We start from the raw sequence: 110,363 nt of genomic DNA, 5'->3' as shown, positions 1-110,363 counted from the left end.
GTCTCGGGGGCGGGCCTTTCGGGTTCGCGCATCCATGCTCCTGCGGGGGCGGCCGGTCGTGACCGGGGTGACCGAGGGGTCAGAAGGGTCACTACCCGGTGGCGGGGCCGTTGGAGCGGGCCGGAGGTGGCCGGATCAGGCCGCTTCGATCGGGAACCCGACGATCGAGCGAGGAGGGGCGCCGCCGGCGGTCAGATGTACCAGGGGGCGAGCCTGCGCAGGAGGGGGCCCTGGAGTGCGCGGTGGGTGTGGAAGTCCCCGAGGGCCTGGAGCGGGGCCCAAGGGGTGGATGGTCCCAGCGGGATCGGTCCGTGACCGTTGCCGGTGAGGGTCGCGTTCCGTTTCAGGTCCGTCGGTGGTCGCTCCGAGCGTGGATCGGGAGGGCGGGGCGCCGGAGCGATGCCGGCACCGCGTGGGGACGCTCCTTCGGGAGGCGTCGGCTCCGGGGCACGGGGATCGGGCTCTTCCCGTCCTGGTTCGGGGCACGGTGTCCCACCGGCCGGCGGGGTGTCCCCGTGGTCGCCCTCGGGGTGGTCCACGATCCCCAGGGCACGGTCGATCTCGTCGAGACTCAGGCTCTGATCGGTGTCGGCGACCGCTGTCAGGACCTCGGCGTACAGTTCGATCTCGTCGAGGGCGACATGATCGTGAAGGCGCTCACACAGATAGACGCCGTGGTTCATCGGTGCTCACCTCCGAGGGACGACGGTGTCGCCGGGCAGGACGGAAACGCCCACACCCTTGGCGTTCGGGCGGACGCGACGCGGTCCGCTCCGACAGGGGACGAGCACTCTCCAGACTAGGTCCGAGGGTGCTCCCCGCGCATGACTCGGGTGGGCCACCCACCCGCCCACCCGAGCTAGTCACACGGTGTCCGTTCCCTCCGGGGGAGGCGCGGCGAAGTCCCTGCGCCTCCCACCCCCCTGAGGCATGGGAGAGGTCGTCGACCCCGCCTTTCAGTACCAGGTGACGTCCTGGTGCTGCACGGCGTAGGCCGCGTACGCGGTCGGCGTGTGCTCCAGCACCAGGCGGTCGTCGTCGTTGAGCTCACGGACCACCTTGCCGGGAACGCCCGCCCACAGCGTGTTCGGTGGGACGACCTTGCCGGGGGCCACCAGGGAACCGGCGGCCACCAGAGCGCCCTCGCCGACCCGCGCGCCGCCGAGCACGATCGCGCCGATGCCGATGAGCGCACCCTCTTCGACGATCGCGCCGTGCACCATCGCCTTGTGGCCCAGGCTCACGTTGTCGTGGAGGATCGCGGGCTGTCCGGGGTCGGCGTGCAGCCCGCACTGGTCCTGGATGTTGACCTTCTCACCCACCACGATGTCCTCGGTGTCGGCGCGGAGGACGGATCCGTACCAGACACTGCTTTCGGCACCCAGGCGGACGCGGCCGACCACGACCGCTCCCGGGGCGATCCAGGCGGTGGGATCGATCTCCGGTTCGCCGAAGGGGGCGCCCCCGATGAGCGGGCCTCCGCCCCGGCCCACGCCACCGTCGTCCGTCGCGCTGCCCATATGCCACGTCCTTCTTTCCGAGGTCGGTTCCCCTGAGGCCGAATGTGGAGGAAATTGACCGCCCGGCCCCCGTGTGGGGATGATCGCGCATACCTTAGTAAGTAGGTGACCAGGGTCCGCACGGTGAAGTACCCGTCAGGGATCTTGACGCGGCGGCGCGGCCCGTGTCTACCTTGGTCGTTTGGACGGTGTCCACGGCGTTACGCTCCGCTCTCGGCCGATGCCCCTCATCGAGCCGAGCCGGTGCATGAAACAGACACTTGAGGGCAGAACTCGCACAGGGGGACGCCTTGGGTGTTCTTTATACAGATGGCGCAGTTTTACCATCAGCGACGTGCAGTCAACGGTGTTAAGGACATGAAAGGCACATGAGCGATATGTTGCCGGGCGGCGGACTGCAGCAAGACAGGTTCCCGACAGTGCGCAAGGGCGGCTACGACAAGGCGCACGTCGACGACTACTACGTCCGAATGGACAATCAGTTCAAGGACCTCCGCGAACGTCTTCAGCGGATGGACGACGAACTGGAGCAGTACAAGCGTGACCTCGCGATCGCTCGCGAGAAGGCCCAGGTCAAGCCTGAGCACGAGCAGATCAGCGAGCGTATGGCGGAGATCCTGCGGATCGCCGAGGAAGAGGCCAAGGAGCGTCGTTCCCGGGTCGAGTCCGAGGTGAAGGAGGCCCAGAAGAAGGCCGAGGAGGAGGTCTCCAAGCACCGCAAGGACGCCGAGGAGCACGCCGAGCGCATCGTCTCCTCCGCTCGCACCGAGGCCACCGAGATGGTCTCCGGCGCCAAGAAGGAGGCCGACCAGCTCCGTGAGCAGGCCAAGCAGGAGGGCGAGCGGCGGCTGAACGAGGCCGAGGCCCGGGCCCAGAAGATCCACGACACGGCCGACCGTCGACTGGCCACGCTCACGGCCACGCACGCCGAGGCGCTGCGTCGTCTGAAGGACATGCACTCGACGCTCGCCGAGCTGGTCACCGCCGAGGACAAGGCCGGTGCGCTCGAAATCGGTCTTTCACGCGAGGCCGCCGTCGAGGCGGAGAAGCCCAAGGTCGAGGCTCCCAAGACCGGGCCCAAGGGACCGCAGGGACGCCCGCCGCAGAACAAGGCGCCCGAGAACAAGGCACCCGAGAACAAGGCCCCGCAGGCCAAGGGCCCGGAGGGCGAGGCTCCCAAGGCCAAGACCCCGGAGGCCGAGCCGAAGCAGGACGAGGCCGCCGCCCAGGCGCCGCCGCAGGCTCCGGACGAGGCGACGGTGCGCATCCAGCCGCTGCCCGAGAACGAGCAGGGTCGGCCGGACGAGGGCAAGGGTGGAGAGCCCAAGCCTGCGGCGCCCCAGCCGCCGCAGGGGGCCCGCTTCAACGCGCCCGCTCCGGATGGTCCGCCGAACGCGCCGCAGCAGCAGGCACCCGGTGGCCCGCAGCAGCCGCAGAGCGGTCCTCAGCAGCCCCAGAGCGGTCCCCAGCGTCCGCAGGGTGGGCCACAGCAGGCCCCCGGAGGTCCGCAGCAGGCGCCCAGCGGCCCGCAGCAGCCGCAGAGTGGCCAGGAGCAGTCCCCGACCGACACCGGGGACCCGGGTCTCACCGGTGTCTACCGTCGTCCGGAGAGCCGGCAGCAGCCTCCGACCAACGACGAGGGCGTGCGGGTCATCCGCAAACCCTGAGGGTTCGTCGGGAAGCACTCCGCCAGGTGGCGGGACGAGGGCGGGACGGTCGTCCCGCCCTCGGCGTTTTGTGACTGGTTGTAGGGTGTCGTCCGCCTTGTAGCAGGCTGTCGGCTACGATGCCGAAAGCCATGATGATTCGTGCGGCCATTCGGTCCGACCTCGGTGCGATCCTGCGCCTCTTGCGTGAACTCGGGGACACCACCCATACGCGGAGTGCGCACGTTCGTATGTCCTCCGCCGCGGTCCGGGCCTGGACCCGGATGGAGACCGACCCCGATCGCACCGTGCTGGTGGCCGAACGCCGCGGCCAGATCATCGGGACCCTCGACCTGATGGTCGTGGCCAACCTGACCCACGACGCCCAGCCGTGGGCGGTGGTCGACAACCTCGTCGTCGACCCCGAGACCCGCTTCCAGGGCATCGGCAGGGCCCTCATGGAGGACGCCCTGGACCGGGCCACCCGCGCGGGTTGCTACAAGGTCGAACTGCTCTCCCACGAGAGCCGGCAGGGCGCGCACCACTTCTACCGGAACCTGGGCTTCGACGACTCGGCCGAGGGTTTCCGCCGTTACCTCTGAACCCGGGGTGTGTGGACGACCCGGTCATGGGATGACCCGGGTCAGCCTTGGCGCCGCTCGGGACCTCCGCCGCGCAACGGCACCCCCTTCATGAAGGACACCGAGACCAGCCCGATCACGGCGATGGGGATCCCGGCGACGAACACACCCTGCATCGCGTGGTCGAAGGCGCCCACGATCACCTCACGGACGGGTTCGGGCAGCGAGTGCACCAACTCGGGCGACCCTTGGGCGGACTCGGCGGCCTGTTCCAGGCCGATCGACAGCTCCTCCGCGCCCGAGTCGACGTCCTCGACCCGGTCGGCGACCATCGCCTCCCTGGCCGCGGTGGCCGCGGCGGCCAGCTCACCGTTGAGTCGACCGACCATCACCGCCCCGAAGGCGGCCACGCCCATGGCGCCGCCCAGGTTCCGGAAGAAGGTCACCGAGGCGGTCCCGGAGGCCATGTCACGGAGCGGCAGGGCGCTCTGCGTGGCCAACAACAGGATCTGCATGTTGAGTCCGAAGCCCAGGCCCACGCACATCTGCCCGACGACGATCGTGGTCAGCCCGGGGACGATCTGCGCCAGGCTCAGCACGGTGAAACCGATGACGCACAGCACCATGCCCACCACCGGGTAGACCTTCCAGCGGCCGGTACCGCTGATGGCGTACCCGGAGCCGATCGAAGTGGTGAGGAAGGAACCCACGAGTGGCAGCGTCATCAGTCCGGAGACCGTGGGGCTCATGCCGTGCACCATCTGCAGGTACTGCGGCATGTAGATGATGAGCCCGAACATCATCATGCCGACGGTCACCGAGCCCGCGGAGGCCAGTACGAACGTGCGGTCCCGGAACAGGCGGGTCGGGATGATGGGTTCGGCGGCGCGACGTTCGACCAGGACCGCGGTGAGGGTCAGCAGTACCGCGCCCGCTCCCATGACGTAGGCGGTCGGCGAGTTCCACGGGAACTGGGTCCCACCCAGGCTGAGCAGGACGATCACCGTGCTGGCGGCACAGAAGATCAGTGCGGCCCCGAGCCGGTCCACCGGCGCGTCACGGCGCGGGGCGAACGGCATCCGGAACATGAACTGGACGACGGTGAAGGCCACCACGGCGAGTGGAACGGTGATGAGGAAGCACCAACGCCACCCCAGGGGGCTGTCCACGAGGAAGCCGCCGACCAGCGGGCCCAGCACGGTGGACACACCGAAGACCATGCCGATCAGACCGCTGTAGCGGCCACGCTCACGCGGGGAGACGACATCGCCCAGGATGATGTTGGGCAGGGTGGCGAGCCCCCCGACCCCCAGTCCTTGGAGGGCGCGCGCGGCGATGAGCCAGTTGATGTCCTGGGCGAACCCGGCGGCGAGTGAGGCCACGATGAAGACGCCGAGGGCGATCTGGAAGAGGAGTTTGCGTCCCCACAGGTCGGAGAGCTTGCCCCAGACCGGCGTGGAGGCGGTCATGGTGAGCAGCGCCGCCGTGGCCACCCAGGCCAGCCGATCCTGTCCGCCGAGTTCGCCCATGATGGTGGGCAACGCGGTCCCGATGATCGAGTTGGTGAGCATCGAGGTGAGCATCGCCAACACGAGACCGACCATGATCCGGCGCACGACGGGCCGTGGCGGGTAGTCGGGGGTCTCGGGAACGGGGCCGGACGTCGGTGCCGCCGCGGGATCCTCGGGGGTTTTCGCCTTCGGGACGGGTTCTCGGGTCTTCGACATTGCGCGCGGCGACTGTTCCATGGGTTCCCCGTTCCGGACGCACGAAAGCCCCACGGCACGACAACCGGGGGGCGGCATCCGGATTCAGGTATAGGTAAACGCTGTTGACCTGTCAAGTCGGCGTCACTCGAACGCCGCCGGTATGCGCTGGGTCCACGGAGGTGGGACCCTGGAATCCTGAAAGTCGGATCGAGGCCCCAAGGGGTGCAGATGGAGCGTCCGGACGCGACCGGAAGCGGTGCCACCGTGCCCACGCGCCGCCGTGAGGTGACCAGGGAACGCATCCTCACCAGCGCCAAGGAGCTCTTCGCACAGGAAGGGTTCGGTTCGGTCTCCTCCCGGATGATCGCCTCGCACGCCGGGGTGAACGTCGCGCTGATCAACCGGTACTTCGGTTCCAAGGCCGGGCTGCTCACCGAGATCCTGCGCGAGGACGGCGTCTTTCCCCGGCTCATCACCGACGGCCCGGTCGAGGAACTACCTCGTCGACTCGCCGAGCACGCGGTGGGGCGGTTGCACGGGGAGGGGAGCACACTACAGCGGGCCTTGGACCACTCGGCCGGGGATCCGGACTTGCAGGCCGTCTACCAGGGGCGACTCAAGAGCGCGTTCATCGAACCACTCGTCGAGTACCTGGGGCGGGAGAACGCCGAGGTGCACGCCTCCCTGCTCGCCGCCGTGTGGCTGGGCCTGGGACGGGTCCGACGCATCGAAGGTGGTGAGGCACTGCGCGGGCACGACCGCACGCGGCTCACCGCGCGGATCCAGGCCATGTTGGAGTTGTGCCTGGAGGACCTCGGAACCCCGGACCCGGACGATCCCTAGAGCTCCCGTGCTCGTGCCGGCCGGGGCGAACGCCCGTTGCCGTACCGGCAAGGGAAGTGGCCACGCGGATCGCCGACGACGAGAGTGTGGTCGGAGGTGGTCGATCAATGACCCAGGAGCACGGAGCCGCGCCCCAAGAGATGGGCGAGGACTTCTGGAACGAGCGTTACCGGTCCAAGGACCGGATCTGGAGTGGTGAGCCCAACCGTCATCTGGTGGCGGAGGTCGCCGGACTCGAACCCGGACGCGCCTTGGACGTGGGCAGTGGGGAGGGGGCCGACGCCCTGTGGCTGGCCGAGCGGGGGTGGCGGGTCACCGCGGTCGACATCTCGTCCGTGGCACTGGACCGCGCCGAGGCCCACGCGCGGGAGCGGGGCGCGGAGATCTCCGAACGAGTCACGTGGCTGAAGGCCGACGTGACCCGCTGGTCTCCGCCGGGACCGCCCTTCGACCTGGTCACGGCCCAGTTCATGCACATGCTCCCCAACCCCCGGGCGCGCCTGTTCGCCGACCTGGCCGCGGTGGTGGCGCCCGGTGGCGAGCTGTTGGTCGTCGCGCATCACCCGAGCGATCTGAAGACCGGGGTGCCTCGGCCGCCCATGCCGGAACTGTTCTACGAGGGCGAGGCTGTGACCACGGCGCTCACCGAGGGGGAGTGGCGGGTGCTCGTCGACGAGTCCCGCCCGGGGCGACAGACGATCGACGACGTCACCTACACCGTTCACGACCTCGTGGTCAGGGCCCGCCGTTCGGGGTAGGTACCGCGAAGGGCGGGTCGGCCGCCCCGGGGCCTTCCGGGGCGGCCCGACCTCAGTCCTTGAGCTTGGCGACGACGTCGATCTCGACGAGGATGTTCGCGAGGTCGGAGCCCACGGTCGTCCGCACGGGGTAGGGGGCGGTGAAGTGTTCCGCGTAGACGGCGTTGAACTCGGGGAAGTCCGCCCTGAGGTTCTCCAGGTGGACGGTGGCCTTGACGACGTCGTCCAAGGTCAGCCCGTGTTCGGCCAGGACGGCGGCGATGTTGGCCAGGACCTGGGCGGTCTGTTCGCCCACGGTCGGCGCGACGCGCCCCGTCCGGGGGTCCTGGGGGCCGAACCCGGCGGTGAACAGGAATCCGCCCGCGACGACGCCCTGGCTGTAGGCACCGGCGGGGACGGGGGCCCGGTCGGTCTGGACCGCCTGCTTGGACATGGGGTCTCCTTCGGTCGGAGGGTCGCGTGCACATGCGCGCGCCGCTGCTCGTGCGGACTCAGGGCGGCCACGGGCACTTTTATTGGCAACAAAGTTACCAATTATTTGCCCGTAAGCGTATCTTGGGCCACACCGACACCCGCGCTTCGGCGCGCCGGGCGACGGTGACCCGAACGGAGGAACAGTGCAGCCCGAGACCGTACTCAGTGGGGGACGGGTCGTCGACGGCTCGGGCGGCCCCTCCCGCCTGGCCGACCTCGTCCTACGCGACGGCCGCATCAGCCACATAGTCTCGCCCGGATCCGCTCGATCCGCCGGTGAGACCCTCGACGTGAGCGGCCTCGTCGTCGCACCGGGCTTCGTCGACATGCACGCCCACTCCGACCTCGCCCTGCTCGCGGACCCGGCCCACGAGGCCAAGGTCCGCCAGGGCGTCACCCTCGAAGTGCTCGGCCAGGACGGACTCGGCTACGCCCCCGTCACCGACGACACCGTCGAACCGATTCGCGAGCAGATCTCCGCCTGGAACGGCACCCCCGACCTGGACCACACGTGGCGGAGCGTGGGCGAGTACCTGGACCGCGTCGACCGTGGGGCCCCCACCAACGCCGCCTACCTCGTCCCCCACGGCAACGTCCGAATGGCGGTCCTGGGCAACGAGGACCGTCCGCCCACCGACGCCGAACTCGACCGGATGCGCGCCATGGTGGCCCAGGGCATGGCCGACGGAGCGCACGGACTCTCCACCGGACTGACCTACACCCCGGGCATGTACGCGACCGACGACGAGATCGTCGCCCTCCTCGGGCCGGTCCGGGAGGCCGGCGGCTACTACTGCCCCCACCACCGCAACTACGGTTCCCGGGTCGTGGAGTCCTACCAGGAATGCCTGGACGTGGCCCGCCGCGCGCACGTCCCGCTCCACCTGGCCCACTGCCACGTCAACTTCCCCCGCAACCGAGGGCGGGCCCGCGAGGTCCTGGACGCCATCGACGAGGCCACCGTCCGCTTCGGACTCGACGTCACCCTCGACAGCTACCCCTACCGGGCCAGCGCCACCTACCTGGCCGCTCCGTTGCCGAGCTGGGCGCAGGAGGGTGGTACCACCGCCACCCTCGACCGGTTGAGCGATCCGGACACCCGTGGCCGGATCCTGCGGGAGGTGGAGACCAAGGGCACCGACGGCAACCACGGCGTCCCCATGGACTGGGGGACCCTCGTCGTCACCGGCACCGCCGACCCGGGCCTGTCCTGGGCGGTCGGGCACTCCATCGCCGACCTGGCGGCACGTAGGGGCGAGGAACCGGGGCGTCTGTACGTCGACCTGTTGGTCGCCGACGAACTCCGCAGCGGCTGTCTGCTCCAGGTCGGCAACGAGGAGAACATCCGCACCATCATGCGGCACAGCGCGCACACCGCCGGCAGTGACGGCATCCTCGTCGGTGACCGGCCGCACCCGCGTGGTTGGGGCACCTTCCCCCACTACCTGGGCCACTACGTTCGCGAACTGGGCCTGCTCAGCCTGGAGGAATGCGTGCGGCACCTGACCTCCCGGCCGGCGCAACGCCTGGGCCTGGCCGACCGCGGCACCATTCAGTTGGGGGCCCACGCCGACCTCGTCGTATTCGATCCCGACACCGTCGCCGCCCGCGCCACCTACGACGACCCCCGCCGTACCCCGGTGGGTATCGAACACGTGCTGCTCTCCGGCGAGTTCACCGTCCGGGACGGTCGACGCACCGATCGCCTCCCCGGACGCTCGGTGCGAAGGAACCGCCGATGACCGCCATCGTCGATCTCGACGAGGCCGGGGCCGTGTCCACCTCGCCGAGAACGTCGCAGGACTTCTTCTGTTCGAGGGACAGGGGTAACGTACGAAACGTACGCTACGTACATGATCAAGGGGATTGATGTCATGGCGAACATGGGTGCGGGCGACGTCAGAGAGAACTTCTCCGACACTCTCAACCGGGTCTCCTATGGGCATGAACGAGTCACCATCACCCGGCGTGGACGCGTGGTGGCGGCGCTCATCTCATCTGAGGACCTGGAGCTGCTCGAAGCGCTTGAAGACGCTCGCGACGCCGCTGAACTCGAGGACGCCATCGCGCAGGACGACGGAGAGCGGATCCCGCTCGACCAGGTCGAGCGGGAGTCTCCCCGGTGACACGGTATGAGGTCTACTTCTCGTCGGCCGCGGCTCGACAACTGCGCAAGTTGGAAGAGCGGCAGCGCAAGCGGGTCCTGCACGCGGTGAGAGGCCTGTCCGAGGACCCCCGCCCTCCAGGGGTCAAGGCATTGCGAGGAAGGGTCGGCTACCGGATCCGGATCGGTGACCACCGGGTCCTCTACACGGTCGATGACGGTGTCATCGAGGTGTGGGTGGTGAAGGTCGGTCACCGTCGCGATGTCTACGAGTGACCGGGGTCGGGGTCAGCCGATGACGATGGCGCCGGCCAGGACCGGGGTGCCGAAGCGGACACTGCCGTGACCGGAGGCCAGGGTTCGGCTGCCCTGACAGCTGGTTCCGGCGAACAACGCGAAGCGTGAGTCCCCCTCGATCTCCACGACACCGCCCTGGCCGGTCTCCAACACTCGGCAACCGCCGTTCTCCACGTTCTGTTCGTGTCCCGACTCGAAGGTGACCCGGACCGGGGTGGTCCGATCCTTGTCGGACATGCCCGAGATGGCTCCAGCGATGGTCGCGGACATGGTGGCAAGGTTCGCAGGGCGGATCGGCACGGGGTTCCCCTCTTCGGAAGGCTCGCGCGAGCCCGGAAAGACACGGCGGAGATGGTTACTCTGTGTCATTTAGCTACAGGTTCGCGTGATCGGAGTGGAACGTCGGCGGAGTGTCGGCGGAATTTCTCCCTTGGCCGAGCGGCGACTTTGTCCGTATGATGGTGGCCGGATGTGATCGCGGTCGGTGGCTGCGGTGACCGAGATCGAAGGGGGTCGGGTGCACTACCTGCTTCCCCTGTTCGACTTCCTCCTCCTCGGCGTCCTTCCCACCGAGCTCCTCGGTCTCGGGACCCAGGGACCGGCCCTCGTGCTGGTGGCGGTGGCCGTCGGCACGGCCCTGACCTGGATGGTCCTGCACGGAACGGCCCCGTGGCCGGTCGGCGACAGCGCCACCGGCGCCGGTCGCGCGATGCGGCGGCGTTCCGCCCGACTGCCCGTCCTCACCCTCCGCGATCCCGACGCCGCGGGTCGACCACGCCCCCGAGCGCCAGGACAGGCCCTTCCGGCCGCTCTCTAGACTCGTGCGCCTCGCGGTGACCATGTCCCGCCCCGCGCTCTGACACGCGTCCCCTCCCGTGTCCGGCGCGGCCTCGTGCGCACCCCGATCCACGATGAGCGGCCCACGTCCGAACTCTCCACCTGGACGAAGGGCCTTCCACCTTGTACACCTTCGGGCCGATCGCGGCTCTCATCGACGTGCTCTCGGCGACCCTCGCCGTACTGACCGACCTGCTCGCCCCGTTCTCCGGGGCCTTCGCCGCCGGTCTGGCGGTGATCGCGCTGACCGTGGCCGTGCGCGTGCTACTCCTGCCCCTGGGGGTGGCGCAGGTGCGCGCGGAGAAGCAGCGCGCCCGCCTCGCCCCGCGTCTGGCGGCGATCACCGAACGCCATGGCAAGAACCCCGAAAGGCTGATCGCCGAACAACGCAAGGTCTACTCCGAGGCGGGGACCGGGCCGATGGCCGGCTGTCTCCCGGGGCTCGCTCAGGTTCCGATCATGTTCGCCCTGTACGGGCTGTTCATCGGGGTCGCACCCGGTACGGAAGAGCTGTTGCGGCGCACCTTCGCGGGGGTCGAACTGGGTGCCACCCTGGCCGGCGGTTCCTTCGCCCCGGTATTCGTCGTGATGCTGGTCGTGCTGGCCGCCGTGGCCTGGGCCAGCCGTCGGTACGTCATGTTGCCGACCATGCAGGCGGGCCCCGCTCAGCCGCCGATGCTCGGGGCCCTGTCCTACCTGCAGTTCTTCACCGTGCTCGTCGCGGTGTTCGTACCGTTGGCCGCGGGACTGTACCTGTGCGCCTCCACCGCGTGGGCGCTGGGCGAGAAGCTCGTCCTGCGTCGGCTCATCCCCGACTAGGGGCTCAGAACTCCACGGTCACGCAGGCCAGGCGGTCGCCCGCCGTGCCTGCGTGACCCTCGTGGGTCGCGGTGTGCTCGTCGTGCAGGACCAGGGAGTTGGCCTCTCCCTCGCGGAACTCCCAGTCGACCGTGGTGGTGACGTAGGCGTTGCCACTGGAGTCGGTGGTCATGTCCAGCCACACCTCGTTCTCCGGGTTGGCGTAGGCCGGGTCGGCGGAGGGCTCGTCCTCCGTCGCGGCCGGGTCGACCTCGTCCTGGTAGTGCGGCCCGGCGTCGGCGGGGTCCTCGCCACAGGGCTTGGTGTGCACGTGGGCGCCGAAGTCCCGGTCGGCCTCCAGCCCGGTTCCGGTGAACTGTACGTACGTGGCCCCGTCCTGGACACGTACCTGGACGTCGGCGGTGGCGCCTTCGGGCACGGCGGTCTCGTCGTAGGTGACCGCGCCGGTGCTCTCACTCGGGGGAAGGAAGATCGACGCCGTCACGCTGGGCTCGGCGGTGGGCTGGGCCGAGGGGCCCGCGCCGGAAGCGGAACCGTCGTTGGTCGTGGGCGCTCCCTGGGCGCACCCGGCGACGAGGAAGGCGGTCAGTGCCAGGCCCACGGCGGGTGAGGTGGTGCGCATGTCGGGACTCCCGGGTGATAGTCGCTTGATGTCCGCAACGTTACCCAATGTGTGTACTTGATAACAGCGAGTGCGGAAATTCTGATGTGCCCGGAGGAACGAAGCGCTCGCGGAGAATGAACGCGTCGAGTCGGGTCCGTCGCCCTGTGGGGGTTCCAAGCTCGTCCCGGCATACTCCGGCGAAGGGACCGTACCAGTCCGAGGGGCGCGGTCAGGTCCGGGTCGAACGCCGCGAGCGCGGCCATGCGCACGGTGGGGCACCGTTGACACCGCCCTTCCAACGACGAAGATCTCTGAGCGTCGGGATCGTCCCGAAAGCCGGCAGACTGTGCGTCGAACCCACGACCTCTGCTGAACAGGCGACATGCGAACGATCAGACGCGGCGGCGAACACGAGATCGAGATCAAGAAGTCCCGGTTCATCTGCGCCATGGCCAGGGTGGACGGCGAGGAGGCCGCGCGCGCGTTCATCGCCGAACGTCGCAAGGAGCACTGGAACGCCAACCACAACTGCACCGCCTACGTGCTCGGTGAGGACGGTGGGGTCCAGCGTTCCAGCGACGACGGCGAACCCGCCGGGACCGCCGGGGTGCCCATGCTCGAAGTGCTGCGCCACCGGCGAATCACCGACACCGTCGCGGTCGTCACCCGCTACTTCGGTGGCACCAAGCTCGGTGCCGGCGGCCTGATCAGGGCCTACGGCAACTCCGTGTCGGCGGCGGTGGAGGAGTTCGGTCTGCTGGAGCGCCGGTCGCTGCTGGTGGTGGACGTCCACGCCGACTACGTCCTGGGTGGGCGGTTGGAGAGTGACCTGCGCGACTCTTCGCTCAACGTTCGCGACGTCGCCTACGAGGAGCGGGTCCGTATCGAGGTGGCCCTTCCAGAGGACGAGCTTCCCGCGTTCGAGCTGCGTCTGGCCGAACTGACCGGGGGCCGCGCCGAGTTCGAGGTCCAGGGGACCACCGTGATCGAGGTGGAACCCGACTCGGACGCCTGAACGTTCGGTGCTCACGTCCAGGTAACGAGTGGTGGGCTCCGTGTATCCACTTGACCGCTTCGCGGCTTAGGATTTGCCGTAATCATCATCGTTTCATCGGGAGAGACCGTCAATGCGCAGCTCACGCGTGCCCCAGGCCCTGACCTGTGGTCTCGTGGTGCTGATGGTCGCGGGATGTACCGGTGATCCGGAACCCCCGGCGTCACCGGCCGAGCAGGAGACCGCCCCCATCCCCACCGAGTTCGAGGGGGAACCCCCGCCCGGAATCGAGGGTGAGGTCCTGCGCCACCTGCACGGCGAGGACGCGGGTGTCCACGAGATCCTCGACGACCCGATGGGAGTGCGCATCAGCCCCGTGGGCGGAGCCTTCCTCATCAGCTCCGGCGGCGAGGACCGCCACCTGCTGCACGACGCCGCCACCGGTGACCTCCTCTGGGAGGGCGAGGCGCGTTTCCGGGGTTTCGACGTCGACACCGAGGGCGACCCGGTCCTGGCCCTGAGCGACACCGACGATCGACCGTTCGTGCTGGACGCCCGCGGACAGACCCTGTGGGAGCCCGCTGAGGAGGAGGACCGCTACCTGGACGGGCTGGCGGTGCGCCGACCGAGTGAGTGGAGCGCCGAGGAACCCGACGGCGACTACACGGTGCTGGACGTCGACGGCGAAGAGCTGTGGACCTACACCCTCGAACCCGAGCCCGACGAAGAGGACGAGGGGTCCGACGAGGAGTCCGAGGAGCCTGGTGAGTCCGAGGACGAGGAGACCGAAGCGGAACCGGTCGACCCGCTGGGCGTTCCGGTCTCCGCCTGGGATGACACGATCCTGCTAGAGGACGCCGAATCGGGCCTGCACGCCTACTCGGTCGCCCCCGAGGAGGCCGGTGAACACGTCTGGTCGCTGGACACCGAGAACGAGGAACTCGGTCTGTCCAACGCCCCCGTGAGCGTCCCGGAGGTCCTCGGACTGTACGAGGTCCCGGACCCCGAGGCCCGGGAGACCGGGGACGAGGAGACCGACGGGGAGGACGTCGACGAGGAGGCTCCCGAGGAGGAGCCCACCAAGGACGTCATGCTGTTGCGTTGGGCCCAGCCCGAGGCGCCCTCGACGCTGTCCGCGCACGACATCGACGACGGCGATGTCCTGTGGACGCTTCGGGAGCCCGGGGCCAACCCCGTCTCCGCCCTCTTCGAGGAGGCCGGTACCCCCGGAGGGCTCTACGACTCCGACACCGCCACCCTCTTGCTGTCCCAGGCCAGCGGCGGCGCTCCCATGGTCGCCATCGACTTGGTGGCGGGCGAGATCCGCTGGGGCCTGGAAGACGAGGCGGGCGCGATCTCCCCCGCCTTCGCACACGCCGGGTTCGTCTACGGGGACACCCGCTCCAACGAGGACGGCGACAACCAGTTGGTGCTGGAGGCCGAGACCATGGACGTGGTCGCCGACGACCTGGACGCCTACGTGGAGGCCGTCACGGAGACCGGGCACGCCATCCTCGTCCAGGGCCGACAACGGTTCGTCTACGGCCCGGGCCCCGAGGCCGACTCCGACGTCGACGGTGAGACCGACGCCCCGGAAGAGGACGCGAGTTAGAGGTCCACCCCGTACTCGGCGGACGGTCACCCGGGTGGACGCGGTACGAGACGGGAGAGTGAAGCCCATGGGAGCTCGCTCCTTGGCCCTGCTCGCCGTCGTGGGCCTCTTCTCCACCGCGTTGCCGTGGGGCTCGAACGCCTGGGCCCGGACGGCGGAAGGGGAGACGACCGAGCTCTCGGAGATCGCCGAGGCCCTGCGCGAGGACCCCGTGTACGTCGACGACCACATGGCCGAGGCCGTGGGCGCCGAAACGATCGATGAGATCCGCTCGTACGTCGAGGGAGGGCCCCAGACCGTCTACGTCGTGCTCGCCGAGGTGGACGAGGAGACCGGAGAGGCGCCGGCGCTCATCGCCGCGCGGGCCGGGGTCGACGGTGTCTACCACATGGGTCATGGATTCGGTGTGGCCGGGACCGAAGATGGTGCCCAGGAGAGCATCCGTCTGGCCGATTGGAAGGCTGAGGAGGGCGGGGTGGAGCCGACGCGCCCCGAGCTGCTGTCGGAGTCGATCCGCCTGTTCCAACGGGACGACTTCGTGAAGGAGTACAACACGATGGTCGCCGAGACGTTCCAGGACCATGAGGAGAAGGAAGAGGAGGGCGACGATTCGTGGACGACCGTCGCGCTCGTGTCCGCGGGCCTCAGAATCGGCCTGATGCTTCTCGTCCTGGTGGGCGTGATCCGGCTGAAATGGGCCAATGACAAGAAGAACGACAAGAAGTAGGTGATGGATCCCGAGGTGCCGCTGTGGCGGCCGGGCCGGCCGATCGCCTCCTCTCGGGCCGGGGCGTCGATCCCGCCACGTTCGCCGGGGGACCGCACCCCGGATCACCGAAACCGAACGGTGTTCTCTACCATCTCGGAGTATGGACGTTCCAGAGAGCGGGTCCGCCGAGGCCCTCGACCTGGCCGAGGGTTTCCCGGCGGCCACACATGAGCGGTGGCGCGAACTCGTCGCCGGGGTGCTGCGCAAGAGCGGTGTCGCCGAGGACCGCCTGGAGCGGACGCCCGAATCGGTGCTCGCCACGCACACCCTCGACGGCTTCGACATCGATCCCCTCTACACCTCCACACCGCCGGCGCCCGATCCCGGTTACCCCGGGCTGGCGCCGTTCACCCGCGGGTACCGCCCCGGTGGTGGCATGCCCGGCGGATGGGACATCCGCGCGCGCCACGACGACGCGGACCCGGCCGAGCTGCGCAGGCGTATCCACAACGACCTGATGAACGGCGTCGCCTCGCTGTGGATCGGCGTGGGCGGTGACGGTCTCCCGGTCTCTCGGCTGGGCGAGGCCCTCGCCGACGTCTACCTCGACCTGGCTCCGGTGGTGCTGCGGGCACCCGGTCCCGAGGCCTTCGACGCGGCCCGGGCCCTGCTGGCGGCGCACACCGACGCCGACGTCCCCGACGGTCGGGTCATCTCCCACCTGGGCCTGGACCCGTTCACCACGGCCGCCCTGGCCGGCGAGCGTCCCGAGGTGGCCGACGCCGCACGGTTCGCCGCCGAACGGGCCGCCCACCACCCGCACCTCGGACTGTTCGTCGCCGACGGCACCCTGGTGCACAACGCGGGCGGATCCGACTCCCAGGAGATCGGCGCGGCCATCGCCGCCGGCACCGCCTACCTGCGCGCCCTCGTCGAGGCCGGCCTGGACGTGGCCGACGCCGCCGGGCGGATCGAGTTCCGACTGGCCGCCAACGCCGACCAGTTCGCGGTGATCGCCAAGCTCCGCGCGGTCCGCGCCATGTGGAACCAGGTGCTGGAGGTCTCCGGGCTGCCGGCCGACCGGCGCGCCATGCGTCTGCACGCCACCACCTCGGACGCGATGCTCACCCGCCGCGACCCGCACGTCAACATGCTGCGGACCACGATCGCCTGCTTCGCCGCCGGGGTGGGCGGCGCCGACACCGTCACCGTCGCGCCCTTCGACTCCGCCCTCGGGCTGCCCGACGACTTCGCCCGGCGCATCGCCCGCAACACCCAGTCGCTGCTCATCGAGGAATCGCACCTGGCGCGGGTCATCGACCCCGCCGGCGGCTCCTTCTACGTGGAGTCCCTCACCGGGGACCTGTACCGCGCCGGATGGGGTTTCTTCCAGGAGCTGGAGCGGTCCGGCGGTGTCGCAGAGGCCATCGCCCACGGTGGGCTGCGTGCCGCCGTCGACAAGGTGTGGGAGCGCCGCCGACAGGACCTGGCCACCCGTGCCGCACCGCTGACCGGGCTGAGCGAGTTCCCGAACCTGGACGAGACGCCGCTGGTGCGCGAGGTCGACCCCGGTCGGATCGAACCGTCCGCCGACGGCTTCCCGGTACGCCGCTACGGGCAGGACTACGAGGCACTGCGCGACCGTTGCGACGCCCAGGAGACCGAGACCGGCCACCGCCCCACCGCGTTCCTGGCCACGCTGGGTCCGGTGGCGGTGCACACCGCCCGCGCGTCCTTCGCCACCAACCTGCTCGCCGCCGGTGGGATCACCACCGACTCGCCGGGGCCGCTGGAGGACCCGCGCTCCGCGGCGGAGGCCTTCGCCGCCTCCGGCCACCGGGTCGCGGTCATCTGCTCCTCCGACAAGATGTACGCCGAGCACGCCGAAGCGCTGGCACGTGCCCTGAAGGGAGCCGGTGCCCGTCGGGTCCTGCTCGCCGGGGCACCGCGCGACGCCTACCGCGAGGCGGGGGTGGACGTGTTCGCCCACAAGGGCTGTGACGCGGTCGCCCTGCTCTCCGACCTGGTGGACGTCTTCATCACCGATCCGCCCGTCAGCATCACCGACGCCCAGGGGGCGAGCTCATGATCCCCGACTTCTCCGACATCGCACCGGAGCCACCGGCCTTCACCGGGCAGGGGTCTCAGGGCGGCGCCGACTGGCGACGGACCCTGGAGGAGGCGACCGGTAAGGCCGCCGACGCCCTGGAATGGGAGACCCCCGAGGGAATCGGGGTCAAACCGCTCTACACCCCCGCCGACCGGGCCGGCCTGGACTTCGTCGATGGGCTGCCGGGCGTCCCGCCGTACCTGCGCGGGCCCTACCCGACCATGTACGTCAACCAGCCGTGGACCATCCGCCAGTACGCCGGGTTCTCCACCGCCCAGGAGTCCAACGCCTTCTACCGGCGCAACCTCGCCGCCGGACAGAAGGGCCTGTCGGTCGCCTTCGACCTGGCCACCCACCGCGGTTACGACTCCGACCACCCTCGGGTCGCCGGCGACGTCGGCATGGCCGGGGTGGCCATCGACTCCATCTACGACATGCGCCAACTGTTCGACGGCATCCCGTTGGACAAGATGAGCGTCTCCATGACCATGAACGGTGCGGTGCTGCCCATCCTGGCGCTGTACATCGTCGCCGCCGAGGAACAGGGTGTGCCACCCGAGAAGCTGTCGGGGACCATCCAGAACGACATCCTCAAGGAGTTCATGGTCCGCAACACCTACATCTACCCGCCGACGCCGTCGATGCGGATCATCTCCGACATCTTCGCCTACAGCTCCCAACGGATGCCGCGGTTCAACTCCATCTCGATCTCCGGCTACCACATGCAGGAGGCCGGGGCCACGGCCGACCTGGAGCTGGCCTACACGCTCGCCGACGGGGTGGAGTACATTCGCGCCGGTCAGCGCTCCGGTCTGGACGTGGACGCGTTCGCACCGCGGCTGTCGTTCTTCTGGGCGATCGGCATGAACTTCTTCATGGAGGTGGCCAAGCTGCGCGCCGCCCGCCTGCTGTGGGCGCGTCTGGTCAAGGACCTCGGCGGGACCAAGGACAAGTCGTTGAGCCTGCGCACCCACTCGCAGACCTCGGGCTGGTCGCTCACCGCGCAGGACGTGTTCAACAACGTGGCCCGCACCTGTGTGGAGGCGATGGCCGCGACCCAGGGACACACCCAGTCACTGCACACCAACGCCCTGGACGAGGCGCTGGCCCTGCCCACCGACTTCTCCGCGCGCATCGCCCGCAACACCCAGCTGTTGCTGCAGCAGGAGTCCGGAACCACTCGGGTGGTCGACCCCTGGGGCGGCAGCTACTACGTGGAGAGCCTGACCCACCAGCTCGCGACCAAGGCCTGGGCGCACATCGAAGAGGTCGAGAAGGCCGGTGGAATGGCCGCCGCGATCGATGCCGGCCTGCCCAAGATGCGCATCGAGGAAGCGGCCGCGCGCACCCAGGCGCGTATCGACTCGGGCCGTCAGCCGGTGATCGGCGTCAACAAGTACCGGCCCGACACCGCCGACGAGATCGAGGTGCTCAAGGTCGACAACACCCGCGTGCGCGCCGAACAGCTGGAGAAGCTGCGCCGCTTGCGCGCGGAACGCGACGACGACGAGGTGCGCGCCGCGCTGGACGCGCTGACCGAGGCCGCCGGACGCGAGTCCAAGGCGGACGAGAACCTCACCGACAACCTCTTGGCCGCCGCGGTGAACGCCGCCCGCGCCAAGGCCACCGTGGGGGAGATCTCCGACGCGATGGAGAGGGTCTTCAACCGTCACTCCGGTCAGATCCGTACCATCCAGGGTGTGTACAAGGACGAGGCGGCCGGCAGCACCGACGCGGCCGGGCTGATGGACCGGGTGACGGCGCGCGTCGACGGGTTCGCCGAGGAGGAGGGGCGTCGTCCCCGCATCCTGGTGGCGAAGATGGGCCAGGACGGTCACGACCGCGGTCAGAAGGTCATCGCGACCGCCTTCGCCGACCTCGGCTTCGACGTCGACGTGGGCCCGCTGTTCCAGACCCCGGGTGAGGTCGCCGCCCAGGCCGTGGAGGCCGACGTGCACGTGGTCGGGGTGTCCTCCCTCGCGGCGGGGCACCTGACCCTGGTTCCGGCGCTGCGCGAGGAACTGGCGGCGCTCGACCGCTCGGACATCATGATCGTGGTCGGCGGGGTCATCCCCCCGGGTGACTTCGAGGAGCTGCGCGAGGCGGGAGCGTCGGCGATCTTCCCGCCGGGCACGGTGATCGCCGAAGCCGCCATCGACCTGCTCGACGAACTCGAACAACGTCTGGGAACGGACCTGGAAGGGGAGTGACCGTGACGGCGCGCAGGAGTCGTTCGGTGGACGTGGACGCCCTGGCCGAGGGGGTCCTGGCCGGACACCGGCCGACCCTGGCCCGGGCGATCACCCTGGTGGAATCGCGCCGTCGTGACCACGCGCGCTCCGCCCAGGAGTTGTTGGTGCGGTTGCTGCCGCACACCGGTAAGGCGCATCGGGTGGGGATCACCGGGGTGCCCGGGGTGGGCAAATCGACCTTCATCGACGCGCTCGGCGGCCGGTTGACCTCGAACGGGCATCGGGTGGCCGTGCTGGCAGTGGACCCCTCGTCCACCCGGACCGGTGGCAGCATCCTCGGTGACAAGACCCGGATGTCCGAGCTGGCGGTCGACCCGAACGCGTTCATCCGTCCCTCGCCCACGGCCGGAACCCTCGGTGGGGTGGCCCGGGCGACCCGGGAGACCATGCTGCTGATGGAGGCGGCCGGGTTCGACGTGGTCCTGGTCGAGACGGTGGGTGTCGGGCAGTCCGAGGTCACCGTCGCGGCGATGGTGGACTGCTTCCTCTTCCTCACCCTGGCGCGCACCGGTGACCAGCTCCAGGGCATCAAGAAGGGCGTCCTGGAACTGGTGGACGTCGTGGCGGTGAACAAGGCCGACGGGCCGCACGCCGACGACGCCCGCAAGGCCGCCCGGGAGCTCTCCAGGGCCCTGCGGCTGCTCCAGCCCGTCCACCCGGAGTGGCGTCCGCCCGTGTTGACCTGTAGCGGCCTGACCGGCGAGGGGCTGGACCGGGTGTGGGAGACCGTGCTCGAACACCGGTCCGTGCTGGAGAGCGACGGTGCCCTGGCCGAGCGTCGCAGCGCCCAGGGCGTCAGTTGGATGTGGGACCAGGTTCGGGATCAGTTGATGGACACCTTCCTGCGCGACCGGGAAGTGTCGGATCTCATCCCGGGCATGGAGGCGGGGGTGCGCTCGGGGGAGACCACGCCCACCCTGGCCGCCCGCACCCTGCTGGAGTCCTTCACGCAGCGTGATGGCGTCCGAGAGGCGGGTACGGAACGTGACCGGTCCGAAGAGGACGTCGAAGCCCTCCGGGGAGCAGCCGACGACACCGGTTCCGATGTCGTGAAATAACCCAGTGTCAACGGTCGAAAACCGGACACTGGAACGAGGTTCTCGCCCATGAGGCGAAAATTTCTTGCCCGATGCCATTCCCGTCGCGGCGGTTCGCTTATACCGTGTGTGTCCAACGACCGACCAGATCGCTCGGGCACGAGGGAACCCTCCGCACCGGATCGGCTCTGTGGGAGTGGAGCCGGGCCCGGTGGTCGTACCCGGTCGGGCTGCGTATGGTTAAGCGAGGGACCCCTCACCATCTGAACGTGGGGCCGGGAGGAGTGAACGTGCACAGGCTCGGACTGAGCACGCGGGTCGAAAGCCGCAGCGTGATCGTCGCGATCGAGGGAGAGCTCGACATCGCGACCGCCGCAGACCTCCAGGAACACATCGGGGCCACGATCGAGGACCACGGTCCGTGGCTCATCCTGGACCTGTCCGCGCTGGACTTCATGGACTCCAGCGGGCTGAACGTCATCATCAACGCCTACCGGACCGTTCGTGAGCAGAACGGTTCACTGTCGTTGGCCGCTCTGAACGAACGAGTCACCAAGGTCGTCCGCTTGGTCGGCCTGCATCGTCAGGTACCGGTCCACCAGACCGTCGCCACCGCGATCGCGGCGATGGAGGCCCTGGAGGCCAAACGGCAGGCCGGCTAGCCGCCACTCGAACCCGTCGAGGCCCCGTGGTCGCCACCTCGGGGCCACCACGGCCCTCCAACGGTCGGTCACGCGCGCCCTCGGGGCCATGTCCGCTCCTTTGCACGGTTCTATATAGAGCCTGATGTAATAGATGTACATCTGGTACATTGAATGCATGAGTGAATCTGTCACCGCGACTATGTCCGAAGTGCGACGTCACTTCGCTGACGCCATCGAGCGGGCACGTCATGAGCACACTCCGACCTTCGTCACACAGCGGGGCAAGGTCACGGCTGCCATCGTCGATGCGGACGAGTATCGGCGTCTCCTCCGGCTCGAACAAGCTGCGGAGGACGAGTGGCTGAACCGTCTTGCCGACGAGTCTGAGCGGGAAGGGCGTGAGCACACCATCACCCTGGAGGAGATGGCGCGCGAACTTGCTCAAGGTCCGGAGTGAACCGGTACGTCACTCGGTTCACTACCGCTGCCAAGCGCAGAATGCGCCGTATACCCAAGGACGAAGCGGTTCGGGTCCTGCGCAAGTTGTCAGAGCTACAGGACGCTCTGGAAGCCGGTGACACCAGTGCCCTGGATATCAAACCCTTGACTGGTCAGCATGGTCGCTGGCGATTGAGGATCGGGGATTACCGTGCTGTCTACACGCTGGACAAGGAGGATGATGGGCAGCCGGTCGTGTGTGTCCTGGTCATCGCCGTTGGGGATCGACGGGACATCTACGGGCAGGGCTTTTGAGCGATATCTGATCGGCAGGAGAATGAAGAAGGCATATGGGCCCGCCACCGATCGATCGGTGGCGGGCTCACACGGAGGTACGGAACGGCTCAGCGCACGCCGAGCAGGTGCTCCAGGGCCAGTTGGTCCAGGCGCTCGAAGTGATAGCCGCGCCGGCCCACCTCATCCAGGTCCAGGTCCTCCTTGAGAAGGTCGGCGACGCTCTCACCGGGGGACAGGGTGGACTCGGACAGTTCCGGCACCCGGGCCTCGGCCAGGGCGACGGCCACCGCCGGATCGGCGCGGAACGCCGCGGCCTTGTCCTTGAGGATCAGGTAGTTGCGCATGCACGCGGCGGCGGACTCCCACACCCCGGACATGTCCTCGGTCCTCGGCGGCTTGAAGTCGAAGTGCTTGGGGCCCGCGTAACCGGCCCGCTCCAACAGGTCGACCAGGAAGAACGACTCCTTCAGGTCGCCCGCGCCGAAGCGCAGGTCCTGGTCGTACTTCACGCCCCGCTGACCGTTGAGGTCGATGTGGAACAGCTTGTCCGCCCACAGTGCCTGGGCGACGCCGTGTACGAAGTTGAGTCCGGCCATCTGCTCGTGGCCGACCTCGGGGTTGACCCCCACCATCTCGGAGTGTTCGAGGCTGCTGATGAACGCCAAGGCGTGGCCGACCGTGGGCAGCAGGACGTCGCCACGCGGCTCGTTCGGCTTGGGCTCGATGGCGAAACGCAGGTCGTAGCCCTGATCGCGCACGTACGAGCACAGCAGGTCGAAGGCCTCTCGGAGACGGTCGAGGGCGGAGTGGTCGTCCTTGCCGGCCTCGGACTCGGCGCCGTCCATGCCGCCCCAGCACACGTAGGTCCGCGCACCGAGTGAGGCGGCCAGGTCGATGTTGCGGATGACCTTGCGCAGCGCGTATCGACGTACGTCGCGGCTGTTGGAGGTGAAGCCGCCATCCCGGAACACCGGGTGGGAGAACAGGTTGGTGGTCGCCATCGGCACGGTCATCCCGGTCTCCTCCAGGGCCGCGGTGAACCGGGCGACGATCGCGTCGCGTTCCGCGGTGGTGCTGCCGCGCGGAATGAGGTCGTCGTCGTGGAAGGTGATGCCGTGCGCGCCGAGTTCGGCCAGGCGGCGGACCGCCTCCACGGGGTCGAGCGGGGGGCGGACGGCGTCACCGAAGGTGTTGACGCCCTGCCATCCCACGGTCCACAGACCGAAGGTGAAGTTGTCCTCTGGGGTGGGCTGGTGATCGGACATGGCTGCGCTCCTGGGGGGTGTCGGTCCGAGGCCGGACGCGATCAGTTTGTCTAGAGTCACAACTAATTGTCAACGGGGCAGCGGAAGGTCTCCCGTCTCCAGGGAGTGGATCATCACCGCGGCGCCACCCCGGGCCGCCGCGCTCATCCCCAGATCCGAAGGCTCCACTCGACAACCGCCCGCGTCGGGGGCGAAGGACCGCGCCAACGCGGCCTCTCGACACCGTGGGAGCAACCACGGCGCCAGCGGTACGAAGTAGCCGCCCAACACCACCGCGCCCGGGTTGACCACGTTGACCAGCACGGCCACCGCACGGCCCAGCCATTCGCCCGCCCGCTCCAACGCGCCCAGAGTGGTGGGATCACCCGCCTCGGCGCGCTCCACCGTCGACGCGACCAGACCGGCGACGTCGCCCCCCGAAGAGCCGGGCAGCGCTTCGCGCAGGATCGCCCCCACACCGGCGAGAGCCTCCAGACAACCCCGCCGACCACAGGAGCACTCCGGGCCGTTCGGCTCCAGTTCCAGGTGCCCGACCTCCCCGGCCCACCCACCGGAACCGCGCACCAGCTCACCGCCGGTCAGCACACCCGCGCCGATGCCGACCTCACCGGTCAGGTACACCAGGTCCGGGATGCCCGCGCACGGACCGAACCGGAACTCGGCCATCGCGCCGAGGTCGGCGTCGTTGTCCACCAACACCGGAACCCCGTCCAGGGAACCCCGGACCAGGTCCCCCAGTGGTACGTCCCGCCACCCCAGGTTCGGCGCCCGGGTCACCACCCCCGACGGCACGTCGATCAAGCCTGGAACGGCGACGCTCACCCCCACCAGGCGGCGTCCCCGTAACGCGGGATCCCCCGCGACCTCCCGCAGCGCCTCGGAGATCCTCCGAGCGCACTTCTCTGCCCCCTCGGCCCGGGCGTCCAAGGGGACGTGGCGTTCCACCAGTCCGCGGTTCAACAGGTCCACCGCCACCACCGAGAGGTAGTCGACGTTGACCTCCAGCCCCACCGCCGCCACCGACCGGTCGTCCAAGGCGAGCAGTACCCCGGGCCGGCCCACCCTGCGCTGAGAGGTCTCCCCGGTCTCCCTGACCAGCCCACGCTCCATCAGGTCGGCGACCAGGCTGGAGACGGTGGTCTTGTTCAGACCGGTGTTCGCCGCGACGGCCGCCCGAGAACACGGAGCCGACTCCCGCACGGTCCCCAACACCGACCGCAGGTTGGTCTCCCGGACGGTCTGGAAGCTGACCCTCTCCAACAGGACCTCCTGGAAAACCCGTTGCCCGTGCCAGGGCCCGCTGCTTGGATTCCCATCATGCTGCCTCCCGACCCCTTCCGCGAACAGCCCACCCTCCACGGACGCGGAGTGCGGCTCGTCCCGCTCGGTGCCGAGAACGCCGACGACTTCGTTCCGGCGATCCTCGACCTCGATCCGCGGGTGCGTCGTCTCACCGGCACCCACCGGATCTTCACCGAGGAAGAACTGCGTGCCTTCGCCGCGAGCCGCCCGGACCACCACGACCGGGCCGACTGGCTCATCTACGCCGACGACACCTGTGTCGGGGACTGCGCCCTGATCGACTTCGACCCGGACAACGCCGGGGTGGGCTACCGGATCGCCCTGCACAGCATGGATTTCACCGGTCGGGGTCATGGCACGGCCGCCACCGACGCCGTCCTGAAGTACGCCTTCGAGACCGTGGGGCTCCACCGGGTGGCGCTGGAGGTGTTCGACTTCAACACCAACGCGCGGCGTTCCTACGAGAAGTCCGGGTTCGTCCGTGAAGGGGTGTGGCGCAAGCAGCTGCGTTGGGACGGCGAATGGCACGACGCGGTATTGATGTCGATCCTCGACGAGGAGTACGCGCTACGGTCGGAGGATGCCGGTCCCTGACTTCCTCAAGCGCCTGCGCGAACACGTCGGCCACGATCTGCTGCCCCTGGTCGGGGTGACCGCGGTGGTGCTCGACCAGGACAAGGTCCTCCTGCACCGACGTTCCGACGACGGTCGCTGGGCCACCCCGGGCGGGATCCTGGAACCGGGCGAACAGCCGGCGCCGGCCGTGGTCCGTGAGGTGTGGGAGGAGACCGGAGTGCGCATCGAGGTGGAGCGCCTGGTCACCGTGATCACCCAGGAACCGCACACCTACCCCAACGGCGACCAGGTGCAGTTCCTCGATCTGGCCTTCCGCTGCCGACCCGTCGGCGGTGAGGCCCGCGCGGACGACGACGAGAGCCTGGAGGTCGGCTGGTTCGCCCAGGAGGAACTACCGCCCATGGCCGACCGCATCCTGGAACGCATCCACAAGGCCCGCCATCCCGAGGGCACGCCCTACTACCTCCGGTGAGCCCCGGCGAGACCGCGAGGCCCGACGCGCGGGGGAGCGGTCGGACCGTCCCGGTCTCACAGGAGAACGCGTCCTCTGCGGCTGCGGTCCCGGAGCGCGGCCATCCGCCGGACGTTGCCCGGCCGCCGCGACAGCAAGTGGTACACGAACAACGAGGGGTCCCGGTCGACCGACGCCCGAGCGGCCATCTCACCCAGGTTCACCCGCGTGTACAGATTCGATCCACCCGCGAACAGCCGTACCGCCGAAGCGCCCTCGGGCACGTGCGCCAGACCGTGGTCGTCCGCTGTGTACTCCCGCGTGCGAGCCAACGACGAGCCCAGTCCCGGGACGAGTTCGGCCCCCAGGATCGCGAGGCGCTGCCAGTAGCCGGTGTGCCCGGAGGTGATGTGCCCGATCTGGTGGGCCACCAGGAACGCCATCGCGTCGGGGTCGCGCGGCCGGCCGGAACCATCGAGCAGGGCACCGGGAAGCACCAGGTACCTGCGCAGCCCGTGCCCGGAGGCGTCGGTGCGCGCTGACGCCTCCCCGCGCCGCACGTACGCCTCTGGAGCCTTGGGCGCCCCCATCTCCCGGGCGAGGGAGACCACCACGCGGTACACCTCGGGGAACTGGGTGGGGGAGACACGCACCGACTCCGCGCGTTCACGGGCGTACCTCAGACCGCTCGCCCACCAGCACACCAACGGCACCGCCCCCAAGGCCGTAACGGCCCACGGGAGCGACCAGATCGACCACAGCAGATGGAACAGGGCGCTCATGATCGCCACCGACACCACCGTGCACAGGGCGAACAGCGGCCGTTCCCAGGGGTGCCGGGGGGACAGCACCACGTGGTCCTCGGAATCCTCGGCGCACAGTTCGGGCGCATGATCGTTGAGGAAGGTCGGCCGTGGTGTGTGGTGGGTCCTGGACATGGTGGCGCGACCGGGGACCGTGTGGACCGAGCAGGCCGGGGCGGGCGCTCCGGGCGGCGTGGCGTGTTGCATGCTGCTCCCCTCAAGCCGCCGTGGACACGGGTTCACTGTTCCCGGAGCCGCCGGCGGCGTGGGATGACTACTCCCTGTACTCGAATATTACGTTCCGCTTCCCTGGACGTGGTGTGTCGCTGACGGCGTGTTCCCGCGCGGGTGTCGCAGGGCGCTCGTCAGTGGTGCTCGTACAGGCGCAGTTCGTCGGCGAGGACGTCCAGGAAACGGTCGACCTGGGCGGGGTCGTAGCCCGGCCTGGCCCGAGTGGTGGCGAACTGGGCCCGTTCCACCTCGCCCGACGTGAGAGTGGCTCGGTCCTGACGACCCTGGAGCAGCACACCCAGCGTGTACTCGGCGCGGTCCAGGAAATCGTCGACCTCCTGCTCGTTGTATCCCGTGGTCAGCCTGGTGGTGGCGAAACGCTGGTTGCGAATGTCGTCCGGGGTCATCCGGGGGCCGGTCGGCACCGGCCGACCGGTCGGGGGCTGGGGGGTCGGTGGCCCTCCGGCACGGGGGTCACCCGCTCCGGGCCTGCCGACAGCGGGACCGCCCACCCCGGGACGTCCGGGCGCCGCGGTGGGGGATCGTCTCGGATCACCCTGGGTCGGATGCGGTGGCAGCGGCGGGGGCGCCGGCTGGCCCAACCCACGCCCGGCGAGGTCGGCGATCACGGTGTCGAGAAAGTCGTCCACCTCGTCCTCGCGGTACCCGGGACTCATCCGGGTGGTGCGGAAGCGAGAGTTGCGGATCTCCTCGGCGGTGATCAGAGGCCCCTTGCGCGGCCCGCCCTCCAAGGCGACCAGGGTCGCCTCGATCCGATCGAGGAGCGCGTCGACGTCCTCCTCGTTGTAGCCCGGGCGCAGGCGCACCGTGTGGAACTTCTTGTTGCGGATGTCCGCCGGTGTCAGAGGCATGGTCCCCATTGTGCAGTTCATGCGGGTCGAAGGGGCCGAGTCAGGGGCCCGCGGGTGGTCGGTTGCCGTCCTGTCGGCCATCCGGTCGACCTTCGAGTCGGTCGGCGAGCAGGTCAAGGTAGTCCAGCACTTGGCCGCGGTCCAGCCCCCGCAACACCACGTCGAACTCGGGAGCGCGCAAGAGTTCTCGCAGTCGCTCGGCGGAGATCGTGACCGACTCGGGTGAGACGAGGGCGCGTAGACCCAGTTCGATGAGGTCGGCGACCTGGGTGCGGTCGAACCCGCGCAGGACGAGGTCGAACTCGGGTTCGGGGAGGGCCGTGGCCGGGGGATTCATGGACCGCATTATGCCGAGATGGAGTGGCCCGCGCCATGCCGTCCGGTGTTTCTGGCCGAGTGTGGACGTAAGTCCCGTTCCGTGCAGAAGGTCGGGTAACGACGTGGCCGAGCGGCCGGCGGGGTGACGCGAGACACCGGAAAGGCGGTGAACCACCGGCGCCCGCGGCGGGCCCTTCTATGGAAGACGCTCGTGTCGGCGAACGGTTCACACGATTCTCGAAGAATCACGGAATTCGTCGAACTCCGTCACGAATGGTGATTGTCGATCGTCATCGTGTCCTTTCTGAAACCCGGTTCCGTGATCGCCTGTCCGTCGCTTGTGTATTGTTCTTGTCAAGCAGGCGAGCATGAAGAAAACGGCTTTTCCGGCCCTGGCTTTCGCGGGTCGTAGTCGATCCCGTGCTTCGTTGCGCCAGGTCAAGGGCTTCTGTGTGCCCTGTCCGATCCCCCATATCCGACCCTGGTCGAAGCCTCTGCGAGGTTTCCCGCGCGTTGTTTTTCCGCGGTGGAAATCCCGACCAGGCCAGGCCCGATCCCCCTCGGGCCAGGACGATCCGAAAAGGATTGATCTTGAAGAACGCTCGTTTCAGTGCTCGACGTGTGCTTCAGGGCGGCGCGGCCTTCGCCGCTCTCGGCGCTCTCGGTATCGCTACCGCGATGCCGGCCTACGCGGACACCTACGGCTGGGGATACGCCTCCGCCGTCGGCGGTGACGGTGTCTCGGAAACGTACGTCACCCAGGACCAGACGGTCTCCAACTCCTTCTCCAGCGGTATCGGCGGCTGGCTGACCGTCGACGGCACCACCACCGCCACGGTCGACGCCGAGGGCGCCAGTGCCACCACGGTCGTCGACTCGGCCCGCATCCTCATCACCCTCGACGACCTTGAGGACATCCTCGACCCCGAGGCGGACGACGAGGAGGAAGAGGAAGAGGAGACCGACGAGGACGACTCCGAGGACGACGGCGAGGCCGACGAGACGGACGAGGACGGCGAGACCGACGGCTCCGAGGACGCCGAGCCCGTCGAGGGTGGCCAGGACGGCGACGACGGCTCTTCGCAGGACTCCGAGGACCTGCCCTCGGAGGGTGCCGAACCCGGTGGCGACACCGAGGTTCCCGCCCCGGGCGCCGACCCCGAGCCGTCGCCGAGCCCCGAGCCCTCGCCGACCCCCGAGGCCGACGCCGGTAGCGCCGCCGACACGGTGGACACGACCGCCGACGACGCGGCCGACGAGGTCATCGAGCTGAACGAGGAGAACTCCGAGCTCGTCGATGGTGGCGACACCGTCTTCATCGAGGCCACCGTCACCGGTGCCACAGTGAGCACTTCCCAGAGCTGGGACGGCGACGTCTCCCACCACGCGTTCGAGGGGAACCTGTCCGTGCCGGACGAGGTCGCCACCCTCGCCAACGGTGAGGAGGTCGTGATCGACCTCGTCCCGGTCGTCGACCAGGGGGTCGCCCAGACCGAGGACGCCGGTTTCCTCTGGAACGACGCCTACACCAACCTCTACCTGGCCTTCTCCGTCGACGGTGAGATCGTGAACGGCTACCCGCTCGCCGAGAGCGCCGCGGGTATCACCACCGGTGCGACCGACGGTGGTGGTGACACCGGTGGCGGCGATGGTGGCGACAAGGACGATGAGGGCGACGACAAGACCCCGCCGAGGGAGCGCGACAAGGACACGCTGCCGGCTTCGGACGTCAAGGACGCCGAGCCGCTGGCCACGACCGGTTCCCCGCTCCTCGGCCTGATCGCCGCGGGTGCCGCGGTCGCCGCCGGTGGTGGCGCCGCCGCCTTCCTCGCCCGCCGTAAGAAGAACAACGCCGAGGTGGACGAGGCCGCGACCGCCGAGAGCTGATCGTTCGCCGCTCGACCATCACGTCGACCGGATCGAGCGGATCGGTTCGCCTGGCGCGTCCCTCGTGGACGTGAGGAGGCTCCGGGGCACACGGTGCCACCGGGGCCTCCTCGGCGTTTCGGCGCCCGAAAGAAGAAGGACCGTCGGCCGCCAGGTCGTCCGTCCTGCCCCCTGGATCTTGCTTCCAGAGGCAAGATCATCCGGGATGAGATCCCATGAGTCACACCGGCAACGTTTCCGGTGGGTCCGCTAGCCGCGCATGAGGTAGGTGGCCAGACCCGTGGCTATGGCGTCGGCGGCGTTCTCCTGCCAGGCGGGGTCGCTCAGGAGTTCCGCGTCCTCGGGGTTGCGCATGTTCCCGGTCTCCAGGAACACCTTCGGCACGGTGGACAGGTTCAGCCCGCCCAGGTCGATGCGTTCGTCCAGCCCCTCATCGGCGAGGTAGTCCGCGTAGGGGATGTCGCTGCCCTCCAGGTACTCGCGTCGCAGGTCCTCGGCGAGCAGGGCGGAGGGCTCCACGATGTCCTCGGTCAACCCGGGCACCTCCCCGGGGGTGATGACGTGGAATCCACGACCGGACTCCGGGCCGCCGTCCGCGTGGATGGACACCACGGCGTCGGCCTCCTCCTCGTTGCCGATCTCGGCTCGCCTGTCGATGCAGGGGCCGACGCTCTCGTTGTCCTCGCGGGTGAGGATCACCTCGACCCCGTCGGCCTCCAACCGCTCCTGGACCAGAAGCGACAGTTCCCAGTTGAACTCGTGTTCGGCGTAACCGTCCGCGGTCTCCGCCCCCACCGTGTCGCAGGCCTTCTCGCCGTTGCCGACGTCGACCTGGCTGTTGATCTCGCTCGGAGCCCGGGCGTTGCCACCGTTGTGTCCGGGGTCGATCACCACCACCCGATCACCCAGCGGGCCATCGTTGTCGGCCGCGCTGTCCCGGCCCTCCGCGGACCCGTCGTCGGCGCCACCGTCGCCCTCCTCCCCGTTCGCGTCCTCGGGGCCCGGCAGAGGCGGGGCGGCCGTGGGATCGCCGTCCGGCGCACCGTCGGCGGGTGCTGAACAGGCCGCGGTCAACAGCACCGCGAATGAGAGCAGGGCCAGGGCACGTACACGGCCCGGGCGCTCTGTTGGTGCGGAGTCGAGCATGCCCACAACCTAGCGGGTCGACGAGACCTGGCCGTACCCCCTCAAAGGTGGACGAACGTTCCATGTCGAAGGTCCGAAACCGGACAAAGTTCAGGATATCGCTATACGAAAAGGTGGCGGAGTTCTGTGGCCTCTTCCCTTTTCTCGGGCGTTTCCTTCCTTGTCGAAACGCCAATGACGCGCTCGACTCGGGAAGGTTTACCGGCCGAATAAAACTTCACCCATTTCTTCGGTGATGATCACGCAGCGCAATGAAATGGTCATCGTGATATGTTCGTGATCTTCTTATGCGTGATTTGATCTTTGTCGGTGAGTAGTCTCCCGAAAGAGAACCGGGAAGTAACACGAAGGTTCACCGGCCACCTGTCCCTCCTTGGCTCCAGGTCGAACCCTTCCGGTTCTCGCAGGTAGAGAGCTTCTGAACGCCCTCGCCCTCCCCCGACCGATCCTGGCTCGCGACTCCGTGTTCCGAGACCTTCCCACCCGCTTTTCGGTGGTGAAACGCGTGGCCAGGCCGACCCGAAACCGGGTCGGACGAATCCGAATGAGGATTGTCTTGCGTAGAACCCACAGCATCACCGCGCGTCGTGTCCTGCAGGGAAGTGCCGCCTTCATCGGTTTCGGCGCCCTGAGTCTGGCCGCCGCCATGCCCGCCCAGGCCGACACCGTTCTGTACGGTTCCGGCACCGCCTCGGTCTATGGCGAGGAGACCTACCTGGAAGGCACTCAGCAGGGTCAGGAGGGTTCGGCCGCGGACAACCACTCCTTCCAGGCCGAGAGCTTCCTGACCATCGACGCCGACACCGAGGTCCGGGTGGACGCAGCGGGCACGCACACCAGCGTCGCGGTCAACAGCGCCCACGCCCGGCTGACGCTGGAGGACGTCCTGGACATCATGAGCGAGGCGGACACCGAACTGCTGGCCTCCGAAGGCGACGTGACCACCTTCTCTGAGGACGACGCCGTCGAGACCTTCGAGGACCAGGACCTCCTCATCGACGTCGAGTTCAACGACGCCACCATCTCCGTCACCAAGAACTGGGACGGCACCCACACCACCGACTTCTCCCCGGGCACCGTCCAGGAGAACGTCAATGAGCTGGGCATCGACATCACCGTCCTCAACGAGGAGGGCGAGGGCGAGTTCGACGACCGGTACGCGGAGGACGTCGTCTGGGACGGTGCCTTCAACATCCTCTACGCCGAGTTCGACGCCGGTGTCCTGGGCGGGATCGACTTCTACCTGGCGGAGGCCGTCGCGGCCACCACCGACGGAGACCTCGGTGGCGACGACGATGACGACGACAACGGCGGTGGCGACGACGGCGGCGAGGACGGCGGGGATGACGACGGCGACGGTGACGAAGGTGACGGTGACGAAGGTGATGGTGACGAGGGCGGCAGCGGCGGCGAAGGAGACGACGGGAAGGACGACGGCAAGGAGCACCCCGGGGACGGTGACAAGAGCGACGGTGAGCAGGGCAAGGACGAGGACCTGGCCCGCACCGGCGCGCCCATCGCGGCCCTGATCGGCGCCGGTGTCGCGCTCGCCACCGGTGGTGGCGCCGCCGCCTACCTGGCCCGTCGCCGGAAGAGGAACGGTGACACGGGCTAGGAGACCGATGAGGGCTGAGTGAGATCCGTCGCCCCGGCCGGTTCCACCGACTGATGGTGGGATGGTCCTGAGGGCCCTGGGAACCCCGTGGTTCCCAGGGTCCTTCCTTGCGCTCGAAGGCCCGCCGAACCCGGCCCGTGATCGCTCCGCGTCCACCGACGGTCACCCCATGGTCATGGCATCGTCGTCGGCGGAACGGTTTCCGTTTCGTGATCCAGGGACTAGGCTCGCGGTGTGGACCGCCATGCGCACAGGTGTTCCATCCGACCCGCTTCCACCCGATCGCCCACCCAGACCGGTTCGAGACCCTCCTCGGATCTTCACGAAACACCGCGCCCGGCCACCAGGTCGGCACGTGTCCCCGGTTCCGGTGCATCGTCGCCGGGGCGGCGCCGACCCTCGGGTCGGGCATCCCCCAGATACAACAGGAGTGTTGTGGTGACTCCCGCCGTACCGTCCGCCCGCCGACTGATCGCCGGCGGAACGCTGTTCGTGGCGCTGGGCGCGTTTGGTGTGGCCTCCGCGGCCCCGGCCTCCGCGAGTCCGCTGGTCTGGGCCAGTTCACAGGCCTGGGTGGCCGATGGCGATCTGGTCACCGGGTACTCCACCGCGATCAGTTTCGGCGGGGAACGCCAGGACGAGTCCACGGCGGATCCCCTCCTCGGCCCGTTGGCCGGGTACGCGCGGGTCCAGGGCGAGAGCCGGACCACGGTGGCGGACGGGACCGGCGCGAGCTCACAGGCGAGTGTGGATCGGGCCCGGGTCCGACTCGGGGTGGAGGATCTGGTCGACCTCGGCATGATCGACCTGCCCGACGGTGTGGAGGAGCCTTCCCCGAGCCCTTCGGACGGTTCCGAGGGTGGGTCCCCGGCCCCGCGGGACGACCCGGCGGAGAACGAGAACGACGGCTCGCGGACTCCACCCGATCGGGATCGGCAGCAGGCCGACGAACCCACCCCGGACACACCCTTCGAGGAGCCTTCTCCCTCGCCCGGCGAGTCCCCGACCCCTGAGGACGTGGTGATCCTCGGCGAGGATGGGTCCGAGAACGTCTCCACCGACGGCAACTCGATCGAGTTCACCCTTGAGGACGTGCGGTCCACCGCGGCCGCGGACTACGACGGCCGGACCGAGGCCACCCTGGAGTACGGGGAGTTGACCGCCTTCGGTGCGCCGATCCCCGATTTCGAGGGCGAGTACACCGCCGAGGACACTCTGGAGGTCCTCGACGCCGATGGCGAGACCGCCGAGGAAGTTCCCGTCAGTGTCCGCTTCATCGAGCATGAGAGCGGCTTCGAGGACGACCAGGAGGGGTGGCGGGGCGAAGGTGTCCGCTCCGCCCTGACCGTGTGGGTCCAGGTGGGAGACCCCGCCGCCGAGAACGGGTTCGCGGTCGACTTCGCGGACGCGTGGGCGATCGGTTCCACCCACACGACCGAGCTGGAGAGCGATGATGAGGGCGGCGAACGCGCGGAGCGCGGCGAGCGCGGGGAGAAGCCCGAGGAGGAGGCGGCGGCTCCGAGCCGTCGACTCCTCGCGACGACCGGAAGTTCGATCGCCGCGTTGATCACCGCCGCGGTGGTCGCGGTGGGTGGTGGCGCGGCCGCGACCTTCCTGGCCCGCAAGCGCACCACGGCGATGGACGATCGTATCGAGGACTGATCCGACCGGTGTTCCGGTCGAACTCGGGGACCCGTTCCGGACAGCGTGGGCGAGGGTGAGGGTCCAGGTCGTCCCTGGTCAGGTTCGTCCTGTGCGGCCCGCCGGCGGGCCTTCGAGCGCATGAGAATGAGCGGGTCACCCCGTCTAGGTGACCCGCCCAGGTACTTCTTGTCCTCAGTGGCCGGAGCCCGTCCGGCCGCTCCCCCCGGAATCGGCACAGACCGGGGAGATCACTCCGTACGCTGGCTCGGGATACCGGCCAACAGAGCGCGGACCTCGGTTTCGCGGTAGCGGCGGTGGCCGCCCAGGGTGCGGATCGAGGTCAGCTTGCCCGCCTTGGCCCAGCGTGTCACGGTCTTGGGGTCCACGCGGAACATGGTGGCAACCTCGGCGGGGGTCAACAGGGGTTCCGCCTCGGGCGTGCGAGTTGACATGTGTACGGCCTCTCCTCCTGGATCTGTGTGCCGATCCTTGAGCCTTTTTCCTGGCACTTGGCCCGGATGTCCAGTATGTCGTCTAAGTCCATACTGGCATCACCCGAGGTGATTGCGCGACCACTCCAAGCAACTTTGCACGTGGGAGGCCCTTGAAAGCCGCCCGTGATCGCGTCACGCTAAGTGATTCTAGCGACACGTTTAGTGGCATGTGGCGTATTCGGTCAAAACTTCGTTCTCAGGCCTCGTTTTTCTCGATCCGGAGTGCCCGAAGTGCTAGGGCAGACCTGACCGAAACCCGGATGCCGAGCTCGGGGGAGAGGGCGGAGCCCTTGATCGGTCGCCTTCTGGAAGGAGATGGGCGGTTTCGCGCCTCAAGTGCTCGTCCGCTTCGGCCAATGGGTCGGGTTACGCGGATTCGCGGTGTGGCAAGGGTTTCTCGATTACTCAGAGTGCACTCGGTAACCGACTCACTACAGTCTACGTCGATCCCTATCGGGCGTTATGCCCAGTTTCACTACCCTTGATGTCGTGGGCGAATGGAACCGGGTTCCACAACGCCGTCACGTGCGGAAAGAGGTTCGGTGCGGGGCGAGAAACCTGGTGTACCAGGTTGTGCTTCGGCGTGGCGTTCCACCGTTTCCGGCCTGGGATGACGACAACACCGTCATGGCCGTCCACGAAAACCTGATGGGTCCATGACCCTCAGTTGGCGTGCTCCAGGGCGCGCACAGACTTCCAACGTCGGGTGATGCGTTGGCGCAGTTCCACTACGCGGCCCCCGTCGCCCTTGGACAAGGCCTCGATCGCGTCGGAGATCTCCGCCACCGAGTGATCCTCGCTCAGGTGGTCGTCGCTGAGCAGATGCGGCAGCCCCCCGTAGTCCAGTTCCAGTAGGGAGTCGGGATGGGCGACCGCCTCCAACCAGTCCACGAGCCGTTCGGTCGACCCCGAGACCGCGTGTTCGCCGATGTTCTCCCGCAGGATCGTCACCGTGTGCTCCAACCGCCGCCGGGCCTGCGAGGTGTGCGTCAGATACAGCAACGTCCTGGTGGTGTCGGCCGACAGCACCAGGCAACGCTCCTGGTGTTCGAAGGGCACGAACCACGGCACCGGTATCGTCCACGTGCTCGACAGGATGAACGGCCTGGTCTGCGCTCCAGACTCGCGCCACTGCCGGTAGCCGGTCTCCACCCGTGACGCCTCCCGCCTGGGCACGAAGGCCTCGACGAGGGGCTTGGGCATGTCCGTGGCGAACTCGTCGAAGGAGCGCCAGCAACGCAGGCGGGTCTGCCAGGGGCACACGTACAACCGCTCGTCCACCCGACGCAGGTAGGCGTCCCCGCTCTCCTGGGCGGGAGCGACGATCGGAGGAGTGCCGATGGTCCGCCCCAGGTTCTCCGCCTGTTCGGCGGCCAGGGCGTTGATCCGCTTGGGCCTGTCCTCGGACGAGGCGTATTCCTCCCAGTACCTTCGGTCACGCGGGGGGAAGGACGCGATCGGTTGGTAGACACGTAGGTACGCGGTGTAGGGCAGCACGATCGCATCGTGGCACAGATCGTTGCCTCTGACACTCACCGTGAGAAACGCCTGACAGGACGGGCTTTCGTGCATACACCACACCCCTCACCCCCGGGTGGCGTAGGCACGGCGCGGTCCGACCAGGTACGGTTGTGTGTGTACGTAAGCTGGCGCCGGCCGTCAGTCGCGTTTGACGGCCATCAGCCTGGTACTGCGGGTTAGTAAGTGATCTGGGGTTCGTCGGAACCCAATCGTTGAGGGGGTCGAGCCAATGGGGCGCGGCCGAGCCAAGGCCAAGCAGCAGAAGGTCGCCCGGAAGCTCAAGTACAGCACCGGCGGGACCGACCTTGATCGGCTGCGGTCGGAGCTGGGTGTCGCTGAGGATGAGGGGTCTCCCTCCGGACCGTCGGGTCCGGACGATCCCTACGTTGAGCCTCACGATGACCTGGTCGACCGTTACGCGGATCTTGCCGATAAGTACTCGGACTCCGACAAGTAGTCACACGTCGCCGAGACTTTCAGGTCGCTCGGAATCAATCGCTGACCTGTAGCGGCCACGGCTTCCCATCGGAAGCCGTCGCGGACAGGTGGATATAGCCGGTGCGAACCACGCAGGTGGTTCGCACCGGCTATATTCGCGTCCGTTTTCCTCACGCTCGCCGGTACTCGCCCGTCAGGGTCGCGAGGCCGGCACCGTTCTTCGCGGCGTTCTTCACGGTGCCCAGACGCCAGGCCGGGACATCCCGTTCGGCGAGCACCTGGAGCGCGCGCTCGGCGTCCGCCTCCGCCACGACCGCCACCATGCCCACACCCATGTTGAAGGTGGCCTCCATGTCCTGGCGGGAGACACCGCCCTTGTCGGCCAGGTAATCGAAGACCGGGAGCGGCGCCCAGGTGGCACGGTCCAGTTCGGCTTCCACACCCTCGGGCAGGGACCGGGACAGGTTGGCCGCCAGACCACCGCCGGTGATGTGCGAGTAGGCGTGCACCTCCACCGCCTCGGTCAACGCCACGCAGTCCTTGGCGTAGACCCGGGTCGGGGTGAGCAGGACCTCGCCCAGCACACCGCCCAGCTCCGGGACCTCGGCGCGCAGGTCCAACCCGGCGGAGTCCACGATGTGACGCACCAGCGAATAGCCGTTGGAGTGCGGACCGGACGAGCCCATCGCGATCACGACGTCGCCTTCGCGGACCCGGTCCGGGCCCAGGATGGCGTCGCCCTCGACCACACCGGTGCCGGCGCCGGCCAGGTCGTACTCGTCGGCCCCCATCGCCCCCGGGTGTTCGGCGGTCTCCCCACCGACCAGCGCGCAGCCCGCCTGGTGACAACCCTCGGCGATCCCGCCGACGATCTCCGCGATGCGCTCCGGCACCACCGCGCCGGTGGCGATGTAGTCGGTCATGAAGAGCGGCTCGGCCCCGCTGACCACCAGGTCGTCGACGACCATCGCGACCAGGTCGATGCCGATGGTGTCGTGCTTGTCCATCTGCTGGGCGAGCATCAGCTTGGTGCCCACGCCGTCGGTGGACGTGGCCAGGACCGGGTCCTTGTACTTGGCCGTGTCCAGGCGGAACAGGCCCGCGAAACCGCTGGCGTCGGTGACCTGCTCGGGTCGGCGCGTACGCGCGACGTGACGCTTCATCAGGTCGACGGCGCGCTCACCGGCGGCGATGTCGACGCCCGCGGCCGCGTACGCGCCCGTCGTCCCTGTGCTGTCGGCTGCCACGCGAGTTCTCCTCGTGTATTCGGATGATCTGCTCGGTTCGTTCCGCCGCCCCTGTCGAGGGCACGCCGAAGGATCCGGCCGGACAGATGAGCGTGCGGTGGGCGCGAGGGCCCGCCGCACGTGACTACTTCTGGTTCGATGCCAGCGTGGAACCCTCGGGGGTGCCGCAGGCCTTCTCCAGCAGGTACTTGCCCTGGGAGTCGGCGTCGACCTGGAGTGGGTACACCCCGTCGAAGCACGCGCGGCACAGTTGGTCCTTGGGCTGCTCGGACGCGGCGATGAGCTCGTCCAGGTCCACATAGGCCAACGAGTCCGCGTTGACGGACTCGGCGATCTCCTCCACCGACAGGTTCGCGGCGATGAGCTCGGCGCGGGTGGCGAAGTCGATGCCGTAGTAGCACGGCCACAGGACGGGTGGACTGGAGATGCGCACGTGCACCTCGGCGGCCCCCGCGTCGCGCAGCATCCGCACCAGGGCACGCTGGGTGTTGCCGCGCACGATCGAGTCGTCCACGACCACCAGACGACGGCCCTCGATGACCTCGCGCAGCGGGTTGAGCTTGAGCCGGATGCCCAACTGGCGCAGGGTCTGGCTGGGCTGGATGAAGGTGCGCCCCACGTAGGAGTTCTTCACCAGCCCCTGGGCGAAGGGGATACCGCTGGCCTCGGCGTAACCGACGGCCGCCGGGGTTCCGGATTCGGGGACCGGGATCACCAGGTCGGCGTCGACCGGGTGCTCCCTGGCGAGCCGGCGACCGACCTCCACCCGGGTGGAGTTGACGTTGCGTCCGGTGATGCTGGTGTCGGGACGGGCCAGGTAGACGTACTCGAAGAGGCAGCCCTTGCGTTGGACCGGGGCGAACCGGCGGGAACGGACCCCTTCGCCGTTGATGATCAGGAGTTCGCCGGGGTCGATCTCCCGGACGAACTCGGCACCGACGATGTCCAGCGCGGCGGTCTCACTGGCCACGACCCAGCCGCCCGCACCGGAGGTCTCGCCCAGACGACCCAGTACGAACGGACGGATGCCCTGGGGATCGCGCGCGGCGTACAGGTTGTTCTCGTCCATGAACACCAGGGAGTAGGCGCCCTTGACCTGGGGGAGCAGATCCATGGCCGCGTCGTCCGGCGACTGGCCGTCCTTGGCCCGGGCCGCCAACAGGTTGGTGAGGATCTCGGTGTCCGTGGTGGCGCCACGACGCTGGTCGGGCAGCATCGCCGCCAGCTCCGCCGTGTTGATCAGATTGCCGTTGTGACCGAGGGCCAGACCTCCCTCGCGTGCCGTGTAGAACGTCGGCTGCGCGTTCTCCCACACCGGCGACCCGGTGGTGGAGTACCGGCAATGACCGATCGCGAGGTGGCCTCTGAGTGAGTCGAGCGTCGCCTCGTTGAAGACCTGGGAGACCAGTCCCATGTCCTTGTAGACGACGATCCGCTCTCCATCGCTGGTGGCGATGCCCGCGGATTCCTGGCCGCGGTGTTGGAGCGCGTAGAGACCGAAGTAGGTGAGTTTGCTGACTTCTTCGCCGGGTGCCCAGACCCCGAAAACGCCGCAGGCGTCCTGCGGGCCGCGTTCGAGCGGATCGAGGTCCATGGAGAGCCGGCCGTCGGAGTACGACACACGCACAGCTTAACGGCTGGTCGACCGTGGCCGATCAACCGGGGTCGAACGTCCCTATTCGTCCGTCCATAGGGGCAGGTGTCCGGACAGGTCGGAACGTACTCCGCCGGCGCGCACGTCGTGACCGTCGACCGCACCCTCCCAATCGACCCGGCCCAGGGCCAACCGCAGCCAGGTGAGCGGGTCGGTCTCGACCACGCCGGGCGGGGTGCCACGGGTGTGCCTGGGGCCCTGGATCACCTGCACGGCCCCGTAGGGCGGCACCCGCACCTCCAGGCTGTGTCCCGGGATTCGGTCGGCCAACACCGCCAGGCTGCACCGTACGGCGGCCTTGAGCAGCGCCCTCGGCGGATCCTCCAGCCGTAGGGCCAACCGCGCGGACGTGGCCACGGCCTCCTCGTCCGAACCGGGGAAGGCGGGTTCGCCCAGGACGGCGAGTTGTTCGTCCAAGGTGGCGCGCAGGCGCCGCACGGAACTCGGGGTGAGCGCGGAAGGCATGCCCGAAGCCTACGGGGGTAAGGACCGATATTCGGATCGCTCGCTCATCGCCCCGGTGAACCAGGGGGGCACTTGTCATGTCGAGGGGTTGCCTCCAAGGTGGACATCGAAGGCGAAGGGGGAGGGATGTGGTCCCATCTCCACATTTCCAGGTGATTCCTGTCTCAACGCACGGCTGGCCGGCGGGAGCCTGGACGCGGTAGCGTCCCGATGCGTCCCGGTGTCGTTGAGATTGGGAGGATTGCGAAGGAACCCATGTCCCATGGCGTTCCTCGCACCGACACAGGCAGATGAACGAGGGGTGACCCGAGCCGGACCCGCCTCCCCCATATAGGGTCCAGCCCGGACGAGTCCCACGCTGTCGCGCTGAAGTAGCTGATCAGCGCACTTAACATCCACCAAGGAAGACCACCGCACCATCGGGAGAACGACGTGCGCCTGCGCTTGCGCCCGCGTGATGACAGTTACTACGAGATGTTCACCGACTCGGCGAACAACCTGGTCATCGGGGCCCGCCTGCTGGTGGAACTGATGAGCGACGGGGCCGACCGGGAAGCCATCACCGAGAAGATGCGTGCCTGTGAGCACGCCGGCGATGACGCCACCCACGCCATCATGCGACGGCTCAACAAGAGTTCGGCACCTCCGCTCCACCGCGAGGACATCTACCGACTCGCCTCCAACCTCGATGACGTCATGGACTCGATGGAGGCCGCCGTCGACCTCATCGGGCTCTACGGCCTCGAACGCCTCCCCAAGGGCATCATCGACCAGATCGAGGTGCTCGAACGAGCCGCCGAACTCACCGCCGAGGCGATGCCGCGGCTGCGGACGATGAAGGACCTGACCCGTTACTGGATCGAGATCAACCAGCTGGAGAACCAGGCCGATCGGATCTACCGCAAGCTCCTCGCCAAGCTCTTCAGCGGTGAGTACGACGCCCTCACCGTGCTCAAGCTCAAGGACGTGATCGAGGAGTTGGAGACCGCCGCCGACGCCTTCGAGCACGTCGCCAACACAGTGGAGACCATCGTCGTCAAGAACGGCTGATCGTATTCTTCGGCTCCTCCGGAGCGTGTTCGGGCGCCCCGAGAAGCAGGGCATGACGGCGCCCGAACGGGAACCCCCGGCGCTCAGGTGGGAGGTTCCGTGTAGGCCTCAAGGGTGATGGCCAGCGCCAACCGGGCGCGGGGGCTGTCCAGGGCCAACGAGGCGACCCCCGCCATCCTGCGCATCCGGTGCCGGACCGTGTTCGGGTGCACCCCGAGTTCCCCGGCGGCCTCGTTCGGGTCGCCCAAGGCGCCCAACCAGGCGCGCAACGTCTCCGTGTACCGGGTGCCGTGCTCGGCGTCGTGCGCGACGAGATCGGCGACCGGACCGTCGGCGGGCCGGCGCCCGGACAACGACGCCATGCGCAGCCGGTGCACCAACACCTCGTCCCAGGACTCGTCGTAGGCCGGTACCGGGCGATCCACGTCGGCGGGCCGGGAGGCGTGCAGCGCGAGGCTCTCGTCGGCCTCACGACGGCTGGACGGCAACCTCGCCAGATCCGCCGGGCCACCGATGCCGGCGTTCACCGTCACGTGTGAGGGCAAACCTCTCGTGGTCGAGTTCAGCCACTCACGGGCGGTCGCCGGATCGGTTCCGCACGGCAACACGGTGTACACGGTGCTGCCGAACACCGTGCTCCGGCCGGGACGGGACCAGCCGAACCCGGTGGTGGCCCGCTCGAACGTCATCAGGGTGGCGGAGTGGCGCTCTTCGGGGGTGTGCGCCTGTAACGCCACCACCCGATGCGCCGTCGCGGCCAAACCCAGCCTTCCCGCCGCCTCCGTGGGATCCATGGCGCCTTCCAGCAGACGGCTCACCAGATCGGACTCCACCTGCCGTTCCAGATCCGCGCTCACCCTGGTGCGCAGCATGTGCAGGGCCACGGTTCGGGCCCCCTCGGCCAGCAGCGCCGAGCGTTCCTCCCCCAGTGGTCGATCGCACACGACCCACAGGGAGCCGAGGAACTCGCGACCCACACGAACGGCCACCGTGGTCCGTCCACCCAGGCCCAGAGCCGGTTCCGGGGGCAGGTGGAGCGGCTCGGAGGAGGACACCAGGTGCGCGGTCACCCCCGTGCGTTCCATGTGGCGTTGGAGCTCGTCCGGCACCCGCCGCCCCAGGATGGTGTCCAACCGGGCCCGGTCCGCATCCGTCTGCCGCTGCGAGTAGGCCAGGAGGCGATAACGCGGGTCCTCGATGGTCACCGGCCCGTCCACCCGCTCCGAGATGGTGTCCGCGAGCGCGGGCAGGTCCGCCGGTCCGCGCCCCGCCTCGGTCTCGCCGCCCTCCAACACCAGCCCGTAGACCACGCCGGCCACCTGTCCCCAGGACACCGACGAGTCCACGACCAACAGGGCCACGCCCCGCTCGCGGGCGTTCGCGGCGGCCTCGGCCCTTCCGTGGTCCTCGACGGACTCAGAGGGGCGCACCAGCACCGCCACGGCACCGGCGCGCTCGGCCAGCTCCACCGCGAGCGAGGGGTCGTCCACGCCCACCGCCAGGAGGATGTCCCCCTCCTCTCGGCCGGGTGAACCGGGGTCATGGAGGGCCACCCCGCGTAGAACAGTGCCCGGGGCGGGGCGCGACCCGACCAACCTGGTTCCATAGGTGCCGAGGATGGTGACCAACCGGTCCAAAAGGACCACAGCGCCCCCTCCGTTGTTCCGAACTGACTTCAGCGTAGGTCGAGATTGTGCGTGTCGGACAAAGGGCGGCTCAAGGTTCCAGGGCACACTTTGGTAACAGAGGGCGAACCGCGCCCTCTTGTCGTCGTGCACAGGGAGAGGCCATGGCCGGGAAGGGCGCGGATGTTCCGCGTACCGTCATCGTCGTCGGCGCTGGGATCGTGGGCCTGTCGACCGCTTGGTTTCTCCAGCGGTACGGGGTCGGGGTCACGGTGGTCGAGCGAGATACGGTCTCTTCCGGTGCCTCGTGGGGGAACGCCGGCTGGATCGCGCCCGGGCTGACCATTCCGCTGAACGACCCGTCGGTCTTCGGCCACGGGGTGCGCGCGGTCCTGGACCCGAAGTCCCCGCTGTCCATCCCGCCGACCACCGACACCGGACTGCTCGGCTTCCTGGCCTCCTTCGCGTTCAACAGCCGCCGCTCCACCTGGGAGCGGGCGCTGACCGGCAACGCCCCGCTCAGCTCCGTGAGCCTGGACGCCTTCACCGAACTCGTCGAGGCGGGCGTGGGCATGCAGGACGGGCCCAAGGTCGAGGACGCGCCGGTCACCGCGCTGTTCAGTAGCGAGAGGCAAGCCGTCCACCTCCTCATGGAGCTGGACCAGATGCGGGCCTCGGGGCTCCCCTTGTCCTACACGGCGCTGGACCAGGAGGCCGTCCGGGCACAGAGCCCGTTCGTCTCGAACAGTGTCCGCGCCGGCGTCCGGATCAACGACCAACGGCACGTTCACCCTGGTCTGTTCACCCACGCGCTCGCCGACGCCGTGCGCTCCCGCGGGGGCAGCATCGTCGAGGGGTTCCGGGTCACCGGGGTGGAGACGAGCCGGGACGGTTTCCGTCTCCGCTCCGCCCATGGTGAGACCGAGACGGCGGACGCCGTGGTGGTCGCCACCGGCGCCTGGCTCGGCCGTCAGGGCCGCCCCTGGGGCGTCACCGTCCCACTGCGGGCCGGTCGCGGATACAGCTTCACCGTGCCGACCGACACACCGGTGCCCGGGCCGCTCTACCTGCCGGAGGCCAGAGTCGCCTGTACGCCACTGGCGGAGGGACTCAGGGTCGCCGGAACCATGGAGTTCCGCGACATCGAGGCCCCGATGTCGGAGGGACGCATCTCGGCGATCGCCTCATCGGCGGAACCATACCTGGCCGGGGTCGACCTGGCCGGTCGCACCGACGAATGGGTGGGGTCGCGCCCGGTCACCGCGGACGGTCTCCCGATCATCGGTGAGACGCGTATCCCCGGCCTGTATGTGGCCGGCGGACACGGCATGTGGGGATTCACCCAGGGCCCGGCCACCGGCCGCATGTTGGCCCGAGCGGTCGCCACGGGCAATCCGCCCGAGGCACTACGCCCCTTCGATCCACTCCGGTGAACGACCATCACGTCCACCGGGCGCCCCGCCGAATCGTCGGCCGGGCGCCCTTCCTCTTCCAAAGGGAGAAACACGATGTCCAACGACAGCCGCGTCTGGATCACTCCGGACGCCCACCGTCGGCTCACCGTGGAGCTGGCGGTCCTCCAGGGCACGGCGGAACCCGCCGAGGCCGAGAGCTTGGGGATCCACCTCGTCGAGGGCCCCGACGCCCGTGAGTCGCGCATCCACAAGATCGAGGAGCTCATCCGGGACGCCGTCATCGGTCAGGCCCCGCCGGACGACGGTGTCGCCGAGCCCGGCATGGTCCTGACCATCCGTTACGCGGACGACCCCGACACGGAGACCTTCCTGCTCGGCGCCCGCGAGGGTGTGTCCGGGGAGGCGATGAGCGTCTACTCGCCGAGCTCACCCCTGGGCCAGGCCCTGATGGGCGCCGCCCGCGGGGAGCAGCGCTCCTACAAGGTCCCCAGCGGCAAGACCGTGAGCGTCACCCTCGTCGAGGCCGTTCCCTACAGCGCCTGACCCGATAGGGCCGCCCGCCGAGGGCGGCCCGACGGAGACCGCCTCCATTCCTTCACCCGGGACGGTCCGTGCGCTTCCTCAATCCACCCGGCCCTCGAAGATCAGGGGAGGGTAGAGACTCCGGCCCTGTTCGTCGATGAACTCCAGGGTCCACTGGAGTGTCGGGTCGTCCTCGTCGGCCCAGCAGTCCTCGTCCCAGCTCCCGGTCTCGTCCGTGGACAGGACCATGGGCGGTTCGAGGGCCGCGCCGAGAAGAGGTGCGGAGGACTCCGTCAGCGGGCTTCCCACCGAACAGCTCGTGAGGACCGAGCCGGTGTGCCGGTCCTCCCCGGTTCCGTTGGTGATCTCCACGCTCCAGGCGTAGTAGTCATCGCCCTCTTCCTCGGATTCCTCCTCCGTGGGCTCTTCGTCCACGGGTTCCTCGCTGATCGGCTCGTCGGTCTCCTCAACCGTCTCCTCGTCCACCGGTTCGTCGGTGGGTTCCTCCCCGAGGAGCTCTTCCTCGGACTCTTCGTTCTCCACGGTCGGTTCGTCGGCGGGTGCCTCGGTGGGCTCCTCTTCGGGGTCCTCCTCCAAGGCGTCGTCCTCGGTCGTTTCCTCAACGGGATCCTCGTCGAGAGGTTCATCCTCTGAGGGGACGTCGTCGGTGGAGGTATCGGAGCGATCCGGCGCCGGTTCGGTCAGACGCTCCACCGAACTCATGGTCACCGTGAAACCGTCCTCGAAGCGGTGGCTCGCTCCGAGGGCCAACATGACGGGCCCATCGGTCGACTCGCCCTCGCTTTCGTCCTCCTGTGGGGGGTCGATCTCCTCCTCGGCGGAGGGTTTCCCAGGCTGACCACCTCGGCCTCCGTCGCCTCCGGAACCGCCCGAGCCGCCGTCTCCACCTGAACCTCCGGAGCCCCCGCCGGCCCCGCTGCCGTCTCCGTCTCCGTCTCCGGAGTCTTCCTCACCGGGGGACTCCGTGGTCCGTTGCTCGTCACCGGAGGTCGTGGCGGGTTCCGAGCCGCAGGCACCTACGGAGACGGTGAGCAGGACCGCTGCCGCAGGGGCCGTCATGGCGATTCGCATGGGATCCCCTCCCTTCAGTGAAGGGGACACTAGGCTTTAAAGCACCATAAACGGGTCAAATGGCCAGGTCTGGACGAAAATCGTCGGCCGAGCAACCGAATCGGCTCGGCTGGATCACAGGCCCCGGATCGGACGATTCGGTTCGGTGGGGTGGGACAACAACGCGACCAGGTACTCGTAGAAGGCCTCGGGGTCGATGTCCTCGACGACCCGGGCGTTGGGCTCCAGCCCGTGCACGCCCCAGGACATCGCCGAGTAGCCGCGGGTCAGCTCCCCGGCGGTCTCCACGTCGACGTGGTAGGGCGAGACCTTCCGGACCAGTTCGGGATGCAGCAGGAGCGCCGCGGTCAGGGAGTCGGGGTGCGTGGTGCCCTCGATGCCCACCGTGCGGTCGAACTCCAGGGTGGCCGCGCACACCCGGGTGAAGAAGGACGCGAGTGGGGTGCCCAGGGCGGCGATCCGATCCAACCGCTCCTGGTCGAACACCGCCCGACGCAGGGTCAGCGGGTCCCAGGGCACCACGGTGACGTCGAATCCCGCGGAGAACACGGACTTGGCCGCCTCGGGATCCACGTAGAAGTTGAACTCGGCGGCGGCCGTGATGTTACCCCGACCGTTGTTGGAACCACCCATGACGTACAACGACTTCACGTTGTCGACGAAGGAGGGGTCCTTCACCAACGCCATGGCGATGTTGGTGAGCGGACCGATCGCCACGATCGACAGCTCACCGGGGTTCTCCGCCGCCATCCGGACCAGGGTGTCCACGGCGTGCTCGGACTCGGTGACCAGACCGGAGACGTCCATGTCCAGCCCACCGGACCCGTCACCGTGCACGTTCTCCGCGCTCACCCACTCGCGCACCAGCGGCCCACGGCACCCCAGGTACACGGGCACCTCGCCGAGTCGCCCGGCCACGTCCAAGGTCAAGAACGCGTTGCGCACCTGCCGTTCGAACCCGACGTTCCCGGCGACCATGGTGATCGCCCGCAGATCCGCCTCGGGGTCGAGCAGCCCGACCAACAACGCCACACAGTCGTCCTGCGCGGTGTCGGTGTCGATGATCAACGGAGTGGCCATGGGGGTCCTTCCACGGGTCGGGCCGGTCCCGCTAGCCGAAGCGACCGGTGATGTAGTTCTCGGTGTCCTTCTTCTCGGGACGGGTGAAGATCTGGTTGGTCTCGCCCATCTCGATCAGCTTGCCGGGCTTGCCGGGCGCCGTGAGGTTGAAGAAGGCGGTCTGGTCGGACACACGCGCGGCCTGCTGCATGTTATGGGTGACGATCACGATCGTGTAATCCTCCTTCATGTTGTGAATGAGGTCCTCGATCGCCAGCGTCGAGATCGGGTCCAGGGCCGAGCACGGCTCGTCCATCAGCAGCACGGACGGCTTGACGGCCGTGGCGCGCGCGATGCACAGGCGCTGCTGCTGACCGCCGGAGAGACCGGCGCCGGGCTTGTCCAGCCGGTCCTTGACCTCCTTCCAGAGGTTGGCGCCGCGCAGCGACTCCTCCACCAGGTCGTCCGCCTCGGACTTGCTCATCCGCTTGTTGTTCAGGCGGGCCCCGGCGATCACGTTGTCGTAGATCGACATAGTGGGGAAGGGGTTGGCCTTCTGGAACACCATGCCGATCTCGCTGCGGACCAACACCGGGTCCACGTCGGGCCCGTAGATGTCCATGTCGTCCAGGAGCACCTTGCCCTCGGCGCGGGCGCCGGGGGTGACCTCGTGCATCCGGTTGAGTGTACGCAGGAAGGTCGACTTGCCACAGCCGGAGGAGCCGATGAAGGCCGTCACCGATCGCGGCTCGATGGTCATGGACACGTCCTCGACCGCGAGGAAGTCGCCGTAGTAGACGTGTAGTCCGGAGACGTCGATTCGTTTCGCCACAGGATGTTCCTCGTGTTAGCGGGTCTTGGGTGAGAAGAGGCGGCCGATCACGCGGGCCAGGATGAACAGCAGCATGACGATCAGAACGAGCGTCAGCGCCGCGGCCCAGGCCCTCTCGTAGTTGACGGCCCCACCCATGCGGAACTGGGAGTAGATGAACACGGGCAGGTTCATCATCTGTCCGTCGAACAGGTTCCAGTTGATGGAGACCGCCGACGAGCCCGCGGTGAGGACCAAGGGCGCGGTCTCACCGATAACGCGCGCGATGGCCAGCATGATTCCGGTGGTCAGTCCGGCGGCGGAGGTGGGGAGCACGATCTTGGTGATCGTGCGCCACTTGGGCACGCCCAGGGCGTAGGAGGCCTCACGCAGGTCCCGGGAGACCAGCCGCAGCATCTCCTCGCTGGATCGGACCACGACCGGGATCATCAGCACGGTCAGCGATAGCGCGCCCGCCGCGCCGTTGGTGTGACCCGGGCCGAAGAGCATCATCCACAGCGCCACCACGAACAGACCGGCGACGATCGAGGGGATGCCGGTCATGACGTCCACGAAGAACGTGATGACCTTCTTGATCCGGCCCTGGGCGTACTCGACCAGGTAGACGGCGGTGAGCACACCGATCGGCACGGACAGCAGGGTGGCCATGCCGGTGATGGCCAGGGTGCCGACGATGGCGTGATAGACACCGCCCGCGTCCATGCTCGGCAGGACGCCGTTCATCGACACGGTCAGGAAGTACGGACTGAAACGGTCCAGGCCGTATCCGACGACGGTGTACAGCAGTGACACCAGCGGCGCCATGGCCAGCAGGAAGCAGCCGTAGACGATGGACGTGACCATGCGGTCCTTGGCCTTGCGACCGCCCTCCACACGGTTGGAGGCGGTCACGATGATGACCGAGTAGGCCACCGCGGTGAGCAACGCCCAGGTGATCAGACCGAAGGACGAGAACGCGGCCAGGACACCGGCGACCACCACGCCACAGCCGACCAGCAGACCGAGCGGGAAGTGGCGGGGCAGGGTGCCCGCGCGAAGGTCGGACTTGGCGCCGGACTCGGGTCCGGGGGCGTGAGGCTGCGTGGTCGTCGTGCTCATGCGGACTCCTTGTTGCCCCGTGCCACGACGTAGCGGGCGCCCATGTTGACTGCGAGAGTGATGGCGAACAGCACCAGACCGGCGGCGATCAGCGCGGAGACCCCGTAACCGGTGGCCTCGGGGTACTGGAGCGCGATGTGCGCGGCGATGGTCTGGTTGCCGCTCTGCAGCAGGTTGAAGGAGATCGCCAGGGCCGGGGAGAGGATCATGGCGACGGCCATGGTCTCGCCCAGCGCCCGGCCCAGGCCGAGCATGGCGCCACCGACGATGCCGGACTTGCCGAAGGGCAGCACGGCCAGGCGGATCATCTCCCACCGGGTGGCGCCCATGGCGAGCGCGGCCTCACGGTGGCCCTGTGGGACCTGGTGGAACACGTCGCGGGACATCGCCGTGATGATCGGCAGGATCATGACCGCGAGGACGACGCTCGCGGTGAGCAGGGTGCGGCCGGAGGTGGAGGAGGGTCCGGCGAACAGCGGGATCCAACCCAGGTAGTGGGTCATGCCCTCGTACACGGGGACCAGCTGTGGGGCGAGCACCATCATGCCCCAGAGTCCGTAGACCACGCTGGGGATCGCGGCGAGCAGATCGACGAGGTAGCCGAGCGTGGCGGCGAGCTTCCGCGGCGCGTAGTAGACGATGAACAACGCGATGCCGATGGCGACCGGGGTGGCCAGCAACAGCGCGATGGAGGCGGCCAGAACGGTACCGAAGGCCAGAGCGGCCACACCGAAGGAGGGATCCTCCCTGGTGTTGGCGTCCCACGACTGGTCGGTCAGGAAGTTCGAGGTGTTGGCCAACAACGACGGCCAGGCCTGGATCACCAGGAAGGCCGCCACACCGGCGAGGATCGCCAGGATCAGCAGACCCGACCCTCGCGCGAGTCCGGCGAAGACGGCATCGCCGATCCGGCGCTTGCCCCGGGGCGGTGGTGCCGCCTTGGGCGCGTCCGTGGTCGTCATGGATTCTCCGGTTCGGGAATGGTGAGTTGGGCCGGTCTCTCGGGTTCCTCGGTCACACCGATACGGGCATGGCCGAGCCGGGGACTCGACACAGGCGCATGCCGCACCGAATGTGAAGGTAAGCCCCAGAGGTGACCAGTTGTCCCAGGGAAGGTGAACGGAACATGAACGCCGCATCGCACACCTGTGGCGGTAAGGGGTTCGACCGGTTAATGTGACGCGTCACACTTGACGGAATCCGTTCCCCGGCGGGGCGTTCGGGCCGTGATCAGCCCTGCTGCGCGGGCGCGTACATGACGTCGGTGTCCCACATGGAGAAACCGAGGCTCTCGTACAGGCGCACGGCGGCCTCGTTGTCGCCGTCCACGTACAGGTGGACCCAGGGCAGCCCGGCGTCACGCAGGTGCCGTAGCCCGGCCAGGGTCAGGGCGCGGCCCAGGCCGGTGCCCTGCCACGCCGGATCCACGCCCACGACGTACACCTCGCCGGCGCTCTCGTCGTCGCTGAGCCCCGCCCCGTCGGCGTGGGTCTTGGTCCAGTGGTAGGCGGCGATGTCACCGCTGGTGGTGGCCGCCACGAAGAAGCCCCGCGGGTCGAACCAGTCCTCGATTTCACGCTGCAGCAGGTCGTCCAGGGTCAGGGAGCCCTGCTCGGGGTGGTCGGCGAAGGCCCGGGCGTTCGCGTCCAACCAGGCCTGCTCGTCCTGTCCGACCACGAAGGGGCGGATCCGCACCTTCTCGGCGACCTCGGGACGCAGTCCGGGTTCGGGGAGTTCGGGCGCCGTCCACGGGCCGCCCGGCACCTCCGGGCCCAGGTCGCGCAGCGGCATCCGCATCTTGTGGAGTTCACGCGCCGGCTCCCAACCGGCCGCCTCCGCCACCGAGACCGCTCCCTTGGTGCGTCCATGGGCCCAGACCCGTACCCCGCGCGGCCCGGCGTCCTCGCGGACCGAGCGCAGCAGGGCCGTCCCGAGCCCCTGACCTCGGTGCTCGGGGTGGACGACGACCTCACCGGAGTCGGGTTCGTCCTCGACACGTTCGATGAAGGCGAAGCCGATGATCGGTCCGGTCGGGTCGGCGCCGCGGAGTACGTGGAAACGGCTGCTGCCGGCGGGTGCCCCGTGTCTGACCCTGAGCACGGTGTGCTCGGACAGGGGAGCGACGCCGTCCACGGCACGGGCCGCTTCGGCCAGGGCCAGTACGGGTTCGGTCAGCTCGGAGGCGAGATCGTCGGTGACTAGCGGGGTGTTCATGAGCGGCAATCCTAGATCCTGTTCGCCGCGTGGGCGCGCGACACCCGTGGTGTGGGCCGGTTCGATCGGTACGCCGGGCCCTCAGCCCTTACGGCGCCTGCCCTGGTAGCCACCGCCGACCGCGAGTCGGACCCGGCGGGTGGGCGCCAGTGGGGCGGCGAGCAGCAGGGCCAGCAGGAAGGCGGCGAGCAGGATCGCCGGGGTGACCGACGGTCCCATGTCGCTGTGGTCCGCGGCGATCTCGGTCTCGGTGTCCTCGTCGTCGGAGGAGGGTGTCACCAACGGGAGTTCGGCCAGGTCCTCGGCCGAACCCGGTGGGAGCTCGGGCAGGTCGGCCTCACCACGCGGCAGGTCTGGGATGTCCGCCCCACTCGTGGGCACGTCGCCCCGAGGCGGCGTGCGGTCGGGGGTGGTCGACGGAGTCGTCCGCGGATTCGACGGGGTGTTCGAGGCCCGGTCCGAGGGGGTGGAGGATGCGGACTCCTCATCGTTCCCTTCCGTGGGGGAGCTGGTCGGGGTCCGGGTCGGGCTGCTCGTGGGCGTGGGCGACGGGGTCTCGGTCGGAGTCTCGGAGGGGGTCTCCGAGGGTTCCTCGGTGGGAGTCTCGGAGGGTTCCTCGGTCGGCGTGGGGCTCGGCTCCGGTTCGGTGACCTCGATCGACCAGGTGGCGGCGGAGGATTCGGTGGGTGCGTCCTGGGCGCACACGCCTTCCTCGTCGGCGAGCGCGTAGGTCAGGGTCGCGGTGACATCGGTGGTCTCACGCGGGGCTCCGGAGACGACACCGATGCCGTCGAGGCCGGTACCGCCGGACACGTCGCGCCCGACGAAACCGTCCACCCTGAAGACGGACCTCGCGGACTCGTCGATGTCCAACCCGAGCAGGCACACCGTGAGATCACCGTTGTTGGTCACCGCGAGTGCGTTGGCCTCGGGGACCTCACCCAGTTCGACCGAGTCCGACGGCTTGTCGAAGGTCAGCAGCACGTCACCGGGCGCGGCCACGGCGGGGGCCGCGGTGAGGACCAGGGTGGAGCCGACGAAGACGGCACCGAGCATCGCGGGTGTTCTTCGGACGAACGAGGGGCACGAGGGGGTCGTCGCGGCGGGGACGGGCATCGGGGCGATCTCACTCCTTGCGATGGCGCGCCAGTGTGGCTCGATCCGCGCCCAGGGGTTCCGCCGCGCCAGCCGTGGCCCGCCGGGTGCGTCACCGATCCTAAACTCTGCGTCCGCTCAGTTCGAGTCCCCCTTGGCATTCGATTTACCCCGGGACCCGAATGTTCGTCGTTCGCCCAGGTGAGCGGTATCGGACACGATTCCGGGACGTCCACGGTCCAACACGGACGCCCCGGGGTGACGAGGAACGATGGGTCCTACCCGGCCCCGGGCTCCGTGGAGCGGGCCGAGGACAGCTCGGCGGCCTCGGCGGGGGTGTCCGGAACCGCCGCCGTCGTGACCGACCGGTTCGCCGTATCCGGAACGAACCGGTAGCCGACGTTTCGGACGGTGCCGATCAGCGACTCGTACTCCGAGCCGAGCTTGGCGCGCAGCCGACGCACGTGGACGTCGATGGTGCGGGTGCCGCCGAAGTAGTCGTAACCCCACACCTCCTGGAGCAGTTGGGCCCTGGTGAACACCCGGCCGGGGTGCTGCGCCAGGAACTTGAGCAGCTCGAACTCCTTGAAGGTGAGGTCGAGGATTCGGCCGCGAAGCCGGGCGATGTAGGTGGCCTCGTCGATGACCAGGTCACCGCGGCGGATCTCGTCCGGGTCCTCGCTCACGGCCTCGGCGGCGCCGACCGCCAGCCGCAGGCGTGCCTCGACCTCGGCGGGGCCCGCGCCGGCCAGGACGAAGTCGTCGACCTGCCAGTCCGGGGTGAGCGCCGCGACGCCCCCTTCGGTGAGCACGACCAGCAGCGGACAGTTCAGTCCGGTGGTGTCGATCAGGCGGCAGAAGTTACGGGCCGACGCGAGGTCGGTGCGGGCGTCGACGAGAATGGCGTCGACGGGGGCACTGGATCCGCCGGTGGCGCCCGAGGCGAGAAGGGCGCCGGCTTCGGCGGGTGCGACCCGTACCGAGTGCAGGAGAAGGCCCAGAGCGGGCAGGACGTGGTCGGACGGTTCGTTCGAGTTCGTCAGTAACAGCAGATGGCTCATGCGTCTCTTCTCGTCGGCCCGCGCGTGGCGGGCGATCGAAGGCGCCATTGCCCCCGGTGGAGATTTGTTGAATACGTCGCCTCCGAGCAACACCAAGGATAATCAACAGATGGCGAAGTGCACTATCAGGTACTGGGCATCGGCGAAGGAAGCGGCCGGAACGGCCGAGGACACGCTCGATGCGGACACGTTGGAAACCGCCCTCGACACGGCGCGTCGGCTGCACCCGGACGACCGTTTCCAGCGCGTGCTCGGGTCTTCGTCGCTGCTGGTGGACGAACGCCCGGTCGGCAAGCGCGCGCATGGTGAGGTGGCGGTCACGGACGGGACTGTGATCGAGGTCCTACCGCCCTTCGCGGGTGGGTGAGCCGAGGGCGGAGGGCCCGAACGCAGGTGTGGAATCGGAGCGGAACATGACGGAAACCCCGGCCTGGACGGGGAAGGCGCGCGTGGTGATGCTGGGTCGGCAGGGATGCCACCTGTGCGAGGACGCGTGGTCGGTGATCACTCGTGTGACGGACGAGCTCGGGGTGGATCGGGCGGAGGAGTCCTTGGACGCGGTCTCGGCGGCCGACCGGGAGGAGTACTGGGACAAGATCCCGGTGACCTTCGTGGACGGTCGTCGGCACGACTTCTGGCGGGTGTCGGAGGGACGGTTGCGTTCGGCGCTCTCCGGCTGAACCGCGTCCGTTAGCGGTTCGTGGGCACCTCCCCCGGTTTCTCGATCTTCTGTCGGAGTCGCTTCGTCGCGCGCTTTCGCGCGCCGGTGTCGTTCGTCCCCATCGCCCCTCGAACGTCCTTAACGGGGGGTGGTGGGCATTTTCGTCCGTCCGGAATGCGGAGGTTGTGATCCCCGCATTCCGGACGGACACGAGGCGATCATTTGTGTGAACTCCCCTGATGGGCATCACATGCCACCCCACTTTGTGCGTGCTTTCACAAGCGCGTAATCTGGGGTCACCGAACATCACGTAGGTCGGGGGAAGCGCACGGATCCGGTGGCCGACGCGGCCGGGGACGGGCGCGTCCCGCAACCCCGCCCGAACCGACCTCCCCCTGGAGCGCCCGCCTGTGATCAGTCGCCCGCCTCGTCCCCGGGAGAGGGGCATCCCGGAGGCCACCGTCGCCCGACTCCCGGTGTACCTGCGCGCCCTGCAGGCACTCCAGGACCGCGGCACCGCCACCGTCTCCTCCGAGGACCTGGCCGGAGCCGCGGGCGTGAACTCGGCGAAGCTCCGCAAGGATCTGTCGCACCTGGGGTCCTATGGAACGCGTGGAGTCGGGTACGAGGTCGAGTACCTCGTGTACCAGATATCGCGTGAACTTGGTCTCACGCAGGATTGGTCGGTGGCCATCGTCGGCATAGGCAACCTGGGACGCGCGTTGGCCAACTACGGGGGGTTCGGCACCCGCGGGTTCCGTATCGCGGCACTGCTCGACGCCGACCCGGAAGTGGTCGGACGGTCGGTCGCGTCCCTGGACGTGAGGCATATTGACAACCTGGAGGAGGTTGTACGTGACAAGGGTGTGTCCATCGGGGTCATCGCCACTCCGGCCGGTTCCGCGCAGGGCGTGGCCGGCCGCTTCGTCGAGGCGGGCGTGACCAGCATCCTCAACTTCGCCCCCGTCGTGCTGAATGTGCCGGACGGGGTCGATGTGCGTAAGGTCGACTTGTCCATCGAACTCCAGATCCTCGCCTTCCACGCGCAACGAAGGGCCGACGTCGACGGCCCGGGCGCGGAACGGGCAGGGCTGGAAGTGACATAGACACAGGGTCCTTCGGACCCGCACAGGCGGTGGCGAAGAGCGAGCGTGCGCCGCGTTTCGGGGGGCTGACGACAGGGGTCCTCGGTCCTACCCGAACATGGAGAGGCATAAAGCCTGCATTAGTGCCTGCATAGGAGTGCGGATGAGTGTCCTGGCCGTGGGGTTGAGCCACCGGAGTTCGCCGGTGGCGCTACTCGAACGTGTCTCGTTGAACGGAGAGACACGGAGCAAGGCGGTCGGGGAGATGGTCGTTTCCGACGCGGTCAACGAGGCCATGGTGGTCTCCACCTGCAATCGCACGGAGATCTACGCCGACGTCGAGGGCTACCACGGTGGGGTCGCGGCCATCACCGAGCTGCTGTCCTGGCACACCGGCGTGAGCCTGGGCGAGCTCTCCGAGCACATGTACGTGCACTACGACGACCGCGCCGTCCAACACCTGTTCTCCGTCACCTGCGGCCTCGACTCCATGGTCGTCGGCGAGGGCCAGATCCTCGGCCAGGTCCGTGACGCCCTCAAGGACGGCCAGGAGACCGGAACCGTCGGCCGGGTCCTCAACGACCTCGGGCAGCGCGCCCTGCGCGTGGGCAAGCGCGCCCACACCGAGACCCACCTCGACCACGCCGGCGCCGACATGGTCGCCTTCGGCCTCAGCGTCGCCACCCGCGGCCTCGCGGTGACCCCCAGTCCCGACATGCCGGTCTCCGCCGTCACCCCGCCCGCGGGCTGCCCCATGTCCGGACAGGGCCCCTCCGAACCGGGCGAGGAGGCTCCGCGCACCCTCAGCGCCGTGCTGCCCTCCGGTCCGCTCACCGGTACCGGCGTCCTGGTCCTGGGCGCCGGCTCCATGAGTGCCCTGTCCGCCAACACCGTCGCCCGCCAGGGCGCCCGCACGGTCACCGTCGCCAACCGCACCCACGAGCGCGCCGCCCGCCTCGCCGAGTGCCTCAACGAGGCCTACGACACCGTCGACGCGCGCACCGTTCCGTTCATGGACGCCATCGACGCCCTCGCCGACGTCGACCTCGTCATCTCCTGCACCGGCGCCCAGGGATACGTCCTCACCGCCGACGAGGTGGCCGCCGCCACCAAGGGCCGCACCAGACCGTTGGTCTTCCTCGACCTGGCGCTGCCCCGGGACATCGACCCCGCCGTTCGCGAGCAGGACGGCGTCCGCGTCGTCGACATCGAGGACCTGCGTCAGGCGGCCTCGGCCGACGCGGCGGACGGGGACCCCGGTCGCTCCAGCGCCCTCGAACTCGTGCGCGGAATCGTCGACGAGGAGGTCGACCAGTTCCGGGCCGTGCGCCGCGCCGACCAGGTCGCGCCCACCGTCGTCGCCCTGCGCTCCCAAGCACGCGAGGTCGTCGAGGCCGAGCTCTCCCGCCTGAACGGCCGGCTGCCCGACGACCTCGACGACCGCACCCGCGAGGAGATCGGCCGCGCGATGCGTCGCGTCGCCGACAAACTGCTGCACCGACCCACCGTGAGGGTCAAGGAACTGGCCGCGTCCCCCGACGGGGAGTCCTACGAGACCGCGCTGCGCCGGCTGTTCGACCTCGACGCACGGACCACAGAGAAGCCTCGGGCTCCGCGAAGGACGGTCGCGCCCGGACGGCCCGACACCGCGCGGACCGCACAGGAGAACGCATGAGCGCCACACCCGCCAGGCTCGGCACCCGCCGCAGCACCATGGCGACCAGCCAGTCCCAGATCGTGGCCGACACGATCACCGAGCGAACCGGCCAGGCCATCGAGCTGGAACTCATCACCAGCTTCGGTGACGTCACCAAGGCCCACCTGACCCAGCTCGGCGGCACCGGAGTGTTCGTCAACGCGCTGCGCGACGAACTGACCGCCGGCAACATCGACTTCGCGGTGCACTCCCTCAAGGACCTGCCCACGACCCCCGCGGACGGACTCGTCCTCGCGGCCATCCCCGAACGCGACGACCCACGCGATGCCCTGTGCGCTCGCGACGGGCTCAAGTTCGACGACCTCCCCGCCGGCTCCAAGATCGGTACCGGTTCACCGCGCCGCGTCGCCCAGCTGGCCGCGCTGCGTCCGGACCTGGTCTACGTGCCCATCCGGGGCAACGCCGAGACGCGCCTGGGCAAGGTCACCTCCGGTGAACTCGACGCCGTCATCCTGGCCTACGCCGGGCTGGGCCGAGTGGGCCGTCGCGACGCCGTCACCGACGTGTTCGATCCCGAGCGGATGCTGCCGGCCCCGGGCCAGGGCGCCCTGGCCGTGGAGTGCTCCACCGAACGCGCCGAAGGCGACCTCTCCTACCTGTCCGCCGTCGACCACGCGCCCACCCGGGCCGAGGTCGTCGCCGAACGCGTCGTGCTGGCCGAGCTCGAAGCCGGTTGCGCGGCCCCGGTGGGCGCCTTCGCCGAATACGGCGAGGGCGGCCTGCGGTTGCGCGCGGCCGTGGTCGCCACCAACGGCTCCACCGCCATCCGCGGTGAGCGCACCGTGGAGATCTCCTCCCCGGACGACCTCGACACCGCGATCGCGCTCGGTCGCGACCTGGCCCGACAGATGATCGCCGAGGGCGCCGACCGCATCGTCGCGGAGGCCTTCGCCGAAAGGGACACCCCCTAGTGTCGCTTCGGTCGGGTTTCGCCCGTTACGACGGGGTGGACCTTGACCGACGCGGCACTGGAGACCATTCGGGACAGCGCCGGCCACCGGCGCGGAAGACTGTCGCGGAAGACCCGCGCGGGTCGCCTCATCCGCAACCGTCCCGGAGACCGCGCCCCGGGAGGCGGGCGACCCACATACGAGGAGCGAGTACGTGAACGCCAACGCCAACCCCCTTCCGGAGGAACCGCGTCGCAGCACGCGCGAACCGGGTCACGTGGCCCTGGTCGGCTCCGGCCCGGGAGGAGCCGAGCTACTGACGCTGCGCGGCGCCGAGCTGTTGCGCCGCGCCGACGTGGTCATCCCCCCTCGCGAGCCCGCGGGGGAGGAGCTGGCCGCCTTCCGGCGGGACCTGCTCTCCCACTGCCGCGAGGACGTGTCCGTGGTGGAGGCCGCCGAGTGCGGCGGCGACATCGACACCCTCGTGCTGACCCGCGCCCGTGAGGGGCAGCGGGTCGTGCGCCTGTACTCGGGGGACCCGTTCTTCGGCTGCCGAGGAGCCGAGCTCGTCGCCGCCTGCAAGGAGGCCGACGTCGAGGTCGAGGTCGCGCCCGGCGTCTCCTCGATCACCTCGGTGCCCACCTTCGCCGGCATCTCGCTGATGGGGGAGGGCGCTCCCGAACTGCGCGTCCTGCACGCCCGCCCGCACGGTGGCAAGGAGGTCGACTGGCAGGAGGCCGCGGCCAGTGACGCGCCACTGGTGATCCTCGGCGCGGACGCCCCCGTGGGCGAGGCGCCCGAGCACCAGGGGCCCGGCTTCGACGTACTCTGCAAGACCCTCATCGCCGGTGGCCGTCCGGCCACCACGCCGGTCGCCGTGGTCCGTGCCGGTGGGACCACCAGACAGACCACCGTGATCTCCACGCTGGCCCGGCTGGTCTCCGAACTCAAGTCCACCGACGCCAAGAACCATCACGTCACCGCGCCCGCGCTGATGATCGTCGGTGCCCCGGTCGCCCGCCACGCCGAACAGTCCTGGTACGAGACCCGACCGCTGTTCGGGTGGCGTGTCCTGGTGCCTCGAACCAAGGAACAGGCCGCGTCCCTGTCCGAACAGCTCCACAACCACGGTGCCGTGCCGGAGGAGGTGCCCACCATCTCGGTGGAGCCGCCCCGCACCCCGCAGCAGATGGAGCGGGCCGTGCGCGGCCTGGTCACCGGCCGCTACCAGTGGGTCGCCTTCACGTCCGTCAACGCGGTCAAGGCCATCCGCGAGCGACTGCAGTCCTACGGCCTGGACGCCCGCGCCTTCGCCGGAGTCAAGGTCGCCGTGGTCGGCGACGCCACCGCGCAGGCCGTTCGCGACTTCGGCATCGAGCCCGACCTGGCGCCGCCGGAGGACGTTCAGTCCAGCCGGGGCCTGGTGTCGGTGTGGCCGCCCTACGACGCCGAGATCGACCCCATCGAGCGGGTCCTGCTGCCACGTGCCGACATCGCGACCGAGGTCCTCTCCGCCGGTCTCACCGACCTGGGATGGGAGGTCGACGACGTCACGGCCTACCGCACCGTGCGGGCCGCGCCGCCGCCCCAGCCGATCCGTGAGGCCATCAAGGGCGGTGGTTTCGACGCCGTGCTCTTCACGTCCTCCTCCACGGTCCGTAACCTGGTGGGCATCGCCGGCAAGCCGCACAACACCACCGCCATCGCGGTGATCGGCCGGGAGACCGAGCAGACCGCCATCGAATTCGGCCTGCGTGTCGACGTCGTCGCACCGAAGGCTTCGGTTTCGGCCTTGGTGGAGGCACTTTCGGAGTACGGTGCCGCCAAGCGCCAAGAAGCGATCGACGCCGGAAAGCCCGTCCTCAAGCCGAGCCAGAAGCGTCGCGGTCGCCGCCGCAAGCTTTGAGCGCGCCCAGGACCACCTCACCTCTTCCGTCCCACGACCCGGGAGCTCTCCATGACCTTCGGTGACCACGACGCCTCGTTCCCCGTCGCCCGGCCGCGCCGCCTGCGCCGAGGGCAGGCGCTGCGTCGCCTGGTCTCGGAGACCCGGGTGCTGCCGGAGAACCTCGTCCTGCCCATGTTCGTCAAGGAGGGACTCACCGAACCGGTGCCGATCTCCTCGATGCCCGGGCAGGTGCAGCACACCGGGGACAGCCTGCGCAAGGCCGCGCACGAGGCCGTCGAGGCCGGGGTCGGTGGACTGATGCTGTTCGGCATCCCCGAACACAAGGACTCCGTCGGTTCGCAGGCCGACGACCCGGACGGTGTGGTGCAGGTGGCCCTGCGCGACCTGGCCGCCGAGGTCGGTGACGACATCGTCGTCATGGCCGACCTGTGCCTGTGCGAGTACACCGACCACGGTCACTGCGGCCCGCTGGAGCACGATGGGCACGTGAACAACGACCTCACCCTGGAGCGGTACGCGTCGATCGCCGCCGCCCAAGCGGAGGCGGGCGCCGCCGTGGTCGCGCCCAGCGGCATGATGGACGGCCAGGTCGCGGCGATCCGGGAGGGCCTGGACCGGGCCGGTCACGCTCAGGTGCCGATCCTGGCCTACGCCGCCAAGTACGCGTCGGTGTTCTACGGGCCCTTCCGAGAGGCCGCGGAGGGCGCCCCGCAGTTCGGAGATCGCTCCGGCTACCAGCAGGACCCCGGCAACGTCCGTGAGGCGTTGCGGGAAGTGGCCCTGGACGTGGCCGAGGGCGCCGACATGGTGATGGTCAAACCAGGCCTGGCCTACCTCGACGTGGTGGCCAAAGTGGCCGAGTCCGCTCCGGTACCCGTGTCGGCCTACCAGGTCAGTGGCGAGTACGCCATGATCGAGGCGGCGGCGGAGAAGGGCTGGCTCGACCGGGAGCGGGCGATCCTGGAGACCTTGACCTCCTACCGACGCGCGGGGGCCGAACAGATCCTCACGTACTGGGCCACCGAGGCGGCACGGCTACTGCGCTGACACGCACAAGGCTTTCGCCCCGGTCGCGGCCACCGGGCGCCGAGCCACATCGAACCGGCCGCGCCCGCACCGAAGTCGACCGGGGAGCTCAGATGGCCGATGTGTTGTACCGCCGGAAGCGTCGCCGCACCACGGACAGCATGCTGGAGTCGGCGTTGCGCTACGCCGAACTGGGCTGGCCCGTGGTCCGGGGCGCCGCCCCGGGGCAGGACCGGTCCTGTACCTGTGACCGCATGGGATGTCCCGACCCGGCCGCGCATCCGACCACCGCGGCCTGGGGCGTGGAGGCCAGCACCGACTCCGACAAGATCCGTCGTTGGTGGACCATCGACCCGAACGCGAACGTGGTGCTGCCCACCGGTCGGGTCTTCGACGTGTTGGACGTGCCCAGTGAGGCCGGTGTGATGGCCCTGGCGCGGATGGGACGCCGGGGCGTACCCGCCGGCCCGGTCGCGGCCCTGGACTCGCGCTACCTGTTCTTCGTGGCCACCCGTTCCCCGATGGACGAGGACGAATGGTGGTCGTGTCACCTGGACTGTGTCCCCGAGGCCGTGGAGGAGATGCCGGGCCTGCGCTGGCACTGCCGGGACAGCTTCGTGCTCGGCGCCCCGTCCGTGCTCGCCTCGGGAGGTCGCGTCACCTGGATCCGCGCCCCGCGCGACTCCGAGGACCCCGTGATCCTCCCCGACCCCATCGCGGTGCTGGACATCCTGGCCGACGCCAGCGAGGAGTTCTCCGCGACCTGACCCGGTTCAGCCCTCGCCGCGGCCGACCCGCAGGGCCAGGGCCGTGCGGTCGCGCAGCCCCAGTTTGCGCAGAATGCTGGTGACGTGGTTCTTGGCGGTGCCCTCGGTGATGAACAGCGCGCGGGCGATCTCCCGGTTGGTGCGGCCCTCGCCCACCAGCCGTGCCACCTCCCACTCCCGGTCGGACAGCGCCGCGGGAGCGGCCGGTTCCGGTTCGACCGGGACGGGCACGCTCAACGCGGCGACCAGGCGTTCGGCGGCCGGCCCGCCCAGGATGGTCTGGCCGGCGGCCACCCGGTGGATGGCGGCCACCAGCTCTTCGGGTGGTACGTCCTTGAGCAGGTAACCGCGCGCGCCGGCGCGCAGACAGCCCAACACGAGTTCGTCGTCGTCGAAGGTGGTGAGCACGAGCGCGGGTACCCCGGGGTGTTCCTCGCGCATCCTGGTGATCAGCTCCATGCCGTCCATGCGCGGCATCCTGGCGTCCACCAGGGCCACGTTCGGCGGTGGTGAGGCGGACAGGAGTCCCAAGGCCTCGACACCGTCCGCGGCCTCGCCGACGACCTCGATGCCCTCCTCGATCTCCAACAGCTTGCGCAGCCCCTGCCGCAGCAGGATCTGGTCGTCCACGACCAGTACGGACACCGTGTTCACAGGCCACCCCCGGCGGCCACGGTAGCGGGACGGTCGACTGTTCCGGGTTCGCAGGGCACCTCCACCCGCAGCCGGAAACCACCGCCGGTCCGGCCGCCGGCGGTCACCGAGCCCGCCACCGCCGACACCCGCTCGCGCAACCCCCGTAGGCCGAAGCCGGAACACAGGACGTCATCGCCCGCCCCGACGCCGTTGTCGGTCACCGTCACCGACACACCTTCGGGGGCGGCCTCGACCTTCACCTCGATCCGATCCGCGCCCGAGTGGCGCATCGCGTTGGTCAACCCCTCCTGGAGCGTGCGGTAGCAGACCAGTTCGGCCTCCTCAGGCAGACGCGGCCAGGAACCGGCCTCGGTGAAGTCGATGCGCACCCCGCCCCCGGAGAACGACTCCGTCATCGCGCGCATGGCGGCCGTTCCGGCGCGTCCCTCCAACCGGAGCGGGCGCAGGGCGCGCACCCAACGCCGGGTGTCGGTGAGCGCCTCACGGGCCAGTTCACGGGCCTGCTCGACCTCGGTCCATGCGTCCTCGGGGCGGGCGGTGCGGAAGCGCAGGGCGTTGGACAGCGACATGGTCAGGGCGGTGAGGTAGTGCCCGGTGCTGTCGTGCATCTCCCTGGACATACGCGCCCGTTCCTCGGCCACGGTCAGCTCCCGAACACGGTCGGCGTGGCGGCGCAGCTCCTCGTGGGCGCCGGCCAACTCGCGAAGGAGTTCCCGGGTGCGCTCGGCGCGCTGCGCGGCGACCGACAACGCCACGTAGGCCGCCCCGGACAGCATGGCGAGCATGGTCAGTCCGATGGCCAGGGCCACCCCGACCAGCAGGGGCATCCCGGGGAGGAGGACCGTCGTCATCGAGAACACGATGAGGAGCACCGCGTACCCGAGCAGTCCGGCGATGCCGAAGACGGCCACGGCGTTCATCGCGGCCACGCACACCAGGAGGAACGTGGTGTGGTTGCTGATGAACATCGTGCCCAGGCTGAGCAGGAGGAAGAGCACGGTGGCGGCCCGGCCCGCCCATGAGGTCCGCGGGCTCCAGGGCAGGAACGGCCACAGGGCGCAGGACAGGACCAGGCCCACCGCGCCGGCGACCAGGTAGCCGATGAGCAGGGGGTCCGTCGTCCGGAGCTCCTCCGCGCCGCCGGCGAGGAAGGCGACCCCGAACATGAGCATGGTGGTGAGGACCGCCATCCAAAAGAGCAGGTTCAACACTCGCGGGGGGCGGTTTCCACGCAGAGCCACCCAGGCGGAGAGATCGGGCGGAGCGTCGGACTTCTTCATTTCTTGAGAGTAACCGGGAAATGGTCGGTGGGGACCTCGGGAAGGTCATGGCATCGGCATGTTCGTCACCATGACCTCCGGCATGTTCCGAAGCCGGGAAAGACGTGACCCCGCCATGTCCGTGGGTCGATGTGGGCCCACGCCCTTCCCTTCTACCTTTTCACCTGTAGCCGAATTCAGGGACCAGGAAGGGTCGATGGGAAGATGGAAACAGAAGCCGAGGAAAGGGAGGGAAACCTCTTCCCGAGGGCGGGGGTGACGATTTCCGTACTCCTGTCCCTGCTGATGCTCGGGGTCGGCGCCGCCGTCTGGGCGGACCTTCCCGCGATGGTCCCCAGCGGGAAGGTCGACTTCTCCGGCGAACCCACGATGACCCCTCGCCCGCTCTTCGCGATGGCGATGCCGGCGGTCACCCTCCTCGTCGTGCCGACCGTGGCCTTCCTGCCCGCGCTGGGCGAACGGTTCCAACGGGTGTCGGGACAGGGGACACCGTGGTCGGCGCCCTCACTGCGGCGGTTCCTGAACCTTCTGCTCCCGCTGCTGTCCCTGGCCCTGGCGGCCCTGCACACGGTGCTGCTCCTGTGGGAAGCGGGCCACGCGACCTGGCCGTCCAACGACCACCTCATGGCGGCGGTCCTCGCCTTCTTCCTGGTGGGGCTCGGGCTCATCGTCCCGCTGCTGCGCGCGGCTCGGGGAAGCGACGATCCGGCCGCCCGTTGGTGGGAGCGGGCGCGCCGGCCGGTGAGCGCGGGCATCGTCCTGGTCGGTTCGGTGGCGGGGGCGACCGGGTTCCTCCTGGGGGAACCGGTCATGGCGGCCTACGCGACCGGTCTGATCGGTCCGGTGATCCTCGTGGGCTGTGCCGTTCCGTTCATCGGAGAACGGAACCGGAAGAACGATTCGAGGAGTGACTCATGAGTACTGACGAAATGATCGGGGTCGAGAAACTCACCCGGTCCTATGGGACGAACACGGGGATCTTCGACATCGATTTGTCCGTCCGCGAAGGGCGGGTCTTCGGGGTGGTCGGCCCGAACGGGGCCGGAAAGACCACGTTGCTGTCGATCCTCGCCGGAACCCGCGCTCCGGGGAGCGGAAGGGTGCGTTCCCACGCGGAACGGATCCTGTTCTGCCCGGACGTACCCGACTTCGAACCCTGGCTGACCGCCGCCGAGGTGGTCGAACTCAGCGCCCGAATGGTGGGGGCGCCCGCCGGGCCCGCCGAGGTGGCGAGGGCCCTGGAGCGGGTGGGGCTCACGGAGGCCGCCGACCGTCGCAACGGGAGGTTCTCCCGGGGCATGCGGCAGCGACTGGGTCTGGCCGCCGGCCTGGTCTGCCGACCGGACGTGCTCATCCTCGACGAACCGGCTTCCGGGCTCGACCCCCGGGGCCGGGCCGACATCCTCGACCTCATCACCGAACTGCGTCGGGAGTGCACCGTCATCCTCGCCAGTCATCTACTCGGAGACGTCCAGAGAGTGTGCGACGACGTCGTGGTGATCGTCGGGGGCCGTGTGGTCCACCAGGGCCCCGTCGCCGACATCGCCGACCAGGGGCGCCCCAACGCCTGGTATCTGCGGATCCGCGGGCGGGCCGACCACCTCGCCGCGCTCCTGGCCGCCGAGGACTGGGTCACCCGGGCGGACGCGGTCGAGGAGGACTGCGTGCTCCTGGAAGCCGTCGACGCGACCGCGGGCGAGTCGGGGATCCCCCGAGCCCTCGCCGAGCACGGTGTGCCACTGGTCGGCCTCCACGGATACCAGGAGGACCTGGAGTCGGTCTTCCTCTCCCTCACGAACAGGACGGACCGATGAACGGCACCCTCTACCGGCTCGAAGCCCTCCGACTGCTGCGCACGCACACCCTGCTCCTGCTGGTCCTGGCCTTCACCGCCTCCGGTGCCGTCGGACCCTTGACCGCCTACTTCATGGAGGACCTGCTCCGGCTGGCCGATCCCGAGGGCGAACTGGCGGCGTTGGACCTGGAGGTCCCGACGATGACCGCCGGCGACGCCCTGGCCTCCCACGTCGAACTGGTCGCGCCCCTGGGAGTGCTGCTCGTGGTGCTGGTGGCGGCCATGGCCCTGACGGTGGACGCCGCCCCCGGCCGTTCCGTCTTCTACCGGTCCAGGGTGTCGGGGACGGCGCGACTGATCCTGCCCCGGGTCGTCCTGCCCGCACTCGCCGCCGTCCTCGCGCACCTGGTGGGGGCACTCGTGGCCTGGGCGTTCACCGCGATGTTCTTCGACGGGCCGCCGCTGCCGGCGACCATGCTCGGTGCCCTGCTGGGCGGGGTGTACATGGTCTTCGTGGTCGCGGTGGTGGCACTGGCGTCGTCCCTGGTCCGCAACGCGCTCGCCGTGGTCGGTATCGCCGTCCTGGTGTTGGTGGTCTGCGCCGGGGCGGGGAGCCTGCCGTTCCTGGCCGAGTGGGCGCCCGGCGCCCTGCTCCAGGGGATGGTGCTTCCGGCGGTGGGCGCGCCGCTCGGCGACCTCCTCCCGGCGATCGCGACCACCGTCGTGCTCACCGTCGGGGCCCTCGCCCTCGCGCTGAACCGGAGCGGTGCCCGAGAGATCTGATTCGTGTCGGTAAGTGAACGATGGGGGCCTTCTCCGGCCCCCATCGTTCATGTCTGATTCGTCTCAGATCCGTGTCTCGTTGACGACGATGCCGTCGTGGTCGCTGTAGAGCCACTCGCCGGGGACGAACGTGACGTCGCCGAAGGTCACCGGGACGTCCTGCCGACCGGCCGCGTCCTTCACGGACTTGCGCGGGTTGGAGCCCAAGGCCTTCACGCCCAGCTCCAGACCCCCGAGGGCGACGGTGTCGCGGACCGCGCCGTTGATGACCACCCCGGCCCAGCCGTTGCGCACGGCGGACTCCGCGATCATGTCGCCCATCAGGGCGGTGCGCAGCGAGCCGTTCCCATCCACGACCAGGACGGCGCCCTCGCCGGGGGAGGCGAGGATCTGCTTGACCAGGCCGTTGTCCTCGTGGCAGCGCACGGTGCGGATCGGCCCGGAGAACACGTCGTGGCCGCCGTAGCGGCGGAACTGTGTGGAGCAGCTGCGCAGGGTGTCGCCGTGGTCGTCGATCAGGTCCGCGGTGGTGAAGTTCGTGGCCATGACAGCTCCGGTCGCTGGGAGAGACGGATGGGCCCGTCCAAATTACTCAGCGGTAGTGCCGAGGGCGTTCGTCGGGGTCGCGTGTCTCCTACATCGGACCGGACGTGCGCCTTCGTCGGATTTCGGCGTAGTACGGCCCTGCGGGGTTCCGGTTGATGACAGGATGAAGGCTTCCCGTCATTCGACCGTGGGAGTTCCGTCACCGGAACGTCGCCCAGCCTTTTCCCTGCCGCTTGAGCGACTCTTCTCCCCCGTACGACCCCAATGGAGAGAGATGGTCTCCGAGATCTTCGCCATCAGCGCCGCCTGGTCGCGAGCCGTGATCGATTTCGCCGCCGGACTCGACCCCTGGATGCAGTCCGCGGCAGAGCTGGGCACCGACCTGTTCCTCGGTGTCTTCGCGCTCTTGTTCCTCATGGCCTGGTGGAAGGCCCGATCGGTCGACTCGCGCCGAGTCGGCCTGGCGCTCTTCGCCCCGGTCGCGACCGTCATCGCCTACTTCGTCAGCGTGACGATCAAGTCGTTCTTCCAACAGATGCGGCCCTGTCAGGCCATGACGGACCTCAGCGTCATCGCCACCTGTGATCCCATCGGCGACTGGTCGTTCCCCAGCAACCACTCCGCGATCGCCGGTGCCGCCGCGGCCGCGATCATCATCGCCTGGCGCCGCTTCGCCGTCGTCGCGGCCGTCTTCGCCTTCCTGGAGGCCTTCTCCCGGGTCTTCGTCGGCGCCCACTACCCGCACGACGTCACGGTCGGCCTGCTGGTCGGCGCCATCGTCGCCACCCTGGTCTCCCTCCTGGCCGCCCGCCCGATGACCTTCCTCGTCGACCGGCTCGCGGAGATCGACGCGCTGCGCCCCCTCCTGCGCGCCAAGCCCCCGGTCCCCGGCCCCGGCCACGAGGCCATTCGGCAGGACACGCACGCCAAGGCGTAGACCCCGAACCCGTGTGCCCTGCTCCATTCCCGGAGCAGGGCACATGTTCGTCTCCCCGCGGGTCCGGAGCCCGGCACCGACGTCTACCGGCTCGTACGCGTCATCCTGCGTGATCGAGCGGGTACCCGGAGCCCAGGTGGCACGAAGTGCGGGGTGGGTCACGGTCGCGGTGGAGGGGACAGCTGAGACACTGGTGAGGTGGGTACTCAACAGACTTCCGCAGAGCTCTTCCGGCGGGCGGCCGCCGTCGTCCCCGGCGGCGTGAACTCGCCCGTCCGCGCCTTCGGCGCCGTCGGCGGCACCCCGCCCTTCTTCGTCAAGGGCGAGGGCCCCTACCTCACGGACACCGACGGTCGTCGCTACGTCGACCTCGTCTGCTCCTGGGGGCCGCTCGTCCTCGGCCACGCCGACCCCTCCGTGGTGGAGGCCCTCCACGGTCAGGTGGCGGCCGGTACCTCCTACGGCGCCCCGACGCCCGGTGAGGTCGAACTCGCCGAGCTGATCGTGGAACGCACCTCCGTCGAGAAGGTCCGCCTGGTCAACTCCGGGACCGAGGCCACCATGTCCGCGATCCGCCTCGCCCGCGGATTCACCGGGCGCGGCAAGGTCATCAAGTTCGCCGGCAACTACCACGGCCACGTCGACGCCCTTCTCGCCGCCGCCGGTTCAGGTCTCGCCACCTTCGCGCTGCCCGACTCCCCGGGTGTCACCGGTGCCAGCGCCGCGGACACCATCGTGCTGCCCTACAACGACGTCGAGGCCGTCGAACGGGCCTTCGCCGAGCACGGCGACGAGATCGCCTGCGTGATCGCCGAGGCCTGCCCGGCGAACATGGGCGTGGTCCCGCCCCGCGCCGGATTCAACGCCCGGCTCAAGGAGATCGCGCACGCCAACGGCGCCCTGCTGATCCTCGACGAGGTCCTCACCGGCTTCCGCGTCAGTACCTCCGGTTGGTACGGCCTGGAGGAGGTCGCCGGTGACCTGGTGACGTTCGGCAAGGTCATGGGCGGCGGACTGCCCGCCGCGGCCTTCGGCGGACGCGCCGACATCATGGACCGGCTCGCCCCGAACGGCCCCGTCTACCAGGCGGGCACGCTGTCCGGGAACCCGCTGGCCACGGCGGCGGGCCTCGCCACCCTGCGTGGTGCGACCTCGGCGGTCTACGAACACATCGACCGGGTGTCCACACAGGTTCAGGCCGAGGTCTCCAAGGCGCTCGGCGCCGCCGGGGTCACCCACCGGGTCCAGAACGGCGGCAACCTGTTCACGGTCTTCTTCACCGACCAGGACGTCGTCGACTTCGACACCGCTCGGGCCACCGACACCAAGGTGTTCGCGGCGTTCTTCCACGCCATGCTCGAACAGGGCGTGTACCTGCCGCCCGCCGCGTTCGAGGCCTGGTTCTTCTCGGCCGCGCACGACGAGAACGCCATCGACCAGGTGGTCTCCGCCCTGCCGAAGGCGGCCCGGGCCGCCGCCGAGGCCCAGGGCTGATCACGCCCGAACCCCGCACAGAAGGACTCCTACGATGACCACGACCACCGTCGTCCACCTGCTTCGCCACGGTGAGGTGTACAACCCCGACAAGGTCCTCTACGGACGCTTGCCCGACTACCACCTGAGCGATCGTGGGCAGCGGATGGCGGAGCTGGCCGCCGACTGGTTCGAGGGCCACGACATCGCGGCCCTGTACTCCTCGCCGCTGGATCGCACCCAGGAGACCGCGATCCCGCTGCAGAAGGCGTTCGACCTGCCGGTGACCCTGGACGATCGGCTCATCGAGGCGGCCAACAAGTTCGAGGGAATGACGTTGTCCGCGGCCTCGGCCCGCGACCCACAGGTGCTGAGGAGGCTCTACAACCCGTTCCAGCCCTCGTGGGGCGAGCCCTACCAACAGGTCGTGCAACGGATGGTCGACGTGATCAAGGTGGTCCGTCGGGCGGCCTGGGGGCGCGAGGCCGTGTGCGTCAGCCACCAGTTGCCGATCTGGATGGCACGACGGGCCTCGGAGGGCAAGCGACTGTGGCACCGGCCGGATCGGCGCGAGTGCAACCTGGCCAGCGTCACGTCGTTGACCTTCGCCGACCAGCGTCTGGCCAGCGTCAGCTACGCGGAGCCGGCGGCCGGGCTGTACGTCGATGGGCAGTCCGTTCCGGGTGCCTGACCGATTGTTCGAAGTGTGAGACCGCCTGCGGGGCGGCCGGAACGGGCCGCCCCGAGGCCGTACTTCGCGTGGTTCGTGTCCGTTGAACACGACCTACCGGATAAGCTGGGGCCACGGGTGCGGTAGATATGCGTGCTCAGTGCCGCCCTCCCCGGGGTCCGCCCCGGTCGCACCGGCCGCGCACGCGAAACGCGTGTGAGCCACCGCGAGCCCGGTTACCGCATCCGAGCCGCCAGGTGTTCCGCATCAGCGGTTCGGCATGTCCGTACTCACTCGTCAGCGAGAAGGTGATCCCATGGGTTCCGTCATCAAGAAGCGTCGTAAGCGGATGGCGAAGAAGAAGCACCGCAAGCTGCTCAAGCGCACGCGTGTCGCGCGTCGCAACAAGAAGTAGGACCTCTCAGCGGCGAACGTATCTCCGCGGGCTTGGGCGTGCCCCAGGGCTCGCCTCGGACGCGGAGACACTTCCCCCTTTGCGTGGCATTGCCCACGGCAATGGAATTTTCTGGGTGAAGCGCTGTTGTGCTTCACGGGTCGCGGTCGCCGCTTCACCCCCTGGCGGGTGAACGGTCCGCGGGCCTTTCGCACCACCGTCTCCTTCCAAGGAACGTGTCGCCATGGCTCGTGTCGTACTGGTCACCGGGGTCTCCAGCCCCCTCGCTGCCAGGGTCGCCCAGGCCCTGAGTGAGAGGCCCGGCGTGCGCCGGGTGATCGGAGCGGACTCCTCACCTCCCCCGGGTGAACTGCCGGGGATCGAGTACCGGCACGTCGACCTGCACGACGGAAGCCTGGACCGGATCGTCACCGACTCGGGCGCCGACCTGGTCCTGCACCTGGGTCTGGACACGGTGAAGGGCGCGGACCGGGAGGACGACCTCCTCGGCACCATGCGTGTCCTGGGCGCGGCCCAGCGTTCCGATTCCGTCCGCCGTCTCGTGGTGCGCTCCAGCGCCACGTGGGAGGCCGACGACGCGGCCGTGGTGGAGCGGGACACCCGCGCACTCCAACGCCGGCGCCCGGACCTGTCCGTGGCCGTGCTGAAGTTCGCGAACCTCATCGGTCCCTCCGTGGACACCCCCCTCACCCGTTACATGGACTACCGGGTCGTGCCCACCGTCATGGGCCGAGACCCGCGCGTGCAGTTCCTGCACGAGGACGACGGCGCCGAAGCGCTCACGCTCATGGCGCTGAGCGAACAGACCGGTTTCTTCGACGTCTCGGGGGCGGACACGGTCCCCCTCTCACACTGCCTGCGCCGCATCGGCGGCCAGCGCGTCCCAGTGCCGGCCCGCGGCCTGAAGGCGTTGCGCGGCGTGGCCAAGCGCGGCCGGATCGGTTACGCGAGCGCCAGCGCCGCCCGCACCGTCAACACCGGGCTGCACGCCGCCCGGCTGGACCCGACCTCGCTGTGCACAGCCCTGGACTGGTCGCCCGCCTACAGTTCCATCGAGGCCTTCGAGTCGTACGCGCACAGCCGTGGCGGCGTCGCTCGAAGCGGTGGACGCGGCGCCGGACTGCGCCCGGGGCACGTCATCGCTCTGGCCCGAGCCACCCTGGGCCGCTGACCCCACCCGTTACCCCACCCCCGCACCGACCGGGGAGCGCTCACCGGTCCCGCAGTTCCTCCGCCCATGCCCGCAGGCCCGCCGCGAAACCCGCGCGGTCGCGCTCGGGCAGGCGTTCCATCGCGCGTCGCAAGGGCGCCGCACGCGCCGCGACCAGTGCTTCCACCGACGGCCGGTAACCCGTGGCCAGACTCAGCAGGGTGCGCCGGCGATTGTCCGGATCCTCCTCGGCGACGACCAGTCCCGCCCTCCTGAGGTCACCGGCCAGTTCGCTGGCGGTCGGCATGGAGACGGCCATGCGTTCGGCCAGTTCACCGACGCCGATGGAGCGGACCACCGCCAGCTGTCCGAGGACCCCGCCATGGCGCGCGGTCAGTCCGTGTTCGGCGAAGACCGCGGCGACGTCATCGGGCATGTCCGTGCGGATCCGTCGGAAGTAGACCTCCAACTGCGGTATCACCCCGAGTTCCGCCACCAGTTTCGGATCGGGGCGTTGGAAGGGTTCTGAAGCGCGCTCCTGTGCCATGCCCATGATCATAAAGATTCGGGTGAGCAAACTGTTTGTATATCCGAAGTATTGCCTCTAGGCTGAGATGCCAGACCACGGTGTCCGCCGGAGCCCCGTGCGGCGCCGAGTGAGGAGCGAGTCATGGCAGCCGCCACGCCCGGGCACTCCGGCCCGATGTTCGACCCACCGCACCCGTACGGCTACGTGTACATCGGCGTGAGCGTGTCACCGCCCGAACGCGGGCCCATCGTGCGAGGTGACCGGAGACGGGAGGAGGCCCTGGCGGAGTTCGGCGGGCTTCTCCCCGAGGTGGAGGCCCGGCCCGAGGTCGTCGCCGTCGCTCTCTACGAAGCCGTGTTCATGCCGCCGCTGTCCGGAGCCCCCCGGTACGACGTCCTCCTTCTCATCACGACCGTCTCGCCCGAGGCCGCCGACGACCTCTTGGGCTCGGAGGCCTATCGGGCATTGGACGGAGAGCTCGTGATGGTCGCCCGCAACGTCCGCCGGATCGGCGAGACCGAGGACGGTTCCAGGTCGACCTTCCTGTTCAACCACTTCACCGCGCCCGATCCCGAACGCGCCGTCGTGGCCTGGGAGGACCTGGCCCACTGGTACGTCACCTCGATCGGGGTGGACAACAGCACCCTCCTGCGACCACAGGGAGAAGCCGCCTTCGCCATGGTCAACCAGGTTCGGTTGCCGGGAGGGCCGCTGCGCTTCCTGCTCGCGCAATTCGTTCGGCCGAGTTTCTTCCGAAGGGTGCGCGGCGGGCTGCGCTCGGAGGGGATGAGGGCGCTGCCGGTGTTCTATCGGCGCGTCTGAACATGCTGCGGCGGCCCGGACTCATGGCAGGGGGAAAAGGGGACGGGTTCGAGGGCGAGCGTCGCTCTGCGTTCCGCTCAGCGCTTCTCGGGGAGTTCCTCAGGGGGTGGGGAAGGACTTGCGGTGCCGTACCGCACGCACCGCGACCGCGCCGGCCACCGCACCCGCCACGGCCGCGGGGACGGCCACCTTCAGGGCTCGTCGGTGTCTGCGGAAGTCGTGGACCGGCCACTGGTGGGTCCGGGCGTACCGGCGCAGGTCCCCGTCCGGGTTGACCGCGTGCGGATCGCCCACCAACGACAGCAGCGGCAGGTCGTTCGAGGAGTCGCTGTAGGCCGAGCAGCCCGCCAGGTCCCACCCCTCCTTGCGGGCGAGCTCCCGCACCGCCACGGCCTTGGCCGGACCATGCAGCAGGTCGCCGTTGAGTCGTCCGGTGTAGACCCCGTCGACGCTCTCGGCCTCGGTGCCCAATGCGCCGGTCAGTCCCAGCCGGTGTCGGATGATCTCCGCCAGTTCCACCGGGGTCGCGGTGACCAGCCAGACCGGCCGCCCGGCGTCCAGGTGGCCTTGAACGAGCCGTCGGGCGCCCTCCCAGATGCGATCGGCCATGGTGTCGTCGTAGATCTCCTCGCAGAGGGCGACCAGGTCCCGCACGTCGTGTCCGGCGACGAACGCCAGGGCGGCCTCACGTGCGGCGTTGATGTGCTCGGGTTGTTCGCTGCCGGTCACCCTGAACACCGTCTGCCCCCACGCGAACCGCATGAGGTCGCGAGTGGTGAACAGGTCACGGGAGGCGAGCCCGCGGGCGAAGTGGTAGATCGAAGCGCCGCGCATCAGGGTGTTGTCCACGTCGAAGAAGGCGGCGCCGGGACCGATCGGGTTCGGGAACGTCGCGTCCAATGGCACGGTTCTCTCCTGGATCAGGTGGGGGAGGTCGCCCTCCGGCGGCCGGGGTGAGGCCCCCGCGTACTGTGAGCCTAGGGGCACGAGGCGCCCCGGTGGGGCCGCTGCACCGCCACGAGAATCCTGGTGATGAAGCTCACAGTGTAAAAGGCGGTTCCGGCCCGCACTCTGCGAGATCTCCTCAGGGGCCGACCCCTCAAAAGTGCACGTTGTGCACATCCACTCATCAGCGTGCATCATCATTGTCGAGATGGTCACGGTAGGTCTGACATTCATTAGCGCGTTGGTCGGCTGGAGCGCCACCGCCGCGCTGACCGCTTATGCCCAACGTCGGCCCGGTATCGCCGCGATCGCATGGTTGATCGCCGCGCTGGCCGTCACGGTGGGACTCAGCGCCGCGGTGATCGGGGTGCTGTTCGATTTCGGTGAGCCCACCTTCCGACTCCTGCAACTGGGTGTCAGCCTCCTCGGGCCCGTCTACATGGCGTGGGGGGCCTTCGAATACGCGGTCCGCGCGCCGAACGCCCGGTTCACCTCACGCCTGTTCCTCAGCGTCTTCACCATCGTTCCCCTGGTGGTGCTGGCCGTCGACCGCGCCAGCGGTCGCTTCGACTCCTCCTTCCCCCCGCTGGCCGAACACTACGATCTGATCCCGCGCGCGCTCGTGAACGGTGCGCAGGTCTTCGCCGTCGTCCTCCTCGTCACCGCGCTGGTCTCCGTCGCGCGGCGCGGCCTCCGCGGCCCCGGGAGGACCGATCTGATCGTTCTCGGGCTGCTCGCCCTGGCCACGCTCCTCTCCGCGGTCGTCGGCCGCTTCGGGCTGGACGCCGTGGGCCCGCTGCTGATGCTCGGCGCGGTCTCCGCGCTCTGGGGCGCCGGAGCACTGGCGGCCAAGCCCCGTCGCGACGTCTACGACGATGACGACGACTACTACGACGACGAGTACGACGACGCGGACGACGAACTCGACGAACCGCAGGAGGAGCCCGTGCGCCGTAAGCGCCGCAACGCCGACCACTACGACGACCACTTCGCAGGGGCCCCGGCGCCCACGCCGCCCAGCAGCAAGCTGCGCGGCGTCATCACGATCTACACGCTCGCCGACGGGCAGGGTGACGGCTTCGACCGGCTCGCCAACGCCGTCGTCGGCGAGGTGTCCGCGCGTGAGCCCGACACCCTTTTGTTCGCCTCGCACACGGTGCCCAGCGCGCCGTTGCAGCGCATCGTCTACGCGATCTACCGGGACGAGCTCGCGCAGGAGGAACACGAGCAGCAGTCGCACATGCTGGAGTTCGCCCGCCGACTGCCGGCGCACGTGGTCGCCACCAACGTGATCGAACTCTCGCTCTCCGACGCCTCCGCCAACGACGGCCTCGCCGCCATGCTGATGCCTCGTTGACGCGATCCGCGTGATCCCCGCTGGAACAGCGGTTTCGTCGCCGGCGCCCCTCTCCGTAACGGATGGGGGCGCCTCGCTCGTTCACCCTCCGCCCACGCCTCGAAGGCGCCCCACGCCGCCCCCGGTTCCTCTCGTTCGCGTCTCGATGGCTCGGGACCGCAACCAACCCGGACATCTCCGCGTCATATGCGAAGTGACGTACCCTTCCCTACAGGTTTTTCATGACCGGTGCCCTCCGGGTGCCGGTGGCGTGTGACCACGACCGGCCGGACGACCCAGCCGAGAGGCGCGCCGGATCGAAAGCCGGATCGAAAGAAAGTGTGCTGGGATCTCCGATGCGTAAGTTCCTTCTCGTCTTCCTGATCCTCCTCGCGGCTCTCGTGGTGGTGGCGGACATCGGGGCGCGTTCATTCGCGCAGAACACCCTCGCCGAACGTCTGGCCGATCAGATGGAGATGTCCGAGGATCCGGACGTGTCCATCGAGGGTTGGGCCTTCCTGCCGCAGGTACTGAGCGGTACCTACACCGAGGTCGACATCAACGCCGACAGCGCCACGATGAGCGATGTGACGGTCGAGCAGGTCGAGGCCACCGCCTCGAACGTCGAGGCGCCGCTGAGCGACCTCATGGACCAGCCCACCGTGATCGCGGGCCAGGTCGAGGGCTCCTTCGTGGTGCCCTACTCCTACTTCAACCCCTACCTGCCCGAGGGCATGACCATCAGCACGGAGGGCGACGAGCCCCGCATCAGCGGTGAGCTCGCCCTGCCCGAGCTGGGGCTGAGCACCTCGGTGTCCAGCGCCGGCGAGTTCACGGTCGACGGGGACGTCCTCTCCGTCACCCCTCGGGGCATCGAGGTCGGTGACCTGCCGATCGACGTCGACGAGCAGGTGGCCGGAATGCTCACCTTCAGCGCGCAGGTCCCCGAGTTGCCGCTCGGCCTGACCGTCACCGACGTGGAGGCCACTTCCAGTGGCCTGCTGATCACCGGTACCGGCTCGGACCTTCCGCTGATGGGTTCCGAGGTCGCCTGATGGCCCCCGCGGTGGAGTCGCTCGGCGCCGAGGAGATCGGCGCCGAGCTGGGCGCGAGGGCCACCCTCGTGCAGATCTCCAGTGCCTTCTGCCAGCCCTGCCGAGCCACCCGCCGCGTCCTGACGGAAGTGGCGTCGATGGTGGAGGGTGTGGCCAACGTCGAGGTCGACGCCGAGTCGCACCTGGACCTGGTGCGTCGGCTGGAGGTGCGGGGGACCCCCACCGTCTTCGTCCTGGACGCTTCCGGCCGGATCGTGCGGCGGGCACAAGGCCAGCCCCGCAAACCCGATGTGATCGCCGCGCTCGGACAGGCCGTCTCCTAGACCCGAGCCCGGGTGGTTCTCTTCCATGAATGCTCTCCGAGACGCCGTTCTCATATTCCGGAACACCCTGAAAGCCCGTCCGGCCCGGCGGAGCGGGCAATACGGCTTCCCCTGTGATCCAGGCCACCAGTGACAATCAGTGGTGCTGCCTGTAGCGTCTAAGACGTGACTTCCTTGACGAGCGCGTATCTGACGAAGCGACGGGCGGTTGATTTCTGCCGCGTCGCCGCCGCGCTCTGTCCATGTCCCTAGGGCGAACGGGCCCTCGGCCCCGCCTATTTCGTGCGATCGGCTTCCTCGGATCTCCACGCACACAGGGATGAAGTTTCATGCGAGTCGAGTTCGACGGGCGTCCGTACGCCCCCGGCACAGAGCGACACATCGACGCCCGCACCCTCGTGAGCTCGGAGCGGCAGGCCGCGACCACGTTCGCCCCCACTCCGCGTAGTGCCCTTCCCGCCTTCCACCCGGCCCCTCGCCGGGTGTAGCGGGGTACCCCGAACAGGTCCCCCCGACAGGGGACATCCCCATCAGGGGAAGGCCACGACGACACCCCGACTTCCGGCAGCAGGGCCCGGAAGCACCACGCATCCGACTCACACGCGACATCGCACAGAAACACAGGAGGTTCCCCATGAGCCGCTCCGACGTCCTCGTGGACGCCGACTGGGTGGAGGCTCACCTGGACGACGCCGACGTCGTCCTCGTCGAGGTGGACGAGGACACGTCCGCCTACGACAAGGGCCACATCCGAGGCGCTGTCAAGATCGACTGGAAGACGGACCTTCAGGACCCGGTCCGCCACGACTTCGTGGACAAGACCGGCTTCGAGAACCTGCTGTCGGCCAAGGGCATCGGCAACGACGACCAGGTCATCCTGTACGGCGGTAACAACAACTGGTTCGCCGCCTACGCGTACTGGTACTTCAAGCTCTACGGTCACGAGAACATCCGCCTGTTGGACGGTGGCCGCAAGAAGTGGGAGCTCGACTCCCGCGAGCTGGTCAAGGACGTCCCCGAGCGGGCCGCGACCGAGTACGAGGCCAAGGAACAGGACACCTCGATCCGCGCCTTCCGCGACGAGGTCGTCGAGGCCATCGGCACCAAGGCCCTGGTCGACGTCCGCTCGCCCGACGAGTTCACCGGCAAGCTGCTCGCCCCGGCACACCTCCCGCAGGAGGCGGCCCAGATCGGTGGGCACATCCCCACCGCGCGCAACATCCCGTGGGCCAAGACGGCCAACGAGGATGGCACCTTCAAGACCGCCGAGGAACTGCGCGAGCTCTACACCGAGGCCGGTGTGGACCTGGACAAGGACATCATCGCCTACTGCCGTATCGGCGAGCGCTCCTCGCACAGCTGGTTCGCGCTCCGCGAGATCGTCGGCATCCCGAACGTCAAGAACTACGACGGCTCCTGGAGCGAGTACGGCTCCCTGGTCGGCGTTCCGGTCGAGGTGGGGGAGGCCGAGCCCAAGTGAGCGACAGTTGCGGAGCCCCCGAGGGCGGTGTCGCCCTGGCCGACGTCGACGCGGGAAGCCAGGCGGTCATCCAGGGCACGGTGACACGTGACGGGCAGCCGCTGCGCGGTGCCTACGCCCGTCTGCTGAACTCCTCCGACGACTTCGTCGGAGAGGTCGCCACCGGTGACGAGGGGACCTTCCGGTTCTTCGCCACCGATGGTGCCTGGAAGGTGCGGGTGCTGGCCTCGAAGGGCTTCACCGGCGAATACCCCGTCCAGGCGGAGGTCGGCAAGGTCGTGGACGTACAGGTCCAGGCCTGACCGACGGTCGAACCACCGCAGCGCCGGTGCCGACGGAGAGATCCGTCCGGCACCGGCGCCGCGTCGTTTTCCAGGCTCAGCGCTCCCGGGGCGGTGGCGGCTCCTCATCCGGAACTTCGTACAGCTCGGCGAGCTCCCGGTTGATCGCCAGAGCCAGCCTCGCCTGGTCGAGCATCGCCTGGCGGTAGAAGGGGGAAGTGGCGGCGAAGGAGAAGGCGGCGATCCCGAACCACAGGAAGACGGAGGACCCATCCTGAACCATCGACCTGGCGATCAGGATCACAGAGTTGCCGAGAAGGAACAGGATCATGCCTGAGAAGTACCAAGGGTTCTGCCACCGGCGATTCAGGTCGGCGGCCGCACTGACGGTCAGCTGAGCCGTTTCGGGGTCGGGCGCGGGCGCACCACGGCGCAGGTACGGACGGATCCTGCGCCGTTCCGCGCCGATCGGTGCCTTGTGGGCGAGGGCGCGTTCCCTCCAGTGGGTGCGCCCCCTTCGGTGATTCCAGACATGGCCCCGTGCCACGCAGACCAGGGCGGCGACCATGAGCAGGAGTGAGAACAGAGGCAGGACGAGGGTGGGACCGGAGATGGGGGACTCCCGGGTATCCGAGGGGCGTGACCTTCGCCGGCATTATGTCGCTTCACCGGTTGCGCGGATCGTCCGGGTTCCGGCCGACGAGGGAGTCGGGTGAGCGGCCGCTCGACGCGTGGGTTTTCCACAGGTGGGGGATCGGTACTGGAAAGCGGGGGGCGGCCCTGCTTCACTGATGATCACGGCCACGCCGCTCGAAGGTCCGTGCGCGTTCCGTGTTCGAACGTCGGGCATGGCCGGCCGTGGCAAGCACGAGGGCGCCGGTACGCCGGTGCCCGAGCTTCGACCGCCCAGTGGCCGAAGCCCCCCACATGAACGATTCCCCGGCGGTCCCTCTCTGCCGCCGGCGAGGAGGTGTTCGGACGGTGCCCAAAGCACGGTCGTCGGCGAACGCGGCCCGAGGCGAGACGGGACGCACCTACCTCGGATGGCGGCACAGGATCCTCCTGCCACCACCCGGTCCCGCCCCGCGCCGTCCCGCGCCCTCGGACGCGCAGACGGTCTCCGAGGAGTGGATCGCGGGTCAGCGTGACAGCGAGGCGCAGACCAACCGTCCCCTCTACTTCGCGCTGGTCGGACTCGCCCTACCGGCGCTCCTGTTCCCGGCGCTGTGGCTGATGCGCGTCCTTCCCGGCAGTCTGGCGCTGGGCGGCGTGTTCGCCTGCGTGGCCATCGCGGCGCCCGTCGCCTTCGCGCTCGTCCAGAGCCGCCAGGTCATCTCCGAACGCCTGGAACGGGCGAAGGAACGACTGGCCGCCGAACGTACCGAGCGGGAACGGATCCTGCGCGAACGGCAACGCGAACACGCCACCCGGTACACCGAATGGCAGGCGGCCTCCCGTGCCTACGAGGCGCAACCACGCTGGTACGGCATGACCGTGCCGGCCGGCACCTCCGCGGTGGTCGTGGTGGGCGGGGGCGACACCGGGTGGTCGGCGCTGCTCACCACCGTCGGTGTCTCCCGGTTGAGGGAGGGCGGTGACCTGACGGTCGTCGACCTCACCGGGCACGGGGTCGCCCGCGAACTCGTCCGTCTCGCCCGTCGTTGCGCCGTGGAGCCGCGCAGATGGGTGCTCCCCGCCGACTTACCGCGGATGACCCTGGGAACCGACCTGGACGCCGGTCAGCGTGCCCGCGTCCTCTCCGCCGTCGCCGCGGCCACGGGGAGGGTCCAGGACGTCGACGCCGACGAGACGCTGTTGCTGCGTCTGTTGGAGGTGCTCGGCCGGAACGTGGACATCGCCCGCCTCATCGGTGGTCTGCGCGCCCTGCTGACCCCCGCCGACGACGACGCCGAGGACGACCCCGCCCTGGCCCTGCTCACCGTGGACGAACGCACCAGGGTGCGGGAACGCTGCGCGGACGACCCCGAGGTCCGTGAACGGGCCTGGGCCCTGGAAGAGCGACTCAGCCCGTTCGAAGCGGTCGGTACCCGCGCCGACGACGCCGCCTACGCCCAGGTCAAGATCATCTCCACCGACCGGGCCTCCGGGGCGGCGGCCGCGCGGGTGTACGGAACCTACGCGGTGGCGGCGCTCAGCGAGCTCCTGGAGACACGTGAACCGGGCCCGGCGGTCCCCGGGGGTAGAGCCCCACGGGTACGACCGGATCGAACCCGTACCGTGGTCGTCTGCGGCGCGGAGACACTTCCGGAGGAGGAGGTGGAGCAGGTCCTGAACGCGGCCGAGGACGGCGGTGTCGAGGTGGTCCTGATGTTCCGCGAGGCGGTGCCCGCCGCGGTCCGCCACCTGTCCGATCCGTCCTGCCTGCCCGTGGTGATGCGGCGGCCCGATCGGGACGGGAGGGTCGCGCGAGTGGTCGCCGAGGTGGTCGACGGATCCGGGAGCGACCGGGAGGACCTGGAGATCCACCGGCTCACCGAGGTGATCGGCGAGGCCGTCGGCGCTTCGGTCACCGAACTCGACGGTGACGACGAGAACGCTTCCGACGAGGAACCCCTCTTCCCCTCTCCGCACACCGAGTCCGGTGCGCTCATCCGCAACGCGGCCGCCGCGATCTCCCCGCTGGATCTGGTCAGGCATGTGAGATCCGCCACGGCCTGGGGGCGGGCCACCGCGCAGGCGGCGGAGATCGACACCCCCATCGCGTCGACGGGGGAAGAGGAGACCACGGTGCGGATCAGCGCTCTGGACGCGGAGTCGCTCCGGGAGCTGCCACCCACCGCGGCCCTCGTCCTGACCTCGGCCGGCCCGGTCCTGACCGACACCAATCCGGGTATTCTCACCCTGTCCACAGCCACCCTCGCCACCGCCGAGGACCACCGGAACCCCGGTATCGGTAGGGGCGTCGGCCGGGTCGAGGGCCCAGATGGTCCGGGTCCGAAGGCCGAGGAACCACGGCGTTCCCCGGCCGGCGGCACGAGGATCGAACCACCGGGTGACAGCGCGCGGGGCCCCGGACCCGGAAACGCATCCATGGTCGGGAACGTCCCGGAAACGCCCGAATCGGTGACCGGCGACGGTTCCGATCCGACACGGGTCCCGCCCAACCTCGGGCCGCCACCCGAGCGGTTGGACTGGCGGGTCTGAACAGCGGTGGACAATAGGCTTGGCCCGACACATCGCCCGCCGCCACAGCGCGTTCGCGCGGGTGATCTAGCGATCGTGGAGATTTGATGAGCGAGCTTTCCTTGCGCGCCCAACTGGCTTCGGTACTGGGCAGGAGCGCGGCAGGCCTGTCCAGGGCCACTGGACGCGGAGACGGCTCCGTTATCGGCGGCCGCGTCGCCCTGAAGGTCGAACCCGACCTGCTCGCCAAGCTCGCCCAGGGTCGCCGTCTCGCCCTGGTCAGCGCCACCAACGGCAAGACCACCACGACCCGTCTCATCTCGCAGGCCCTGCGTGAGTTCGGTGACGTGGCCACCAACGAACACGGCGCGAACATGCCCACCGGGCACATCACCGCGCTGGCCGCCAACAAGGCCGCCGTCAACGGCGTGCTGGAGGTCGACGAGAAGTACCTCCCGCAGGTCATCAAGGCGACCAACCCCGCCTTCGTCGTACTGATGAACCTCAGCCGTGACCAGATGGACCGCGCCTCGGAGATCAACCTCCTCGCGAAGAAGTGGCGCACCACCCTGGCGCAGAGCAACACCCACGTGATCGCCAACGCCGACGACCCCCTCGTGGCGTGGGCCGGTCTGGGCGCTCCCAACGCCACCTGGGTCTCCGCCGGCCAGCGCTGGAAGGAGGACTCCTGGTGTTGCCCCGAGTGCGGCGCCCACCTCAAGCGCGAGGTCGATCCACACTGGGAGTGCCCCGAGTGCGGCCTGGCCCGGCCTCGGACCACCTGGGCGGTGGACAACGACTCCGACACCCTCATCACCCCCGAGGGGCAGCAGATCAAGCTCCGCCTCAACCTGCCGGGTGACGCCAACCGCTCCAACGCGGCGATCGCCGCGGCCACCGCCGCCGCCTATGGCATCCACCCCGAGCGCACCGTCGAACGCCTCCGCGACATCACCTCGGTGGCGGGCCGCTACACCTCCGTGGTGACCATGGGCGTGGAGGTTCGCCTCCTGCTCGCCAAGAACCCGGCCGGATGGCTCGAATCCTTCGCCGTCCTCGACCCGCCGCGGGTTCCGGTCATCCTGGCGGTCAACGCCCAGGTCTCCGACGGTAAGGACACCTCCTGGCTGTGGGACGTGGACTACAGGGTCCTGCGCGACCGTCGGGTCTTCATCATGGGTGAGCGTCGTACCGACCTCGCCCTGCGGCTGGAGACCGACGAGGTTCCCTTCGAGGTCGCCGAGCGGGTGGACGAGGTTCTGGCCAAGCTCAAGGCAGACCGTCCCGACATCACCAAGGTCGACGTCATCGCCAACTACACCGCCTTCCAGCAGATCCGCACCGCGTACGGCCGCATCCAGTAGGAGACCCAGCCATGTCGAACAACAGCAGCGCCCTGCGGATCGTGTGGATCTACCCCGACCTGCTCAGCACCTACGGGGACCAGGGCAACGTCCTCATCCTCAAGCGTCGCGCCGAACTGCGCGGCATCCCGACCGAGGTCGTACAGGTCAACTCCAGCGACTCCGTGCCCGAGCAGGGTGACGTCTACCTGCTCGGCGGTGGCGAGGACCGGCCGCAGATCCTGGCCGCCGAGCGTCTTCGCGCCGACGGTGGTCTGGCCCGGGCCGCCGCGCGCGGCGCCTGCGTCTTCGCGGTCTGCGCCGGTTACCAGATCATCGGTGAGAGCTACGGCGACAACGACGACAATCCGCTCCCCGGCGTGGGCATCCTCGACATCCGCAGCGGCCGTGGTCAGAGCCGCGCCGTGGGCGAGATCGTCGCCGACGTCGACCCCGCCTTGGGCGTGGGTCGGATCACCGGGTTCGAGAACCACCAGGGCCGGACCGCCATCGGTCCGCAGGCCCGACCGCTGTCCACCACGGTGAAGGGCATCGGCAACGACGACCGCACCGAGGGCGCCTACCAGGGCCAGGTGCTCGGTACCTACCTGCACGGGCCGGCCTTGCCGCGCAACCCGCAACTGGCCGACCTGCTGTTGCGTTGGCGTGTGGGGCAGTTGAACCCGCTGCCCCCGGCCTGGGGCGAGCGTCTGCACGACGAACGCCTGACGGCGGCTCTTCGCTAGAGACTCGATCGGCCCGGTGGGAGTCCTTCCCATCGGGCCTTCGTGTGTCCGGAGCCGGTGGGCACCCTCGCCGGTCACCAGCGGTGGCGTTGGAACAGGGGGGAGACACGGCCCATCCCCAGCACATGGGCGAATTCGTGGTGGGTGAGACCGTTCTCCCGGTGGGAGACGGGGGCGCGCCAGTGGGGTTCCGGCCGTGTGGGCGCGCGGTCGTCGGGGCTCTCTCGGTCAGGGCCGACGAATCGTCTCAGTCTGACCCAAAGGTCCACCGGTCGGTCGATTCCGCTCATCCACGTCCCCCGATTCGTTCGTGCCGCGCAGGCCTTCAGGGGAAGATAACGAGTGGGTCGGGCTCCGCGGGTGGTAACCGATGAAGAACCACCGATAACCCTCCGTGGCGAGGGTCGGATTTCGGTCGAGGGTGGGCAAACGGGGCACAATTTCGGAATGTCCGTGCTGTGGTATGTGTCACACGGGTATGAGTGCCACCGATCCGCCCCCAGGTTCCGTCGGCCGCTTCGGACGGTCCGCACGTGTCCTCGCGATCCCCGTCGCCGTGCTCGTGGCGGCCGGTGGGTGCACGGCGGCGTTGGCCGCCATGGGCGGGCTGCCGACCCCCGATGTGCGGATCGTGGTGGGAGAGGAGGATCGCGACCCGGCGGGAAGCGGGTCGGAACAGGGCGCGCGGTCCGATCCGGAGACCTCGCCCGCGCCCTCCGCGGAACCGACCGAGGAACCGAGACAGCCGGAGGCGTCCGGTCCCGGGCAGCAGGCGGACCCTTCCGAATCCGTGCCGCTGTCCTCCTTCAACGGATCCTCGACGTCGGTCGGTCCGTTCCGGGTGGAGGTCGAGGTGGCCTACACCGACAGCACCATCACCGACGGGATGGGCACGAACGCCACCGCCCCCTCGGGCATGACGTACTACATCTACCGGCTCAACGTCACCAACGAGGGTTCCTCACCGGCGATCTTCGACAGCAACGGCACCCGGGGCCACACCACGGACGGGGAGACCTTCGCCAACGATCCCGATGCCGAGTGGACCGTGGCCCATGACTACTTCTGGGACGAGATCAACCCCGGCACCACGGTCACCACGCACCTGATGTTCCTGGCGCCCGAGGGCACCGATTTCGACCACGTTCTGGTCTCCGGGCAGAGCGACCTACGACCTTCCTGAAGCCCTACCGAGGTCGGCGACGCAGATCGATCTGGGCGTTGGCCCCGGTGTCCGGGTCCACGATGACCTCCTGGCCGGCGGCGATACCGTCCACCGCCAGAACGGCGTCGATCGGCGCCGTCCGCTTGACCAGCCCCAGCGCGATCGGCCCCAACTCGTGGTGGCGGGCGGAACTGCCCACGCGGCCGATCCGACGCCCCTCCAACTCGATGTCGGCGCCCACCACGGGGAGCCGCTCCCTGGTGCCGTCCAGGTGCAGCAGCACCAGGCGGCGCGGGGGACGACCCAGGTTGTGCACCCGGGCCACCGTCTCCTGCCCGGGGTAGCAGCCCTTCTCCAGATGCACGGCGGAACCGATCCAGTCCATCTCGTGCGGAATGGCGCGCTCGTCGGAGTCCAGACCGGCCCGAGCCCGGTGCGAGGCGATCCTGTGCGCCTCATAGGCCCACATGCCGGCCGGTCGGGTTCCCGCCTCCGTCAGCTTCCTCGCGGTGGTCACGAGCTCCTCGGAGGGCACGAACAGGTCGATCTCGTGCTCGGTGGCCCGGGTGACCGGACCCTCCACCACGGCCAGTGCCTTGTCCCGGTCCGGGCCGAGCAACGTCAACACCGAGAGCGAGTCCGAGAGGTCCTCGACCTCCACCCGCAGCATGAACACCATCGAGTCCAGGAACCGGGCCGTCTCGGCGGCGTCACCCGGCTCGGTGTGCATCCAGGTGGACTCACCGTCGTCCACCATCGACAGGTGGTGCTTCAGCCGGCCACGCGCGTCCATGATCAGCGCCTCGGTGCCGACACCCGGGGCCAGGTCCCGGGTCAGCTGGCTGGTGAGGTCGTTGAGCCAGCCAAGACGGTCGGGTCCGCTCACCCGCACCACACCCCGGTTGCTCCGGTCGACCCAGGCGCTGGAACGTTCGATCGCGCGGCCCTCGTGCGAGGGGTCGCCGTAGTGCGCGGCGACGTCGGTGTCGGGGGTCTCGGCGCTCACGGCACCGGGTGTGGTCAGCAACGGCGAAGTCATACCGCCGAGGGTATCCGCCCCGTCCAAGAGGACACAGGGGCGCGATCGACCTGGGGATACAGATCACAGAAAATCACTTGCCCGCCACCGTCCACGAGACGTAGTTTGGCGGCACGCAGGAAAGGAGGTGGTCCAGAACATGATTGACCCTAGGACCGGCGAGGTGGCCGTCCGCTAGGACGACGCCGAGCATTCGCTCGACGTACGTCGTAGGCGAATCCCAGACGGACACCCGAACCCCGGGCTGTCGGACCTAGTCCGATCCGACCCTCTCGTAGGAGCCGGCCCGGGGTTCGTCCATGTCCAGACCCCGAACGGGCCTACTTGCCGTCGTTCGGCTCGATCTCGGCCACGCGCTTGAGTTGGGCGGACATGTACGACTGAAGCCCCAGGTCGCGGGCGGCCAGATCCCACGCGTAACCCAGGGTCTGGCTTCCGTCGTTGAACAGCCCGTACAGGCGGTGCGACCCCTGTACCTCCAGACCGGTGATGGTGCGCACGATCCCGGCGCTTCGCATCTCCACCCGGTTGGCGAACACGTTGCCCTCGTAGGACTCCAGGTAGCCCTCGTTGTGGGCGATCATCACCTCGAGGTGGACGATGTTGTTCTCGTCCTGCGCCGCGTACTGGGCGGTGTCCCCCTTGGAGAGCGCACGCCAGTACCCGGATTCCTCGGTGACCAGCTCGCCGGTGGTCCCGTCCGAGTTCATCCGCCAGACCTTGGCGCTGTAGGCCATGTAGGGCAGCCCCGCGCGCGGGGTGAACTCGACCTCCTGGCCGAACTGGAACTTCTCCTCTTCCACATATCCGGCGACGCCGACGCCCTCCCAACGTCCGAACAGGAAGGACAGTTTCGCCAGATCAGGGTGTACCGCAGCGTCCATAACCCCCGAGAGTAGCGCGCGGCGGAGGTGCCGGTGACCGCTCGCGCGAAGGCATCCGTCACCGCCACCCTCGGGTCCCGGACCGGACATGCCCAATTGGCCCGGCTTTCTCGGAGAACTGGTAAAGATGGTTGACGGACGCGGTGGGTCCTCGGGGCTCGGATCCGCACCGCGGTCCCCCGACCTCCGACACGATTTCCGAACACGATTCCAAAGGGGCTGCCTGTGTTGCTGGTGATCGGTTCGGCGTTGCTCGTCGTCGCGGTGGTCCTCCTGCCACTCGCCTTCGTCGCCCTGCGTCGCTGGCGGCGTCAGCGTGGTCTCGCGCTGCTCCTTCCCGCCGCGGTCGCCGAGCACGAAGGCAAGCGCGTGACCCTCACCGGCGTGGCCGCGCCGGGCCCCGCCGGTGCCATCGAATCCGGGCTGGCGGGTGTCGAGTGCGTCTGGCACGGTCACGAGGTCCTGCGGCACTACCGGCCGTTGGCCCGCGGTCAAGTCGACGGGCAGGTCGGCGAGCGCGCCTGCGACTCCATCGCCGACTACGGCTCCGACGACCTCTTCGGTCTGGTGGGGGAGGGGCGCCCGGGGGACGCGCAGCGCATCTTCGTCGACCCGGCGGACACCGAACCGCAGGAGGCCGAACTCTGCCTCAAACGCCAGGTCGGCCGCCCCCAGCCCGGTGTGGCCGCCACCGCGGACGACCTCCTGCCCAGGGTTCGAGGTCGCATCTCCGGTGTCTTCCGGGGCGAGACCATCGAGTTCGAGTACCGCGAGTGGATCATCCGTACGGGTGCTTCGGTACGCGTCACCGGACGCGTCCACACGCGTGATGGCCGCGTCGTATTGGCCGGCTCGGACGAGGACCCGCTCACCATCGAACACGGTGTGGTCGAACGGGCAACGCGGGTCTCTCCGCGTCGGACCGAGGCCCTGGGCCTGTCCGTCGGGTTCCTGTTCTCCGCCATCGTGGGAACCGTGCTCCTCCTGATCGGCCTCTCGGTAGGCTGACGGACATGTCTCGTTCTTTGGTGATCAAGGTCACGGCCGGCGCGGATGCTCCGGAACGGTGCAATCAGGCGTTCACGGTCGCGACCGCGGCGGTGACCGCCGGCGTCGAGGTCTCCCTCTGGCTGACCGGGGAGTCCGCGTGGTTCGCGGTCCCCGGACGCGCCGAGACCTTCGAACTCGAACACGCCGCTCCGTTGCGGGACCTGCTGGCCGCGGTGCTGGCGGCCGGCCGGGTGACTGTGTGCACCCAGTGCGCGGCCCGACGCGACCTCACCCAGGACGACCTGATCGACGGCGTGCGCATCGCGGGCGCGCAGAGCTTCGTCGAGGAGACCCTCCAGGACGGGGTCCAGGCGCTGGTCTACTGATCCGCCCCGGAAAAACGAAGGTGCCCGTACCACCGTTGGAGGTACGGGCACCGATGTCGTCGTGGGGCGTTACTTCTTGCCCTGGTTGGCGACGGCCTCGATGGCGGCCTTGGCGGCCTCCGGGTCGAGGTAGGTGCCGCCCGGGTTCGTGGGCTTGAAGTTCTCGTCCAGCTCGTAGACGAGCGGGATGCCGGTGGGGATGTTCAGCCCCGCGATGTCGGCGTCGCCGACCCCGTCCAGGTGCTTGACCAGCGCGCGCAGCGAGTTGCCGTGCGCGGCGACCAGGACGGTCTTGCCCGCGGCCAGCTCCGGGACGATGTTGTCGTACCAGTACGGCAGGGCGCGGTCGAGTACGTCCTTGAGGCACTCGGTACGCGGCAGCAGCTCCGGCGGCAGGAGTTCGTAGCGGACGTCGTCGGACTGCGAGTAGGGGTCGTCGTCGGCGATGGGCGGTGGGGGAGTGTCGTAGGAACGACGCCAGATCATGAACTGCTCTTCGCCGTACTCCTCACGGGTCTGAGCCTTGTCCTTGCCCTGAAGCGCGCCGTAGTGACGCTCGTTGAGGCGCCAGGAGCGCTCGACCGGCAGCCAGTGCAGGTCGGCGGTCTCCAGCGCGAGGTCGGCGGTGCGGATGGCGCGCTTGAGCAGCGAGGTGTGCAGCACGTCCGGGGTCACCCCGGCGGACTTGAGCAGCTCGCCGCCACGGCGGGCCTCGTCCTCGCCCTTTGCGGACAGGTCCACGTCCACCCAGCCGGTGAACAGGCCCTTCGCGTTCCAGACACTTTCACCGTGTCGCAGCAGTACCAGAGTTCCCATGGGGGCAAGCCTAGTCACTCGAAGTCCCGGCCGGTTCGGCCAGGTGGGCGAAGGCGCGCAGATTCCGGGTGTCGTGGCCGCGTTCGAGGCGCCACTTCCACTCCTTGCGGATCGCCGAGGCGAATCCCAGCTCCAGCGCCGTGTTGAAGTTCTCGTCCGAGTAGGTGAGCACGCACCCCAACAGCCGGTCGACCTCGTCGACGGTGACGCCGCCCAGGGGGAGCCGGCCACGGATGTACACGTCGCCGACCTCGTCCGAGGTGAACGCCATCCCGTACATGTCGGAGCCGCGCCGGGTCAGCCACTGGTAGAACCCGGCGTGGTTCTCGTCCGGTCGCCGACAGAAGAACGAGGTCAGGGTGAGGCTGTGCGGGCCGGCCTCCAACCACACCAGGGTCTTGAGCTTGGCCGTGCCCGGGATGGTGACCAGGAACGAACCCTCACGTGGGCGTTCGACCTCCAGCTCGGCCTCGCGCACCGCCTGTTCGATCGCCTTGATCGCGTTCTCGCGCGCCGTCGTCTCCGCCACGTGCCTTCCCTTCTCCTCCACGGCCGTCCCCGTCATCGGCATGCCGCCTCGGCCAGCGGGAGCGCGCGCGGGGTCAGGGCCGACCGGTACGCGTCCAACAGGTCGTCCACGGTCCGCGACCAGCTCAGGGTGGCCGCGTGTTCCGGTGCGGCCTCCGCCAGCTTGGCATGCCAGGCCGGTTCGCGAATCAACCGGTGCAGCTCGGTGGCGTAGTGGCGCGGGTCGTGCCCGTCCACCAGGACGCCCGACACCCGGTCGGAGACGGCCGTGGTCAGGCCACCGACGCGGGCCGCCACGACCGGGGTGCCACAGGCCTGTGACTCCACGGCCACCAACCCGAAGGACTCCGAGTAGGAGGGCACCACCGTCACGGTCGCGGCCCGGTAGAAGTCGGCCAGGCGTCGACGGTCCTGGGGCGGTTCCAATCGCACCACGTCGGCCACTCCGAGTGACCGGGCCAGGTCGGTGAGCATGCGGGGCTCGTGCATCCCCCCGCCGGACAGGCCGCCGACCACGCCCACCACGAGGCGATCGCGCAGGGAGGGGTCCTGTTCCAGGAGTTCGGCGGCGGCGCGGATGAGTACGTCCGGGGCCTTCAGCCGTTGCACCCGGCCGACGAAGAGCAGCAGGTGGGCGTCCCGGGGCAGGCCGATCCGTTCCAGGGCCTCGGCGCGAGGTCCGGGCGAGAAGGTGTCCAGATCCACACCGGGCGGGATCGTATGGAGCTGTTCGGGTCGGGCGCCGTAGAAGTCCGAGAGCTGGAGGGCCTCGTCTGCGGTGTTGGCGATGAGCCGGTCGGCCTGGCGGACCAACTGGTCCTCGCCGCGTACCCGGTCCTCCGGTTCGGGGGAGTCGCCTTCGGCGAGGGCGGCGTTCTTCACCCGGGCCATGGTGTGCATCGACTGCACCATCGGCACGCCCCAACGGCGCGCGGCCACGACCCCGGCCTTGCCGGACAGCCAGTAGTGGCCGTGCACGAGGTCGTAGTGGCCCGGTTCGGCCTGTGCCTCGGCCCGCATCATTCCGAAGATGAACGGACACAGGTGTTCGGCGAGGGTGTTCTTGTCCAGGCGCCCGTAGGGGCCAGCGTGCACGTGCCGCACGTTCACCCCGGGAGCGAGTTCGACCACGGGCGGCAGCGACGGCCTGGTGGCCCTGGTGAACACGTCCACCTCCACGCCGCGCTCCGCCATCCGGCGTGCCACCTCGACCACGTAGACGTTGAGCCCTCCGGCGTCACCGGTACCGGGCTGGTCGAGCGGGGAGGTGTGCAGGCTCACCGTCGCGATCCTCAAGGGGACCGCCGCCTGATCACCCAACGGAACGAGTCCGGACACCGGTGGTCCCTCCAGGTCGCGTGTGCGGGCAGTAGTCGTCAACAGCGACGAAGGTACACACTGTTCCCGACCGGCCTGTCCCAGGGGGCGGGGGTTGACCCGGGTGGGGGTCAGGGGGTAGAGGCCCAGCCGGCGACGAGGAAGTCCGCGACATCGGGGAACGTGCGTTTCCAGGTGCGCAGATCGTGGCCGCCGCGGGGACGCAGGGTGGTGACCGTCATACCGTGCTCGGTGAGCAGATCGGAGAAGCGTTCGGCCTCTCCCTGGATCCGCCCCTCCTGGAGAGGAGTGTGGTCCTCACGCCCCTCGACCAGCATGAAGCGCAGGTCGCGCACCTCCTCGGGTTCGAGGAGACGATCAGGGGAGTGCGGATCGGTGTCCGTACCGAGGACGCCGTGCGGGTCGTCGACCCGGAAGTACCCGGCCCAGCTCACCACCTGTGAGTACAGGGCGGGGTTGCGCAGGGCGAGGGCGGCCGCGCCGTAACCGCCCATGGAGAAGCCGCCGATAGCCCTCAAGGAGCGTGGACGAGGATGCTCCCCCTCCACCGCGGTCACGGTCGGGCCGGTGACGAAGCTCTCCAAGGCGAAGCTCCCGTCGTGGGCGTCGGCCCATTCGGTGGTGGACCCGTCCTCGACCTGACCGTGCGGGGCGGCGATCACGAACTCGACCCCGCTGCGGCACATCTGGCGGTCCATCAGTTCGCCAACGCCCGCGTCCATCAGGGTCCGGTGACCGGATGAGGATCCGTGGAGAAGGTAGAGCACGGGAAGGTCGGCGCTGTCCGGTCCGGGGGGTCTGCGGATCCACACGGAACGGCCTTCGTCACCGGTGGCGGCTGTGTCGGGGAGGGTGACCACCTCGTCGCGCCCGGGCTCGTCGCAGACCGCGACGTCGCCCGGACGGGGCAGCGCCGCCGGGGTGGAGTCGGCGTCGGGCGGGACACGCATCTGACCGGTGGCGAGTTCGGGTTCGGTCTCGGACAGGTGGTGTCCGATCCGCTCGACCAGCCGTTCCGGCGGGGCGGTGGCCAGGGACGCGGCGACCACGGCCACGGCACAGGAGGCGAGGAGCACGGTGGCGCGTCGGGAGAAGGAGACGAACACGTCGCAACCTCAAGGGTCGGGGGCAACCGGTGACCGCACGCGAAGCGGTCAGGGAATGTCACCCATTGTAGTCTTCTTGAAGCTCTCCGTGTGCGCGGGTCTTCGGGTGTCGCCGTGGAGGTCCGCGGCCCCGGACGCCGATCGGCTTTCGTCGACGCCTCAGACGGACACGGGGTGCCGCAGCCGAAGCGACTCCGGGTACGGGCGAAGGTAGGTCTGTTCGCTCGCCCACGTGACGTCCTCCGCCGTGCAGTGGTGTCGCAGCAGGGCCACGGGCAGGCTCAGTGGAGCGTTGCCCCGCCGATAGTCCTCGATCCCGGCCAACAGATCGTGCCTGCGCGTGTCGTCCAGCAACGGACTGATCATCCCGAAGACGTGCTGGAGGGCGTTGGCGTGCTTGCCACGACTCGTCCTGACGGCCAACGCCCGATGGAACGCCTCGGCGTAGGTCGCCGCCGTCTGCTCGCGGTCGTGCGCGCCGGCCTTCGCCACGACCCGCCCGGTCTCGCGGTACCCGTCCGGGGAGTGCGCCATCAACTGGAGTTTGTGCCGCGTATGGAACGCCACCAGGTCGCGTACGGCCCACTCGCCCTCGATGAGGGCGCGCAGCCGCGCGTGCGCGAACACCCGTTCCACGAAGTGCTCACGAAGGACGGCGTCGGACAGGCGCCCCTGCTCCTCCACCGGCAGTGCCGGCAGCAGCGTGGTGAGCCGCTCGGCGAAGGCGCCGCGGCCGGTGCCGCGCAGCCGGTTCCCGGCACCGTCGAAGACCGGTAGGGAGAACAGGCCACAACTCGGCGACTTGTTCTTGAGGACGTAGCCGTCGAGTCGGGCCAGTCGATCGAGGTGTCGATTCGCGACGTTCGAGAGATCGTCGGAATGGTCGGTTCCGGTCGCACTGGAGATCACTCGCGCCGATCCCTCTGAGTCCTGTAGGCGCAGGGTCGGGCGAGGGACCCCCAACCCGATCTCCGCTTCCGGGCAGACCGGGAGCCAATCCACGTGCCGGCTCAGTTCGTCGGTGAGGAAACGGTTTCGCGAGTGGCCGCCGTTATAACGCACAGAGGCGCCGAGCAGGCAGCTGGACACTCCGACGACGGGGCGAACGAACGTATCCATTCCGGGGCCCTACCCGGTGGAGCCTGCCGTAACCACCGACGATCTCTTTGAGTAGTGTGTCGAACACCTTAAGTGAAGGAGGTCTCTTGGTCGCTCCCGTGCTCGTGCTCTTCACCCAGGATCTTCGCCTGAACGACCACCCCGCGCTGACCACGGCCCTGGGAACCGGCGGAGCGGTGGTCCCGCTCTTCGTTCTCGACCACGCCCTACTGCGACGCGCGGCCCGCAACCGGCTCGCCCACCTCGCCGAGGCCCTCGCCGACCTGCGTTCGGGACTGCGCGCCGTGGGCGCGGACCTCGTGGTCCGCCGAGGCGACACGGTCACGGAGACACTCGCCCTCGCCCGGGAGACCGGCGCCGGGACCGTCCATCTGAGCGCGGGCGTGAGCCGCGTGGCGGACCGGCGGCTCACCCGGCTCCGCGAGTCCGGGTTGGTCGCGCGTACCCACGCCGGGCTCACAGTGGTGCCACCGGGAGACATCACCCCGACCGCGGGTGACCACTACAAGGTGTTCACCCCCTACTGGAGGGTCTGGGAGGGCACCCGATGGCGGGAGACCCTGCCCGCCCCCGAACGGGTCCCCCCGCTCGAAGGACTCGACCCCGGACGCCTGCTCGCGCCCGACGACCTTTCACGCGAAGGTGTGGGAGCCCTCTCCCCTGAACGGCAGGCGGGCGGATGGACCCGGGCGCGTGAACGACTCCGTGCCTGGCTCGACTCGGGTCTCGCCGACTACGGTGACCGGAACGACGACCTTGCCGGTGCGGCGACCTCTCATCTGTCCGCCGACCTGCGCTTCGGTTGCCTGTCCCCGCTGGAGGTCGCCCGCGCCGCACGCGATCTTCCAGGGGGTTCCGAGTACGTTCGCCAACTCGCCTGGCGCGACTTCCACCACCAGGTCACCGCGGCCTTCCCCGACATCACGATTCGGGACTACCGGCCTCGTGGTCGCGAGTGGCGAGAGGACCCCGACGCCCTCGCCGCCTGGAAGGAGGGGCTTACCGGGGTGCCGATCGTGGACGCCGGGATGCGCCAACTGCTTCGCGAGGGTTTCATGCACAATCGCACCCGAATGATCACCGCGTCCTTCCTCACCAGGACCCTGCGCGTTCACTGGCGGGAGGGGGCCGCGCACTTCGACGCCCACCTGACCGATGGTGACGTGGCCGACGACTACGGCAACTGGCAGTGGGTGGCCGGAACCGGCAACGACACCCGACCCGGTCGGGCCTTCAACCCCTCCCGGCAGGCCAAGAGGTTCGACCCCGAGGGTGTCTACGTGCGTAGGTACGTGCCCGAACTCGCCGACCTGTCCGGTGCCCGCGCCCACAGCCCGTGGTCGGAGGGATCCGGCGAAGGTGTCGAGGGGTATCCGCCTCCGATCGCCGACCCCGGCCGACTGTGAGGCGAGACCGGGGTCGGCGCGCGACTAGGAGTTGTAGTGGCCGCAATTGGGGCAGGTGCGCACCCCGGGGTTGAGGTACTCACCGCATCTTTCGCACAGGCCCACGATGGGCTTGTCGTGTTTGGGGGACATGTGCGGTGCCCCCTGGTGAACGGGCCTCAAGGGTCATCCTTCCGTTTCGGCCAGCCCGTCGATGATGTCGTCCAAGACCAGTGACCGGTCAGAACCCGACATCAAACGCAGTTCCCGGAGCGCGGGAACGGTGTCGACACCTTCGGGCCCCGTCACCGTGCACACGCGCATGCAGTGCTGGGTGGGGGCCCACCAGAAGTCCCGTTCATCGATGGGGGCGATGCGGTACACCGTCGCGGGGTACTGGGACGGTCTGCTGGGTGAGTGCCATTGCTGGACACGGGCGAGTACGAATCCGGTGATCAGGGAATCGAAGACGCCGTCCGACGCCAGGTCGGTCAACGCGTTCTTGTCGCCCTCGGCGCGGCAGGCGTCACACCCGGCGAGTTCCGCGCGCAGGAGCCAACGGGCACGCGCGTGACCCACCTCTGGGTTCTTGAGCTTGCTCGGATGCCGGTGTCCCATACACGGGAGCGTACGACGCCCGGGGAAGCCGCGATAGCCGGGCCCCGTGGGGATCTCGGTGCCCGCGCGGAGCACCGGCCGCAAGCACCCTTCGGACCCTGTCATCGAGGACTCAATACCCTTGCTCACAAGCCATCTTGAATTAACGTGGGGGTGCCACAGGCAGTACTACCACCCGTCGTAGACTCATGACTATGAATCGGCTTGGCGAACTTGAACGCGCGGTGATGGATGTACTGTGGGCACGCAACGAACCAATGACGGTTCGTGAGGTCGGCAAAGCGCTCGCAGAGCGGGACCTGGCGCACACGACCGTCATGACCGTGCTCGACAGACTCGCCAAGAAGAAGGTCGTCACCCGGGCACGTGAGGGCCGTGCGTGGCGGTACCGTCCGGCTGCCAGCCGTGAGAACTACGTGTCCGAGTTGATGTTCGACGCACTCGGTCAGACGGTCGACCGTGACGCGGCCCTGGCCGCCTTCGTCCAATCCATGGACGGTCAGGAGGCTGAAGCGCTCAGGCGCGCACTCGCGGAAACCGAGCAGCCAAGGAACTAGTCCGAATGGTCAGTGCCGCACTCCTCACTCTCGTCGCGGTCAGCTGCCTCATCGCCATGGAAGCTCTCCACCGGGCGAAGTGGCCCTCCCGCGGCCCCTACACGGCGGTCATCGCCTGGCAGGCCCTCGGCCTGGCATGGGGTGTGTCCACCATCGGCGCGCTGTTGGCCTACGGGCTTTCCTCGTACCGACTCGGTGCCGCCGGCGGCAGCATGGCCATGCTCGCCGACCTGGTCAGCGGAGAGTTCCTGCTCGCCGAGTTCTCCCAGGGGCTGGAAGGCATCAGCCACCTGGCCGCCGTCACACTGGCCGTGATCCTCACCCTGGTCCTGTTCTGCGGACTGGTGGCCTCCTTCGTCCAGGTTCTGCGCGTTCGTAGACGCCACCACGACCTCCTCGAACTCGTCGCCAGCGATCACCCCGACGTTCCCGGCGCCCGAGTGGTCGACCACCCCGCCGCCGCCGCGTACTGTCTGCCGGGCGTCCTGCGATCCCAGGTGGTCATCAGCGCGGGCGCCCTGGAAGTACTCGACAACCGCGAGCTCGCCGCGGTCCTCGCCCACGAGCACGCCCACCTGCGTCAGCGTCACGACCTCGTGCTGCTGCCCTTCTCCTCCCTCAAGCGGGCCTTCCCCCGTGTCCACCTCGTACGCACCTACTACGAGAGCGTCGCGCTGCTCATCGAGATGTGCGCCGACGACCAGGCCGTGCGCAAGAGCTCCTCGCGGGAACTGGCCATGGCGCTGCTGCGTTTCGGTGCCGCCGGGGCCGCGCCCGTCCCGGCCGGCGCGATGGCGGCCGTACGTCCCGCCGAACCCTCGGTGATGCGCCGGGTCAACCGCCTCCTGCGTCCCGACGACGAACTCCCGTACCACGCGGGCGCGGTCATCATGGGCTCCTCCGCCTTCCTCCTGGCGACGGTCACCTGCCTCTGGAACATTCCGGTCTGACCCTCCGGGCACGATTATCGACGCCGATCCGTTTACCGTGGAGAGCGGGCGGACCCCCGTTCGATCACGCGTAGCTCTGGAGTGAGTCTTGTTTTACTGGATCTGGCAGCTCGTCTACCTGGTGACCTTCGTGGCCAGCCTCTACGCGTTGATCGAGGCGCTGCGGACACCGGCGCAGGCCTTCGAGATCATGGACAAACAGACCAAGAAGCTCTGGGTCATCCTGACCGGTGTGGCGTCGGGACTGTCCCTTCTCGCGGTCCTGAGCGGCACGGGCATGTTCGTCATCCTGGGTCTGGTGGCCACGCTCATCTTCCTGCTGGACGTGCGTCCCGCGGTCAAGGGCATGGGCGGAAACCAGAACAACGGTCCCTACGGGCCCTGGTAGGGGTCCGAACCCCCGCTCTGCGATGGTCGTTCCGCGGGCATGACCTGCCACATGGCCTCCGCGTAGGCGGGATCACCGGTGTAGTCGGAGTGGCCGAGGATCTCCGGACGGCGGGCCTCCCCGGGGAGGGCGTCGTAGGAGCGTGGGTCCGGCAGTGGTTCGACCGTCGGCACGACCAGCTCCTCCCCGGCGGGGCCGGAGCGACGTACAGGTCCCGCGATGGCGTCGGTGACCCGCCACAGGTTGCGCCAGGACGACACCCTCCCCTTCAGGTCGGTGAAGGCCACCGGCCCGAAGTAGGCGGGGAAGTAGCGGGAGTACAAGCGGTCCAACGGGGACCCGTGGGTGATCAGCGAGACCCGGTCGGCGCACTCCTGCGGCAACTGCCACACCGTGGCCGCCGCCAACACCGAACCCTGCGAGTGCCCGGACAACACCACCCCGGTGTCCTCGTCGGCCATCCTGCGCACCCTCGCCACGAGCTGGGGGACGGCGCGTTCGGCGTAGGACGGGGGCGCCAGCGGGTGGGCCGCCCGTGGCCAAAAGGTGCCCACGTCCCACACCGCTCCCACGGCCTGACGGGTCGGCCGGTCCCGGTAGGCGCTGCGGCCGATCCACACCAACGCCACGAGGGCGGCCCCGCCCAGCAGTGAACCCACGGCCACCAGCGCGTCCAGGGCGTCTTGGGCCACGCCCTGCAATCCGCCGGTGACCGCCATGGGGGCGTCCAACGGTCCGGCCTCCAGGTTTCCGGTGGCGATCGAGTACAGGGCCAGCCCCACCAACGGCACGACCGGCAGCAGCAGGGCGCCCAGGATCTTCGGTAGCGCTTCGGTCATCCGGCCCACGGCGCGGGCACGCGCGATGTCCCACGTCCGCCGGTCCCGGACACTGCGCGAGTACAGCGCGGTGACCTTCGGCAACTGGGCTCGTACCGCCCCGCGCAGCCACAGGGCCAGGACCACCACCACGATCAGCACGATGATCGCCTGGAAGGCGAAGGCCAACTGCAGCCAGGAGTAGGCGGTGGGCGGGGACAGCGCCAGACAATCGGCCTCGGGGGCGTCCATCGAGCCGCAGCCGCTCAACCACCGTGACCCCTGGTAGACCAGGGCCGCGGAGAAGGCGCCGCCGAGCAGGGTGCCCAGCGCCGCGGTGGACGGACCGGCCAACCCCCGCATCGCGGTGTGCCGATGTGGTCGGTCCACGGAGAACAGCACCAGCGCCGCCACCAGCAGGATCACCACCAAGGTGCCCTGCACGGCGAAGAGGGTGTTGAGCATGGTCCCGCTGCCCGGGAGCCGCCCCTCGGTCACCCAACCCGGCCGTGGCCAGACGGTGTACACCGCGACGGCCGCGGTCAGCCCCAGGGTGGTGTCGCGCAGCACGCGACACAGTCGATCGGCGCGCGCGTTCCACCGAGCGTCCTTGCCCGGGACCAACACGCTCAACGTGCTCAGCAGCGCCACGAGCGCCAACAGGCCGGCCAGACCCGCACCGACCGTCCACAGACCCGGCACGTCCGGAATCGGTGCTCCGCGCCCGCCCAGGTCGTGCAGTAGCGGCGGCAGGAGCAGCAGCGCCGCCACGGTGCCCACCGCGATCGCGATGTGCGCCGACCGCAGCCGCGCCATGATCTCGCTGTTGCGCCAGAAGTCGGGGTGGCTGAGCGGGGCGTCCTCGGAGTACCGGGGCGGAACCGGTCCGGTCACCACCTCGTAGTCGGCCGCGGTACGTCGGGACAACCGCCACAACACCACCACGACCACCGTCGGCAGTACCGCGCCCACCAGCAAAGACCTGCCCGGCGCGGACAGCGGGGAGGACGCGGAGGCGAGGAAGGCCAACCACGGCCGCGCGCGCACGCACTCCTCGCCCTGGCCGACGCACTGCCAGGCGACCAGGTCCATCCCCACCCCGGCGGCGGCCAGGACGATGAGCATGGTCAGCGAGAGCGCCAGCAGTCGTACCCCGGCCCCGTAGGCGATGTTGGCCACTCGGCGGGTTCCGGTCTGACCGTCGTCCATCCGCCCCGGCCGCATCCAGTAGGCCACGTTGAGCATCATGAACGGCGTCAACAGGAGCCAGAAGGCGCGCGAGGAGGCGCCCGAGGTGAGGTTGCCCCAGGCGAAGATCTCCCGACGCACCCCGGGCAGGGTCTCGGTGTCCGGCTTTCGTCGCCACCGGAAGAACCCGGCCAGCCGGTCGCCGCCCACACGCATGGCGGGCTCCACGTCCAAGAGCTCCTCCGCGTGCCCGCCACTCACCCCATGGACACGCAACTCCACGCGGTCTCGGGCGCCCGAGGGAGCACCATCGGAGCGGGCGGGGGTGCGAGGGGCGGATGCGCGGGTGGGGTTCTCGTGGAGGGGTTCGGCTGTGTCCGGCATGTCAGCATCCTGCCACGCAGAGTCGCCGTGAAACAGCGTGTTCCGCCGGCCTGTGGACAACTCGCGGGGCCGGAACCGGCCCGCCGGGATTCGTGGCGGCCCGCGGGACGGTTCACTGCACCCGCGACTCGTCCTCCACGTCCCAGGTGTTGCACGCCCCCGGTGACTGCTCCTCCCACCCGGAGCGGGTCCACCCGACACTGTTCTCCGGGGAGCCGTGCGTACGCTTCTCGTCCGGCTCGCCCTCCCGGTCCGCGGTCGCGGAAGCGTCGTCCAGCAGCACGTCGAGGTCGTCGTCGGCCAACGGGTAACTCACCCGCACCGAACCCAGGAACGCCCCCGCCAGACAGTTGGCCTGAAGCTCGCTACGGCGCGTCCAGGTGTTGCGGCCGGCGTCGTCCTCCTCCAACTGGCGCTGTTCGTGGTAGTACTCCAGCAGCCCGGACTCGCCCTGCACGTGGTGGGCGTACTCGTGGGCCAACAGCGACGCGTACACCACGCTCTCCTCGGCCCCGTTCCACTTCTCGACCACGTCCTCGGTACCGATGTAGATGGCACCTCCGGCACGGCAGTAGAAGGCGCCGGCCGCCGAGGGATAGGCGCGGCACGGGCTCACCCCGGGCTCGGTCCAGAACACCCGGTCCGGTGGGCTGAAGGCGATCCCGGCCCGTTCGAACTGGGTCTGCCAGACATCGTCCAGACAGTCGGCGACCTGGTTCAGGAACACCTCCATCGAGGCCGGTTCGTCCACGTCCACGTCCGGTACCGGGCACGGCAGGGGGCTCAGCCTCCCCGTCTCGTACAGCGGATTGGCGAGCAACGCCACCTCCCCGCTGGGCCGGTCCGGCACCGATCGGCCCGGCAACCCCAATTGCCCGGTGGGGGAGTCCGAGAGCGAACCACCCTGCCCGGGCTTGTCCTCACCGCTCTCGGCGCGCTCCAGCACGGTGTCGACCCCGGTCCCCGTGTCCTTTTGAACGGTGGACCACGACAGCAGCGACAACGCCAGTACGGCCACCAGAAGGCCACAGACCACGCTGAACACCCGACGGTTGTTCCGGTGCATACGGCGCGCACGCGCCAGCCGGGAGGACTCGTCCGGTCCGCCGTGGTCCCAGGCCGCGCTCACCGCACCAACTCCTCGCGGGCCTCCCACGTGTTGCAGGCGGCCGGATCCATGCGATCCCACCCGTGCGCGGTCCACAGTCTGCCGTTCTCCGCGGAACCGTGCGTACCGGTGCCCTCGTGGTCGGAACGGCGGACGACGTCGTCGAGGATGTTCTCCCGCTCACTCTCCTGGTAACCCAGCGACCCCTCGGCGGAGCCGACGAACACCCCGCCCAGACAGTTGGCCTGGAGCTCGTTGCGCCGGGTCAGCTCGTCGGCGGTCTCGTCGTCGGAGTTGGCCCGCAGGGCGTGGAACTCGGCGAGCATCCGCGACTGCCCCTGCACGTGGTGGCCGTACTCGTGGCTGAGCAGGAACGTGTACGCCTCGGGTTCCTCACTGCCGCCCGAAGCCGCCACGATGTCCTTGACCCCCAGGTACAGGCCCTGGTTGGCCTGGCAGTAGAACGCCGCGGTGCCCTCGCTCGGGAAGGGGCCGCAGGGACTGTGTCCCTCGTCGTACCAGTAGATCCGGTTGGGTGAGTCGAACGGCAGCCCGGCCTCGTCGAAGTAGTCCGCCCAGGCCGTGTCCAGACAGTCGGCGATCGCGTGCACGAACACCTCGACCGAACGAGGGTCCCGCTGGTCCAACGACGGAGGGGAGCACGTCACCTCGCCCAGCTCACCCGCCGCGTACAGCGGGTTCTGCCCGAGTGGGTCGTCGATCGGCGCGTCCGAGTGGTCGGCCGGCCATCCCTCCGAGTCCGCGGACATCAACTCCGTGGGATCGGTACCGACCGGGTCACCCCAAGCCGGTTCGGCGCCGGGAAGCATCGCGGAGATCGCGAGGAACCCGGTGAATCCGACCGCGGCCAGTCCCGTACCGAGGGACAGGGACACACCCAGCCCCATCCGCTGTAGGAACCCACGACGCTCCGCCCAGGGATCGAGGTCCGGGTCCGGTCGCGGTCGCCTCACCACACGCCCACGTCCATCCGTCTCAGGGCCGTTCGGAAACACCGGACCACGACGTCGCGGAGGGTGCCCCGTGGGCACGGTCCGAGGGAAGACCGGATAGGCTCTCGCGTCATGTGGTGGGTCGGCTCCCTGCGCGGGGCCGTCGCTTGGGCGACGGCCCTGCTCGTGTTCTCCTCGCTGGTCACAGCGGTCACCGTGGCGTGGCCGAGAGAGGAGGCGCACGCGGCGGCGGCCGCACCGATCACCACAGTACCGGGGCACGCTTCGGCGAAAACCTTGCCCCATGCCGCCAACGAGGGTTCCATCACCAACCAGATCACCCTCGAACTGGACCGACACGGCGTACTCGGCGGCGAGGAGGACATTCGTTTCGAGGGGGAACCCCCCGAGACCTTCACCCGCGCGCTGACCTCCACGATGATCTACGACACCGATCACGACCGTCGGTTCGAGGTCGACGACGTCACCGCGGTCGACGCCGACGGCGCCACCCTCGACATCGAGACCGAGGAGACCGGTGGCGCCCTGCTGGTGCGGATCCCCACCGCGGACACACGAGGCGTGCGCCTGTCCTATCGGGTGGGCGGCACCATCAGCGAGGTCGCCCAGGGCGTCCAGTTGGAGTGGAGGGCGGTGGGCGCCTACAGCCACCCGGTTCGCACCACCGACGTCACCGTCAACGCCCCCCTGCCGCCGGAGGCCCTGTCCTGCCTGGCGGGCGAACCCCGCAGCTCCATGTACTGCACCGCCTCCGACATGGGCGGCGAAGCGGTCGTCGCGCACTTCCTCCAGGCCGACATGGGCCCGGACGACCGGCTCGACATCGTCGTGAACTACCCGCCCGGCACCGCGGAGGGCGAACCCATCCTCACCCGACGCTGGTCCCTGGCATCGGCCTTCGCGGTCACCCCGGCGACCGGAAGCGTCTTCGGTCTGTTGTTGCTGGTCCTGGTGGGCGGCCTGATCGCCCTGATCCGCATCCGAGGCCGTGACGAGCGCGCGTTGCGCCAAGAGGCCTCCCAGGGCGACCACGCCCCGATCGAGCCCGGCGAGCACGGTCGTCTGCGCTTCCACGCCCCCGACGGTGTCCACCCCGGCCAGATCGGCACGCTGGTGGACGAACGCGTGGACATCGCCGACCTCACCGCCGGTGTCCTGGACCTGGCCGTGCGCGGATACATCCGGGTCGAGGAACTTCCGCACGAGCACTTCACCTCGGTGGACTGGCGGCTGGTCCGCCTGGACGGCCCCACCGGGGAGAACCTGCTGGCCTCCGAGTGGCTGCTACTGGACGCCCTCTTCGGGGAGAAGCGCACCGTGCGCATGTCCCAACTCGCCTCGCCTCGGCACTCCCCGGACTTCCCCACCAGGATCGACCGGGTCCGGGACGAGCTGTACCAGGACATGGTGCGACTGAAGTGGTTCTCCCGCTCACCCAGCCGGGTCCGCGGCGTCTGGACGACGGTCGGGATGCTCACCACCGCGGTCGGCGTCCTGTCGACGATCCTTCTCGCGGTGTTCACCCACGCCGCCTTCACCGGGCTGGCCGTCGTCATCGCCGGCGCGGCCATCACCGCCGGCGCCCAGTACATGCCCGCGAAGACCAGACTGGGCAGCTCCGTGTACGCGCACACCATGGGTTTTCGCGACTACCTGCTGAGCTCGCGCGCCCAGACCGTGCCGTCAGGGCAACGAGTGGAGCTGTACTCGCGCTACCTGCCCTACGCGGTGATCTTCGACGACGTGGAACGTTGGGCCAACATCCTGGCCGGCGCCGCCATCGCCGACCTCGAACCGGAGGAACTCGACGGCGACGGCCTGCACTGGTACACGGGCCCGCGGGAGTGGCGGATCGAGGACTTCACGGACTCCATCACCACGTTCGTGTTCACCCTCACCGGTGTCATCACCAACACCCGTCGCACCGGGCTGCTCAACCAGCTGCAACGATCGAGGTAGGAACGTCCCGGCCAGGGGCCACGAGAGTCGACGAGAACAAGAGGGGGAGCCCATGCGCGCGGTCGTGCAGCGGGTGTCGCACGCTTCGGTGACGGTGGACGACGAGGTCGTCGGGGAGATCACGCGGCCCGGGCTCATGGCGCTCGTGGGCGTCACCCACACCGACACCGAGGCCGAGGCCGCCAAGATCGCCCGCAAGCTCTGGACCCTGCGGATCCTGGCGGACGAGCAGTCCTGCTCGGACATCCAGGCCCCGTTGCTGGTGGTCAGCCAGTTCACCCTCTACGGAGACGCCCGCAAGGGCCGCCGGCCCACGTGGCAGGCGGCGGCCCCGGGGCCGGTCGCCGAACCCCTCGTGGACGCCGTCGTCAAGGAACTGCGCGAACAGGGAGCCGAGGTCGCCACCGGGGTGTTCGGTGCGCGGATGTCCGTGGACCTGACCAACGAGGGGCCGTTCACCGTCGTCCTGGAGGTGTGACCCGGGCGATGACGTGAGCCGGGGCGGGCAGGTCGTGGCGCAGGTCCGGGGTGGTGACCGGCGGGTCGAACACCGTGCGCATCGGCAGCACACCCGCCCAGACCGGGGTGTCATGGTCCTCCGGATCGTCGGACGGCGGCCCCGTACGCACCTTCACCGACGCCTCCTCCAGCGACAACGCCAGCACCCGGGTCGCCGCCGACTCCTTGACACTCGGCCGACGCACCACGTCCCACCGGCCCGGTGCCGCCTGCTCGGTGGTGGCCCGTAGCGCCGCCTCGTGTTCGTTCGGGTCGGTGACCACCCGAGGCGTCCCGAAGACCATCGCCGACCGGTGGTTCATCGAGTGGTGGAAGGCCGACCGCGCCATCACGATCCCGTCCAACAAGGTGACCGTCACGCACACCTCACCGATTTCGCGGAGGAAGCGGGCGCCGGTGGATCCGTGAAGGTAAAGGGTGTCGCCGATCCGTGCGTAGCCGGTCGGCAGTACACGGGGAGCGCCGTCCACCACCACGCCCACGTGGCAGACCAGCCCCTCGTCGAGGAGGTCGTAGAGCTCGGAACGGTCGCTACGGGCCTTGTGTTTCCCCCGCTTGATCCGGGTGCGTTCGGTGGGGGAGAGCGTGCGTTCGGATTCGGGAGCGGATTCGGATTCGGATTCGGTGGAGAGCATGCGTTCACCGTAGAAAGAAAGTGGATACCCCGACCATGGCCACTTTCCGCCTATAACGAAGGACCACTTTGCCTCGTCGCCTCGCCGACCCCCCGATCCACCTGGACCGTTCCCACTCCACCCCGCTCACCACTCAGCTGGCGTCGGAACTGCGTACGGCCATGACCACCGGGGTGCTCCGTCCCTCCGAACGGCTCCCCTCCAGTCGCTCCCTGGCCGCTCAACTCGGGGTGAGCCGCACCGTCGTCACCGACGCCTACCAACAGCTCTACGCCGAGGGATGGTTGGAGGGCAGGCACGGCTCGGGCACGTTCGTCGCCGAGCACGAACCCCTCGCTCCGCGCACGACGCCGGCCCCCCGCGGCGGCCTGCCGTCGCCCGAGGGCCGCCCCGCTCGAGAACAGGTACGCGGGGAGGGCCGTGTCGACCTGCGACCCGGAACGCCTTGGGTGCACGACCACGACCGGGCCGCCCTGCGCCGCGCGTGGCGGCACGCCGCCGGGCACGCACCCGACAGCGTCCCCGACCCGCGTGGACGGCCCCGGCTCCGCGCGCTCCTCGCCGAACACCTGCGCCGCGCCCGCGGCATCCGTGTCGGCTCGGAGAACCTCATCGTCACTCGCGGGACCGGCAACGGGCTCGACCTGGTCGCGGCCCTGCTCGGACCCGGCACCCGCGCCGGCGTGGAGGACCCCGGCTACGGGAGGGCCCGGTCCATCCTGGCCGCCCGCGGCGCCCACATCGTGCCCTGCCCCGTCGACCGCGACGGACTCCGCACCGACGACCTGCCCGACGACCTCGGCCTCGTCTACACCACCCCCGCCCACCAGTACCCGCTCGGCGGACGACTCCCCGTACCCCGCCGCGAACGGCTCCTGACCTGGGCGGCGCGTACCGGCGCCCTGGTGGTGGAGGACGACTACGACGCCGAGTTCCGCTACGACGTGGCGCCCCTGCCCGCCCTGTACGGACTGGACCCGGCACGGGTGGTCCTGCTCGGCACGCTCTCTAAGACCCTCGACCCCGACCTGGGCATCGGCTGGATCGTCGCCGACCCCGACCTCGCCGACCGCCTGGCCGCTGTGCGAGCCGACCTGTCCGACCGCACCAGCGGACCCGTCCAGGCGGTGACCGAGTTGCTACTGGAACGCGGCGACCTCGACCGACACCTGCGTCGGATGCGCCGCGAGTACGCCCGCCGCCGCGCACTGCTCGTGGAACATCTGGGGGCCCACCTGACCGGGGACACCGCCGGACTGCACGTCCTGCTCCCCCTACCGGAGAAGGCGGTGGCACCGGTGATCGAGGCCGCCGCGGCCGAAGGGATCCTGGTCGAGGACACCAGCCGGACCAGCCACGCGGAACCTCGTGTCCACGGACTCGTCATCGGCTACGGAGCCGCCACGAGGCCGGACCTGCGGCACGCCTGCGAGGTCCTCGCCCGCGCAGTGCGAAGGCACACCGAAAGTCCCGGGCGGTGACGAAGCAGCCGCCCGGGACACGGGAGGTCGAAGCTCGGTGGAGTACCGGCGCGGGGAATCCGAAGGGGGACCACCCGTGCCCGGAGCTACTCCACCTCGACGGTCACCGGCTCGAACTTGTAGCCGAGCCCGCGCACGGTGACGATGTACCGGGGGCTGCTCGGGTCCTCCTCGATCTTGGCCCGCAGCCGCTTCACGTGCACGTCCAAGGTCTTGGTGTCACCGACGTAGTCGGCGCCCCACACCCGGTCGATGAGCTGCATCCGCGTGAGCACGCGCCCGGCGTTGAGCAGGAGCACCTCCAGCAGCTCGAATTCCTTCAGGGGCAGCTGCACGTTGTCGCCGAGAACCGTCACCACGTGCCGCTCCACGTCCATACGGACGGGGCCGGCCTCCAGGATGACGCTGGTCGGTGCCTTGACCTCGCCCCGGCGGCGCAGCACCGCGCGGATCCGCGCCACGAGCTCGCGGGAGGAGAACGGCTTGGTCACGTAGTCGTCGGCGCCCAGCTCCAGACCGACGACCTTGTCGATCTCGGAGTCCTTGGCGGTGAGCATGATGACGGGGACGTTGGACTTCTGGCGAAGGGTGCGGCAGACCTCGGTGCCGGACAGTCCCGGCAGCATGAGGTCGAGCAGTACCAGGTCGGCCCCGGTCCGGTCGAAGGTCTCCAACGCCACGGTGCCGGTGGGGGCCACCGCGACCTCGAAACCCTCCTTACGCAGCATGTACGACAGGGCGTCGCTGTAGGACTCCTCGTCCTCTACTACGAGTACACGCGTCACTGTGCCGTCTCCTGGTGATTGTCGTTCCGGGACGTGTCGAACTCCCGGCTCTCCGGTCTGGGCAGACGCAGAGTGAACGTCGACCCCGACCCCTCCTTGCTCCACACGGTCACTTCTCCACGGTGGTGGGTCATGATGTGCTTGACGATCGCCAGGCCGAGACCGGTACCACCGGTGGCCCGGCTTCGAGCGGCGTCCACACGGTAGAACCGCTCGAAGATTCTCTCCAGATCCTGTTGTGGGATCCCGATCCCCTGGTCGGCGACGCTGATGTCCACGCTCGACCGGGCGACCCCCACTGAGACCGCCACCCGGGTGTTCTTCGGGCTGTAGGCGACGGCGTTCGTTATCAGGTTACGCAGGGCGGTGCCGAGCATGGCCTCGTCACCCAGCACGGTCAGCCCCTCGGCACCGCTGCCGACCAGCTCGATCCCCTTGGCGTCGGCGGGCATGCGCGCCGCGTCGATCGACTCCTCCACGATGGACTCCACGTTCACCGGAACCGGTTCGGCGATCGGTTCGGCGCCCTGGATACGGGAAAGGGTGATGAGGTCCTGGATGACGGCGGTCAGACGGGAGGCCTCGATCTGCATGCGCTCGGTGAACCGACGGACGGCCTCCGGGTCGTCACTCGCGTCCTGTACGGTCTCCGCCAATAGGGACAGGGCACCCACCGGGGTCTTCAACTCATGCGAGATGTTGGCCACGAAGTCACGACGGACCGCCTCCAAACGACGGTGTTCGGTCTGGTCCTCGGCCAGGACGAGCACCAGACCGGTGCCGCCCAGCGGTGCCACCCGCACGGCGAAGGACGTGGCGTCGGGGCCGAACTTGCGGACGGCGACCTCGATCGAGGTCTCACGGATGACCCCGTCCCGACGAACCTTGCGGGCCAGCGAGAGGAGTTCGCCTATGACCAGTTCCTCGCCACGGACGATCCCGAAGGCCCGGGCGGCGGAGGAAGCACGCAGGACTCTGTCCGCGGAGTCCAGGACCACGGCGGAAGAGGGGAGGGCGGAGAGTACCTCCGCGATCCCCGGGGGGAGGCCGTTGCCCTCCTGGCGCGGACGCGGTTCCAGTTGTTCCGCGCGCGACCGGAAAAAGCGACCGGCGACGATGACGCCCATGACGACGCCCAGCACGAGTCCGATGATGCCGGTTACGGCGGCGAGAAGTTCACCTTGCACGATTCGATCGTAAACGTGCCGACCAGGGCTTTACTCGGCAAGGGCACGCGACACAACCGAGGTTCTTCAATCGTTCACCGACTCTTGGCCGATCCTTCAAACTCACACTGGGAGCATTGACCTTATGCGCGATACGTACCACGAGGACCTTGACAGCCTGAGCGAACGCCTCGTCGAGATGACCAGGCTCGCCAGGCACGCCGTCGCGCGTGCCACCACCGCGTTGTTGGACAGTGACCTCACCGCCGCCCAGGAGGTGATCTCCGGGGACGAGGCGATCAACCGACTGGACCAGGAGATCGAGGACACCGCCTTCAGTCTGATGGCGCGGCAACAGCCGGTGGCCTCCGACCTGCGGACCATCATCACCGCCCTGTACATGCGTGGTGACCTGGAGCGGATGGGCGACCACGCCGTCCACCTGGCCAAGATCGCCCGCCGTCGACACCCGGACTCGGCCATCCCCAAGCCGGTTCGCTCGATCGTCCTGGAGATGGGTCACGAAGCCGAGCTGCTGGTCACCAAGGCCGGAGAGGTGATCCTGGAGAGGGACCCCGACACCGCTCTGGAACTGGACAAGGACGACGACAAGATGGACCGGCTGCGGCGCAAGCTGCTGCAGCGCATCCTCGCCCCGGGCTGGGAGTACGGGGTCGAGGCGACCATGGACGTGACCCTGGTCGGGCGGTTCTACGAACGTTACGGTGACCACGCGGTGCACGTCGCCGACAACCTGATCTACATGGTGACCGGAGAGAAGCGCGAGGATTACGAACCCGAGGAGTAACACCCTCGTAGGTCGTCATCCGACGTCATCGGGCCCTGGGGCTTTCGTGTTCCGGGGCCCTACGCGTGCGCGGGGGAGAACGGGGGAGAACCAGGGGATGGCACGGGGGGATGTGGGGGGAGGGCTTGACGCGGGCTTGACTCCGGGGGCGGTCTGGATCCGGACGAGTCAACGTTGGATCAGCCCCGTCCGAAATCGTGATCTAAATCGCTACGAGCGCTCGCGGGGCGTGTTCGTGCGAGGGCGAACCCTACCCCAAGAAGGTAGCCCTGATGTCACGCTTCGGCTGGCCAGCGGGGGTTCCAGCCCTCTTTGAGATGTTCCGATCAGGCATCCGAGGCTGCTCGGGTACACTTTGTCAAGCCCTAAAAAGTGTGGCTTGACCTGCGTGTTCGCAAAGCTAATAGGTACGTTAAGTCACAGATTCATGGTATCCTTGGTGTAGCGGAAGGGGTACCTGTCACATGGCTTTCAAGGTCGGCGACACTGTTGTCTACCCCCATCATGGGGCTGCTCGTATTGAAGCGATCGAGACTCGCACTATTAAGGGCGAGGACAGAACCTACCTCGTTCTGAGGGTTGACAAGGGCGATCTGACGGTGCGAGTGCCGGCTGCGAACGCCGAGGATGTCGGCGTTCGTGACGTGGTGGGGCAGGAAGGCCTGGACAAGGTCTTCGAGGTGCTGCGGGCACCGCACACCGAAGAGCCCACCAACTGGTCGAGGCGCTACAAGGCGAACCTGGAGAAGCTGGCGTCCGGCGACGTCAACAAGGTCGCCGAGGTCGTGCGTGACCTGTGGCGCCGGGACAAGGAACGTGGTCTGTCCGCCGGTGAGAAGCGGATGCTCGCCAAGGCGCGGCAGATTCTCGTCAGTGAACTCGCGCTCGCGGAAAAGACCAACGAGGACAAGGCCGAGGCCATCCTCGACGACGTTCTTACAGGCTGATAGTCGCGGAATCACATAATTCATGACGAAAATGCCTCGGGTGGGCGTCGGAACCGACGTCCACCCGTTTTCTCCTGGAAGAACACTTTATCTCGCCGGTTTGGAATGGCCCGGTGAAGATGGTGTGAGTGGCCATTCCGATGGTGATGTCGCCGCTCATGCCGCATGCGACGCGTTGTTGTCCGCCTGCGGACTCGGTGATCTCGGATCCAACTTCGGAACCTCCGATCCTCGGTGGAAGGGTGCCTCGGGCGTGGCTCTGCTCACAGAGACCGTCACACGCGTGCACGCCGCCGGTTTCGAGATCGGCAACGTGGCCGTCCAGATCATCAGCAACCGCCCCAAGTTCGCGCCCCGGCGTGACGAGGCGGAGAAGACGTTCTCCGAGGTCGTGGGCGCGCCCGTGAGCATCTCGGCGACCACCACCGACGGCTTGGGCCTCACCGGCCGTGGTGAGGGCATCGCGGCCGTCGCGACCGCCCTCTGCGCACCCAGGGACTGAACCGAACGCACACCACCTGTGGCCTCCGCACCCGATCGGGTGCGGAGGCCACACGTGTTCGCCCAGGGAGGGGCCGGTGGAGGCGAGGGAGTGGTCCGAGCGGTGAGCGAGGCGGCCGGTGGAGTTCCGGTGGGGTCGGGGGTGGGGCGGCAGGGGAGCAGGAACAGGGGCAGGGCAGGGACAGGGGCCAGTGGGCCTGTATCCGGCCCATGACTCCAGCCGCGTCCCTAGGCCCGAAACCCTCCTGAACTGGTGCGAGTGCGGACTACTTCTCCCGGCGGGAAGCCGCGCGCCAGGATTCATCAGGACTCGCGGGGCCCATGGGGATTCGCCGGGACTCGTAGGGACTTGCAGGGGGCACACAAGGCCCACAGAGACTTGCGGGGGCTTACAAGGGCTTACAGGGGCTTGCAGAGGCATACAGGGAGTTGTCCACAGGCTCGTTCCCTCGGCCTGGTGGTGGGGCATAGGGGCGTGATCCTATTGATCTTGGGGGAGCCTCTGGTTTCGCCGGTTTCGTGCTGCCCGGGGGTTGTTTTGGTAGGGCGCCTCAGGCCGTGATCCCGCGGGTGGTTGGGCGTTGCTCGGGAATGTGGGTGGGACGCCTGCGGGCGGGAGCCCACCTGTTCACGGGGCGGGTGTGGGGTGTGTTGGGGGCGCCCCAGCTAGATAGCCCTTGGGTGGTTGGGCGTTGCTCGGGTGTGTTCTCCCTCCTTCCCCGCCGCGTGATTGTTGCCGCCCGCACCGCACGCGTCAAGGCGATGGTGAGTGCTCTGAC

General features: G+C 69.1%; 116 protein-coding genes (1 of these 116 running past the window's edge). 67 read left to right on the top strand and 49 right to left on the bottom strand.

The genetic code is table 11. The annotated features are described in order from the left end of the window. From ACWGKS_RS15120 to ACWGKS_RS15110, 3 genes are all read right to left on the bottom strand, one after another. A protein-coding gene (locus ACWGKS_RS15120) for a hypothetical protein (RefSeq protein ID WP_452455405.1) crosses the window boundary here: on the bottom strand, positions 1–32 show its start. The gene continues 712 nt to the left of window position 1, outside the view; the window shows 32 of its 744 coding nt (coding positions 1–32); the start codon lies at positions 30–32; the stop codon falls past the left edge of the window. Between the two features lie 159 nt (positions 33–191). Further along, complete coding sequence (locus ACWGKS_RS15115; protein ID WP_452455406.1) at positions 192–683, bottom strand: hypothetical protein; 492 nt, start codon at positions 681–683, stop codon at positions 192–194. A 273-nt stretch (positions 684–956) separates the two neighbouring features. Further along, positions 957–1,520 (bottom strand): gamma carbonic anhydrase family protein, encoded by a 564-nt coding sequence (locus ACWGKS_RS15110; RefSeq protein ID WP_358503814.1) that lies wholly within the window; start codon positions 1,518–1,520, stop codon positions 957–959. Between the two features lie 377 nt (positions 1,521–1,897). On the opposite strand from ACWGKS_RS15110, the gene ACWGKS_RS15105 reads away from it, so the two are divergent. Together ACWGKS_RS15105 and ACWGKS_RS15100 are read left to right on the top strand one after the other, a co-directional pair. Further along, positions 1,898–3,187, top strand: coding sequence for a cell division protein DivIVA (locus ACWGKS_RS15105; RefSeq protein ID WP_452522955.1), 1,290 nt, complete (start codon positions 1,898–1,900; stop codon positions 3,185–3,187). 131 nt (positions 3,188–3,318) lie between these two features. Then, the gene (locus ACWGKS_RS15100) at positions 3,319–3,768 is read left to right on the top strand and encodes a GNAT family N-acetyltransferase (RefSeq protein WP_358503812.1); all 450 of its coding nucleotides are present in this window, start codon (positions 3,319–3,321) and stop codon (positions 3,766–3,768) included. Positions 3,769–3,809: 41 nt separating this feature from the next. Here ACWGKS_RS15100 and ACWGKS_RS15095 read toward each other — a convergent pair whose 3' ends face one another. Continuing rightward, entirely contained in the window at positions 3,810–5,351 is a 1,542-nt protein-coding gene (locus ACWGKS_RS15095) for an MDR family MFS transporter (protein ID WP_452522953.1), read from the bottom strand. 333 nt (positions 5,352–5,684) lie between these two features. Here ACWGKS_RS15095 and ACWGKS_RS15090 point away from each other — a divergent pair, with 333 nt between their 5' ends. Together ACWGKS_RS15090 and ACWGKS_RS15085 are read left to right on the top strand one after the other, a co-directional pair. Next, positions 5,685–6,299 (top strand): TetR/AcrR family transcriptional regulator, encoded by a 615-nt coding sequence (locus tag ACWGKS_RS15090; RefSeq protein WP_358503806.1) that lies wholly within the window; start codon positions 5,685–5,687, stop codon positions 6,297–6,299. A 107-nt stretch (positions 6,300–6,406) separates the two neighbouring features. Next, a complete protein-coding gene (locus ACWGKS_RS15085; RefSeq protein ID WP_358503803.1) occupies positions 6,407–7,057 on the top strand; it encodes an SAM-dependent methyltransferase in 651 nt (216 codons plus the stop codon). 52 nt (positions 7,058–7,109) lie between these two features. Here ACWGKS_RS15085 and ACWGKS_RS15080 read toward each other — a convergent pair whose 3' ends face one another. Next, complete coding sequence (locus ACWGKS_RS15080; protein WP_358503800.1) at positions 7,110–7,490, bottom strand: RidA family protein; 381 nt, start codon at positions 7,488–7,490, stop codon at positions 7,110–7,112. A gap of 184 nt (positions 7,491–7,674) precedes the next feature. Between ACWGKS_RS15080 and ACWGKS_RS15075 the strand changes: the two genes are divergently transcribed. From ACWGKS_RS15075 to ACWGKS_RS15065, 3 genes are all read left to right on the top strand, one after another. Continuing rightward, positions 7,675–9,273, top strand: a complete 1,599-nt coding sequence (locus tag ACWGKS_RS15075) for an N-acyl-D-amino-acid deacylase family protein (RefSeq protein WP_358503797.1) — start codon at positions 7,675–7,677, stop codon at positions 9,271–9,273. 111 nt (positions 9,274–9,384) lie between these two features. Further along, positions 9,385–9,657 carry a type II toxin-antitoxin system prevent-host-death family antitoxin gene (locus ACWGKS_RS15070; RefSeq protein WP_358503794.1) on the top strand — a complete coding sequence of 91 codons (273 nt, stop codon included), beginning with the start codon at positions 9,385–9,387 and terminating at the stop codon, positions 9,655–9,657. Next, complete coding sequence (locus tag ACWGKS_RS15065; protein ID WP_358503792.1) at positions 9,654–9,911, top strand: type II toxin-antitoxin system RelE family toxin; 258 nt, start codon at positions 9,654–9,656, stop codon at positions 9,909–9,911. Before ACWGKS_RS15070 ends, ACWGKS_RS15065 begins: the two co-directional genes overlap by 4 nt. A gap of 12 nt (positions 9,912–9,923) precedes the next feature. Here ACWGKS_RS15065 and ACWGKS_RS15060 read toward each other — a convergent pair whose 3' ends face one another. Beyond that, complete coding sequence (locus ACWGKS_RS15060; RefSeq protein WP_358503789.1) at positions 9,924–10,232, bottom strand: hypothetical protein; 309 nt, start codon at positions 10,230–10,232, stop codon at positions 9,924–9,926. A gap of 217 nt (positions 10,233–10,449) precedes the next feature. Between ACWGKS_RS15060 and ACWGKS_RS15055 the strand changes: the two genes are divergently transcribed. Together ACWGKS_RS15055 and ACWGKS_RS15050 are read left to right on the top strand one after the other, a co-directional pair. Next, the gene (locus ACWGKS_RS15055) at positions 10,450–10,749 is read left to right on the top strand and encodes a DUF6412 domain-containing protein (protein ID WP_358504071.1); all 300 of its coding nucleotides are present in this window, start codon (positions 10,450–10,452) and stop codon (positions 10,747–10,749) included. A 143-nt stretch (positions 10,750–10,892) separates the two neighbouring features. Next, positions 10,893–11,588, top strand: coding sequence for a YidC/Oxa1 family membrane protein insertase (locus tag ACWGKS_RS15050; protein WP_452522883.1), 696 nt, complete (start codon positions 10,893–10,895; stop codon positions 11,586–11,588). Between the two features lie 4 nt (positions 11,589–11,592). On the opposite strand, the gene ACWGKS_RS15045 is transcribed toward ACWGKS_RS15050, so the two are convergent. Continuing rightward, positions 11,593–12,210 carry a superoxide dismutase family protein gene (locus ACWGKS_RS15045; protein ID WP_358503784.1) on the bottom strand — a complete coding sequence of 206 codons (618 nt, stop codon included), beginning with the start codon at positions 12,208–12,210 and terminating at the stop codon, positions 11,593–11,595. A 364-nt stretch (positions 12,211–12,574) separates the two neighbouring features. Between ACWGKS_RS15045 and ACWGKS_RS15040 the strand changes: the two genes are divergently transcribed. From ACWGKS_RS15040 to ACWGKS_RS15000, 9 genes are all read left to right on the top strand, one after another. After that, positions 12,575–13,207, top strand: a complete 633-nt coding sequence (locus ACWGKS_RS15040) for a YigZ family protein (RefSeq protein WP_452455413.1) — start codon at positions 12,575–12,577, stop codon at positions 13,205–13,207. A 112-nt stretch (positions 13,208–13,319) separates the two neighbouring features. Beyond that, complete coding sequence (locus ACWGKS_RS15035; protein WP_452522881.1) at positions 13,320–14,798, top strand: outer membrane protein assembly factor BamB family protein; 1,479 nt, start codon at positions 13,320–13,322, stop codon at positions 14,796–14,798. 67 nt (positions 14,799–14,865) lie between these two features. Then, entirely contained in the window at positions 14,866–15,525 is a 660-nt protein-coding gene (locus ACWGKS_RS15030) for a hypothetical protein (RefSeq protein ID WP_452522879.1), read from the top strand. A 142-nt stretch (positions 15,526–15,667) separates the two neighbouring features. Beyond that, positions 15,668–17,596: a methylmalonyl-CoA mutase family protein gene (locus tag ACWGKS_RS15025; RefSeq protein WP_452522877.1), complete on the top strand. Its 1,929-nt coding sequence runs from the start codon at positions 15,668–15,670 to the stop codon at positions 17,594–17,596. Beyond that, a complete protein-coding gene (gene scpA / locus ACWGKS_RS15020; protein ID WP_452522875.1) occupies positions 17,593–19,827 on the top strand; it encodes a methylmalonyl-CoA mutase in 2,235 nt (744 codons plus the stop codon). Before ACWGKS_RS15025 ends, scpA begins: the two co-directional genes overlap by 4 nt. After that, complete coding sequence (gene meaB / locus ACWGKS_RS15015) at positions 19,824–20,927, top strand: methylmalonyl Co-A mutase-associated GTPase MeaB (protein WP_452522873.1); 1,104 nt, start codon at positions 19,824–19,826, stop codon at positions 20,925–20,927. The genes scpA and meaB overlap by 4 nt, the downstream gene beginning before the upstream one ends. Before the next feature lie 269 nt (positions 20,928–21,196). After that, the gene (locus ACWGKS_RS15010; protein ID WP_358503762.1) at positions 21,197–21,568 is read left to right on the top strand and encodes an STAS domain-containing protein; all 372 of its coding nucleotides are present in this window, start codon (positions 21,197–21,199) and stop codon (positions 21,566–21,568) included. A 157-nt stretch (positions 21,569–21,725) separates the two neighbouring features. Further along, positions 21,726–22,007 (top strand): type II toxin-antitoxin system Phd/YefM family antitoxin, encoded by a 282-nt coding sequence (locus tag ACWGKS_RS15005; protein WP_452522871.1) that lies wholly within the window; start codon positions 21,726–21,728, stop codon positions 22,005–22,007. Continuing rightward, complete coding sequence (locus ACWGKS_RS15000; protein WP_452522869.1) at positions 22,004–22,303, top strand: type II toxin-antitoxin system RelE family toxin; 300 nt, start codon at positions 22,004–22,006, stop codon at positions 22,301–22,303. The genes ACWGKS_RS15005 and ACWGKS_RS15000 overlap by 4 nt, the downstream gene beginning before the upstream one ends. Before the next feature lie 89 nt (positions 22,304–22,392). Here the strand turns inward: ACWGKS_RS15000 and xylA are convergent, their stop codons facing one another. Next, positions 22,393–23,550, bottom strand: coding sequence for a xylose isomerase (gene xylA / locus ACWGKS_RS14995; protein WP_452522867.1), 1,158 nt, complete (start codon positions 23,548–23,550; stop codon positions 22,393–22,395). A gap of 69 nt (positions 23,551–23,619) precedes the next feature. Next, a complete protein-coding gene (locus tag ACWGKS_RS14990) occupies positions 23,620–24,810 on the bottom strand; it encodes an ROK family protein (protein ID WP_452522865.1) in 1,191 nt (396 codons plus the stop codon). Between the two features lie 57 nt (positions 24,811–24,867). Between ACWGKS_RS14990 and ACWGKS_RS14985 the strand changes: the two genes are divergently transcribed. Beyond that, a complete protein-coding gene (locus ACWGKS_RS14985; RefSeq protein ID WP_358503746.1) occupies positions 24,868–25,446 on the top strand; it encodes a GNAT family N-acetyltransferase in 579 nt (192 codons plus the stop codon). After that, positions 25,433–25,900 (top strand): NUDIX hydrolase, encoded by a 468-nt coding sequence (locus tag ACWGKS_RS14980; RefSeq protein ID WP_358503743.1) that lies wholly within the window; start codon positions 25,433–25,435, stop codon positions 25,898–25,900. Before ACWGKS_RS14985 ends, ACWGKS_RS14980 begins: the two co-directional genes overlap by 14 nt. A 56-nt stretch (positions 25,901–25,956) precedes the next feature. On the opposite strand, the gene ACWGKS_RS14975 is transcribed toward ACWGKS_RS14980, so the two are convergent. The 3 genes from ACWGKS_RS14975 to ACWGKS_RS14965 all read right to left on the bottom strand — a co-directional run bounded on the left by ACWGKS_RS14975 (position 25,957) and on the right by ACWGKS_RS14965 (position 28,122). Next, positions 25,957–26,889, bottom strand: a complete 933-nt coding sequence (locus ACWGKS_RS14975) for a M48 family metallopeptidase (protein ID WP_358503740.1) — start codon at positions 26,887–26,889, stop codon at positions 25,957–25,959. A 158-nt stretch (positions 26,890–27,047) separates the two neighbouring features. Beyond that, a complete protein-coding gene (locus ACWGKS_RS14970) occupies positions 27,048–27,794 on the bottom strand; it encodes a DivIVA domain-containing protein (RefSeq protein ID WP_358503737.1) in 747 nt (248 codons plus the stop codon). 31 nt (positions 27,795–27,825) lie between these two features. Beyond that, the gene (locus tag ACWGKS_RS14965; protein ID WP_358503734.1) at positions 27,826–28,122 is read right to left on the bottom strand and encodes a hypothetical protein; all 297 of its coding nucleotides are present in this window, start codon (positions 28,120–28,122) and stop codon (positions 27,826–27,828) included. 572 nt (positions 28,123–28,694) lie between these two features. On the opposite strand from ACWGKS_RS14965, the gene ACWGKS_RS14960 reads away from it, so the two are divergent. Further along, complete coding sequence (locus ACWGKS_RS14960; protein ID WP_452522863.1) at positions 28,695–29,990, top strand: hypothetical protein; 1,296 nt, start codon at positions 28,695–28,697, stop codon at positions 29,988–29,990. 249 nt (positions 29,991–30,239) lie between these two features. Here ACWGKS_RS14960 and ACWGKS_RS14955 read toward each other — a convergent pair whose 3' ends face one another. After that, the gene (locus ACWGKS_RS14955; protein ID WP_452522861.1) at positions 30,240–31,136 is read right to left on the bottom strand and encodes an N-acetylmuramoyl-L-alanine amidase; all 897 of its coding nucleotides are present in this window, start codon (positions 31,134–31,136) and stop codon (positions 30,240–30,242) included. Between the two features lie 556 nt (positions 31,137–31,692). On the opposite strand from ACWGKS_RS14955, the gene ACWGKS_RS14950 reads away from it, so the two are divergent. Together ACWGKS_RS14950 and ACWGKS_RS14945 are read left to right on the top strand one after the other, a co-directional pair. Further along, positions 31,693–32,751: a DNA primase gene (locus ACWGKS_RS14950; RefSeq protein WP_452522859.1), complete on the top strand. Its 1,059-nt coding sequence runs from the start codon at positions 31,693–31,695 to the stop codon at positions 32,749–32,751. Between the two features lie 438 nt (positions 32,752–33,189). Beyond that, positions 33,190–34,413 (top strand): hypothetical protein, encoded by a 1,224-nt coding sequence (locus ACWGKS_RS14945; protein WP_452522857.1) that lies wholly within the window; start codon positions 33,190–33,192, stop codon positions 34,411–34,413. A 230-nt stretch (positions 34,414–34,643) separates the two neighbouring features. On the opposite strand, the gene bldC is transcribed toward ACWGKS_RS14945, so the two are convergent. Together bldC and ACWGKS_RS14935 are read right to left on the bottom strand one after the other, a co-directional pair. Continuing rightward, positions 34,644–34,847: a developmental transcriptional regulator BldC gene (gene bldC / locus ACWGKS_RS14940; protein ID WP_013155387.1), complete on the bottom strand. Its 204-nt coding sequence runs from the start codon at positions 34,845–34,847 to the stop codon at positions 34,644–34,646. 705 nt (positions 34,848–35,552) lie between these two features. Then, on the bottom strand, positions 35,553–36,386 hold the full coding sequence (locus ACWGKS_RS14935) for a hypothetical protein (protein WP_358503720.1): 834 nt from the start codon (positions 36,384–36,386) through the stop codon (positions 35,553–35,555). A gap of 253 nt (positions 36,387–36,639) precedes the next feature. On the opposite strand from ACWGKS_RS14935, the gene ACWGKS_RS14930 reads away from it, so the two are divergent. Further along, the gene (locus ACWGKS_RS14930) at positions 36,640–36,867 is read left to right on the top strand and encodes a DUF3073 domain-containing protein (protein ID WP_358503717.1); all 228 of its coding nucleotides are present in this window, start codon (positions 36,640–36,642) and stop codon (positions 36,865–36,867) included. 151 nt (positions 36,868–37,018) lie between these two features. Here ACWGKS_RS14930 and purM read toward each other — a convergent pair whose 3' ends face one another. From purM to ACWGKS_RS14915, 3 genes are all read right to left on the bottom strand, one after another. Further along, the gene (gene purM, locus ACWGKS_RS14925; RefSeq protein WP_358503714.1) at positions 37,019–38,095 is read right to left on the bottom strand and encodes a phosphoribosylformylglycinamidine cyclo-ligase; all 1,077 of its coding nucleotides are present in this window, start codon (positions 38,093–38,095) and stop codon (positions 37,019–37,021) included. A gap of 124 nt (positions 38,096–38,219) precedes the next feature. Next, entirely contained in the window at positions 38,220–39,716 is a 1,497-nt protein-coding gene (gene purF, locus ACWGKS_RS14920) for an amidophosphoribosyltransferase (protein WP_452455429.1), read from the bottom strand. Positions 39,717–39,770: 54 nt separating this feature from the next. Further along, positions 39,771–40,214, bottom strand: a complete 444-nt coding sequence (locus ACWGKS_RS14915) for a sterol carrier family protein (RefSeq protein WP_358503708.1) — start codon at positions 40,212–40,214, stop codon at positions 39,771–39,773. Between the two features lie 432 nt (positions 40,215–40,646). Between ACWGKS_RS14915 and ACWGKS_RS14910 the strand changes: the two genes are divergently transcribed. Then, a complete protein-coding gene (locus tag ACWGKS_RS14910; RefSeq protein WP_067600200.1) occupies positions 40,647–41,264 on the top strand; it encodes a DUF47 domain-containing protein in 618 nt (205 codons plus the stop codon). Positions 41,265–41,347: 83 nt separating this feature from the next. Here ACWGKS_RS14910 and ACWGKS_RS14905 read toward each other — a convergent pair whose 3' ends face one another. After that, complete coding sequence (locus ACWGKS_RS14905; protein ID WP_358503704.1) at positions 41,348–42,910, bottom strand: PucR family transcriptional regulator; 1,563 nt, start codon at positions 42,908–42,910, stop codon at positions 41,348–41,350. A 143-nt stretch (positions 42,911–43,053) separates the two neighbouring features. On the opposite strand from ACWGKS_RS14905, the gene ACWGKS_RS14900 reads away from it, so the two are divergent. Then, complete coding sequence (locus tag ACWGKS_RS14900) at positions 43,054–44,322, top strand: NAD(P)/FAD-dependent oxidoreductase (RefSeq protein WP_358503701.1); 1,269 nt, start codon at positions 43,054–43,056, stop codon at positions 44,320–44,322. A 75-nt stretch (positions 44,323–44,397) separates the two neighbouring features. Continuing rightward, positions 44,398–44,847 carry a GreA/GreB family elongation factor gene (locus ACWGKS_RS14895; protein ID WP_358503698.1) on the top strand — a complete coding sequence of 150 codons (450 nt, stop codon included), beginning with the start codon at positions 44,398–44,400 and terminating at the stop codon, positions 44,845–44,847. Positions 44,848–44,925: 78 nt separating this feature from the next. On the opposite strand, the gene ACWGKS_RS14890 is transcribed toward ACWGKS_RS14895, so the two are convergent. The 8 genes from ACWGKS_RS14890 to ACWGKS_RS14855 all read right to left on the bottom strand — a co-directional run bounded on the left by ACWGKS_RS14890 (position 44,926) and on the right by ACWGKS_RS14855 (position 53,277). After that, on the bottom strand, positions 44,926–45,918 hold the full coding sequence (locus tag ACWGKS_RS14890) for a hypothetical protein (protein ID WP_452522852.1): 993 nt from the start codon (positions 45,916–45,918) through the stop codon (positions 44,926–44,928). Positions 45,919–46,032: 114 nt separating this feature from the next. Then, positions 46,033–46,998, bottom strand: a complete 966-nt coding sequence (locus ACWGKS_RS14885) for a nucleoside hydrolase (RefSeq protein ID WP_358503693.1) — start codon at positions 46,996–46,998, stop codon at positions 46,033–46,035. Positions 46,999–47,029: 31 nt separating this feature from the next. Next, positions 47,030–47,809: a phosphate ABC transporter ATP-binding protein PstB gene (pstB, locus tag ACWGKS_RS14880; protein ID WP_452455432.1), complete on the bottom strand. Its 780-nt coding sequence runs from the start codon at positions 47,807–47,809 to the stop codon at positions 47,030–47,032. Positions 47,810–47,824: 15 nt separating this feature from the next. Beyond that, positions 47,825–48,907 carry a phosphate ABC transporter permease PstA gene (gene pstA, locus ACWGKS_RS14875; protein ID WP_452455433.1) on the bottom strand — a complete coding sequence of 361 codons (1,083 nt, stop codon included), beginning with the start codon at positions 48,905–48,907 and terminating at the stop codon, positions 47,825–47,827. After that, the gene (gene pstC / locus ACWGKS_RS14870) at positions 48,904–49,869 is read right to left on the bottom strand and encodes a phosphate ABC transporter permease subunit PstC (protein WP_358503684.1); all 966 of its coding nucleotides are present in this window, start codon (positions 49,867–49,869) and stop codon (positions 48,904–48,906) included. The genes pstA and pstC overlap by 4 nt, the downstream gene beginning before the upstream one ends. Before the next feature lie 268 nt (positions 49,870–50,137). Further along, on the bottom strand, positions 50,138–51,121 hold the full coding sequence (gene mshD, locus ACWGKS_RS14865; protein ID WP_452522849.1) for a mycothiol synthase: 984 nt from the start codon (positions 51,119–51,121) through the stop codon (positions 50,138–50,140). Positions 51,122–51,202: 81 nt separating this feature from the next. Continuing rightward, positions 51,203–52,177 carry a hypothetical protein gene (locus ACWGKS_RS14860; RefSeq protein ID WP_452522847.1) on the bottom strand — a complete coding sequence of 325 codons (975 nt, stop codon included), beginning with the start codon at positions 52,175–52,177 and terminating at the stop codon, positions 51,203–51,205. A gap of 317 nt (positions 52,178–52,494) precedes the next feature. Continuing rightward, on the bottom strand, positions 52,495–53,277 hold the full coding sequence (locus ACWGKS_RS14855; protein WP_358503675.1) for a winged helix-turn-helix transcriptional regulator: 783 nt from the start codon (positions 53,275–53,277) through the stop codon (positions 52,495–52,497). 109 nt (positions 53,278–53,386) lie between these two features. On the opposite strand from ACWGKS_RS14855, the gene ACWGKS_RS14850 reads away from it, so the two are divergent. From ACWGKS_RS14850 to ACWGKS_RS14815, 8 genes are all read left to right on the top strand, one after another. After that, positions 53,387–53,644, top strand: a complete 258-nt coding sequence (locus ACWGKS_RS14850; protein WP_358504068.1) for a MoaD/ThiS family protein — start codon at positions 53,387–53,389, stop codon at positions 53,642–53,644. A gap of 46 nt (positions 53,645–53,690) precedes the next feature. Further along, a complete protein-coding gene (locus tag ACWGKS_RS14845) occupies positions 53,691–53,957 on the top strand; it encodes a glutaredoxin family protein (protein ID WP_358503673.1) in 267 nt (88 codons plus the stop codon). Positions 53,958–54,348: 391 nt separating this feature from the next. Beyond that, positions 54,349–55,044 carry a redox-sensing transcriptional repressor Rex gene (locus tag ACWGKS_RS14840; protein WP_358503670.1) on the top strand — a complete coding sequence of 232 codons (696 nt, stop codon included), beginning with the start codon at positions 54,349–54,351 and terminating at the stop codon, positions 55,042–55,044. Between the two features lie 142 nt (positions 55,045–55,186). After that, positions 55,187–56,698 carry a glutamyl-tRNA reductase gene (locus tag ACWGKS_RS14835; RefSeq protein WP_358503667.1) on the top strand — a complete coding sequence of 504 codons (1,512 nt, stop codon included), beginning with the start codon at positions 55,187–55,189 and terminating at the stop codon, positions 56,696–56,698. Beyond that, positions 56,695–57,651, top strand: coding sequence for a hydroxymethylbilane synthase (gene hemC / locus ACWGKS_RS14830; RefSeq protein WP_358503664.1), 957 nt, complete (start codon positions 56,695–56,697; stop codon positions 57,649–57,651). The genes ACWGKS_RS14835 and hemC overlap by 4 nt, the downstream gene beginning before the upstream one ends. Before the next feature lie 193 nt (positions 57,652–57,844). Next, positions 57,845–59,536 (top strand): bifunctional uroporphyrinogen-III C-methyltransferase/uroporphyrinogen-III synthase, encoded by a 1,692-nt coding sequence (locus ACWGKS_RS14825; protein WP_358503661.1) that lies wholly within the window; start codon positions 57,845–57,847, stop codon positions 59,534–59,536. Between the two features lie 51 nt (positions 59,537–59,587). Further along, positions 59,588–60,586, top strand: coding sequence for a porphobilinogen synthase (hemB, locus tag ACWGKS_RS14820; protein WP_358503658.1), 999 nt, complete (start codon positions 59,588–59,590; stop codon positions 60,584–60,586). Between the two features lie 92 nt (positions 60,587–60,678). Next, entirely contained in the window at positions 60,679–61,332 is a 654-nt protein-coding gene (locus ACWGKS_RS14815; RefSeq protein ID WP_358503655.1) for a bifunctional DNA primase/polymerase, read from the top strand. Between the two features lie 6 nt (positions 61,333–61,338). On the opposite strand, the gene ACWGKS_RS14810 is transcribed toward ACWGKS_RS14815, so the two are convergent. Together ACWGKS_RS14810 and ACWGKS_RS14805 are read right to left on the bottom strand one after the other, a co-directional pair. Then, positions 61,339–61,986, bottom strand: coding sequence for a response regulator transcription factor (locus ACWGKS_RS14810; RefSeq protein WP_358503652.1), 648 nt, complete (start codon positions 61,984–61,986; stop codon positions 61,339–61,341). Further along, positions 61,983–63,269, bottom strand: coding sequence for a sensor histidine kinase (locus ACWGKS_RS14805; protein ID WP_358503649.1), 1,287 nt, complete (start codon positions 63,267–63,269; stop codon positions 61,983–61,985). The genes ACWGKS_RS14810 and ACWGKS_RS14805 overlap by 4 nt, the downstream gene beginning before the upstream one ends. 255 nt (positions 63,270–63,524) lie before the next feature. Between ACWGKS_RS14805 and ACWGKS_RS14800 the strand changes: the two genes are divergently transcribed. Genes ACWGKS_RS14800 through ACWGKS_RS14790 form a run of 3 tightly spaced genes read left to right on the top strand, consistent with a single transcriptional unit; the run spans position 63,525 to position 65,847 of the window. Further along, a complete protein-coding gene (locus ACWGKS_RS14800) occupies positions 63,525–64,187 on the top strand; it encodes a hypothetical protein (RefSeq protein ID WP_358503646.1) in 663 nt (220 codons plus the stop codon). Then, complete coding sequence (locus ACWGKS_RS14795; RefSeq protein WP_358503643.1) at positions 64,184–65,083, top strand: ABC transporter ATP-binding protein; 900 nt, start codon at positions 64,184–64,186, stop codon at positions 65,081–65,083. Before ACWGKS_RS14800 ends, ACWGKS_RS14795 begins: the two co-directional genes overlap by 4 nt. After that, complete coding sequence (locus ACWGKS_RS14790) at positions 65,080–65,847, top strand: ABC transporter (RefSeq protein WP_358503640.1); 768 nt, start codon at positions 65,080–65,082, stop codon at positions 65,845–65,847. Before ACWGKS_RS14795 ends, ACWGKS_RS14790 begins: the two co-directional genes overlap by 4 nt. Before the next feature lie 63 nt (positions 65,848–65,910). Here ACWGKS_RS14790 and rraA read toward each other — a convergent pair whose 3' ends face one another. Beyond that, positions 65,911–66,393, bottom strand: a complete 483-nt coding sequence (gene rraA, locus ACWGKS_RS14785; protein ID WP_358503637.1) for a ribonuclease E activity regulator RraA — start codon at positions 66,391–66,393, stop codon at positions 65,911–65,913. A gap of 274 nt (positions 66,394–66,667) precedes the next feature. Between rraA and ACWGKS_RS14780 the strand changes: the two genes are divergently transcribed. From ACWGKS_RS14780 to ACWGKS_RS14760, 5 genes are all read left to right on the top strand, one after another. Further along, a complete protein-coding gene (locus tag ACWGKS_RS14780; RefSeq protein ID WP_358503634.1) occupies positions 66,668–67,330 on the top strand; it encodes a phosphatase PAP2 family protein in 663 nt (220 codons plus the stop codon). Positions 67,331–67,528: 198 nt separating this feature from the next. Next, on the top strand, positions 67,529–68,824 hold the full coding sequence (gene hemL, locus ACWGKS_RS14775) for a glutamate-1-semialdehyde 2,1-aminomutase (protein WP_358503631.1): 1,296 nt from the start codon (positions 67,529–67,531) through the stop codon (positions 68,822–68,824). A gap of 34 nt (positions 68,825–68,858) precedes the next feature. Further along, positions 68,859–69,494: a histidine phosphatase family protein gene (locus ACWGKS_RS14770; protein WP_358503628.1), complete on the top strand. Its 636-nt coding sequence runs from the start codon at positions 68,859–68,861 to the stop codon at positions 69,492–69,494. A 295-nt stretch (positions 69,495–69,789) separates the two neighbouring features. Continuing rightward, positions 69,790–69,888, top strand: a complete 99-nt coding sequence (locus ACWGKS_RS14765) for a 30S ribosomal protein bS22 (protein ID WP_013155353.1) — start codon at positions 69,790–69,792, stop codon at positions 69,886–69,888. Between the two features lie 223 nt (positions 69,889–70,111). Next, a complete protein-coding gene (locus ACWGKS_RS14760) occupies positions 70,112–71,059 on the top strand; it encodes an NAD-dependent epimerase/dehydratase family protein (protein WP_358503625.1) in 948 nt (315 codons plus the stop codon). A gap of 40 nt (positions 71,060–71,099) precedes the next feature. Here ACWGKS_RS14760 and ACWGKS_RS14755 read toward each other — a convergent pair whose 3' ends face one another. Then, positions 71,100–71,585, bottom strand: a complete 486-nt coding sequence (locus ACWGKS_RS14755; RefSeq protein WP_358503622.1) for a MarR family winged helix-turn-helix transcriptional regulator — start codon at positions 71,583–71,585, stop codon at positions 71,100–71,102. A gap of 123 nt (positions 71,586–71,708) precedes the next feature. On the opposite strand from ACWGKS_RS14755, the gene ACWGKS_RS14750 reads away from it, so the two are divergent. Further along, entirely contained in the window at positions 71,709–72,389 is a 681-nt protein-coding gene (locus ACWGKS_RS14750; RefSeq protein ID WP_358503619.1) for a hypothetical protein, read from the top strand. Positions 72,390–72,488: 99 nt separating this feature from the next. Here the strand turns inward: ACWGKS_RS14750 and ACWGKS_RS14745 are convergent, their stop codons facing one another. Further along, entirely contained in the window at positions 72,489–73,295 is an 807-nt protein-coding gene (locus tag ACWGKS_RS14745) for an HAD family hydrolase (RefSeq protein ID WP_452455438.1), read from the bottom strand. Between the two features lie 247 nt (positions 73,296–73,542). On the opposite strand from ACWGKS_RS14745, the gene ACWGKS_RS14740 reads away from it, so the two are divergent. From ACWGKS_RS14740 to ACWGKS_RS14710, 7 genes are all read left to right on the top strand, one after another. Next, the gene (locus ACWGKS_RS14740) at positions 73,543–74,691 is read left to right on the top strand and encodes a putative quinol monooxygenase (protein WP_358503616.1); all 1,149 of its coding nucleotides are present in this window, start codon (positions 73,543–73,545) and stop codon (positions 74,689–74,691) included. A gap of 335 nt (positions 74,692–75,026) precedes the next feature. Further along, positions 75,027–75,725 (top strand): LmeA family phospholipid-binding protein, encoded by a 699-nt coding sequence (locus ACWGKS_RS14735; protein WP_358503613.1) that lies wholly within the window; start codon positions 75,027–75,029, stop codon positions 75,723–75,725. Then, positions 75,725–76,048 (top strand): TlpA family protein disulfide reductase, encoded by a 324-nt coding sequence (locus tag ACWGKS_RS14730; protein WP_358503610.1) that lies wholly within the window; start codon positions 75,725–75,727, stop codon positions 76,046–76,048. The genes ACWGKS_RS14735 and ACWGKS_RS14730 overlap by 1 nt, the downstream gene beginning before the upstream one ends. Before the next feature lie 165 nt (positions 76,049–76,213). Beyond that, positions 76,214–76,300, top strand: coding sequence for a putative leader peptide (locus ACWGKS_RS14725; RefSeq protein ID WP_355267795.1), 87 nt, complete (start codon positions 76,214–76,216; stop codon positions 76,298–76,300). Between the two features lie 77 nt (positions 76,301–76,377). Beyond that, on the top strand, positions 76,378–76,536 hold the full coding sequence (locus ACWGKS_RS14720) for a hypothetical protein (RefSeq protein ID WP_358503607.1): 159 nt from the start codon (positions 76,378–76,380) through the stop codon (positions 76,534–76,536). Positions 76,537–76,682: 146 nt separating this feature from the next. Continuing rightward, positions 76,683–77,528: a sulfurtransferase gene (locus ACWGKS_RS14715; protein ID WP_358503604.1), complete on the top strand. Its 846-nt coding sequence runs from the start codon at positions 76,683–76,685 to the stop codon at positions 77,526–77,528. Continuing rightward, on the top strand, positions 77,525–77,830 hold the full coding sequence (locus tag ACWGKS_RS14710; RefSeq protein WP_067600299.1) for a DUF1416 domain-containing protein: 306 nt from the start codon (positions 77,525–77,527) through the stop codon (positions 77,828–77,830). The genes ACWGKS_RS14715 and ACWGKS_RS14710 overlap by 4 nt, the downstream gene beginning before the upstream one ends. A gap of 76 nt (positions 77,831–77,906) precedes the next feature. Here the strand turns inward: ACWGKS_RS14710 and ACWGKS_RS14705 are convergent, their stop codons facing one another. Then, positions 77,907–78,377, bottom strand: coding sequence for a hypothetical protein (locus ACWGKS_RS14705; RefSeq protein ID WP_358503600.1), 471 nt, complete (start codon positions 78,375–78,377; stop codon positions 77,907–77,909). A gap of 413 nt (positions 78,378–78,790) precedes the next feature. Between ACWGKS_RS14705 and ACWGKS_RS14700 the strand changes: the two genes are divergently transcribed. The 3 genes from ACWGKS_RS14700 (at position 78,791) to ACWGKS_RS14690 (ending at position 83,042) form a co-directional block, all read left to right on the top strand. Continuing rightward, complete coding sequence (locus ACWGKS_RS14700; protein ID WP_452455440.1) at positions 78,791–80,974, top strand: hypothetical protein; 2,184 nt, start codon at positions 78,791–78,793, stop codon at positions 80,972–80,974. An 86-nt stretch (positions 80,975–81,060) separates the two neighbouring features. Then, positions 81,061–82,317, top strand: a complete 1,257-nt coding sequence (locus tag ACWGKS_RS14695) for a MurT ligase domain-containing protein (RefSeq protein WP_358503597.1) — start codon at positions 81,061–81,063, stop codon at positions 82,315–82,317. Positions 82,318–82,328: 11 nt separating this feature from the next. After that, positions 82,329–83,042, top strand: coding sequence for a type 1 glutamine amidotransferase (locus ACWGKS_RS14690; protein WP_358503595.1), 714 nt, complete (start codon positions 82,329–82,331; stop codon positions 83,040–83,042). Positions 83,043–83,116: 74 nt separating this feature from the next. On the opposite strand, the gene ACWGKS_RS14685 is transcribed toward ACWGKS_RS14690, so the two are convergent. Further along, a complete protein-coding gene (locus tag ACWGKS_RS14685; protein ID WP_452522836.1) occupies positions 83,117–83,332 on the bottom strand; it encodes a hypothetical protein in 216 nt (71 codons plus the stop codon). 188 nt (positions 83,333–83,520) lie between these two features. Here ACWGKS_RS14685 and ACWGKS_RS14680 point away from each other — a divergent pair, with 188 nt between their 5' ends. Beyond that, the gene (locus tag ACWGKS_RS14680) at positions 83,521–84,225 is read left to right on the top strand and encodes a DUF4352 domain-containing protein (RefSeq protein WP_358503593.1); all 705 of its coding nucleotides are present in this window, start codon (positions 83,521–83,523) and stop codon (positions 84,223–84,225) included. Positions 84,226–84,229: 4 nt separating this feature from the next. Here the strand turns inward: ACWGKS_RS14680 and ygfZ are convergent, their stop codons facing one another. Together ygfZ and ACWGKS_RS14670 are read right to left on the bottom strand one after the other, a co-directional pair. Beyond that, positions 84,230–85,246, bottom strand: a complete 1,017-nt coding sequence (gene ygfZ, locus ACWGKS_RS14675; RefSeq protein ID WP_358503590.1) for a CAF17-like 4Fe-4S cluster assembly/insertion protein YgfZ — start codon at positions 85,244–85,246, stop codon at positions 84,230–84,232. 320 nt (positions 85,247–85,566) lie between these two features. Then, positions 85,567–86,130, bottom strand: coding sequence for a nitrobindin family protein (locus ACWGKS_RS14670; RefSeq protein ID WP_358503586.1), 564 nt, complete (start codon positions 86,128–86,130; stop codon positions 85,567–85,569). Positions 86,131–86,355: 225 nt separating this feature from the next. On the opposite strand from ACWGKS_RS14670, the gene ACWGKS_RS14665 reads away from it, so the two are divergent. Beyond that, a complete protein-coding gene (locus ACWGKS_RS14665) occupies positions 86,356–87,138 on the top strand; it encodes a hypothetical protein (RefSeq protein WP_358503583.1) in 783 nt (260 codons plus the stop codon). A 5-nt stretch (positions 87,139–87,143) separates the two neighbouring features. Further along, positions 87,144–87,506 carry a DsrE family protein gene (locus ACWGKS_RS14660; protein WP_358503580.1) on the top strand — a complete coding sequence of 121 codons (363 nt, stop codon included), beginning with the start codon at positions 87,144–87,146 and terminating at the stop codon, positions 87,504–87,506. A 69-nt stretch (positions 87,507–87,575) separates the two neighbouring features. On the opposite strand, the gene ACWGKS_RS14655 is transcribed toward ACWGKS_RS14660, so the two are convergent. The 5 genes from ACWGKS_RS14655 to ACWGKS_RS14635 all read right to left on the bottom strand — a co-directional run bounded on the left by ACWGKS_RS14655 (position 87,576) and on the right by ACWGKS_RS14635 (position 92,413). Beyond that, positions 87,576–88,322 (bottom strand): phosphoglyceromutase, encoded by a 747-nt coding sequence (locus ACWGKS_RS14655; RefSeq protein WP_358503577.1) that lies wholly within the window; start codon positions 88,320–88,322, stop codon positions 87,576–87,578. Positions 88,323–88,332: 10 nt separating this feature from the next. After that, complete coding sequence (locus tag ACWGKS_RS14650) at positions 88,333–88,851, bottom strand: YbjN domain-containing protein (protein ID WP_358503574.1); 519 nt, start codon at positions 88,849–88,851, stop codon at positions 88,333–88,335. Positions 88,852–88,883: 32 nt separating this feature from the next. Then, positions 88,884–90,188: a D-inositol-3-phosphate glycosyltransferase gene (gene mshA, locus ACWGKS_RS14645; RefSeq protein ID WP_358504060.1), complete on the bottom strand. Its 1,305-nt coding sequence runs from the start codon at positions 90,186–90,188 to the stop codon at positions 88,884–88,886. 110 nt (positions 90,189–90,298) lie between these two features. After that, entirely contained in the window at positions 90,299–91,294 is a 996-nt protein-coding gene (locus ACWGKS_RS14640; protein ID WP_358503571.1) for an alpha/beta hydrolase, read from the bottom strand. 159 nt (positions 91,295–91,453) lie between these two features. After that, positions 91,454–92,413, bottom strand: a complete 960-nt coding sequence (locus tag ACWGKS_RS14635; protein ID WP_358503568.1) for a YbgA family protein — start codon at positions 92,411–92,413, stop codon at positions 91,454–91,456. Positions 92,414–92,499: 86 nt separating this feature from the next. Between ACWGKS_RS14635 and ACWGKS_RS14630 the strand changes: the two genes are divergently transcribed. Then, positions 92,500–93,819: a cryptochrome/photolyase family protein gene (locus ACWGKS_RS14630; protein WP_358503565.1), complete on the top strand. Its 1,320-nt coding sequence runs from the start codon at positions 92,500–92,502 to the stop codon at positions 93,817–93,819. A gap of 24 nt (positions 93,820–93,843) precedes the next feature. Here ACWGKS_RS14630 and ACWGKS_RS14625 read toward each other — a convergent pair whose 3' ends face one another. After that, positions 93,844–93,951: a zinc-ribbon domain-containing protein gene (locus ACWGKS_RS14625; RefSeq protein ID WP_358503562.1), complete on the bottom strand. Its 108-nt coding sequence runs from the start codon at positions 93,949–93,951 to the stop codon at positions 93,844–93,846. A 33-nt stretch (positions 93,952–93,984) separates the two neighbouring features. Then, positions 93,985–94,416, bottom strand: coding sequence for a hypothetical protein (locus tag ACWGKS_RS14620; protein WP_452455443.1), 432 nt, complete (start codon positions 94,414–94,416; stop codon positions 93,985–93,987). A 194-nt stretch (positions 94,417–94,610) separates the two neighbouring features. On the opposite strand from ACWGKS_RS14620, the gene ACWGKS_RS14615 reads away from it, so the two are divergent. The 3 genes from ACWGKS_RS14615 to ACWGKS_RS14605 all read left to right on the top strand — a co-directional run bounded on the left by ACWGKS_RS14615 (position 94,611) and on the right by ACWGKS_RS14605 (position 96,311). Further along, complete coding sequence (locus ACWGKS_RS14615) at positions 94,611–94,973, top strand: BlaI/MecI/CopY family transcriptional regulator (RefSeq protein WP_084392335.1); 363 nt, start codon at positions 94,611–94,613, stop codon at positions 94,971–94,973. Between the two features lie 5 nt (positions 94,974–94,978). Next, positions 94,979–95,923 (top strand): M56 family metallopeptidase, encoded by a 945-nt coding sequence (locus ACWGKS_RS14610; protein ID WP_358503555.1) that lies wholly within the window; start codon positions 94,979–94,981, stop codon positions 95,921–95,923. Between the two features lie 88 nt (positions 95,924–96,011). Then, complete coding sequence (locus ACWGKS_RS14605) at positions 96,012–96,311, top strand: DUF2516 family protein (RefSeq protein ID WP_358503552.1); 300 nt, start codon at positions 96,012–96,014, stop codon at positions 96,309–96,311. On the opposite strand, the gene ACWGKS_RS14600 is transcribed toward ACWGKS_RS14605, so the two are convergent. From ACWGKS_RS14600 to ACWGKS_RS14590, 3 genes are all read right to left on the bottom strand, one after another. Next, positions 96,296–98,701, bottom strand: a complete 2,406-nt coding sequence (locus tag ACWGKS_RS14600) for a hypothetical protein (protein ID WP_358503549.1) — start codon at positions 98,699–98,701, stop codon at positions 96,296–96,298. The genes ACWGKS_RS14605 and ACWGKS_RS14600 overlap by 16 nt on opposite strands. Before the next feature lie 112 nt (positions 98,702–98,813). After that, the gene (locus ACWGKS_RS14595; RefSeq protein ID WP_358504057.1) at positions 98,814–99,767 is read right to left on the bottom strand and encodes a neutral zinc metallopeptidase; all 954 of its coding nucleotides are present in this window, start codon (positions 99,765–99,767) and stop codon (positions 98,814–98,816) included. Between the two features lie 59 nt (positions 99,768–99,826). Next, the gene (locus tag ACWGKS_RS14590) at positions 99,827–100,786 is read right to left on the bottom strand and encodes a neutral zinc metallopeptidase (protein ID WP_358503547.1); all 960 of its coding nucleotides are present in this window, start codon (positions 100,784–100,786) and stop codon (positions 99,827–99,829) included. A 108-nt stretch (positions 100,787–100,894) separates the two neighbouring features. Here ACWGKS_RS14590 and ACWGKS_RS14585 point away from each other — a divergent pair, with 108 nt between their 5' ends. Next, positions 100,895–102,742 carry a DUF2207 family protein gene (locus tag ACWGKS_RS14585; RefSeq protein ID WP_358503544.1) on the top strand — a complete coding sequence of 616 codons (1,848 nt, stop codon included), beginning with the start codon at positions 100,895–100,897 and terminating at the stop codon, positions 102,740–102,742. A 52-nt stretch (positions 102,743–102,794) separates the two neighbouring features. Next, positions 102,795–103,220, top strand: coding sequence for a D-aminoacyl-tRNA deacylase (dtd, locus tag ACWGKS_RS14580; RefSeq protein ID WP_358503541.1), 426 nt, complete (start codon positions 102,795–102,797; stop codon positions 103,218–103,220). Here dtd and ACWGKS_RS14575 read toward each other — a convergent pair. Next, positions 103,198–103,896 (bottom strand): pyridoxamine 5'-phosphate oxidase family protein, encoded by a 699-nt coding sequence (locus tag ACWGKS_RS14575; protein WP_358503538.1) that lies wholly within the window; start codon positions 103,894–103,896, stop codon positions 103,198–103,200. The two genes, dtd and ACWGKS_RS14575, sit on opposite strands and share 23 nt — an antisense overlap. A 68-nt stretch (positions 103,897–103,964) precedes the next feature. Here ACWGKS_RS14575 and pdxR point away from each other — a divergent pair, with 68 nt between their 5' ends. After that, a complete protein-coding gene (pdxR, locus tag ACWGKS_RS14570; RefSeq protein ID WP_358503535.1) occupies positions 103,965–105,377 on the top strand; it encodes a MocR-like pyridoxine biosynthesis transcription factor PdxR in 1,413 nt (470 codons plus the stop codon). Between the two features lie 86 nt (positions 105,378–105,463). Here pdxR and ACWGKS_RS14565 read toward each other — a convergent pair whose 3' ends face one another. Continuing rightward, positions 105,464–106,162, bottom strand: coding sequence for a response regulator transcription factor (locus ACWGKS_RS14565; protein ID WP_067600365.1), 699 nt, complete (start codon positions 106,160–106,162; stop codon positions 105,464–105,466). Further along, on the bottom strand, positions 106,159–107,349 hold the full coding sequence (locus ACWGKS_RS14560) for a sensor histidine kinase (RefSeq protein WP_358503532.1): 1,191 nt from the start codon (positions 107,347–107,349) through the stop codon (positions 106,159–106,161). The genes ACWGKS_RS14565 and ACWGKS_RS14560 overlap by 4 nt, the downstream gene beginning before the upstream one ends. Before the next feature lie 124 nt (positions 107,350–107,473). On the opposite strand from ACWGKS_RS14560, the gene phoU reads away from it, so the two are divergent. The 3 genes from phoU (at position 107,474) to ispF (ending at position 109,585) form a co-directional block, all read left to right on the top strand. Beyond that, positions 107,474–108,136, top strand: a complete 663-nt coding sequence (gene phoU, locus ACWGKS_RS14555) for a phosphate signaling complex protein PhoU (RefSeq protein ID WP_358503529.1) — start codon at positions 107,474–107,476, stop codon at positions 108,134–108,136. A 464-nt stretch (positions 108,137–108,600) separates the two neighbouring features. After that, complete coding sequence (locus ACWGKS_RS14550) at positions 108,601–109,083, top strand: CarD family transcriptional regulator (RefSeq protein ID WP_067600369.1); 483 nt, start codon at positions 108,601–108,603, stop codon at positions 109,081–109,083. Between the two features lie 31 nt (positions 109,084–109,114). After that, positions 109,115–109,585 carry a 2-C-methyl-D-erythritol 2,4-cyclodiphosphate synthase gene (gene ispF, locus ACWGKS_RS14545; protein ID WP_358504054.1) on the top strand — a complete coding sequence of 157 codons (471 nt, stop codon included), beginning with the start codon at positions 109,115–109,117 and terminating at the stop codon, positions 109,583–109,585. Positions 109,586–110,363: the final 778 nt, after the last annotated feature.

This window comes from Nocardiopsis sp. NPDC055879, assembly GCF_053615935.1.
The sequence above is the reverse complement of the archived record's forward strand: the minus strand, read 5'-3'. Positions and strand labels throughout refer to the sequence as shown.

What these genes read in the sequence shown, in the direction of transcription:
- ACWGKS_RS15115 (WP_452455406.1), bottom strand. Translation starts at nt 683, where the DNA reads ATGAACCACGGCGTCTATCTGTGTGAGCGCCTTCACGATCATGTCGCC.
- ACWGKS_RS15110 (WP_358503814.1), bottom strand. Translation starts at nt 1,520, where the DNA reads ATGGGCAGCGCGACGGACGACGGTGGCGTGGGCCGGGGCGGAGGCCCG.
- ACWGKS_RS15105 (WP_452522955.1), top strand. Translation starts at nt 1,898, where the DNA reads ATGTTGCCGGGCGGCGGACTGCAGCAAGACAGGTTCCCGACAGTGCGC.
- ACWGKS_RS15100 (WP_358503812.1), top strand. Translation starts at nt 3,319, where the DNA reads ATGATGATTCGTGCGGCCATTCGGTCCGACCTCGGTGCGATCCTGCGC.
- ACWGKS_RS15095 (WP_452522953.1), bottom strand. Translation starts at nt 5,351, where the DNA reads ATGGTCGGTCTCGTGTTGGCGATGCTCACCTCGATGCTCACCAACTCG.
- ACWGKS_RS15090 (WP_358503806.1), top strand. Translation starts at nt 5,685, where the DNA reads ATGGAGCGTCCGGACGCGACCGGAAGCGGTGCCACCGTGCCCACGCGC.
- ACWGKS_RS15085 (WP_358503803.1), top strand. Translation starts at nt 6,407, where the DNA reads ATGACCCAGGAGCACGGAGCCGCGCCCCAAGAGATGGGCGAGGACTTC.
- ACWGKS_RS15080 (WP_358503800.1), bottom strand. Translation starts at nt 7,490, where the DNA reads ATGTCCAAGCAGGCGGTCCAGACCGACCGGGCCCCCGTCCCCGCCGGT.
- ACWGKS_RS15070 (WP_358503794.1), top strand. Translation starts at nt 9,385, where the DNA reads ATGATCAAGGGGATTGATGTCATGGCGAACATGGGTGCGGGCGACGTC.
- ACWGKS_RS15045 (WP_358503784.1), bottom strand. Translation starts at nt 12,210, where the DNA reads ATGCGCACCACCTCACCCGCCGTGGGCCTGGCACTGACCGCCTTCCTC.
- ACWGKS_RS15040 (WP_452455413.1), top strand. Translation starts at nt 12,575, where the DNA reads ATGCGAACGATCAGACGCGGCGGCGAACACGAGATCGAGATCAAGAAG.
- ACWGKS_RS15035 (WP_452522881.1), top strand. Translation starts at nt 13,320, where the DNA reads ATGCGCAGCTCACGCGTGCCCCAGGCCCTGACCTGTGGTCTCGTGGTG.
- ACWGKS_RS15030 (WP_452522879.1), top strand. Translation starts at nt 14,866, where the DNA reads ATGGGAGCTCGCTCCTTGGCCCTGCTCGCCGTCGTGGGCCTCTTCTCC.
- ACWGKS_RS15025 (WP_452522877.1), top strand. Translation starts at nt 15,668, where the DNA reads ATGGACGTTCCAGAGAGCGGGTCCGCCGAGGCCCTCGACCTGGCCGAG.
- scpA (WP_452522875.1), top strand. Translation starts at nt 17,593, where the DNA reads ATGATCCCCGACTTCTCCGACATCGCACCGGAGCCACCGGCCTTCACC.
- ACWGKS_RS15005 (WP_452522871.1), top strand. Translation starts at nt 21,726, where the DNA reads ATGAGTGAATCTGTCACCGCGACTATGTCCGAAGTGCGACGTCACTTC.
- xylA (WP_452522867.1), bottom strand. Translation starts at nt 23,550, where the DNA reads ATGTCCGATCACCAGCCCACCCCAGAGGACAACTTCACCTTCGGTCTG.
- ACWGKS_RS14985 (WP_358503746.1), top strand. Translation starts at nt 24,868, where the DNA reads ATGCTGCCTCCCGACCCCTTCCGCGAACAGCCCACCCTCCACGGACGC.
- ACWGKS_RS14980 (WP_358503743.1), top strand. Translation starts at nt 25,433, where the DNA reads ATGCCGGTCCCTGACTTCCTCAAGCGCCTGCGCGAACACGTCGGCCAC.
- ACWGKS_RS14975 (WP_358503740.1), bottom strand. Translation starts at nt 26,889, where the DNA reads ATGCAACACGCCACGCCGCCCGGAGCGCCCGCCCCGGCCTGCTCGGTC.
- ACWGKS_RS14970 (WP_358503737.1), bottom strand. Translation starts at nt 27,794, where the DNA reads ATGGGGACCATGCCTCTGACACCGGCGGACATCCGCAACAAGAAGTTC.
- ACWGKS_RS14965 (WP_358503734.1), bottom strand. Translation starts at nt 28,122, where the DNA reads ATGAATCCCCCGGCCACGGCCCTCCCCGAACCCGAGTTCGACCTCGTC.
- ACWGKS_RS14955 (WP_452522861.1), bottom strand. Translation starts at nt 31,136, where the DNA reads ATGCTCGACTCCGCACCAACAGAGCGCCCGGGCCGTGTACGTGCCCTG.
- bldC (WP_013155387.1), bottom strand. Translation starts at nt 34,847, where the DNA reads ATGTCAACTCGCACGCCCGAGGCGGAACCCCTGTTGACCCCCGCCGAG.
- ACWGKS_RS14930 (WP_358503717.1), top strand. Translation starts at nt 36,640, where the DNA reads ATGGGGCGCGGCCGAGCCAAGGCCAAGCAGCAGAAGGTCGCCCGGAAG.
- ACWGKS_RS14915 (WP_358503708.1), bottom strand. Translation starts at nt 40,214, where the DNA reads ATGCCTTCCGCGCTCACCCCGAGTTCCGTGCGGCGCCTGCGCGCCACC.
- ACWGKS_RS14900 (WP_358503701.1), top strand. Translation starts at nt 43,054, where the DNA reads ATGGCCGGGAAGGGCGCGGATGTTCCGCGTACCGTCATCGTCGTCGGC.
- ACWGKS_RS14895 (WP_358503698.1), top strand. Translation starts at nt 44,398, where the DNA reads ATGTCCAACGACAGCCGCGTCTGGATCACTCCGGACGCCCACCGTCGG.
- ACWGKS_RS14890 (WP_452522852.1), bottom strand. Translation starts at nt 45,918, where the DNA reads ATGCGAATCGCCATGACGGCCCCTGCGGCAGCGGTCCTGCTCACCGTC.
- ACWGKS_RS14885 (WP_358503693.1), bottom strand. Translation starts at nt 46,998, where the DNA reads ATGGCCACTCCGTTGATCATCGACACCGACACCGCGCAGGACGACTGT.
- pstA (WP_452455433.1), bottom strand. Translation starts at nt 48,907, where the DNA reads ATGAGCACGACGACCACGCAGCCTCACGCCCCCGGACCCGAGTCCGGC.
- pstC (WP_358503684.1), bottom strand. Translation starts at nt 49,869, where the DNA reads ATGACGACCACGGACGCGCCCAAGGCGGCACCACCGCCCCGGGGCAAG.
- mshD (WP_452522849.1), bottom strand. Translation starts at nt 51,121, where the DNA reads ATGAACACCCCGCTAGTCACCGACGATCTCGCCTCCGAGCTGACCGAA.
- ACWGKS_RS14860 (WP_452522847.1), bottom strand. Translation starts at nt 52,177, where the DNA reads ATGCTCGGTGCCGTCTTCGTCGGCTCCACCCTGGTCCTCACCGCGGCC.
- ACWGKS_RS14855 (WP_358503675.1), bottom strand. Translation starts at nt 53,277, where the DNA reads ATGAGCCATCTGCTGTTACTGACGAACTCGAACGAACCGTCCGACCAC.
- ACWGKS_RS14850 (WP_358504068.1), top strand. Translation starts at nt 53,387, where the DNA reads ATGGCGAAGTGCACTATCAGGTACTGGGCATCGGCGAAGGAAGCGGCC.
- ACWGKS_RS14845 (WP_358503673.1), top strand. Translation starts at nt 53,691, where the DNA reads ATGACGGAAACCCCGGCCTGGACGGGGAAGGCGCGCGTGGTGATGCTG.
- ACWGKS_RS14835 (WP_358503667.1), top strand. Translation starts at nt 55,187, where the DNA reads ATGAGTGTCCTGGCCGTGGGGTTGAGCCACCGGAGTTCGCCGGTGGCG.
- hemC (WP_358503664.1), top strand. Translation starts at nt 56,695, where the DNA reads ATGAGCGCCACACCCGCCAGGCTCGGCACCCGCCGCAGCACCATGGCG.
- hemB (WP_358503658.1), top strand. Translation starts at nt 59,588, where the DNA reads ATGACCTTCGGTGACCACGACGCCTCGTTCCCCGTCGCCCGGCCGCGC.
- ACWGKS_RS14815 (WP_358503655.1), top strand. Translation starts at nt 60,679, where the DNA reads ATGGCCGATGTGTTGTACCGCCGGAAGCGTCGCCGCACCACGGACAGC.
- ACWGKS_RS14805 (WP_358503649.1), bottom strand. Translation starts at nt 63,269, where the DNA reads ATGAAGAAGTCCGACGCTCCGCCCGATCTCTCCGCCTGGGTGGCTCTG.
- ACWGKS_RS14795 (WP_358503643.1), top strand. Translation starts at nt 64,184, where the DNA reads ATGAGTACTGACGAAATGATCGGGGTCGAGAAACTCACCCGGTCCTAT.
- ACWGKS_RS14790 (WP_358503640.1), top strand. Translation starts at nt 65,080, where the DNA reads ATGAACGGCACCCTCTACCGGCTCGAAGCCCTCCGACTGCTGCGCACG.
- rraA (WP_358503637.1), bottom strand. Translation starts at nt 66,393, where the DNA reads ATGGCCACGAACTTCACCACCGCGGACCTGATCGACGACCACGGCGAC.
- ACWGKS_RS14780 (WP_358503634.1), top strand. Translation starts at nt 66,668, where the DNA reads ATGGTCTCCGAGATCTTCGCCATCAGCGCCGCCTGGTCGCGAGCCGTG.
- ACWGKS_RS14770 (WP_358503628.1), top strand. Translation starts at nt 68,859, where the DNA reads ATGACCACGACCACCGTCGTCCACCTGCTTCGCCACGGTGAGGTGTAC.
- ACWGKS_RS14765 (WP_013155353.1), top strand. Translation starts at nt 69,790, where the DNA reads ATGGGTTCCGTCATCAAGAAGCGTCGTAAGCGGATGGCGAAGAAGAAG.
- ACWGKS_RS14760 (WP_358503625.1), top strand. Translation starts at nt 70,112, where the DNA reads ATGGCTCGTGTCGTACTGGTCACCGGGGTCTCCAGCCCCCTCGCTGCC.
- ACWGKS_RS14755 (WP_358503622.1), bottom strand. Translation starts at nt 71,585, where the DNA reads ATGGCACAGGAGCGCGCTTCAGAACCCTTCCAACGCCCCGATCCGAAA.
- ACWGKS_RS14750 (WP_358503619.1), top strand. Translation starts at nt 71,709, where the DNA reads ATGGCAGCCGCCACGCCCGGGCACTCCGGCCCGATGTTCGACCCACCG.
- ACWGKS_RS14740 (WP_358503616.1), top strand. Translation starts at nt 73,543, where the DNA reads ATGGTCACGGTAGGTCTGACATTCATTAGCGCGTTGGTCGGCTGGAGC.
- ACWGKS_RS14735 (WP_358503613.1), top strand. Translation starts at nt 75,027, where the DNA reads ATGCGTAAGTTCCTTCTCGTCTTCCTGATCCTCCTCGCGGCTCTCGTG.
- ACWGKS_RS14730 (WP_358503610.1), top strand. Translation starts at nt 75,725, where the DNA reads ATGGCCCCCGCGGTGGAGTCGCTCGGCGCCGAGGAGATCGGCGCCGAG.
- ACWGKS_RS14720 (WP_358503607.1), top strand. Translation starts at nt 76,378, where the DNA reads ATGCGAGTCGAGTTCGACGGGCGTCCGTACGCCCCCGGCACAGAGCGA.
- ACWGKS_RS14715 (WP_358503604.1), top strand. Translation starts at nt 76,683, where the DNA reads ATGAGCCGCTCCGACGTCCTCGTGGACGCCGACTGGGTGGAGGCTCAC.
- ACWGKS_RS14705 (WP_358503600.1), bottom strand. Translation starts at nt 78,377, where the DNA reads ATGGTCGCCGCCCTGGTCTGCGTGGCACGGGGCCATGTCTGGAATCAC.
- ACWGKS_RS14695 (WP_358503597.1), top strand. Translation starts at nt 81,061, where the DNA reads ATGAGCGAGCTTTCCTTGCGCGCCCAACTGGCTTCGGTACTGGGCAGG.
- ACWGKS_RS14690 (WP_358503595.1), top strand. Translation starts at nt 82,329, where the DNA reads ATGTCGAACAACAGCAGCGCCCTGCGGATCGTGTGGATCTACCCCGAC.
- ACWGKS_RS14685 (WP_452522836.1), bottom strand. Translation starts at nt 83,332, where the DNA reads ATGAGCGGAATCGACCGACCGGTGGACCTTTGGGTCAGACTGAGACGA.
- ACWGKS_RS14680 (WP_358503593.1), top strand. Translation starts at nt 83,521, where the DNA reads ATGAGTGCCACCGATCCGCCCCCAGGTTCCGTCGGCCGCTTCGGACGG.
- ygfZ (WP_358503590.1), bottom strand. Translation starts at nt 85,246, where the DNA reads ATGACTTCGCCGTTGCTGACCACACCCGGTGCCGTGAGCGCCGAGACC.
- ACWGKS_RS14670 (WP_358503586.1), bottom strand. Translation starts at nt 86,130, where the DNA reads ATGGACGCTGCGGTACACCCTGATCTGGCGAAACTGTCCTTCCTGTTC.
- ACWGKS_RS14660 (WP_358503580.1), top strand. Translation starts at nt 87,144, where the DNA reads ATGTCTCGTTCTTTGGTGATCAAGGTCACGGCCGGCGCGGATGCTCCG.
- ACWGKS_RS14655 (WP_358503577.1), bottom strand. Translation starts at nt 88,322, where the DNA reads ATGGGAACTCTGGTACTGCTGCGACACGGTGAAAGTGTCTGGAACGCG.
- ACWGKS_RS14635 (WP_358503568.1), bottom strand. Translation starts at nt 92,413, where the DNA reads ATGGATACGTTCGTTCGCCCCGTCGTCGGAGTGTCCAGCTGCCTGCTC.
- ACWGKS_RS14625 (WP_358503562.1), bottom strand. Translation starts at nt 93,951, where the DNA reads ATGTCCCCCAAACACGACAAGCCCATCGTGGGCCTGTGCGAAAGATGC.
- ACWGKS_RS14620 (WP_452455443.1), bottom strand. Translation starts at nt 94,416, where the DNA reads ATGGGACACCGGCATCCGAGCAAGCTCAAGAACCCAGAGGTGGGTCAC.
- ACWGKS_RS14615 (WP_084392335.1), top strand. Translation starts at nt 94,611, where the DNA reads ATGAATCGGCTTGGCGAACTTGAACGCGCGGTGATGGATGTACTGTGG.
- ACWGKS_RS14610 (WP_358503555.1), top strand. Translation starts at nt 94,979, where the DNA reads ATGGTCAGTGCCGCACTCCTCACTCTCGTCGCGGTCAGCTGCCTCATC.
- ACWGKS_RS14600 (WP_358503549.1), bottom strand. Translation starts at nt 98,701, where the DNA reads ATGCCGGACACAGCCGAACCCCTCCACGAGAACCCCACCCGCGCATCC.
- ACWGKS_RS14595 (WP_358504057.1), bottom strand. Translation starts at nt 99,767, where the DNA reads ATGCACCGGAACAACCGTCGGGTGTTCAGCGTGGTCTGTGGCCTTCTG.
- ACWGKS_RS14585 (WP_358503544.1), top strand. Translation starts at nt 100,895, where the DNA reads ATGTGGTGGGTCGGCTCCCTGCGCGGGGCCGTCGCTTGGGCGACGGCC.
- dtd (WP_358503541.1), top strand. Translation starts at nt 102,795, where the DNA reads ATGCGCGCGGTCGTGCAGCGGGTGTCGCACGCTTCGGTGACGGTGGAC.
- ACWGKS_RS14575 (WP_358503538.1), bottom strand. Translation starts at nt 103,896, where the DNA reads ATGCTCTCCACCGAATCCGAATCCGAATCCGCTCCCGAATCCGAACGC.
- phoU (WP_358503529.1), top strand. Translation starts at nt 107,474, where the DNA reads ATGCGCGATACGTACCACGAGGACCTTGACAGCCTGAGCGAACGCCTC.
- ACWGKS_RS14550 (WP_067600369.1), top strand. Translation starts at nt 108,601, where the DNA reads ATGGCTTTCAAGGTCGGCGACACTGTTGTCTACCCCCATCATGGGGCT.
- ispF (WP_358504054.1), top strand. Translation starts at nt 109,115, where the DNA reads ATGCCTCGGGTGGGCGTCGGAACCGACGTCCACCCGTTTTCTCCTGGA.